Source organism: Sutcliffiella halmapala (assembly GCF_050107295.1).
Lineage (GTDB): Bacteria > Bacillota > Bacilli > Bacillales > Bacillaceae_I > Sutcliffiella_A > Sutcliffiella_A halmapala_A.
Genome location: NZ_JBNIKR010000013.1, coordinates 1 through 115,343, shown reverse-complemented (window position 1 = coordinate 115,343; position 115,343 = coordinate 1). Strand labels below are relative to the sequence as shown.

Genomic DNA, 115,343 nt, shown 5'->3' with positions numbered 1-115,343 from the left:
CCTGCTGAGATCCAAGATGCCCTTCTTCAGAAGAAAATCACGGAGCGTCATGCTCGTGCACTCATTCCACTGAAGCTACAAGAAAAGCAAGTAGCACTTTTGGAAGAGATTCTGGAAAAACAGCTGAACGTGAAGCAGACAGAGGAACGTGTCGTCCGAATGCTCGAACAATCCGTTGCCAGGCCAAAGCCAAAGCGCAAAGCATTCTCAAAAGACATGCGGATTGCCATGAACACCATCCGTCAATCCCTGACAATGGTCAATGACAGCGGAATCAAACTCGACTCCCAAGAAGAAGAAACAGAAGAATACTACCAATTCACCATCCGTATACCAAAAAAGAAATAATAGAATACAAGATAACAACCTCCCATAGAGGGCATGGCTTCTCAAAAAAGCAAAACAAAGTATCTATCAAATCCTGTACTTACAAGATTAATAGATATCAAGAGCTGCCATGTCCTTATTTTTTTTGCTCTGTTAATCCAAAGTGTTGATTTTATGTCTACAGCTGTTGATTGGAGCAATAGGCGAAGACTCCTGCGGGAGATAGCGGTAGGCTGGAGACCCCGCAGGGCGAAGCCAGAGGAGGCACCAGCGCCGCCCCTTGGGTCGCTGCGCCTAGTGCGGAAATCAACAGCGGTGTTTAAATGAGCCAACCAAATACACTATCATCACTCACAGTTACTAACCACACGATCCTCCCCATTCCAAACAATCAACCATCATCTCTTTCTATTTATTATCAAAAACAAGTTAACTTTCTGTAAATTCATGATAAAATAAGTGAGAAACGAATAAAAAGTATGTTCTTTTCTGAAGGCAGGTGACAGCATGGGCAGAATTATTGCTATTGCTAACCAAAAAGGTGGAGTTGGCAAGACGACTACCTCGGTTAATCTAGGTGCGTGTTTGGCCTATATTGGTAAAAAAGTGCTGCTTGTAGACGTGGATCCACAAGGGAACGCAACCAGTGGAGTAGGCGTTGCTAAAGCAGAAGTTGATCAATGCATATATGATATTTTAGTGGAAGATGTAGAAGCAAGACGAGCTATCCTCTCTACTAAAGTAGAAAATCTTTCCATCATTCCTGCTACCATTCAATTGGCAGGTGCTGAAATAGAGCTTGTACCGACTATTTCAAGGGAAGTTAGATTAAAAAGAGCCTTAGATGATGTCAAACACTTATATGATTACATAATCATAGATTGTCCCCCATCTCTTGGCCTGTTGACGATTAATGCCTTAACGGCTTCCGACGCTGTTGTCATACCTGTTCAATGCGAATATTATGCATTGGAAGGCTTAAGTCAGTTATTAAATACGGTACGACTCGTACAAAAACATTTGAATACAGAATTAATGATAGATGGCGTCCTATTAACCATGCTCGATGCAAGGACTAATTTGGGAATCCAAGTGATAGAAGAAGTGAAGAAGTATTTTCAAGATAAGGTGTATCGTACCATCATTCCGCGTAATGTCCGTTTAAGTGAAGCGCCAAGTCATGGAGAACCAATTATCATTTATGATCCTAAATCTCGTGGAGCGGAAGTTTACTTAGAATTAGCAAAGGAAGTGGTGACTCATGGGTAAAGGATTAGGTAAAGGCATTAACGCTTTATTTCCTTCCATTGAAGCTTCCAAGGAAGAAGCGGTACAAGAGATTAATATCAAGGATGTTCGTCCTAACCCGTATCAACCTCGAAAAGTTTTTGAAAAAGACGCGATACAGGAGCTGAAGGAATCTATTCTTCAGCATGGAATTCTACAGCCGATTATTGTTCGCAAGAGCATCAAGGGCTATGAAATCGTTGTCGGGGAACGCCGTTACCGTGCAGCTAAAGAAGCAAAATTAACAAAGGTTCCAGTGGTTGTTCGTGAATTGACGGAGCAGCAAATGATGGAACTGGCATTATTGGAGAATCTTCAACGAGAGGACCTTACTCCTATTGAAGAAGCTGCTGCCTATCAATCTCTTATGTCAAAACTGGATTTGACCCAGGAGCAATTGGCTAGCCGTCTTGGAAAAAGTAGACCGCATATTGCCAATCATGTACGCTTGCTTTCTTTGCCGGGCTACGTGCAAGAGCTCATGAACGAAGGCAAACTTTCTATGGGACATGGCAGGGCACTTCTTGGATTAAAGAGAAAAGAAATGTTGAAAGCTGTCATTGAAAAAGTGGTCAAAGATCATTTGAATGTGCGCCAGCTTGAACAGCTTATCCACCAGGTGAACGAAAATGTTTCACGTGAAACAAAAAAGGATCCGGAGAAAAAGGATATTTTCTTAAAGGATCAGGAATCCTTCCTTAGAGAAAGATTTGGCACGTCGGTGTTCATTAAAAAGTCAAAGAACAAAGGAAAGATTGAAATAGAATTCTTTTCCGATGATGACTTAAACAGATTGTTGGAACTGTTAGCTCAATCTGAATAAATAAAAGCAAACCATCCAGTATGATAGATGGTTTGCTTTTTTAGATAGGTTCTTTTCGTAAAGTTTTTATATAGGTAAAAAGATAAATAGGAATGGGGATTTAAATTGGTTTTATTAGGGACCATAGTCAATGGTATATGTATCATCCTTGGTACTTTATTAGGAAAGCTTTTTACACGAATACCGGATAAAACAAAAGAAACCGTCATGAAGGTGATCGGGCTTGCTGTGTTTTTACTTGGAGCACAAATGGGATTCAAGAGCAATGAGTTTCTGATTGTAATCATCAGCTTGGTTCTAGGAGCAGTGATTGGTGAGTGGATAGACCTGGATCGAATCTTGAATAAAATAGGGATCTGGATTGAGAAAAAAGTAGGTACGGGACAGCATGGTTCAGTTTCTAGAGGATTTGTTACTGCCACCTTAATATTCGTCATTGGTGCAATGTCTGTCGTTGGCTCACTTGACAGTGGTCTTAGAGGCGATCATCAGGTGCTTTATACAAAATCGATCATCGATGGATTTACAAGTATTGTTTTGACCACGACTCTAGGGATAGGGGTTATGTTTTCGGCAATACCTGTCATGCTGTACCAGGGGACGATTGCCTTATTTGCCACACAGATTGATCAATTTGTTCCAGCGGACCTACTTGAGCTTCTTATTTTTGAAATAACGGCAACAGGAGGCGTCATGATCATGGCGATTGGATTGAACATCATCGGGGTAACCTCCATACGCGTTGCAAATCTGTTACCGGGCATTATCGTGGCTGCCGGATTAGTACTATTACAATATTTGTATCTATAAAACAAAAAGGCTGATGATATTTCGTCAGTCTTTTTACATTTAATGGAAAATTATTCTTGCGTATGAAGCATAGGCGGTATGTCATTATCCTTGGAAGCCGTAGCCAAAAAGTCTTTCCGCTCCAAAGCCATGTCCAAATCCTTAATAGCAGATGCAACCACATTGGCCATTCTCATTACAAGACTAAGCCTTGTATTCTGCAGAACGAAGAACTCCATGAATCCACTGACATTCACAATACCTGTTATATGGATATCCCCTACAGGCGGAAGATCTTTCTTGACCCCGGCACCAGGCATTACCGGACCATCTCCTACTGTCAGTTGGCCAACACTTTTCAACCTACCCAAACATGCATCAATGGCAACAATGAAGGGATTGAAGTGGGTGGATTGTATCATGGCAAGCTTTTCGACAAGGTTAACCGCATGAATAGGTTCATCCAATGTGCCATATACATGTACATGATGGAGGGTCTGATCTTGCAGTTTGGAGCCGATCAGCGGACCGAGGGAATCTCCTGTAGAACGGTCAGTGCCGATGCAGACAAATACGATGGGGCGAAAAATGGAACTAGAAGGTAGGTTGGATTGTAAAGTAAGTGCAATTTCCTTGGATGCATTTACTTCATCATGAGCAATACGAATATTGCCTCCTTTCTTCTCAAAAAAGTTAGATTTAAGATTCATAGGTTCCACTCCTTCTTAATAGTAGTAACAGTATACGACTATTTATTGGAAACTATACGTCCACTTTACGGTTAATTGGTGGCAGGAGGTAAAATGTATGTGGAGTAGCGGATTTCGTTGGATGTTTTTAATTTTAGGCACGGTTATCGGTGCCGGTTATGCTTCAGGGCGTGAAATATGGCAATTTTTCGGGGCTGAAAGCGGACTGGCCATCCTCTTATTCACCATTTTCTTCGTGATTGCCTGTCATGTGGTGCTCAGCCTAAGCCGAAAGCTGCAATCGGCCCATTTCTCCCCCGTTTTAGAGAAACTGGTAGGTCCCAAAATCTCCAAAATCTATAACGTGGTGATGGTGATCTATCTTTTTACGACAACCGCAGTCATGCTGGCTGGCGGTGGGGCAGCCTTACAGATATTCTCCATTCCTTACTGGGCAGGCATTTTCATTATTTGCTTTCTATTAATCATCCTCTTTGTCTTTGGAGTCAATGGGATGATTACTGTCAACAGCATCATCATTCCCGCCATCATTCTTATTCTGGCCTTTGTGCTGTTTCGTACAGCGGAAATCAGTCCGGATACCATTCGTTCTTATGTCTTTCAACACCATTCAAACTGGCCCGCTGCTTTTACATTTACCGCACTGAACATCTTGCCTCTTGTTGCGGTTCTGTCTGCAATTGGAAAAGAAGTGAAAACCAAAGGAGAAATCCTGATAGCAAGTATCGGAAGCGGAGTAATATTAGGAGTCATTTCGCTTTTCTACAACCAGACGCTTCTGATCGTTCAAAGTAAAATAGAGTTTTTCGAAATTCCCCTTTTTGCGATTATTCAAAGCTATCCTTACTATATGATTTTCGTCATGACGCTTCTTCTGTGGGTTGCCATCTACACGACTGCCGCTTCTGGGCTCTTGGGGCTGGTCACAAGGTTCAGAGGAAGCCTTTCTATCCCGCTATGGGTCATCTGTTTGTTATTGCTTCTTTGCATGTTGCCATTTACCGCTTTTGGATTCTCTGTTCTCGTATCAATACTTTACCCGCTATTTGGCCTAGTCAATCTTTATCTTCTTGTCTGCATTTTGCTGTATCCCATCACCAACCGAAAAAAATGGTCAGAGGAAATGAAATAGTTTAGTGAAACAAGGGATTGCTGGCTATGATAAGCTTAAGTAAAATGAAGGAATAGCAAGCAAATTACAAGATAGAGGTTGAAGCGTAATGGAATGGATCATTCGATTAAATAAAAAGCTGGAAGAGGCCCTGACTAATGAAGATCTTTGGATTAGCATCGGCGCAGGATTTTTAAAAATCATTGTCATCATTTTTGTAGCGGGCTTGGTTATCCGAATAGGAAAAGCCATCATAAAGAACTTTGTGAGAATAAGAGCCAAGGGACCTTTGCAAGTATCGGTGAGACGGGAAAATACACTGGTGAAATTATTGGAGAATGTCATTTCCTATGTTACCTATTTTGTAGCCTTCATCATGATCCTCGAAGTGGTGCATATCGATGTGCGGGCACTTCTGGCTGGGGCAGGAATAGTTGGGCTTGCTGTCGGATTTGGTGCACAGAATCTGGTCCGTGATATCATTACCGGTTTCTTTATCATTTTTGAAGACCAATTTTCAGTCGGTGACTACGTCCGTGTTGGAACTTTCGAGGGACATGTGGAGGAAATCGGGCTGCGCACAACGAAAATTAAAAGCTGGACCGGTGAATTGAATATTCTGCCAAACGGAAGTATCATTGAAGTCACGAATTTCTCCATCCACAATAGTATCGCGATAGTCGATGTGAGCATTGCGTATGAAGGGGAAATAGAAAAAGCGGAGCAAGTCATTGAGGAATTGCTTGGAGAATTGCCGTTAAAATATGAAGAAATTGTACAACCACCTCAGCTCTTGGGAATCCAAACTTTCGGAAATTCGGAAGTCGTCCTGCGAATAACGTGTGAGACGCTTCCCATGAAGCATTGGTACATTTCCCGTAAAATCAGAAAAGAAGTAAAACTGCGTCTTGATGAACAAGGTATTGAAATTCCGTTCCCGAGGCTGGTCCTTTACAATAGGGAGCCACAGATGGAAAAAGGAAAGCAGTGATTTATATAGAGATATGAATAGAATGGGAGTGTAGAAATTGAGCGATAAGGTATTCGGAATGAACGATGTAGTGGAAATGAAAAAAGCACACCCTTGTGGAGTGAATCGCTGGAAGGTGGTCCGGATGGGAATGGACATCCGCATCAAGTGCGAAGGATGTCAGCACACCGTCATGATGCCAAGGAAGGAATTCACACGGAAGATCAAAAAGATCCTGGTCCGGAGTGAGGAAGAATAATCAGCAGGAGAACAGCTGTGCATTGGCAGCTGTTTTTATTTACGCTGTTTTCGCATATATTATTGCATTTGACGTATGTAACATACACACGTGACATCCTTTACTTTCGTGCTCTTTTCCGATTTGGAAGCATTTTTTCTGATTTGAATTTTTTGTTCTTATCACTGTAAAAAATCCAAAAGCCGATTTTTTACGGTCAAAAGCAACAAATTTTACGAAAAGAGCCTTATTTTATAGTTGGGTAATGTTGGTTTGCCTTGTCTTTTTTGGTGGTTGTATCTATAATTGTGGGAGATTGAAATATGTGTTAACGGAAAGTTAGGAGTGGATAAAATGGCTTTAACAGCTGGTATCGTTGGTCTTCCAAACGTAGGGAAATCAACGCTTTTTAATGCGATTACACAAGCGGGGGCAGAATCTGCCAACTACCCGTTCTGTACGATAGATCCAAACGTCGGGATTGTTGATGTTCCGGATGAGCGCCTTCAGAAACTGACGGAGCTTGTGAATCCGAAGAAGACGGTTCCTACACATTTTGAGTTTACGGATATTGCAGGGATTGTGAAAGGTGCTAGTAAAGGGGAGGGTCTTGGAAACAAGTTCCTATCTCATATTCGTCAAGTGGATGCAATTTGCCACGTAGTGCGCTGTTTTGCTGACGACAATATTACACACGTAGCTGGTGGGGTCGATCCGATTGCAGACATCGAAACCATCAACCTGGAGCTTATCTTGGCTGATCTGGAGTCAGTTGATAAGCGTCTGGAGCGTGTCGGAAAGCTTGCAAAGCAAAAAGATAAAGAAGCGGTCTATGAGCATGAAGTGCTTGTAAAAGTGAAAGAAGCACTAGAGAATGAGCTTCCTGCACGTACTGTTGAAGTGACAGATGAGCAAGTGAAGTATCTGAAAGGCATGCATCTATTGACAAGCAAGCCTGTTCTTTATGTTGCGAATGTCGGAGAAGAGGATGTTGCTGACACCTCAGACAATGATTATGTGAAACAGGTTCGTGAATTCGCGGAGAAAGACAACGCAGTAGTGATCACAGTCTGTGCAAAAATCGAATCTGAAATCGTGGAGCTTGATGCAGACGAAAAAGCGATGTTCCTGGAAGAGCTGGGAATTCAAGAGTCCGGTTTGGATCAACTGATCCGTGCCGCTTACAACCTTCTTGGACTGGCTACCTACTTTACAGCCGGGGTTCAGGAAGTGCGCGCGTGGACTTTCCGTACTGGAATGAAAGCACCACAATGTGCGGGTGTCATCCATACGGACTTTGAAAGAGGTTTTATCCGTGCTGAAACGGTATCCTACGAGGATCTACTGGCAGCCGGTACGATGACTGCAGCGAAGGAAGCCGGGAAAGTACGTCTGGAAGGTAAAGAGTATCTCGTGAAAGATGGGGATGTCATTCATTTCCGTTTCAACGTCTAAGGAAAGTTTGCAAAAAGACATGCGTTCTGCTATAATCTAAATTTGTGAGTAATGATTATTTATAATTGATTGCTCCTTGCCCACTAAGGGCCGTTTAGACCAAAAGGAGGTGACTGTGATGAACAAGTACGAAATCATGTATATCATCCGTCCAAACATTGAGGAAGACGCTAAAAAAGCTCTTGTAGAACGTTTCAATACGATCTTGACTGACAACGGTGCAGAACTTACTGAAGCAAAAGAGTGGGGAAAACGCCGTTTAGCTTACGAAATCAATGATTTCCGTGACGGTTACTATATGTTAGTAAACGTGGCTACTGAGCCAGCTGCAGTTCAAGAGTTTGATCGTCTAGCTAAAATCAGCGAAGATATCATCCGTCATATTGTTGTTAAAAAAGAAGTTAAATAATAGTTGTCCTCTTTATGGACGTCGTCTCAAGGAGGAGTGGTTCTGATGTTAAATCGCGTAGTATTGGTAGGTCGCTTAACGAAAGACCCTGAATTGCGCTATACCCCAAGTGGAGTGGCGGTTGCTACTTTTACATTGGCAGTAAATCGTACGTTCCAGAATCAGCAAGGCGAACGCGAAGCTGATTTTATAAACTGTGTAGTTTGGAGAAAACAAGCGGAAAACGCAGCTAATTTCCTGAAAAAAGGAAGTTTGGCAGGTGTCGACGGCAGAATCCAGACGCGCAATTATGAAGGCCAAGATGGAAAACGTGTATACGTAACGGAAATAGTGGCAGAAGGTGTTCAATTCTTGGAGCCTAAAGGATCCGGTGGATCTGGCGGTTCAGGAGGATATAACAACAATCGTCCTAATCCAAATCAAGATCAAGGCTATGGTTCATCTCCGTTTGGGTACGATCAGAACCAACAACAACGTAGCAATAACAACAACCAAGGTTATACTCGTGTTGATGACGACCCATTCAAGAATGATGGTCAACCTATCGATATATCTGACGACGATCTTCCGTTCTAATTCATATGTAGTTCAAAAAGGAGGATAAAAAGAGCAAAGAATTTCGAGGAAGCGAAGACTCGAGCACCACAGCGTATATTGGTATACGTGAGGAGCGGAGAGGCAAGCTGACGAAGAAATTCGAAGCTATTTTTACCGGACTTTTTGAACCTCATTCTAGAAGGAATCGTTTTGATAAAAAAATTCCGGCGTAAAGCCAAAAATCTAATAGCAAAGGAGTGAATAACATGGCAGGAGGACGCAGAGGTGGACGCAACAAACGCCGTAAGGTTTGTTTCTTCACAGCAAACGGTATCACTCATATCGATTACAAAGATATCGATGTACTGAAAAAGTTCGTTTCCGAGCGCGGTAAAATTTTACCACGTCGTGTAACTGGAACAAGTGCAAAATACCAACGTAAATTAACGATCGCGATCAAACGCGCTCGTCAAATGGCATTACTACCATACGTATCTGGTGAGTAATCACGCACATATACAATAAAAGAGGAAGGCAGTGAGAGAATATCTTGCTGCCTTCCTTTTTGCTAGTTTGGGTATGAATAAAAGTCCTTAGAATTGATTGTAATAGAATCTAAAGGATAAACTATACATATTGTTTATTAAGCTCTTTTCGAAAAAGTTCGTTGCTTTTGACTGTAAAAAATCGGATTTTAGATTTTTTACCGAGATTAACTATGCTTTATTTAAAAAGCAAATGATCTTTTAGGCTGAAAAGAGCACGATGATAGGGAAATTTACGTGTGTATGTTGTATTCGTCAAAATCAACAATTAATACGAAAACAGTCATAATTAAAGTATTTATGGAGGTTTGTAAGCTTGAAAACCAAAAATATTACAGAGGGAGCCGTATTGCTAGGAATCTTTGTACTGCTTCTCCTGATGACATTATTCATTCCTGGTATCGGAGCCATTACCCTGTTTGCGCTGGTTGTTCCATTTGTCGTCTATACGGTCCGGAACGACTGGAAAATGAGCATATGGTTTGCGGTGCTTGCCAATATACTGAGCCTCCTGATGGGTTCTCCTGCGGCACTGGTTCTGAGCATTCCAATGAGCTCGGTCGGTGTGGTGATGGGCTATCTTTTTGCGAAAAATAGCAACCGATATGCCATTTTAGGGGCGGCCACAGGGATGTACCTATTGAATTTAGTACTGGGTTATGTGACTGCCATTGTCCTTTTTGAAATAAATATTGCCGCAATGATCAATGAAATGCTGAATGATTCTTTGAAAAATGCAGAAGCAATGGCTACTGCGCTTGGTCAGAATTCAGAGGAAGCAATGGAACTTATGCAGCAGATGGTGGAGCAATTCAACTACCTTTTGCCGTCCAGTATGGTCACCATCGCATTTGTCTTTGCCCTAATTTCACAATGGATTGCCGGGTTTGTGCTGAAGCGTCTGAAGGAACCGGTCCAGCCATTTCCTCCATTCCGTGATTTCATGTTACCAAAAAGCCTGTTGTGGTATTACTTAATTGTGATTCTGCTTTCCCTGATGGAAATGGAGGAGGGTTCCACGCTTTTTCTGGCAACCATGAATTTATCCTATATCCTTATGCTGCTCATGACAGTGCAGGGAATGTCCTTTATCTTTCACTTCTGTCATGAAAGAAAAATTCCCAAGGCTGTACCCATCATCATGCTAATTTTATCCTTTCTAATCCCTCCGTTGCTCTATATAATAAGAATGGTAGGCATCATAGATTTAGGATTTGATTTACGAAAGCGAATAAAAAAGTAAGACTTTACTCAAGAACATAAATATAAAAAATGTCTTCACTTTAAAAACCCTGTTGTTTTCCGCTCCAGGTGGCAGCGATCGCGGGGCGCTTTTTGAGCCTCCTCGGCTTGCCTCCGGGGTCTCAAGTCTACTGCTATCTCCTGCAGGAGTTTCACACCTTGCATATAATCAACAGGGGCGGCAGGTAATCCATAGCGTCCGCACTATATCTTTATTTTTCATGGGTATTTTTACATGATTCTCTGTTAAACGAAAGTGTTGGTTTTTTATGAATGCTAGCTGTTGATTGGAGCAATAGGCGAAGACTCCTGCGGGAGGAAGCGTTTAGTGGAGACCCCACAGGCGCAGCCGAGGAGGCTCTCGCAAGCCCCGCGGAAAGCGCAGCCTAGTGCGGAAATCAACAGCGGTATTTAAAACAGATACAAAATAAACAGTAAATTGTTAATTAGGAGCTGAAAAATCAATGCCTAATTATTTTGAAAAACTGAATTTCCGTTACCCCTTTTATACGCTGCTGCTCATTTCTGTGATTCAGTTTGGGGTAATTATGTTTTTCCAATGGCAAATAGGGCTAGTTAGTCTTCTGCTCCTTGGTATCGTCATTTACTTCTATATGAAAGTAGAACAAACAGCCAAAAAGGAAATGGAAACTTATATCTCGACCTTATCCTACCGGTTAAAAAAGGTGGGCGAAGAGGCATTGATGGAAATGCCGATCGGGATTATGCTCTACAACGATGACTATCAGATTGAGTGGACCAACCCATTTCTGGCCTCTTGTTTTCATGAGGAAACCTTAGTCGGCAGATCGCTTTACGATGTGGGGGAGAATCTGATTCCCTTACTGAAGCAGGACGCCGAAAACGAAGTGATCCCTCTTCATGATAGAAAATATAAAGTGGTAATCAAAAAGGCGGAGCGCCTTATTTACTTCTTTGATGTTACCGAACAGACACAAATTGAAAAACAATATGAAGAAGAGCGCACAGTACTCGGAATTATCTTCCTTGATAATTATGATGAAGTGACCCAAGGCATGGACGATCAGACAAAGAGTGCTATAAACAGCCAAGTCACCTCCATCATCAATAAATGGGCCACCGAAAATGGCGTATTCCTCAAGAGAACATCGATGGAGCGTTTTATTGTGGTATTGAATGAACACATACTGGTACAACTCGAAAAGAACAAATTTACGATACTGGATGAAGTCCGGGAACAAACGGCTAAACAAAGCATGCCGTTAACGCTCAGTGTCGGTATTGGAACAGGTGTCCCTTCCCTTCCGGAGCTTGGCCATCTGGCACAATCGAGTCTCGACCTTGCGCTTGGTCGTGGCGGAGATCAGGTTGCCATCAAGCAGACTAATGGAAAAGTGCGTTTCTACGGCGGAAAAACCAATCCAATGGAAAAGCGTACAAGAGTAAGAGCCCGAGTTATTTCCCATGCCCTTAAAGAACTGATACATGAAAGTGACAAGGTCATCATTATGGGTCATCGCTATCCGGATATGGATGCAATTGGAGCGGCTATCGGAATTGCCAAGGTGGCAGAGTTGAATCAAAAGGATTCGTTCATTGTGTTAAATCAAAATGAGATTGATGCTGGCATCCAGCGTCTGCTTAGCGAATTGAAAAGTCATGACGAGTTATGGGAGAAAATTGTCTCACCTGAGGAAGCCTATGATATGGCTACCAATGATACCTTGCTTGTGGTCGTAGATACCCATAAACCGTCGCTTGTGATTGAGGAAAGGCTTCTGAATAAAATCGAGGATGTCGTCGTCATCGACCACCATCGACGCGGGGAGGACTTTATCGAAGATCCGTTGCTCGTTTACATGGAGCCATATGCCTCCTCAACAGCAGAGCTTGTAACGGAGCTTCTACAATACCAGCCAAAACGCATCAAAATCACCATGCTTGAAGCGACTGCCCTACTTGCTGGTATAATAGTAGATACAAAAAGCTTCACAGTCCGTACTGGATCACGTACATTTGATGCCGCATCCTATCTGCGTTCCCAGGGTGCAGATACGATATTGGTGCAAAAGCTGCTAAAAGAGAATTTGGAACGCTTCGTTAAACGTGCAAAGCTTATTGAAAGCGCCTATCTCTATCAAGATGGAATCGTCATTGCAAAAGGCAATCCGGAAGATTCCTTCGACCAGGTCATGATCGCGCAAGCAGCTGACACCCTGCTTGCCATGAGTGATATCAATACATCATTTGTGATTGCCCATCGGACTGGCGATATGGTCAGTATCAGCGCCCGTTCCCTTGGCGACATCAATGTGCAGGTCGTCATGGAGATGCTAGAAGGCGGCGGCCACTTGACGAACGCAGCGACGCAGCTGACGATGACGATAGATGAAGCGGAAGAGAAATTAAAAGAAGCAATCCGAGAATACCTAGAAGGAGGTACCAAAGAATGAGAGTTATATTCTTGAAAGATGTAAAAGGAAAAGGAAAAAAAGGCGAAGTTAAAAATGTGGCAGATGGCTATGCCCATAATTTTCTACTAAAACAAGGGTTGGCGATGGAAGCATCACATGGTAACCTTAAATCATTAGAGGCACAAAAAAATAAAGAAGTAAAAGAAGCGGAGCAAGAGCTTGAGAATGCAAAAGAACTCAAGGGAACGCTTGAAAAGCTTACTTTGGAGTTCCAAACGAAAGCTGGAGAGGGCGGACGCCTATTCGGTTCCATCACCACCAAGCAAATTTCCGAAGAACTGCAGAAAAAGCATAAAATCAAAATCGACAAACGCAAAATGGAGCTGAACGATGCGATTCGTGCTTTAGGCTATACGAATGTACCGGTTAAGCTGCATTCCGATGTGACTGCAACGCTTAAAGTGCATGTAACGGAACAAAAATAATAGATTATCAATAAAGACAATAAAACAGAAGATGCTCGGCAGCAGCCGAGTTTTCTTTATGCAATGGATAATATATAGACAAGCATCCATGCTTACAAGGGAGGAGGAACAAGGATGAGCGATCTTTTTGCTGACCGCATACCACCACAAAATATAGAAGCGGAACAGGCCGTCCTAGGTGCCATTTTCCTGGAACCATCGGCCCTTACCATGGCGGCAGAGCTGGTTCTGCCAGATGACTTCTACCGCGCTGCCCACCAGAAAATCTTCAATTGCATTTTGAATCTGTCTGACCGCGGAGAACCAATCGATCTTGTAACAGTCACTTCCGAGCTTGCCAACCTGAAGCTGCTCGAAGAAGTAGGGGGAGTTTCCTACTTGAGTGATTTGGCAAACTCGGTTCCAACCGCTGCCAATATTGAGTACTATGCAAAAATTGTAGAGGAAAAGTCCATTCTGCGAAGACTGATTCGAACGGCTACAAGCATCGCACAGGAAGGCTACTCCAGGGAAGACGAAGTGGCTGGCCTGCTAAACGAAGCTGAAAAGCAGATACTTGAAGTATCCCAGCGTAAAAATTCCGGGGTTTTCCAGAACATAAAAGACGTCCTCGTGAAAACCTATGACAATATTGAAACGCTCCACAATCGCAAAGGGGAAATTACCGGTATTGAAACAGGCTTCACCGAGCTTGACCGTATGACAGCGGGTTTCCAGCGAAATGACCTGATCATTATCGCTGCCCGTCCTTCTGTTGGTAAAACAGCATTCGCCCTGAACATCGCTCAGAATGTAGCCGTAAAAGCTCGTGAAAATGTGGCCATCTTCAGTCTGGAGATGGGTGCAGAGCAGCTTGTCATGAGGATGCTCTGTGCGGAGGGGAACATCAATGCCCAGAACTTAAGGACAGGCCAATTGACGGCTGAGGACTGGAGCAAGCTGACCATGGCGATGGGAAGCCTCTCCAATGCGGGAATCTACATTGATGATACACCAGGTATCCGAGTGAGCGAAATACGCTCCAAATGCCGCCGTCTGAAGCAAGAGAGCGGCCTTGGCATGATTCTGATCGATTACCTGCAATTGATCCAGGGAAGCGGCAGAAACGGCGGAGAGAACCGTCAGCAGGAAGTTTCCGAAATATCCCGTTCCTTAAAAGCATTAGCGAGGGAATTACAGGTTCCAGTAATCGCCCTATCCCAGCTTTCCCGTGGTGTTGAGCAGCGTCAAGATAAGCGCCCGATGATGTCCGATATCCGTGAATCCGGAAGTATCGAGCAGGATGCCGACATCGTTGGCTTCCTATACCGTGACGACTATTACGACAAAGAAAGTGAAAACAAGAACATCATTGAGATCATCTTGGCCAAGCAGCGTAATGGTCCAGTTGGTACGGTCTCGCTGGCGTTCGTAAAAGAATATAATAAATTCGTTAACCTGGAGCGCAGATTTGATGATGAATCTGTACCTTCGGGGGCATAATAAAAGGCATCTACACTAGTAGGTGCCTTTTTTATATGATAAATGTTATAGAACAAAATAAAATGCAATAAAACTGTAATATTCACGAACAAATAACAATACAAATTTGTCAATCGTTCGTGTTTTGGTTGACTTTCTCATGATCAGCTGATAAACTTACTTTGGTTGAAATAGTGAAAATAAAAGTTTACATATTTAGTGGAGGTGTACAAACTATGGCATCAGTAGTCGTAGTAGGAACACAATGGGGCGATGAAGGAAAAGGTAAAATCACGGATTTCCTTTCAGAAAACGCAGAAATGATCGCGCGTTACCAAGGTGGAAACAACGCAGGACATACAATTAAATTCAATGGTGAAACGTATAAATTACATCTTATCCCTTCTGGAATTTTCTACAGCGATAAGATTTGTGTTATCGGTAACGGGATGGTTGTTGACCCTAAAGCTTTAATCACAGAACTGAAGTATCTTCATGATCGTGGAGTAAGCACAGATAACCTTCGCATCAGTAACCGTGCGCACGTCATCTTGCCTTATCATCTAAAACTGGATGAAGTGGAAGAAGAGCGCAAGGGTGCAAATAAGATTGGTACGACGAAAAAAGGTATCGGGCCAGCGTATATGGACAAGGCAGCACGTGTTGGAATCCGTATTGCAGATCTTCTAGACCGTGAGCTTTTCGAAGCGAAATTGGCACATAATCTTGCTGAGAAAAACCGTTTACTAGAAAAGATGTACGAAGCGGAAGGCTTTAAGCTGGAGGATATCTTAGACGAGTATTACGAATATGGTCAGCAATTCGCGAAATATGTAACAGATACTTCTGTTGTGTTGAATGACGCATTAGACGATGGCCGCAGAGTGCTATTCGAAGGTGCACAAGGTGTTATGTTGGATATTGACCAAGGTACGTATCCGTTTGTTACATCCTCTAACCCTGTAGCTGGTGGAGTGACAATCGGTTCCGGTGTCGGCCCATCAAAAATCAATCACGTAGTAGGTGTAGCGAAAGCTTATACGACTCGTGTTGGTGATGGTCCTTTCCCGACAGAACTAGATAATGAAATTGGTCATCAAATCCGTGAGGTTGGAAGAGAGTACGGTACAACTACCGGAAGACCCCGTCGTGTCGGTTGGTTTGACAGCGTAGTGGTACGTCACGCTCGACGTGTTAGTGGGCTGACAGATCTGTCTCTTAATTCTATTGACGTGTTAACAGGTATTGAGTCCCTAAAAATATGTGTTGCATACAAGTACAAAGGCGAAGTGATGGAAGCTTTCCCTGCCAGCTTGAAAATCCTTGCTGAATGTGAACCGGTATACGAAGAAATGCCAGGTTGGACAGAGGACATTACAGGCGTAAGAAGCCTTGATGAGCTTCCAGAAAATGCGCGTCACTACATCGAGCGTGTTTCCCAGCTTACAGGCATCCCTCTATCCATATTCTCTGTAGGACCAGATCGCTCTCAGACGAATGTTGTAAGAAGCGTGTACGCGAATAAATAATAAATTAAAGTAGGGATGGTTGCTTTCTTATAAAGCAGCCATCTTTTATTATTGGTTCTATCAGAGAATAGTATTGGCTATATGACTATAGCTGTTGATTGGAGCAATAGGCGAAGACTCCTGCGGGAGACAGCGGTAAGCTGGAGACCCCACAGGCGAAGCCGAGGAGGCACCAGCACCGCCCCGCGGAAAGCGCAGCCTAGTGCGGAAATCAACAGCGGTGTTTATCCGTTTCACTTTATTTAAATCTTTTTTTACAAGACTATTGCTTTAAACGATACTATTATGCTATTATTAAAAACGTCGTCAAAACAGTAGATTGTTAGACATTCAAGTGCCATTAGCTCAGTCGGTAGAGCATCTGACTTTTAATCAGAGGGTCGAAGGTTCGAGTCCTTCATGGCACACCATTGCAAGGCCCATTGGTCAAGCGGTTAAGACACCGCCCTTTCACGGCGGTAACACGGGTTCGAATCCCGTATGGGTCACCAATTTATTTTAAGCTTCTAAGGTCCCGTGGTGTAGCGGTTAACATGCCTGCCTGTCACGCAGGAGATCGCCGGTTCGATCCCGGTCGGGACCGCCATTTTTATTTACATATCTAAATTAGGCTCGGTAGCTCAGTCGGTAGAGCAATGGACTGAAAATCCATGTGTCGGCGGTTCGATTCCGTCCCGAGCCATCCCAAAAAGCACGCCTCTTTTCACAACTCGAAAAGCGGCGTGCTTTTTTATATTCCATAATTACTGCCAATATAGCCTTCATTATACAAAACTACCAAAATAGCCTCAAGATTTATCATAATTATGTAAGAAAAATTACCCATTTAGATAACTATATAAGGAAAAACCACTAAATATCGCCTAAATATGACAACAATAATACAATTATGTTACATCTTTTGTTCTACTATTCTATTCTTTTATAGTTATATGGTATGGTAAAGAAGTCGAAAAATTTACGTGGGTATCGAAATACCTAGTAATCTTTCAACAAATAAACATGTTCTTTTTTGTAGAGGAATGGAATCAGGGGGATTTAACCATGATCAGCCAATTAAAGTCTATATATAGTACATACACCAAAAAAATAAATATGAAACATAAAATACGAAATAATCGTTTTTCTGTACTGACTAAAAAAGCGTTGCTTACTACTGTTGCAGTAGGTACGTTATCAGTTGGTGCTGTAGCTGCCCAAGCAAGCGAAAACTCCCTTTTAGGGACAATCTACCATGTCTATGTAAATGGGGAACGGGTTGGAGCAGTAGATGATAAAGGCATCCTGGACAAAGCAGTCGATGCAAAGATTCAAGAGATGCAGAAGGATTTCAAAGGTCTTGACCTTACTGTAGAAAACCAGCTTTCCGTTTTACCGGAAAAGGTATTCAGACCTTCCACTCAGAACAAGGAAACTTTAGCTAAAGTTACTTCTGAATTGGAAGTACAAGCAAATGCTTCTGCCATAACGGTTGACGGAAAAGAAATCGTGCTGCTTGGCAGTAAAGAAGATGCTGAAAAAGTAGTAAAACAACTGACTTTAGACTTTGTCTCCGAGGAGAAATTGAAAGAGTTGGAGCAAAGAAAGAAAGTCGATGTGGAGCTTCCAGAAATCAAAGTGGATGAGTCTCGTATATTAGACGTTCAAATGAAAGAAAAAGTTTCATTTTCCGAGAAAAATGTTAAGCCTTCTGAAGTACTGACAGTAGAGGAAGCGGTGAACCTTCTGAAGAAGGGTGTCAAGGAAGAGGAAAAGTACGAGGTGGCCCAAGGGGACGTCCTAGGGGATATCGCTGAAAAGCACGACCTTACTTCTGAAGAGCTGTTGGCATTAAACCCTGACATCAAGGAAGATTCTTTACTGAAAATAGGTTCTACATTAAACGTTACGGCTTTAAAGCCATTCGTACATGTGGTAGTGAAAGAGGAATCCTCCCGTAATGAAGAAATCCCTTACGAGCAAGAAGTAGTGGAAGATGCAGATCTTCCTAAAGGGGAAACAAAAGTGAAGCAGCAAGGTGTAAATGGGGAGAAAAACATTCAAACCATTGTTACAAAAGAAAATGGTGTTGAAGTCAATAAAGAGGTTACACACGAAGAAGTGTTGAAAGAACCTGTTAAGCATATTGTACTAAAAGGAACAAAGGTAATCCCATCACGTGGCAGTGGATCACTTGCATGGCCGGCAGTAGGCGGTTATGTATCAAGTAAAATGGGCCATCGTTGGGGTAAGATGCATAAAGGTATCGATATCGCACGTCCTAGTGACCGTACAATCAAAGCTGCTGATAATGGTGTTGTAGAGTCAGCTGGCTGGGATGGCGGTTATGGCAATAAGATCGTGATCAATCACCAAAATGGAATGAAGACTACGTACGCTCATTTAGCATCCATCGATGTATCAGTTGGACAAACAGTCGCTCGAGGGGCAAAAATCGGTGTAATGGGAACAACTGGTCAATCCACCGGAATCCATTTGCACTTTGAAGTGTACCAAAATGGTCAACTAAAAGACCCAATGCAATTCTTAAACTAAAATAATCTCTCAAACCTCTAGCAAACCACAAAAAGCTAGAGGTTTTTCTTTCTTTAAAGCTCTCTTAATGACCAGTGTTACTATATATAAAGAATCTAGCTGTTGATTGGAGCAATAGGCGAAGACTCCTGCGGGAGGAAGCGTTTAGTGGAGACCCCGCAGGCGAAGCCGAGGAGGCTCCACAAACGCCCCGCGGAAAGCGCAGCCTAGTGCGGAAATCAACAGCGGTGTTGATATAGAAACACCTGCTTTTCTGTTATTAGATGCTTTACCGAGCTTTACATGGTAAAGTATTTAGTATAATGCACATAGAAAATTTAAATGATACTAATAGATAGATGTGATAAGGAGCGAATACGCGATGGAAAAGAAAATATTAGTTGTAGATGACGAGAAACCAATTGCAGATATATTAAAATTCAACCTTCAAAAAGAGGGGTATGATGTTTATTGCGCCTATGATGGGGAAGAAGCGGTCAACAAAGTGGAAGAAATTCGCCCTGACCTGATTCTATTGGACATCATGCTTCCTCAAAGAGATGGAATGGAAGTGTGCCGTGAAGTAAGGAAGAAGTATGAAATGCCGATTATCATGCTTACTGCGAAGGATTCGGAAATAGATAAAGTATTGGGGCTAGAGCTTGGTGCGGATGACTATGTCACGAAGCCTTTCAGCACACGCGAATTAATAGCACGTGTAAAGGCGAATCTGCGCAGACATCAACAAAAAGGTAATGAAGTGGATGAACCGACCGAGATTGCCATCGGCTCGCTTGTAATTCACCCAGATGCTTATATGGTGACAAAGCGCGGCGATATGATCGAGCTGACACATCGTGAGTTCGAATTGCTTCATTATCTGGCTAAGCATATAGGACAGGTCATGACCCGTGAGCATCTGCTACAAACTGTTTGGGGCTATGATTATTATGGAGATGTCCGTACAGTCGATGTAACAGTGCGACGCCTTCGCGAAAAGATAGAGGACAATCCAAGCCATCCTACATGGATTGTTACTAGAAGAGGAGTTGGCTATTACCTGCGACAATCCGAGCAGGAATAATACTCATGAAAAAAGTTGGTTTCTTTCGCTCCATTCACTTAAAATTTGTGTTGATATATGTCCTGTTGATTCTGATTGCCATGCAGATTATCGGGGTTTATTTTGTAAGCAAGCTTGAAAAGCAATTAATTAGTAATTTTTCAGACTCCCTAGACGAACGAATCTCGTTATTGACCTACAGTATTGAGCAGGAAATCAAGAAGCAACGGGACGATACGACGTTAACCATCGAAGAGGATATCCGAAATGTTCTGCAGGATGTTACCATGGAGGATATTTTGGAAGTACGGGTCATCAATAATAAAAGCAAGGTTTTAGGAACGTCAGATCCATACAATCAAACTAGAATGGTAGGGAAAAGGACAACGGACCTGCTTATTAAACGTGCGCTTGCAGTGGGTCAATATTCCGAGGATGATGCCATCGATCGAAATACAGGAGACCGTGTACGCATTATTGCAGCTCCCATAAAGACGAACAGTCAGGAAATCATAGGTGCTATCTATATGAAGGCATCCATGGAAAATGTCTATGCTCAGATGCGTCAGATTAATAGTATATTTACGGCTGGGACAACGCTTGCTTTGGCCGTAACAGCTGTATTGGGAGTGCTGTTGGCGCAGACGATAACGAGGCCGATGTCGGATATGCGAAAACAGGCTTTGGAGATGGCAAGAGGGAATTTTTCGCGCAAGGTAAATATATACGGAAATGATGAAATAGGGCAATTGGCGCTTTCCTTTAATAACCTGACAAGAAAACTCCAGGAAGCACAAGCTACAACAGAGGGAGAAAGGCGTAAGTTAAGCTCGGTCCTTTCCCATATGACAGATGGGGTTATTGCGACAGACCGGAAAGGCAGGGTTATCCTGATCAATGAACCGGCACTCGGGATGCTGAACGTTTCACGTGAAACAGTCCTGCAAAAACCGATTGTGGAAGTCCTTGATATTGTCGAAACACATACCTTTGATAGTTTAGTATCGGAACAGGAAACGCTTATCCTGGACTTCAGTACAGAAAAGAAACCGTTGATTCTTCGCGCCAGCAACTCCATCATTCAGAAGGAAACAGGGTTCATTAACGGCTTGATAACGGTTTTACATGATATTACAGAACAAGAGAAGATAGATCAAGAGAGACGGGAATTCGTTGCAAATGTATCCCATGAACTGCGGACACCTTTGACGACGATGCGCAGTTACTTGGAGGCGCTGGCGGAAGGTGCCTGGAAGGATGACGAGATTGCGCCGAAATTTCTGGATGTGACCCAGACAGAAACAGAGCGTATGATTCGTCTAGTAAATGACCTGCTTCAGCTTTCCAAAATGGACACAAGGGATTATCGTTTTAATAAAATTTCTGTTGATTTTGTGGAATTCTTCAATCGAATCATTGATCGTTTCGAGTTATCAAAATCCCAAGAGGTGACGTTTGTCCGTGACTTGCCTGCAGAAGCAGTGTGGGTGAGTCTGGATGAAGATAAAATCACCCAGGTATTGGACAATATCATTTCGAATGCCATGAAATATTCTCCCGAGGGTGGTACCATCACTTTTGCTGTCCATATAGAGGAAACGGCCAAGCAGATATTAGTAAGCATAAGCGACCAGGGGGTAGGGATACCTAAAGCTGATCTGTCCAAGGTATTTGATCGTTTTTATCGCGTAGATAAAGCTCGGACGCGTATGCTTGGGGGGACCGGTCTAGGTCTTGCCATTGCAAAAGAAATGATTAATGCACATAATGGGGACATTTGGGCGTCAAGTCAGGAAGGAAAAGGAACAAAGATTTTCTTTACACTTCCTATCAAGCAAGAAGAACAAAAGGATGATTGGTCATGAAATACGAAAATCTGAAATCACTTATATTAACCATCCTTGTCTTGACTAGCCTGGTTCTTTCCTGGAATCTGTGGACTTTTCAGCCGTCATTGGACTATACAAGTAATGAAAAGCTGCTTCGAAATGTGGAGATCAGTAAAACGGAAGAGCCGGAAAATATTATTCGCCCTTCCAAAATCCTGTATCATTTCGATGGGGTGCACTATGGAACGATTGAGAATCAGGAAATTCTCCGTTTTACTAAAGAAATGAAGAAGTGGAGTCTATTTGATATAGATCCTACTTCCACCTTGATTGAGGAAGAGGAATTTATTCCTTTTATGCATGACAATGGGAAGATGGAAGTGATATTCCCTGATGATATTCCATTGGAAACCTTGAGATACCTTATTGGCTTTACTGACGAAGAAGTGCCGAATGGAACGGTGGACCGTATATTGATAGACATTAATAATCAAGGGGAGAAAAGTACGCCTGTCCTTCACCTGGTCAACTATGAAGATCGAAGGGTGTATAAAGCGAAGGTCAACAATATCTCCCTCTCGACGCTTAAAGAGAAATTCTATACACCTTCTGTTATATATAACGAGTATGTAAGTATTGCTGCAGAGGATGACCGGTATATTTTCGTACCTAAGGCACCAGCAGAAATGCCAAGAATGAACTTCCTCACAGATTCGATCAATCCAGATGAATTCAGGGATGCATTATTCAATGATCCAAGTGTCGTGACAAAGGATCAGATGAATGTAGGGGAAGTTTATACGGACAGTGAAAGATTCATGAGCGTGGACCGTACGTATACACAGCTTCAATATGTCAATACCGTATTGCCTAATGAAGCCAATTCCCCTGATTTTAATGTGATTGAACGAGGAATAGACTTTGTGAACGAGCATAGCGGCTGGACGGATAGATTCCAATTTTCACGCTGGAATGTATCGGACGCCGATTATGAAAGAGTCGTTTTTCAATTACATGTCGGAAATTACCCTGTGATGAACCGTGATGGGTTGACCGAGATAAATCAGGTATGGAGAAACAATGAAGTGTATAGCTATTCACGTCCCATCTATCAACTGGGGCCACCGATAAATGATCCGCAGACTACAATTCTTCCACCTGCAAGCCAAGTGGAGCGTGAATTGAATGCCCTGAAGAACTTGGATATGTCAACGATTCAGGATATCAGGGTCGGCTATGAGCTAAAACGTGAAATGGATTATCAAGGGGTTTTGATATTGGAGCCTGTATGGATGTACCTTGATAATAACAGCTGGTCAAAGGTCATTTTCACGGAAACAGATGAACTGGGAGGGGGAATGTAAGATGGATTGGCGGAAAACAAAGACCATTTTCATTATTACATTTCTCATCCTGAATATCTTTTTGGCTTCGCAAATATTTGAAAAGAGAAATGAAAATCAATGGGATCTCATTACAGAGGCTACGATTGAAGAACAGTTTGAAGCAGATGAAATTACCTATGAGAATCTCCCAAAGGAACCCGTAACCGAAAGCTATATCAGTGGAAAGAGCTACAAATTTTCTGTTGAGGACAAGGAAGCGTTAGAGAAAAAAGAACAAACGGTCGAGATTGTCAACGAAACAGTATTGGTCGGTGCTTTGAAAGAGCCTATACCAGCGCCTGAAACCGAAATGGAAACCAAGCTTCCTTCACTGCTGAGAGAACAATTATTGTTCAACGATAAATATGACTATAAGTTCTATCGTAAAGGGGAAAAGGAGCTTATCTTCTTTCAATCCTATAAAAAAGGACTGATTTACAGTAACAATGAAAGTGGCATGCTTAGTTTATATCTGGATGAGGAAAACAATATCGTTTCCTACAAACAGACCTTGATTTCCGATTTGGAGGAGATGGACGAGGCACAGGAGCTGATAACGGCCTTCAATGCACTGGAAAACCTGTATAATATGAATGAACTGAAGCCGGGAAGTCATGTGACGGATGTCAAACTTGGCTACTATACGTTAGTACAGATTACATCTTCCCATGTACTGACACCAACCTGGCACATTGTCGTCAATGGGGAACAGGATTTCTTCGTCAATGCATTGGAAGGACAGATCATCCGAAAAGAAAATAGAACATTGGAGTGAAGTGACATGAGCCTGCATTTTAGCGTGCTTGCCAGTGGTAGCACTGGAAATGCAATTTATGTCGCAACAGAGGAGCATTCTTTATTAATTGATGCTGGTTTGAGCGGCAAAAAGATACAAGAGTTATTTACCAAAATAGATAAAAGAATAGAGGACCTTTCCGGAATCCTCGTTACACATGAGCATAGCGATCACATTAAGGGGATTGGGGTGCTTGCGAGAAAGTACAAGCTCCCTGTCTATGCGAATGAAAAGACTTGGAAAGCGATGGACGGCCTCGTCGGCGCAATCCCGACCGATTTGAAATTCAATTTTGAAACGGAGCGGGTCAAAACCTTTGGTGATTTGGATGTAGAGTCATTCGGTGTTTCCCACGATGCAGTGGAGCCGATGTTCTACGCTTTTCATCAAGGAGAAAAGAAGCTGGTCGTCATTACCGATACAGGCTATGTCAGCGACCGGATGAAAGGGATCATCTCGAACGCAAACGCGTATGTTTTTGAGAGCAATCACGATGTGCAGATGCTGCAGATGGGACATTACCCTTGGAGTATCAAACGCCGTATCCTAAGTGATGTCGGGCATGTATCCAACGAGGATGCAGCGCTTGCTATGGCAGATGTGTTGGGCGATCAAACAAAGCGTATTTATTTGGCGCATTTAAGTCAAGATAATAACATGAAAGATCTAGCGAGAATGTCTGTAGAGCAAACACTTGCCACACGGGGGATCATCACCGGTGAGCAGGTCGAGCTATATGATACAGATCCAAAATCACCAACTGCGCTGGCTTTCGTGTAAAATCTTAGGCTTTTAGCGCCTTTCTTTTTGTCTTTTTCGAAATGGAAATGCAAAGGAACAGCTCCAGGCTTGAGGTTTTCACATGAAAGTTGCCGTATGGAGAGATGCATTTTCCAGGAAGGAAGGATATGAAGTGGGATACTACGACCAGCATGATCATTCAAAAAAGAAAAAAACAGGAAGAGGATACTTAATACCGGGCCTTATTGGACTATTACTCGGTGCATTCCTTTTCATGGTTGCCATTCCGTCATTATCAAAAAATGCAACACCTGACTTGAGTGAGCTTGAGCCAAGAAATGAAGGAGAAGTTGGCCGATTACCGGAACCTGGTGAGGCGGGATCGGCTGAAATCCGTAATGTCTCCGTCAATGTTGAATCAGGCATTACAAAGGCCGTCGATGCAGTAGCTGAAGCGGTAGTTGGCGTCATTAATCTACAGCAGTCCTCGTTCTGGGAAAACGGCGAGGTCGAAACGGACCAAGAAGGGGAAGCGGGTACTGGATCTGGTGTCATTTACAAAAAGGAAAACGGCAAAGCCTTTGTTGTCACAAATTTTCATGTCATTGAAGGAGCAGGAGAAGTCGAGTTGAGCCTGATTGATGGAACGAGGGTACCGGCAGAAGTGCTTGGTGAGGATCCTTGGACGGATTTGGCTGTACTTGAAATGAAGGATGAATTGGTGACAAAGGTCGCTGATTTCGGAAACTCTGATAGTGTGCGTACTGGCGAACCTGTCATTGCAATCGGGAATCCACTCGGCCTTCAATTCTCCGGTTCTGTGACACAAGGGATCATTTCCGGTACGGACAGAAGTATTCCGGTGGACATTAACCGAGACGGCACCTTTGATTGGCATGCGGATGTCATGCAGACGGATGCCGCCATCAATCCGGGTAACAGCGGTGGGGCCTTGATCAATATTCAAGGCAAGCTTATCGGCATCAACTCCATGAAAATAGCTCAGCAAGAGGTAGAGGGTATCGGACTGGCCATCCCGATCAACTCGGTGATACCGATCATCAATGACCTGGAGCAGTATGGAGAGGTAAGAAGGCCATATTTTGGGGTCAGCATCGGTTCCTTATCGGACGTATCCAGTTACCATTGGCAGGAAACATTAAAGCTTCCGGATGAGGTCAAAGCAGGCGTCTATGTAACTGGCGTTTCCCCTGGATCTCCAGCAGCGGAAGCAGGACTGAAGGAATATGACGTAATTATCGAACTGGATGGTGAGCCTGTAAGAGACGTCATTGAGCTTCGAAAACACTTATATAACGAAAGAGAAATCGGGGACACGATGGAAGTGACGTTTTATAGAGGCAAGGATATTCAGAACGTTTCCGTTAAATTATCAGAAGAATCATCTTAACAAGGGGGAGATTTCTCCCTTGTTGTGTGCTTTTATTTATAAACATGTGGATAAGTGGTATTCTTGAAAGGAAAACAAGGTGTAGAAAGGATTGGACACTATGAAATGCTGTTTGGAACATATTGAACTGGCAATGGAAATGTACATAGATGAGCACGAAGAGGCACCAATACTGGAGATGGTGCCAGAAGATGAAAAGTTATCAACAACCTGTGAATTCTGCTCCGAACATGCAGTATATATGGTGGGGAACTAGTATTCGCATACTAAATGTGGATAGAAATTGTTGATATGTGGATAACTTCTGTGGATAAACTGTTTGCAAGGCGGGGATGACTGTGAATATCTCAATAATCACAATTGGGAAGCTAAAAGAAAAATATTTAAAGCAGGGAATTGACGAGTACCTGAAGCGGCTCGGAGCTTACGCCAAGGTGGAGGTGATGGAGCTTCCAGACGAGAAGGCACCGGAACAATTGAGCGATGCAGAAATGGTGCAGGTAAAGCAGAAAGAAGGCGAACGGATCCTGGCTAAGATATCGGATGACGCTCATGTCATCGCGCTGGCCATAGAAGGAAAGCAGCGATCGTCCGAGCAGCTTGCAAGTGAAATCGATAAGCTCGCTATCTATGGAAAAAGCAAAATTGCATTCGTCATCGGAGGCTCACTCGGTTTGAGCGAGGAAGTGATGAAGCGGTCGAATGATACCTTGTCCTTTTCTAAGATGACATTTCCACACCAGTTAATGAGGTTGATTTTGTTGGAGCAGGTGTATCGGGCTTTTCGGATTAATCGGGGTGAACCGTATCATAAATAACGGTAAACTTTTAATGAAATTTATCAAATTGATAACTAGAAGGTGCAATTATTAAGGTTTAAAAATTTATATCAAAATTGGTTATAGCAGGTATAATATTTTCATGAAAAAAGGTAACTCAAACACTACTATTTTGCAGCGGTGAAAGTTACTTTTTTTAATTTCTTTGAAAATAAATATGGTGCTCGGAAATTAAAGGGGTTAACTATTAAGAAGTTTCCAGAGAATTGGAATCAGTACGATGCCCTTACTCCATTGAAGGAGGTAGGCGAATGAGTGATCAATTAAGAGGAAAGTTTAAAACACTTCGATTGGTACATATAGCAGAGATCTATCATCTCCAGCTTATTTCGGAGTTTTACGAACAGATGAGTTTGATTATCACGTCAAGTTTAGAATTTAGTCAATGGAACCGAATATTTACAGACTCTAGATTGACTGCAGCTTTGGTAGATCGGCTGGTTCATCACGCTCACATTATTTCTTTTCAGGGTGAAAGTTATCGCTTAACAAATGCATTATCCAAAAGAAAATAAAGAAAAGTAACCTGGGTGACAAACCTCTGTACTTTTCTTTGCATTTTTCTGCACTTTTATATTGCAAAATACAGCAAGAGTGGGTGAGGCACTTACTGTGTTAATTTCTTTTACATTGTAAAAGCTTCTATCTTTTAGTTATATATTATTTATCTTCCAGTAATATAATTTTTTATTGACTTCTCCTCTAAGTCTCCAGTGATATTGTATACAAGTTTTCCTTCTTTATAATGGAGCAGCGTTGGTATGCTATTAATGTTGTACTCCTGAGAGAATTCGGGAATTATTTGTATCTCATCGGTTGAAATATTAGAAATATCAACATAGTAAACAGTATGTTCAACTTTGTTTGCGATTCTTTTCATTTTAGGATATACCTTAGTACAAACATTACATTCCGAATCTGACGTACTAATTAGCACCACAATTTCATCATTTGAAAGCCTTTCCTTTAATTCTGTTATAGAAATCTCATTGAGATATTTCTTATTACCGTAACTAATCCAGCCTTGATCTATTAAGAAAACACTTACAAAAGCTAAAAAACCGAAAAAAATACCGACTCTATATTTCATAGTAATCTACCTTTCATTTTTAGCAATATTATATAAGTAGCTTGTTAATGAATTTTTTTACAAGGGAAACTAAAATGAGCCCAATTAAGAAAAATATACCAGCAAAAATAAAAGGAAGAAGGTTATAAAGTAAATTTCTATCTGTTACTGTAACATCTGGGTATCCAAATTCATCTAAAGTAACATTGTAATCTAGTAGTGGTATACCAAAAATTGTTGCATGATTTAGTCCTTCTTCCATTATATTTGGATAGACTATCAAATTTCCTAACAATTGTAAGCTTATAATAAAGAAAACACCATATATTAGAATCCAAGTTATAATAACTACAATATATTTTTTAGTTTTATTTGACTCAAACATGTTTTCCTCCAAAAATTATTTTACCGTCATGAAAGAACGGTAGTATTTGCATTAAATGGTACAAGGGAACCAACCAAAAATAAATCGAAGAATGACTAATTATATTAATTGCTATGAATGAAACAAGTGAACCAGTTAGTGGACCTGCAAGAGCTACTATTCGATCCTTTAATGTATTTATTGTATTTGATACAAAATAAACTGTCCCTTTTTCTAGTAAAAAATAGCCATTATACTTTTCTTTTGATAAGAACCAATAGGAAACACAATGAGAAACTTCATGCAAGATTAAGGAACCGATAAATATGATAATAAATAAGCAAATTGAAACAAAAATATCTAATTTTGTTATTGAAAATATTAAAAACATTGAAATTATTATAGGTACTGTTACTAACAATATTGTAGTAATAAATATAGTAAGCATTTTTAATCTTATTTGATCGTAATAAACATGATTGTTAATAAATAAATTAATTACTTTATATGGACTGGAGATATAAAATAAATCAAGTTTATATAACTCTTTAAAATGTCTTATCCAATCTTCATATGCTGCATTATGATTTACTTTTTGTTGTTGTAATTTGATATAGTTATCACCATTTTTTATATTATTGATAATTTTAATATCTTCTTTGTTGAAGGCATGATAAGGATAAAACATTCCAACTCTCATATCTAATATACCATTCTCCCGAAAGTATATCCCCTTGTTTAGTTTTATTTTAAAATTTTTTGGAAGTCTCATTTTTACCTCCATAAAATAGAATACATATTAAAGTAATCAAAGATACTATAAATAATATAACGATAGGTAACTCAAAAAAATGGGTAATAAATATAATACATTGTGAAAAAAGTGAAAATATACCAAAAAAGTAAATGCTACTTTGATTATTTGGATTAAAAGGAATCTTTATAACAATTTGCAGAGAAATACTTAAGCATAGTAAAGAAAAAAATAATAGTATATCGTTGAAAAATATAATTCCTCTTGAAACTGTAACTAAAAACATAAAAATAGTACCGGAAACAATTATGGAAATAATAACATCATAAAAATAAATTACAAGTTTATTAATTGGGAATCTTATATAATCATTTCGAAAGTTTTCTTTAATACTAAAAAGTATAGGTGAAATTATTACTGAAGAGATAATATAAACATTATTGTTAATTAACAGACCTAGATACTTCAGAATTATTATTAATATACTAGACATAATAAAATAACTAATAATAATATTTTTGTTTCGCAATAATGTGAGCATATTAAATTTTATTTTTTTGTCAAGATCTAATTTTTTTTCGATAACTGTTACTTTTTTAGAGTGTAGAAATAGCTTAATGTATTTAGGAGAATAAAAACTTTTAATAAATTTGTTAGATAGAATCCTACCAATAATGAATATTATCAACATTAAAAAAACAATATAGTAATTATCATGTAAATTCTGCTGAATTAATGTTATTACTTTAATATAGACACCGAAAAAAGTAATTTGATAGAAAATTATCCAATAATATACAGGAATGTTCTTTGCTGGTAGATTACTTGCTGTTAAAAAAGTGAAAATAAAAATGATTATATTTGAAAATTTAAATGTAACATAAACAGTAAATATTATTCCAGCTAAAAAGAAGAGCTTTTCAATTAAATTATTATTTAAAGCAAAGATAAAGGTGATTATATAACAAGAAAAAAACAATAATAAAATAGCAATAATTTTATTTTCTATTTTCACAAAAGATTGGTAAATATCAATGGGAAAAAAAAATGATTTTTTTATAAAACTATTGTAGATTATATTAAATAATACACTCAAAGCAATAGAGAAAATAGCAACCATATTAATTGTTAATATTATTGAGGTAGAAATAGCCCGCAATAAATCCTCACTATTAATAGCTACATTATTTAGCACCAAAAATATGTGGTTATACAAAAAATAAAAATATATTATTATGATAATAAATGGGACCATTATTAGATATGAGTTTTTATTCAATATATATACAATAATGTTCCTCAATAGATTGTTGGCCATGATGTCAATGTATTTATTTCCCCTAACTTCTTCCTTCACTTATGTTATCCTCCACTATACTTAGAATCTCCTTTTTAATAGAAATGTTATTTGAATCAAAATTCAGTAAAAATACTTGTTTATTATAAAGAAAGTAAAACTTGTTACAAACACTTTCTAAAAAATCAAAGTCATGGCTTGTTATAAACACTGTTTGATTTGGGTTTCTATTAATTATAGTTTTTTCTAAATTTAGTATAGTTTCAAAATCTAAGCTATTGGTTGGTTCATCCAGTACTAATAATTCAGGATTGCTCATCATAGCAGATATTAGTTGCAATTTCATCTTTGTCCCATGCGATAAACTTCTAATTAGCGTTTTTTTATAGTTTATCATTTTGAAACGTTCCAAATATTCCTCTATATGTAAATCAGTTATACCATTCTCAATACGTTTATATGTATTAATTACAAACTCTAAATACTCGTTAACAGTTAAGAAGTCAATAAGATTTGGATCATCAAAACTAATACCTATCTTAGATTTAAAATCATTGTTGTTAATATTAGGAGAGTGATTAAATACATTAACTATTCCTTGGCTAGGTTTAAGTAAACCTAAAATTAATTTTATGATAGTCGTTTTACCACTTCCATTATACCCAACCAAAGCCACACAATCACCCGATGTAATATTAATATTAACATTGTTCAATACTGGGGAGTTTTGAGTATAAGAGAAGTCTAAATTTTCAATATTCAACATGACTTTACCTCCAATGAAATTAGTAAACTATGGATGATTTAAACTAATTACATTTATTAAAAATTATTATTTATTCATACTCACCAATCGGTGGTATAGACCCTATAATCGTTTGGCCGTTTGGATACTTAAGGTATGCTGTTCCGCCAGGAGTACAACTCATATTAGATGTATTACTACTGCTGGGCATAAAACTCCAAGAAGAACTTTTCTGTGCTTTTAGTGTCCCACTATAGCCGTTTGTAGTTGTAAATGTTAACCAGCCACCTCTATCCTTACAAAATTGTACCACTTGATCATGTTTTTGACCATTTGTGTAAATGTGATACATTGATACGGCACCTGCCGCAACCGAAATAATAAGAATTGCTCCTAGTATTGCTATACATGTAAATAATTCTATCCCATATTTCCTTATTTTTTTTTGAATAACCAAAAAAATCCCCCCTTTATAATTTCCATAGTTTACTAATGATAGAATTATATAACATTTTGTCTAAAATTGTCTACAATTTTTTAAAAATTATTAAATTTATGAAAATTTTTAATTTTTTCCAAGATATAGCGGTTAAGCAATCCACTACCACCGGCATATGAACATCATATTGTACAGCAGATTCGTGATTATTTGTCAATTGACTCCCAGTCTTTCTTTTGCGGACATCGGTTTGAAGACTTGGACTATATGATTAAGAATATGTGGCTTTCTGAATGTCTGGATCTCAAATTTTTCAAAGAAAATAATCCTGTCTTACGCCATACGGTTTTAAGAAAACGAAAGCAGCTTGAGGACGATGGTCTGTTAGAAAAAGTAGGGGTAAATACTCACCCGCTAAGCCGAAACCTTGCACAGTATCATTCTCGTTTTGTTGGTTTGGGGATTCCAACCAATACGCCCTTTCAGGTTGCGTATGAAAAAGCAGAGGAGTTTAGCCAGCTGCTTCAATCTAGATCCAAAGCTGGCGGCTTTATGAAATCGTTAATGTTACAGCGTATTTGTTCAAGCTTTGCATCTGGGTTGAAAACTGCACAGAAGATGCTAAAGCACTCTATATCAAACGAAGATGAGGACCGAATTGAAGAAGTAGAACACATACTTTCTGAAATGACTCCCGAAGAAGTCAACTGCCTCAAAGAAATAGAGAGACAGCTTTCACGACCTGAAGCGGTAGACTCTAAACTTAATACATTGAAGTGGTTCTTGACTGAGTTTAGAACTGATGGAAAAACGTGGCTTGAGCACGGTTGTATTATTTTCAGCCAATATTACGACACTGCCGAATGGATTGCCAAAGAACTGGCTAAATCTATTAAAGGTGAAGTAGTGGCAGTTTACGCTGGAGTTGGAAAAAGTGGTCTCTTTCGAGATATGCAGTTCAATAATGTTGAACGTGAAGTCATCAAGGCTGCTGTTAAAACCCGTGAGATTAGACTTGTAGTAGCAACTGATGCAGCTTGTGAAGGGTTGAACCTTCAAACTCTAGGTACATTGATTAACATTGACCTTCCCTGGAACCCATCTCGGCTTGAACAGCGATTGGGTAGAATTAAACGATTTGGCCAATCGCGTAAGTTTGTTGATATGCTCAATCTGGTCTACAGTGAAACTCAAGATGAGAAAGTATACAATGTATTGTCAGAACGCTTGCGTGACACATATGACATTTTCGGCAGCCTGCCAGATACAATTGATGATGACTGGATCAAGGATGAAGAAGAGCTTAAAGAAAGAATGAATGAATACATTCATGAAAGGAAAAAGGCTCAAGATGCTTTTAGTGTGAGGTATCGTGGGACCATAGATCCTGAGGCTCACTTATGGGAAAGATGTGCGTCTGTATTATCTCGTAGTGACATTGTAAGAAAACTTAGTGAGCCTTGGTAACTAAGCAACTTACCAGCTAATGTGTGCTTCAGCGATCGGGTTGTAGGATAGGTCTTGAAATTAAATTAGGGGTATTATTATAAGTTAGTTTACTAAATCATTGATAAAGGTAATATTAGATTAATAGTTTATATATTATACAATTGATGCCTATGCTGATAGGCAATCCTCATGAGAGGCAGGATCATAGAGGAGCACAAAAAAGACCTCGCTTAGACTGAACTAAGCGAGGTCTAGCTTTTGCACTTTTTAATTACATATTCTTCTATTGATGTTCGAGGAATCCTCCAAGATCTCCCTACTCTAAATCCTTTAACTTCTCCACTGTTAAGTAGTTTGTATGCATAATTTCTCCCAATGTAAAGTGCCTCCATTAGTTCTTCAATGGTTAAGATGTCATTCTGTAACTCAAACATTAACTTTACTCCCACTTTCAATTTATAGCTTCTTTTAGATTATTGTTGCTCTGTATTGATTAAGAATTGACCTTTTTCACCTTAGTACAATATCGTAAATGCCAAAAAACATATGTTGCACTAGTAATTTAATACAAAGTATATTGGTTATATCTGTTTTGTCATTTAAAGAGGTGTGAGATGCAAAAGTTAACCAAGAAATTAAAAGAGGAATTATATGAAGAATTAGGATTTCGCTTTAACGTTAACAATACAAACTACGAAGATATACTTGAAACAGTTGAGCTAGGAGAAAAATTCAATCAAGTTTGTGTTGGCCTAGATTTAGTGGCTGCTGTAGTAGAAGATTATGTAAAAAAGTATGTTCTCCAGCTCATTATTGAAGAGGCAACAAATTTTAGTCAACAGGAAGAGCGTATTCTAGGGAGTTACTTTGATGAACCTTTAGTGGATACAACTATAGGTAAACTGTTTGAGCAAATGCAAACCGAAATACATATAGTACATAGTGAAAGCTTTCAGAGTTATATAACTGAGACTTTTAAATTCAATACCAATAATAAAGAAGACAGTTTAGAGTCGGGATATAAATTAGACGGAGAAGACGGTCTAATAAATTTTACATATCCTTTTAAAGAAAGGGAAAACACTTTATTTCCGATATATTACAAGTTATATGTAGATAAGCAAAGAATTATAAAACCAAGACCTGATAAGATTCTCGATATAGAGAGTTTTCACAACGATCTTGTAACTCATTACTATCAGTATATTAGATTGTTAAATTTAAATGGTAGTAGAACAAATCCTACAAAAGACATTCTTGAACTTGAAAGAGAGACAGATATTCTTTTTTTGCTTAAAGTATGGTCATTTATTCCGCAAGAGGAGATCAATAGGCTCTCTAAAAAAGATAAGAGAAATTACTTGAAGGTGATTGCATCTTTCTCCTTAATCGAGGATATAAGGTTAAAGCTTTATTTAGCAGAGCGGATCGTTAAAGAAAATAACAGTTTCCCGTTTATTAAAGGTAAAGGCTATATCGAACTATTTATAATGATTTTTTTGTATGTACCGCTATTAAAAGAATACCTCGTAGATAAAATAGTCGCTCCTAAAGGGATACTATCCATTAAGAGTGAGGAAGTATTTGAAAAAGAGGAAGCTAGAATATTAAAAGGGATTAAGAATAAGTTGTTCCTGTACCAAGCATTAAAAGATGTTGCTGGATACAAGTTAACGGATTTAGAGGATGAATTAGGTTTACGTATAGAAGAAGCTGAGATTAATTATTCAGAGGATCTTATAGATTTTTATAAAAAAGTTAAAAAAGTGAATGGATTCCGGAGGGGATTTTCTGAGGAGTCTATAGATCATTTGTTTGAAATAATTAGGCTTAAACCCGAATCCCTAGAAGAATATTTATCTTACGTTGCAAGAGAGTTCGTTACCAAGGGGCTTGCATTAGAATTTGATAAAGATAGTGGTCTAGAAAAGGCTTTAGAAATATTTAGGGACTTTGAAGTTAATTCACGTTTAGTAATGGAAAAATTTAATAATGCAAATATAGATATTGAAAAATTATTTGAAGAAAAAATATAAATTTACTTATAGAAAAGCCGCTCTCTTACAAGGGAAGCGGCTTTTCTATTTCAAGCTTTCAGGATGTGTATTCAGAAAATTCAATAAATACACCCGGTAATTTGGGGTGATAATTTAATTCTTGTAAATAAATTTAAAAGGAGAGATAAGCTATGGCATTTGTAAGTGACTTAACTAAAGCAGAGGAAAACCTTCTAGAAAAAATGTCGGAAGGTAATTCATTGATCCAATTGATTGCATGTGATGGGGAAAATTCATATGTGTGTGTTGGGAACAGAAGAATTGAACCTACTTTCTTTCTACTATGTCATATAAATCCAAAGAGAAAGGTTTGTAATGGAAATATCGGAAATAAAAAAATTGCATTGTCGTATGTAAACGATCTAAATGTTCAGAGTAGTGAGTTAAGAATAATTGTTGATCGAAGAAATTCTGAGGAAAAACGATTATATGGTTATAACAAAGATGCAGCATTTATTCTTAAAGAGGAAGAAGAAGTGAACGATAGAAACTTAGTTTTGGCTTATATTGAAAATCAATCGTTTGCTCAGTTGACAGTTTTCAATAGTAAATTAAACAGTAAAATAAGTGAAATAATTGTAAAAAAGGAATCAATGTTCAAAGAGCTTCGTAACAATGCCTTTACTTTAGTAGGTTCCTTTTTTCCAGCTATTCATGACTTACTTCTTGACGATGAAGATAAAGATTACGGAAGTTATTAAAAATTTGTTAAAGGAGTATTTATCAATGGTAAAAACAAGTGATTTTCAAGATATTGTCCGGAAAAAAATTAGTGATTTACCAATCGAATCGGTATCAGATGAATATTTGTATGATCACGAACTTACTGATTTACGTGAAAATAAAAATTTTTCTAAGGTTAAATTAAATGATATCCCAGTAGGTTATTTAAAAAATAATGAGATTAGTTTTGATCCACCAGGAAGAGACCAATTACTTAACTTAGAGCTTGGTGAGTTAGATGATTTATTCCTTGTAGATAATACTTATGAGGAAGAAAATTCTAAGGTCTTGGAGTTAGTTTCTAAAGAGAATACTACTGAGAAAGTAAATATTAATATAAAAGACTTTAAGGTTCAGCCACAGAAGGATAGCAATAATAAGAATATCGAGTTTGATATATATTCAAAAATACTTATAAGATACACCCTTAAGTGTTTGAAAGATACCCTTTACCTATATAACACTGAAAAAGGTTGCTTCTTTGAACTTGAGGACTATCAAATCAGGACTCTTGTACGAAGCGGTTGGTCAGATAAAATAGAAAGACTACTTTCTAAAGGTACAGTTGACGGCATAATTGATCGATTGAAGAGTAGTGAAGCAATTCAAATAAATGAAGACGATTTAGATAATTACTCACATTTGATAAATTTTAATGATTGTGTTCTAAATATCAAAAAAGACAGAGTACTAAGTCATTCTCCGAAATACAGCTTTACAAGCTTTATAAATGCTAATTACGAAAGGCAACAACCTAATGGATTACATTTTTTGGATTTTATCAATCAATGTACAGAGGGAGCCGAGGATAAAATGAGGCAGATACAAGAGCTATTAGGATACTCAATCTCAAACTACACAAATGCAAAAAAATGGTTTGTACTAATAGGTGCCCCACATACAGGAAAGAGTACATTATTAGAATTATTGACAGAAATAATTGGAATAGATTACACAAGTAATGTTCCTCTTCATGAATTAAGTAAAAAATTTGCATTATCTGATCTATATAAGAAGAAGCTGAATGTTTGCGGAGAGTTAAATGACAATGCCTTGAAAAATATCGACATCATAAAATCATTAACAGGAAGCGATAGAGTAAGAGGAGATGTTAAATATAAGTCTGCGATAAACTTTGTTAACCGCTGTAAGGTAATTATGGCCGGCAATGCTATGCCAAAGTTGCAGACTTTAGACGATACAACGGCATTTATCGACAGAATTGTATTTGTTGTATTTAATAATACGATTCCAGAAAGTGAAAGGGATTATAAACTTAAAGATAAATTGCGTTCAGAAAAGGATTTTATTGTCCAATGGGCAATAAAAGGTTTAAAACGCTTAATAAAAAATAATTTTGTATTTACTGAATGTCGAGATTCTATTGAATTCAAGAATCAATACAAAAGTGAGATGAACAATATAAATGACTTCGTTAATGTAATGTGCAAACTAGAGCCTAATAACGATCATTGTAGAGTCCATAAGAGAGATTTGTATTCAGCTTATTTAACGTATGGAAGAGATAACTGCCAAACTATATTGAGCAAAAAAGAGTTTTTTTCGGAAGTAAAGAAGCTGCCTGTAAAACAAACAAAATTCAGATTAAATAAATCAACACCATTGGATGGTTACATTGGAATAACGTTAAAGCAGCGGGAGTATGAGAAGGAATAAAAATGATTTTAATTAAAAATGGCTACTTTATCTACGTAAATGTCAGGAACGTAGTAATTATGCTAGTGGAACGGTCAATGTGCTGTAGATTTTGGAACAAATCTTCTACTACCAGGCATCTACAATTGGCTACAAAATCTTATATAGGATTATCATGCAGGTCAGGTATACGAAGATAGTAATATAAATCTTTATAGATATATATTATATCTTTGAGTTAAAAGAAAAAGCCTTGGTTTGCATGACTTCCTGTGACATATGCGGGGGATATCTAATGGATGAGCAGTATGGAAAAAGTGACTATGTAATTTTGATCGATTTTATAGGAGACCTGTTGAATCAGGAGCTTAATAGTGATAGTGAGGTAGAGGACTTATGATAAAAACTGCACTGTATGCAAGGGTATCGACTGCAGAGCAAGCAGAAGAAGGTTACTCAATTGATGCGCAAATAGAAACCATTATACGGAAGTGTGAACATGAGGGGAGACATGTTGAATTTCAGTATGTCGATCGAGGAATAAGCGGGAAATCTATTAAAAACAGGTTAAACTTACAGCAACTTCTTAAAGATGCTAATCAAGGAAAGTTTGAAGAAGTATGGGTATGGAAGACTAATAGAATGGCAAGAAATCAACTAGACCTATTAAATATTGTAGAAGTGTTAAACAAAAATAATATTGCATTTAGAAGCTGTACAGAACCATTTGATACATCAACTCAAATAGGTAAATTAATGATGAGTTTACTAGGTTCAATTGGTGAGTTTGAAAGAGGGACCATAGTAGACAATGTGAAGATGGGAATGAAACAAAGAGCGAGGGCTGGAAAATGGAATGGTGGGGTGGTTCTAGGGTATGTGAGTGTGAAAAGCGAAATAGATGAAAATAAAACAAGGCTAGAAATAGTAGAAACAGAAGCATTTATTGTTAAAGAAATTTTTCGTTTATATTCAGAGGGGAGAGGTTTAAAGAGCTTAACTAATCATATAAACAAATTAGGTTATAAATCTAAGAAAGGAAATTTATTTTCAATAAATGCAGTTAAAGAAATCCTAATGAATCCAATATACATTGGCAAAATCAGATTTAATCGGAGAGAAAACTGGAGTGAGAAAAGAAGAAAGGGGTTGAATAAAAATCCTATAATAGTTGAAGGTGAGCATAAGCCTATAATACCTATTGAATTATGGGAGAGGGTCCAAAGACTATATAGTGAGAGGTCCCATAAACCTAATAGAATATATAGTGGTTCTTATCCTTTAACCGGCCTTATAAAGTGTCCTATGTGTGGAGCATCCATGGTTGCTGGTAGGGTAAAGAAAAAGCATAAAGATGGGAACTATGTTATCCACAGATATTATCAATGTGGAGCATGGAGGAACAAAGGAACAGCAGCTTGTAGGTCAAATAGTGTAAAAGCAGATGCAGTGGAACAATTCGTGTTTGATAAGATCCACCTCAGCTTATTTAACGAAAATATATTAAAGGACCTTGTAAATAATATTAACGAGAAAAGAAAAAGCACGATCAAGCCTTTGGAGGATCAGATGCAACAGATTGAAAAGGAGATCTGTGCATTTGATATGAAAAAGAGTAAGTGGTTCGAACTATACGAAGACAGCATGATTTCAAAGGAAGATTTATCCCAAAGACTTGCATCAATTACTGAAGAAGTTAAAAATAAAATAAAGCTTAAAGAATCTCTACAAGCAAAGCTCAGATTAAATAACTCTGAACCAGTTGATTATCAGGTTGTAAAAAACCTAATGACAAACTTTAACCAAATTATCCGAAATGCTGCTCATGATAAAAAGAAAACAATCTTAAATATGGTAGTGGAGCGAATAACAATCAATAATGAAAGGAAAGTTGATACGATAATATTACATTTTGATGGGAAATCAAAGAATCATATACTAGGAAAAAAAGAGGGCGAATCTTCAAATGAAGATTCGCCCTCTTTTAATTTCTCTCTAGTTTTGTATCAAAACCAAAATCAAAAATATGGAGGAAATAAATGATGAAAAATTACTTAGTACCTAGAAATGAGCAATTAAGGCTATTAGAGGAAAATCTTCTACCAAAGTATCCAGCTAAACGAGTTAATATCGTTAGCTTAAAATTAGTAAAAGAAAATAGCTTTCTTTATCCAGAAAGAAATGTTAAGTCGCCTGAGGATGCCTATATGCTACTAAAGCAGTTTCTTGTAGACATCGATAGGGAACACTTCATTGTCGTGTGTTTAGATACGAAGAATCAACCTACAGCAATTAATATTTGTCATATTGGCAGCTTGAATGCAAGCATAGTACACCCAAGAGAGGTATTAAAGCCGGCTATACTCTCAAATTCTGCATCAATAATTGTTGCTCATAATCACCCTAGTAACGATCCTACACCTAGTCGTGAGGATATTGAAGTTACCAAGAGGCTAGTTGAAGCGGGAAAGATTATTGGGATTGATGTGTTAGATCATCTTGTTGTATGTGCAGACAAGTTTATTTCATTAAAGGAAAAGGGGCATATGTAAATAATATTTACAAAAATACAATGGTAAAAGGATGGTTAACGTATGATATTTAAAGCAATGTTTTATGGGGCAATATTTGGATTCGTGGTTGCGGTAGTTTACTGTTTTTCTGAAGGTGTATTAGATTTGAATGCTCTTTTTGGCATGCCGTTTATATTTGCTATCTGTGCAATACCAGTGCGAAAGTGGATTTTAAAGACTTTTTGGGCATGACGATGAATTAATTGAAAGAACAAGTTTTTGCAATCAAGCGATCTATATAAAGGAAGTCCCTAGAATTTATGGGGCTTTCTTTTTAGTATTTTTTAATTTTTTCCTGTAATTGTTCTTCTTGTAATTAGTATTCTGGATATCCTTTTTTCTCATACCACCTTAATTTCTTCCCATTTTCGAGTCTTTTCTTTAAGTCAATTTATTTGCTTATATCCTTTTGCTTCTTAATGTCTTTTTGGTACCTTTAGAAAAGGTAAATCTCATATCATTATCACTCCAAGAATTATGAAACCGAGTTAAATGACGATAAATTATTTATGATTATTCGTTTCTACAACTACATTTCACTTGACAATTTTTTTCAATATTAGATACTTGACTTATAACATATTTTTTTATATGGAGGATAATATGAATTTCTTCTACTTTTATACATTAAATACATCGGAGCAATTAGACCTGTTTTACTCAGAAGAGGGACAGCTAAACTTAGCCCTATTAAGAGAGGCAATGATTGAAAAAAGAGCACCAATTAATAATGAAGGAAGAATAAACGGTGAAGGATTCATTAACCCTTATATTCTGGTTAGAGATGATAGGAACGTTGTAGAAAGTTATTGTGCTTCACAAGGAAGTCTTGGTTATTTCAACGAGGCAAGATTGGTGAATAATGATTTAACTACAGAGAGAATCCAACATCATTATTATAGCAAATCTTTTACTATAGTCTCTGAAGAAAGTGATCTTATCATTAAATTTGATAATTCAAATGAGGAGATTGCAAAGAGTAAGGTTAAATCACTCATAGAAGAACTTGGGTTTGAGGCTACTACATTTCGATTAGACGATCGTCTCTTAAGGAAAATCCAAGATAGATATGATTGGACAGCAGCGAAGTTGGATAAAATAGAAAGATATGGCGACAGTACAAAAAGAGTATCTTTTGAAATTGATCCAGCCAATGATCAATTTCCATCCCAAGTAAATGAGGATTACAGAGAACATGGAAAAATGTCACATATAACATTTGAATTGCCATATGATGCACCTGGTGCTCCAAACACAGTCACTGTTAAATTATATAGTCAAGGAAATCGAGTGGTCTTAAACGAGGATGAGTTAGGAGGATCTTCTATAGAGGAGTTTATTCTTTATTTACATCGTGTACTTAAAGGATTGAAAGAGGAGGTATAGTTTTGAATTTCACTTTATTTGAAGTTGATAATCCTAAACGTTTAAAGAAGTTATCTGTTAATAAGGTGAATTTTTTTAAAAAGCACGAAGACATTGAGTTGTTCCATTTTAATGAGATTGAAAAAGATATGTTCCATATCGTTTACCACATTAAAGATGAATATTTGGTAGGTACAAAAAGGGTCGGAAACCAAATGAACCTACCATTCACTCAATTTATTAATTGTTTCTTCTTCTTGGAAAGTAACTTTTTCTTGTTAGAGGAAGTATTAGAAGAGTACCAAAAGGATTTAGCAGAACATATAGAACAAAAGGCTAACGTTTCAATTCAACGAGTGGCTATAGACAATAGCCAGTTCCTAAGTGTATATACTTCATTAACGGGCTTTATAAAAAAATTAGAATATAAAAATGAAGAAGAAGATTTCTACTTAGATTCTGTAAGTGAAGAAATATTCAAAAACATAGTAAATGAATATACTTTAGACAGATTAACCATGTCTGTTGATGGACAATTTGTATCTATTTATAGTAATGGAAGAATTTCTGTAGATAATAGTGATGAAATTTATTTAATAAAATTCACGAGGAAAGTTATTAATGCGATTATCGACTGTAATTAACATAGTAATTACAGCAGTATTAATAATTTTGGGATCTATACTTGGTGGTAGCTACACTAATGGGTTACACTTATTTTGGTTAAGCATCTTAATTATTTATGCTGTTGTTATCCAATTTTTATATAATATAATTTTGACACAAAACAATGAGCTAAAAGCTGAAAGAGACAAGGTTAGTGCATTCTTTCTTAGAAGAAATAACAATAATCAGTCTTACATGCAATGTTCATTTTTCCCAAAAAACAGTGGTAGTAGAATTGTGAAAAATAGATTAACATCTATGGAGATTTATGTAACTTCTACTATGACTCTTCAAACAGTCCCTGATGTGAAAATTAGTGTTAATAAAGAGTGTAAGATACTTATTAATCATCAAAGTGTGAATGCAACAATTTTTGCAGGTGAACGTAACTTTTACCTTCAAAATGCATTAGTTAGTAATCTTGAAAATAAGTATTTTAAATATTCATTTGATATGGAATTTATTAGTGGTGGAGATTATATTATCAATGTTGAGGCTAACAATGGGGATGCTGTACTAGTGGTATCTAACTCTTTAAATATTGCCAATAACTAGATATTTTTCTTATTAAAGCCAGAGTGGTTGACGCTATTTCTATCGTCAACCACTTTTTTTTTGTTTACCGTTTGTTTTGTCACGGTGAACCGTACCATAAATAGCACACAGTATTTTAATGAATGTTATTTATGTTGAATATTTTGTGATTTATGTGGGATGACAAATAAACCATCATCTTCTAGCCATTCAGCAAAAAGTACATCTTCAATCCTATTTATGCTGTGGGTTAATAATTGGTTCTTTAACCATTGGTGGTCTTTGTTTATTTCTTTTAAATGCTCCTTAATTAATACCCCATCTCTAATTAGTGCTAAGGGAAGATAAACAGGCTGGGGTGGCATATCAAAGTCTTGTAAGGTAGTTTTTTGATATTGTGCCTTTTTCAGTACACTGATTGAGCCATTCGGTTCAATCAGTGCAAATGCTACTTCACGGATAGAAAAAGTTTCACTTTGTCGAAGTAAACTTTGTAATTGATTAATATTCATACGACTCTTTTTTAACTGCTCAAAGTCAATCTGCCCATTTCTAATAACCATGGAAGGCTTCCCTTCAAACATATGTCTTAATAAAAGAGATTTTTGAGCAATGTATTCAACTATGAACAATAAACATCCCCATATAAGTATAGTAAAGAAAATATGGCTAATAAGCACATTTTTTTCATAGATGGCATTTCCCAACAATTCGCTCAAGACAATGGCTGATATGAAATGAAATGGGGTAAACTGGTTTATTATTTTCTTTCCTATTATTCTGATTAACAGAAATAGTATAAAGAAACCTGTTACTAATTTTAAAGATATTTGCATTAATTCCACTGCTTATTCCCCCTATAATCCTTAAAGGTTGAAAAATTACTACACTAGCATCCTTTCCAAAATTACATTGATAAATACATAGTACTTAGAGTGAATTGCTAAATTGAATCAGAGAACTCTTTTATAGTTAAAAATACTTAATATTCTAAACCGACTATGTACCCATTATCATTTTTTTGTGTTCATTTTTAACAATCTAACACGTGTAACTATCATTCTAACAAAAGTGCCCCTGCAATATTAAAAGAAAAAGAGGCACCAAAGATCAGTTTATTATAGACTTTGCGGACAGCCTCTTCATTTTTTAGTCCCTGAAGTAATTCAGCGAACTGCCACTTTCCCTTTACATCCCCACTAAAAAGATAGAAATAGAAGTAATAAGTTGCGGGAAGAACAGACTTCTCCTTTTTTCCCAGCGAAATATAGTTTATAATAGTCAGATAATAGTAGATATTTCTAATCTATAAATAAATCTAATAGATACGATATAATAGTATTTGGATGGAATGGTTTTGTTTCTTAGGTGGCGCCTTGCTTTTGGTGAAACATTGGCAGGCGTGCATGCTCTTTTTATAAATATAGGGGATGTGGATGTAATAATGAGCAACGTACAGAATAAAACAGACGTTATCTTGATCGGAGCCGGAGTGATGAGCGCTACTTTGGGTGCACTACTGAAAGAACTGGCACCTGATTGGAAAATAAAAGTGTTTGAGAAGCTTGCGAGCGCAGGGGAAGAAAGCTCGAACGAATGGAATAATGCGGGCACGGGACATGCTGCGTTGTGTGAGCTTAACTATACGTCAGTAAAGGCGGATGGCTCCATTGATATCAGTAAAGCTGTCAAGGTGAATGAACAGTTTCAGCTTTCCAGGCAGTATTGGTCCTATCTTGTAAAAAATAAAGTGATTCGTAATCCTCAGGACTTCATCATGCCGATTCCTCATATCAGTTTTGTAGAAGGGGAAGAAAATGTAACGTTTTTGAAAAATCGGATGCAAGCGCTATCAAATAATCCTCTGTTTCACGGGATGGAATTTTCCGATGAGCTGGAAAAACTGAGGGAATGGATGCCGCTTATGATGGAAGGCCGGACAGCGAGCGAACCAATAGCCGCAACGAAAATCGACTCTGGAACAGATGTCAATTTCGGTGCATTGACACGTATGTTGTTTGATCACTTAAAAAGCAAAGATGTCGAGATGAACTACGAGCACAGTGTGAAGGACATTAAGCGGACCGCAGACGGCTCGTGGGAAGTGAAAGTGCATGATATCAAGAGCGGTAAAACCGAATTTCATACAGCAAAATTTGTATTTATCGGTGGTGGAGGCGGAAGTCTGCACTTGTTGCAAAAAACCGGTATCCCAGAGTCCAAGCAAATTGGAGGATTCCCGGTAAGTGGCCTGTTTTTGGTATGCAACAATCCGGAAGTTGTGGAGAAGCATCATGCAAAGGTATACGGGAAGGCAAAGGTTGGGGCTCCTCCAATGTCTGTGCCACATCTTGATACAAGGTATATCGACAACAAAAAAACTTTGCTATTCGGACCGTTTGCGGGCTTTTCGCCTAAGTTCCTGAAAACAGGCTCCAACTTGGATTTGATTGGATCCGTAAAACCGAATAATGTCATGACTATGCTGGCTGCAGGCTTTAAAGAGATGGCATTGACAAAATACCTGATCCAACAAGTGCTGTTATCGAATGAAAAGCGCATGGAGGAGTTGCGCGAGTTTATTCCAAATGCAAAGAGTGAGGATTGGAGTATCGTGGTGGCGGGTCAGCGTGTCCAGGTCATCAAAGATACAGAGGCAGGAAAAGGAACGCTTCAATTCGGTACCGAAGTGGTCAGTGCTTCGGATGGTTCGGTAGCTGCATTGCTCGGCGCTTCACCTGGTGCTTCCACTGCCGTCCATGTCATGCTTGAAGTGCTGGAAAAGTGCTTCCCGGAGCATATGTTTGAATGGGAAGCGAAAATCAAAGAAATGGTCCCTTCGTTTGGTGTGTCACTAGTGGATAATCCGGAGCTTTTCCATGAGCTCCACCGTTCAACCGCTGAGACGCTCGGCCTTGAGCTTGGACTTGGTGCCAAAGAAGAGGTCCGTAGTTAACCTAATAAGTAAAACAATAAAAGAACCTTTGATCTCTATGTAGATTAGAGGTTCTTTTATGTGGAATGGGAGTGGGGTTTAGTTTACATAACAACAGGGGTCTGGCCCCTGTTGTTATGTAAAGTAACTATTTCCATTTTCAAAGACACGATAGTTAATTGTGGCGGATTGGGTTAAGATTGTAGCAGAACGGTTATTTGGAGGAAATGAATGATTAAGATAATGGCAGATTCAACGTGTGATTTATCAAACGAAGTGCTTGAGATGCACGATATTAGCCTGGCTTCATTGACTATTAATAATGAGGGGAAAGTATATCGAGATAGAGTGGATATAGAACCTGATGAATATTACGGTATATTGGAAGCGCTATCGGAGCACCCGACAACGGGGATGCCAAGTCCCATGGAGTACTTGAACATCATTAAAGAGGCGATAGAGGCTGGTTACAGGGAGATATTATGTATCTGCATGTCTAGTGGGACCAGTGGTGCCTATCAATCTGGTGTGTTGGCCAAGGATTATTTCTATGAGGAAAACCCGGACTCCCCTATCAAGATCCATGTAGTCGACTCAAAATGCATGAGCCATGGAAGCGGATGGCTGATCATGAAAAGTGCCTTAATGAGAGAAAGAGGAGCTTCATTTGAAGAAATCGTGGAATTTATAGAGAAGTATAAAGTGAATGTAAAACATTTTCTTTCCGTCGATGACTTAAATCACTTAATAAAAAGCGGCAGAATCACCAATACAACGGCTTTTTTGGGTAAGATCCTGAACCTTAAGCCAATCATGAGCATGAAGCAGGGAAAAGGGGCGATCGTCGGAAAGGAAAGAGGTCAGAAAAGAGTATTGAAGCACTATGTTCAGGAATTTGTGAACAGATTTGATAGGAACATCACTGAATTTGTCATCATTGGCTATACATCTGATATCAGTATTGCAGAAGAATTAAAAGCAAAGATGGAACAGGACACAGATTTCTCAGGCGACATCCACATCATGCAGATGGGGGTTTCCGTTGGCACACATGTTGGCTTGGGAGCCATTTCTATGTTTTTTGTGGAAAAGAGATAAAGAAGAGGTAAACTCGAAATAAGCAATCAGGAAAAAATCTACACTTTTCCCTGATTGCTTATTTTTATAACATATTTTCCCTAACATCTGGTAACGATAAACGGTAAAACGACAAGACTTGGAGATACCTATGCAAAGCTTAATTAAGATATTGATTCCAAGACAGCTTTTTATGCTCCTTATTTTATCAACGGGGCTGCTTAATCATGTGATTCTTATCCCGAACCTGCTCACTGCTTCAGGTCGGGATAGCTGGTTAAGTGTCCTTTTATGTTACCCGATAGCTCTCTTTTTTTTATGGCTTGTCTACTATATCGTGAAAAACAGCTCGGATGAGGGCTTTTTCAGCATGGTTCGGAACCGGTTCGGAAAGGTTTTCTCCACCATTCTATCCCTCCCTGTCATTCTCTTTTTATTTTGCAGCTCCTATTTAACATTCAAAGATCTTGTGATATGGCTGAATGCCTATTTTCTGGCCGATACCTCTGTATTAATGATCAATATCATTCTTATTATTGTCTGTTGTGCCATCACATGGGCTGGAATCAAATCCATGGCCATTTCGAGTGGCTTCCTTCTGCCGCTTGTCATGCTTTTTGGCATATTCATTGCCATTACAAACACGAACCTGAAGGACCCGCATCTTCTGTTCCCTCTGCTCGCAGACGGATATGAACCTGTCATAAAAGGGGGAATCTATGTTTTATCCGGTCTTCTTGAGATTTATCTTGTCATATTGCTGCAGCCATTTACGCAAAAGACGATCAAGTTCAGTCAGCTTGTTCTGTTATTGACGATACTGATAGGCCTGATTCTAGGTCCGCTTACCGCAGCCATTATGGAATTCGGACCAACGGAAGCAGTGACCTTCCGCTATCCAGCCTATGAACAGTGGCGTGTCCTGAATATCGGGGAATATATCTCCCATCTTGATTTCTTTGCTTTATATCAGTGGTTGAGTGGGGCTGTCATCCGTATAGGCTTGTTCATGTATTTGCTTGGAACTTTTTTAACGAAGAAAAAAAACCATTACAGGCTGAATGGTAAGCTTGTCATTATCATGTATCTCCTATTATTTGCAGCGATTATGGTTAATGTGGAAACCTACTATTTTACTCAAGTGATTTATAACTATTTTTTACCAGCATGCATGGCTTTCTTTCTAATCCAGATACTAATATCAGCGCTACTCATATTAGTAATCAAAAAAAGGGATGAAAAACATGGCAATAACACTAGGGTCAACTCCACAGTGTGAGGAAAATATGTTGGATAAAGCAGCTGAGCTGAAAAGAAAATTCTCGAAAAGTCAGGATCTAGTATGGAAGGAGCACGAAACGGATACTGGCAGCTTTGAAATCATTTACCTGGAAACCTTGATTGATAGCAATTTTCTGGATCAATATATCTTACCTAAGCTTGGAGGAGTTCAGGAAGGATCGACCCAGAAGAATATTAAGTCACTTTTTCAGGCAGAGGATGTTACTTGTAAAAAAATTGATGAGTTATCACAGCTGCTTTTTGAAGGGAAAGTTCTTTTTCTTATCGAGGAGCGGCTTTTTTGCATACAAGCAGGGGATTTACCGATGCGCCAGCCGGAGGAATCGGCACTGGAAACGTCCATCAGGGGTCCTAAGGATGGATTTGTAGAGGATATTAGAACGAATATTTCCTTGATTAGAAGAAGACTTAATACAACGACCCTTTGCCTCGAGAAGTATAAAATCGGAAAAAGAAGCAATACAAAAGTGGTCCTGATGTATCTGGAGGACATTATCGATCAAAAAGTTCTAGATGAAATTCACAGCAGATTGAAAAAAGTTGATTTGGACATATTGACCAGTATATATGAATTGGAATCGACCATCAGGGACACGCCATACTCTGTCTTCCCTACAATGGATTTTACTGGAAGGCCTGATTTTATTGTACAAGCTTTGAACCAAGGCAGATTTGCTCTGCTTGTAGATGGTAATCCAACTGTTTCCTATGCCCCAATCAGTTTGCTGTTACAGACAAAATCTCCTGAAGACAACTATATAAATTATGCCTATGTATCGATAGAGAGAATCATCAGGGTCATAGGGATTATCGTATCCGGATTTTTACCGAGCATCTGGATTGCGTTTTCTGGGTTTAATATTGAACAGATTCCCTATCTCCTTGTGGCAACCATCTCTGTTTCCAGATTTGGGCTACCCTTGTCCGCACCGATAGAAATGTTTATCATCCTTTTCCTTTTTGAGCTATTTAATGAAGCGGGAGTGCGTTTACCAAGGGCAATCGGACAGACTGTTGCCGTACTTGGGGGTTTGATTGTAGGGGATGCTGCAATTAGGGCAGGTCTGACTTCGCCAACGATGCTGGTCGTTGCGGCAATAACCTATATTTCTTCCTTTACCTTAGTGAATCAATCTTTGAGTTCGGCCATAACCATCCTAAGATTTGCTGCAATCATCCTTAGTACATTTCTAGGTTTGTTCGGTGTAATATTGGGCTTTATTTTGACGGTATGTTATTTTTCCACCCTAACATCCTTTGGCACTCCCTATTTTGGGTCTCTTGCCCCAATCGATATAAAAGAGACGATCAAGGCATTCCTGAAGGCACCAACACAATTTTATAAAACAAGGACCAAAGCCACCAGTCCGGACGATCCCACAAGGGGGGATCACTCATGATCGGCAAGGAAAGATGTCTCATTCTTATCTGTTTGGTACTGCTTACAGGATGTTCCGGTGTAAAGAATATCCAGGATCTATCCTATATTGTGGCAGTCGGGATGGATTATGATGAAGAAAAGGAAGAATACGCCGTGTATCTCCAAGGGTTGAATTTTGCCAATGTGGCTAAGCAGGAAGGAGGGAAACCGGTGGAACCCGTTCCAATTTTCATTGCAACAGCAACCGGGGAAACACTGAATCTGGCAGTAAGTGAACTCTATAGAAAATCAGAACCGCCTCTCTATTTCGGACATGTGAGAACATTAGTGTTAACTAGTAGGCTAATTCAGAGGAAGTCCGAAGAGGTATTGGAGGAAGTCGGGAGAAACCGTTCTTTCAGGCCTACTCTCCGAATTTTCACGACAGAAGATGATATCCAGGATGTATTAAACGTACCTGCATTGTTCAACTATCCTGCCATTTATACCGTTCTCTTTAAGGAAAAGATGGGACTGGAGGCACAGGATGAATTAAGATCCACAAGCATGATGTTTTTCCTGAGGGATTATTATGAACCGATGGGAGCTGCGATAATTCCTTCGGTTAAAATTGACCAAGGGAGCTGGAAAGCCGATAAGGACTATTCGATATTATTTTTGAATGGTTACTCTGCCTTTCAGCACCAGGAGTACAAGAAGGAAATTCCATTGGAGAACGCCATCTTCATTAATTGGCTGCTGGAAAAAAAGGTTTCATTGGACCAGAGGGTGGAAAAAGAGGGAGATCTAATTGCTGCAGTAAAGCTGGGGGAGCCGAAAATGAAAATCAAGTATGAAAAAACTGCAAATAAACCAAAGTTCTCCATAGAAATTTCAGTCAGTGGCGACCTCCTGGAAAAACTGCAGGAGGATCTAACATTGGACACTTTAAAAAAGCAAATAGAAGAAGATATAAAAGCAAAAGTCGAATCCATCTACTATGACGGGGTGGAAAACAAACTGGATATATTGAATGTAGGGGAGAAATGGTACAGAAAGCACCCGAAGGAGTATCAAAAATTAAAAGAAAGTCCCAACTTTTATCTAAATGAAGAATCTCTCACAGAGGTGAAAGTCAAAGCGCAAATATTGCATTTCAACAGCTATAAATTCAATCGGAGTATAGATGGGGAATTTTAAGGGACACGTGGCCAGGTGCAATGTTAATAAGGGGCCTGACCTTCAGTGGTTTACGCGTTACCACACTGAGGGTCAGGCCCCTATATTAATTATGCTTCAGCTTTTCTTCCAAGGTTTCCTTTATCTCTCTTCCAGAATATCTGCAGTGCCAACATGATGGCGAATGCAGTGAAGCCGATGATGTCGGTGTTGGATTCCGGATAGATCAGGAGTAGTCCTGTAAGAACAGTGATAATTCGTTCGATCCAGTGCAGCTTGCGGTACCAGAAGCCGATGAGACCGGCACCGATGGAGATCATTCCGACAATGGAGGTGACAAGTATCCAGGATACCTCCAGGATGGTCGTATCAATCATTAACAGCTGTGGCTGGAAGACGAACATATATGGAATGATAAATGCCGCAATGGCAAGTTTTGATGCATTTACCCCGGTTTTAATCGGATCCCCTTTTGAAATCCCTGTTGCTGCGAAGGCTGCCAGGGCTACCGGTGGTGTGATGTCTGCCACGATACCGAAGTAGAAAACAAACATATGCGCAGCAAGTACAGGTATTGCAACATCAAGCTGATCGTTCAATGCAAGAATCGCAGGCAATGCAATCGTTGAAGTGATGATATAGTTTGCTGTTGTCGGTGATCCCATACCGAGAATGATAGAGGCGATCATCGTGAAGACCAGCGTCAGCAATAGTTGGATGTTTGGCGTGGATGACAATGTCCCAGCCAGATCCACAAGCGTGTTTCCCATCTTTAATCCAAGCCCGGTTTTTGTTACAACCCCAACGATTATACCCGCACAGGCAGTCGCTGCTGCAACGCCCAAAGCTGTCCGGGCTCCTGTCGTAAGTGCAAGAAGGAACTTATCGAAGGTAATACGAGTATCTTTACGGAACATACTTACAATAATGGCACTCAAGATACCCAATAGTGCCGTTCTTTCAATACTGAATCCTTGGAAGAGTAATAGAACGATAACGAGAATTGGAATTAACAAATGGATTTTCTTTAATACAACACTCTTTTTCGGAATTTCCTCTTTCGGCAAACCAAGCAAGCCATTTTTCTTCGCTTCAAAGTGGGTCATTATCCAGATGCCTGAGAAATAAAGAACAGCTGGAATTGTTGCTGCCTTTGCTATATCCCAGTAGGCTACACCAGCAAATTCAATCATCAGGAATGCAGCTGCACCCATGATCGGAGGCATGATTTGGCCACCGGTAGAGGCGGCTGCTTCTACTGCACCGGCAAAATTACGGTGATAGCCTAGTCTTTTCATTAACGGGATGGTATAAGATCCTGTTGTAACAGTATTGGCAACAGAACTACCGGAAATGGTACCCTGCAAGGCGCTGGAGAAGATGGCAACCTTGGCAGGTCCGCCTATGCGTTTCCCTGCAATCGAGATTGCCAAATCATTGAAATAATTCCCGACCCCAGTCTGTACAAGAAACGCACCGAATAATAGGAACAGAAAGATATAGGTGGAGGATACCTGTAATGGTGTCCCTAGAATACCCTCTGTTGTAAAGAACATAGACTGGATCAATTGCTCCAGGCTAAGCCCTCTATGTATCAGAATGCCTGGCATATATGGCCCGAACAATGCGTATACCATGAATACCCCTGCGATGATGGTGATCGGAAGGCCGACTGCTCTTCGCGTTGCTTCCAATACGAGCAGAATGGCAAGTGCGCCAATGATGGTCTGCTGGGTACTGATGCCGCCGATTTGTTGAACCAATGTGTCATAAAATACCGGCCAGTAACCACATACGACAATGGCCAATCCTATCAGAATATAATCGTACCAGTCGACCTTCGTTTTCTTTATTCCTTTTCGAGCGGGGAACAAAAGGAAAATGAGAGTCAGCGCAAAGCCCAGATGGACGGTACGTTGAATATAGGCCGTGAACTGACCGAATATTCCTGTATATAGCTGGAACAGAGAAAAGGCCAGTAGCATGAAAAAGAGTACTTTAGCGGTATAGCCTGTAAGATCACGGGTGTTGGCCTCTGCATCATACTTTTTTAAGAGCTTTTCCTGCTCTTCTGCGGTTAGGTGTGATTTGTCCTTAGTATCACTCATGAATTTTCATTCCTTTCAAATACTGCCATAGGGTCAGCTTTTCTACTTTTACTTTATACCAGTCCCCGGGGGTGAAGAACTCATTGAACCAGATTATCTTCTCGGCATCTTCTCCCCATACGAGACGGTTTTCGGAAACCGTTTTTCCATTCCTGATATTCAGGAAGGGGAATACATTTTTCATATCCTTGATATGGTATTTTCCATCTTCATACACAAATTTCTCTCCTTCCCCTGCATTGGAAGGCATGCCAATTCCAAATTCCTCATATACGATTTCTGTCTGGACAATCTGCAGATCGTCCATCACCCGGTATTTTTCCACGACATCTGTCAAATGGATGGAGTGGGTGAAGATGAGTTGGAAGGTTTCCTGTTCCTCAATGGGAAGGAATGCATGAATTTCCTCTGTGTTTTCAACGTGAAATACCAGCGCTGTTCGGAGAGGGAATAAAAAAAGAAACAATAAGAGAACTGCTGTAAACGAGGAAATAATAAGTCCTATTGATTTTTTAGAGAGAAGTTTCATGGTAAAAACCACCTATTTCTGTTAACAAATAGGCTCTTTCCGTAAAGTTTGTAGCTTATGTCCGTAAAAAATCGGCTTTTGGATTTTTTACAGCATTTATCCCTGTATTATTCAAAAGAAAAAATCTATTACACGGGGAAAGAGCACGAATGCAATTTATTTTACGTGTTTAAATTGAATACGTCAAAAGCAACAATGTATGCGAAAACAGCCAAGAATAAAGAAGGACCGACAGCAAAGTGAAATTGACAGTCGGCCGTTCCTTCATTCGTTTGTAGATTAATCTATTAATCCTTTTTCCTTGAAGTACTTTTCAGCACCAGGGTGGAAGTCGATTCCGATTCCGTCTGTTGCTGTCTCAAGGGTGATGAGTTTCCCTTTCGCATGTGCAAGGCTTCCTGAATTTTCATAGATCGCCTTTGTAATGTCATACACAAGATCCTCTGAAAGGCTGTCAGTAACAGCTAGCATCGCAAGTACCGCAACTGTTGTTACGTCACTTTCCAGACCGTAAGTACCTGCAGGGATCGTATCTGCTGCATAGTAAGGGTATTCTTCAATCAATGCATCGATTTTGTCTTGTGCAACTGGTACAATCACGACATCAGCAGAAGCTGATAATCCTTCAACCGCTCCTGTTGGTGTTCCGGAAGTGATGAAAGCCGCGTCGATGTTGCCATCCTGGATTCCTCCAGTGGATTCACCGAAGTCAAGGTTTTGTGCATCAATGTCATCCATTGTCATACCGTGGATTTCAAGAATCTGTTCCGCATTCATGTAAGTACCGGAACCAGGAGCACCTACAGAAACTTTCTTACCTTTAAGATCTTCTACACTTTTAATGCCGGATTTTGGAGTTGTAACGATTTGTACTGTTTCCGGATATAAAGAACCGATAGCCATGACGTTATCAATCGCTTTTCCTTCAAAAGCACCTTTACCTTCAACTGCATTCGCAATTACGTCCGTTTGTACAAATGCAAGTTCCGCATCCCCTTTTGCAAGAGCAGCTGCGTTATCAGCAGATGCATTGGAAGAAAGTGCGTCAGTTTGGATTCCTGTCTCATCTGTAATGATTTTAGCCATTTCGCCGCCAAGTGGATAATATGTACCAGATGTTCCACCAGTCAGCATGCTCATTAGTTTTGGATCACTTTTCTCGCCAGTGGACTCCCCGTCGTTTCCGTTTCCACAAGCCGCCAAAAATAACGATAATACTAGAAACATAGCCATTACTAATAAACTACTTTTCTTCTTCATCGAACTCCCCCTAATTTAAAGTTACACTATTCATTTTACAGTTATTACAGCCTGTTTTCAAATGATTTGTCATATAACAGGAATGTTTCTGTAAAATTACTGACAATTATGTATATGGAAACAAAGGAAAAGTTTCACGTGAAACAACGAAGAAGGGGCCTGACCCTAAAGCAGCTTAAAGCGCTGAGGGTCAGACCCCGTTATTGTCAACTTCCTTGGTACCAGCGATAAAATTCGCTGGCTTCTTCTTTTGATAGGCCGTAAAGTTCGCTGGTGTGCATCGGTTTGGCACGGTTGATGAAGGAGAGGGAGGCGACGCCGAATTTACGCTGGATCCAGGAGTGATGGACGGTGATCTGCTGGATCTGGGAGCGTTTGGTGACGAACGTCTCGTTGGTGAAGCCGCCTCGGCGAACCTGTACCGTGTTACCGTTTCTGATATAACTTGTGAAATAGTAGTCCAGTATTCTTGAAATTAACGATAGAAGGAAGACAACTGTTGCAATCCAGATCCATTCCCGTTTGAAGATGAACAGACCGCCAGCTACCAATATCGTGAAGTAATAAGGTAATATCAGCTTCAGCAATAGCACCTTTACCGGAAACCGTTGCATGTTTTCCTCGATAGGATAGCCTGGAAGCAGGGTGTGCAAGAGCTCGTAGGCTTCGTGTTTCGGCATGAAAGGGTAGAGGGAGCTAGTGTCCTTCTCTTCTCCCTCAGCAGATCCGACACTGATCAGTTTGATGGAGGCAAGACCAAGAAGACGTTTCAAGATCGATTGCTCCACGACAACTGCCTGGACTTTATGCTTCTGGATGGAGAAACTGCTAGAGCTTCCTACCCCTTTTTCGATATAGATTCGTTCCTCATCATCGCTAATTTCATAGTTTCCATATTTGATTACAGTTTTAATGAATCCGATGGCAACTGATAGCAGCATGGCGATGACAAAGAGCACGAATAGCATCCACCAATGCCCAATAAGGTAATCCAGTGCGTTTTCGGCAGAATCCTCGATATCAAAGAAATCTGCAAGGTTGAAGTAGACTGCCGAAAGCAAAGGGAAGATGGCCAAAAAGCTCATGGATGTGAAAGATGCTTTAAAGAGATCTTTTTTGGTGGATCGAAAATGAACAGTCCGAGTCTTCTTTTCAAGTTGTATTCCGCCATCTGCCATCTCTGAAGGTTCCTTTTCTTCCACTAACAGGGACAAAATCCGGTCCTTTTCCAAAATTGTGATAACAGGGAACGTAATGGCTGCATCCTCTCCGCTGGTTCCTGTCTCCAAGGTAAGGGAAGTAAGATTAAACCATCGATGCACAAAAGTGGTTTTGGAATGGTGATTTTGAATCCTCTCAAGTGCCACAGTACGTTGTTTTTTTACAAAGATTCCTTCCTTCACCACAATGGAGGATGGCTGCAATTCATAGCGGTGCAGCAGCCATTTCAGAAGAATGGAGATGGTAGTCAGAATAGCGGCAGCAATAAAAAGGTAGCGCCCCCAGACCACCCAATTGGAGGTCGAATTTGCCTTAAGGACAAAGAGAAAGATAATAGCGAAGACGGAATTTTTCAGAGCTGTTATCAGTTCCACTGCGATCCAGGCAGGATGGTGTCGTTTTACATCTTGTATTGCGTTCATTCTTTTACCCCCCCATCGTCACCTGCAGTATCCTTGATTTTCGCAAAGGTTGCAATCTGTGATTTTAGCTCCAAGGCCACCGCGTTTGGAATGGCAGGTAAGGTGTGGTTGGAAGTGGTGGTGCCAATTACGATGTTGTATAATCCGAATCTCCTTAGGATAGGTCCCTGCTCGGTTCGGACGTATTCCACTTTCTCCATCGGGATCAGCGTATGATTTTCGTTCCATTTTCCATTTTTGAGCTGGACGAAATCCTCATCAATTTTATAGCGCCAATAGCGTTGCGTGAGAGTTGGTTCGATGAGGATGGAATAGATGGCAGAGAAGAAAAAAAATCCACCAATAAAATAGAGGGATATTTCCACCCAGCGGTACCAGTTGAATTGATCGACACAGAATAATAGAATCGCTGTAATAAGCAAAGCAGCGGCATGCCCGATTGTATTGCTGATTCGCCATACAGAAATGGCGTTCGTTGAAATTTTTTCTGTTGGTTCCTCAATATGTATGTACATGTTCATTTCCACCTTTCACTACTCTATACGTATATCGGTGGAAGTTGGTTTCAATTAAAAGAAAAACTCCAGCACAAGGACTGGAGTTTCAGACATTTGCTCACAAAGCCTCTTTTATCACCTTTTTATAATACATCACAGACAAGAGTCCGAAGATGGAATAGAGTCCCGTGTAGATGACCATGACAATGATCATTGGAGTCCAGACTTCCTCTCCGAACATGAACCATCCGGATTGGACCGCAAAGTAGCTATGAAGCAGGCCGATAAGCAGAGGGATTCCGAAATTGAACAGTTGTTTGGCCCTTATCCCGCGCAGCAAATCACCTTGTGTGAATCCGAGCTTGCGAAGGATGGTGTAGTTCGACTTTTCCTCTTCACTCTCATCCATCTGTTTGAAATAGAGGATACAGCCGGAAGTGATAAGGAAGGTCAGCCCCAGGAATCCCACAATGAACATGGCAAGGCCCATCGACTTCTTGGTGGCATTGCTCATATCCAGTCGGGAGTCGTGCTCGAATTGCCCAGCCAATCCGGCTTCTGCAAATAGCCTGTTTGCCTTTTCAAGATTGTCTTTTTCCTTGATATCAATTCCGATATAGAAGGAGGACCCTGGTTGAATTTCAGTATTTTTATCTTCTTTCAATTTTTCAAATACCGTCTCATCCACAATTGCTACAGGAAGGCCGCCGTCTGTGAAGTACCAGGAGATGGGATATTCCCTTTCAAGCCCTACATATTTTTGTGGTATGGTTTTTGTTTTCCCTTGCAATTCAATGTTTCCGACATCCTTTAAAGTCATGAATTTCTGCATCAGATCACTATAACCGGTAAATAGTGTTTCTTCCGGTTCCAGGTCCCTAATATTCACTGACACATCACTGACAACCGGAAGGGACATGGATGTTGTATCAAAACTCAGCTCTTCCAGATTGGCATCCATGATATCTTCAACATTGATGCTAACCTGCACCACTTCTATCACAGTTTCCTGGTAGGTAATGTGATTCTCATTCAGTAGCGTCTTATACGTATCTGCCACCTCGGCATCTGTTAAAGAAAAGTCCGCAGGGACACGGTTTTCTGAGGTCTTTTCTGCAGAATAGTAAGAGATATAGCTCAAAGACAGGAGTCCGATGGATAGCGCAGAAACGGTTGTGATGATGGTGAGCAAAAAGGAATTCGACTTCATCCGGAACATGATGGAGGAGAGGGAAAGGACCTCGTTGATATTCAGGTAGCCGTTCTTTTGTTTACGGATCAAATGAAAGATAAATCGAACAGAGCCTTTGTAGAACAGGTAGGTCCCTACAATGACCGAGCCAAGAATATAGATCATGGCAATGAATAGTGCATTCGTTGTGACAAAATCACCATCAAAAAGTTTGGTGCTAATCAAATAGCCGGAAGCAATCAAGCCAATTCCTATTACGCCAATGATCACTTCGAGAACTGAAATCTTCTTGATCTGTTCCTCTGTTGAAGATAAGACGCGAAAAAGGGAGAGGATAGTCTGCTTTTTAATAAAAAGAAAGTTCAACAGCATCAGGCAAACATACAAAATACTGAATACAACTACGGTCTGTGAAAGAGCCTGAGTTGAGAATTGAAGGGTGGCGATGGCATCCACTCCTGTAGACTTGAATAGAATCATGATAATCAATTTGGAAAAAGAAAATCCAACCAAAATTCCGATCACCATGCTCCCAAAATACAAAATAAAATTTTCTGCGCTCAAAATCCGGAAAATCCGTCCTTTCGTCATGCCAATCAATTGAAGAAGTCCGATTTCCTTGCTGCGGCGCTTGATGAATATTTTGTTAGCGTATAAAAGAAAGACTGATACGATGGCCACAAGTAGGATGGATGCCGTCCGGATACCAGCTGCGCCTTTGATGGTTCCTTCCGCTGGGTCCATCGATGGATCGTACTGCAGGGTAACAAAGGCAAAATACAATCCCACACTGAAAATCAATGCAAAAACATACAAATAGTAGTTCCGGAGATTTTTCTTCAAGTTCCGGAAGATCAGCTGATTAACGCTCATACTGCACCCCGCTCAAGACTCCCTGTGTTTTCAGGATATCCTGGAAGAAGTTCTGTCTTGTTTCGTTACCTTTGTTCAATTGTGTGTAGATGGCACCGTCCTTAATGAAGATAACCCGGCTGCAATAGCTTGCCGCTACCGGATCATGGGTCACCATGACGATGGTCGCTTTTCTTTTCTGGTTCAGATCACTCAGTTTATTCAGGAGATCGGAGGCGGATTTTGAATCAAGCGCCCCGGTAGGTTCATCGGCGAAGATAATGCTCGGCTCATGGATGAATGCCCGTGCTGCAGAGGTGCGCTGCTTTTGGCCACCGGATATTTGATTGGGATATTTTTCTTTGAGGTCATAGATTCCCAGTTCATCCGCTACTTTCTTAAAGGTTTCATCCGCTGCATTCCTGGTTATTTTCGAAATGGATAATGGCAGGAGGATATTCTCTTTTACCGTTAAAGTATCAAGAAGGTTATACTCTTGAAAAATGAAGCCGAGATGATATTTACGGAATTCGGCAAGCTGTGTTTCTTTCATTGAGGTAATCTCTTTACCGTCAATCTCAATGGTTCCCTGGCTCACCTTATCTATGGAAGAAAGCACGTTAAGAAGGGTGGTTTTCCCTGAACCGGAGGCTCCCATGATGCTGACAAATTCTCCTTTTTCAATATTCAGGTCGATTCCTCTCAGCACTTCCTGTTTGTTGAATTTATTGCCATAGCTTTTACGGATATTTTCAGCTTTTAATATGGTCATATCTGACACGCTCCTTTTCTGCTTTCATTATAAAAAAGGAGCGCCACTCCCATCGTTTGATTCGGCTTACAAAATGGAAGAAGCAAGTGACAATTTTGTCACTTGCTCATCACACGGACAAATTCATTCTTCTTCGGAAAGGTGAGAGTAAAGGTCGAACCTGATCCTTGGGTTGATACGACATCGATATGGATATGTAACGTGTCTGCCGCTTTCTTTGCGAGATACAAACCCATACCGGTTGAAGCGTGGTCCTGATGATCGGTGGTCGAGGTGAAGCCTTTATCGAAAATCCGGGGCAAATCTCGGAGCGCGATCCCGCGTCCATGGTCTTTTACCTGCAGCACGGTCTGCCCCTCCGATAAAAAGCTGCTGATTTCAATTTCCGACTCCCTGCTGTATTTCACACTGTTGGTCAACAGTTGTCTCAGGATAAAGGAAAGCCATTTGGCATCGGTGAGAACCTCTTTGACCCCAAGCTGCAGATCGAATCCGATTCCTTTTTGGATACACCAAGATTGAAGGGTTTTTATCTCGGTAAAGATAAGGTCTTCCAAATCGGTTTCTTCCATATAAAGATCTTTCTCAATAAAAGGAATGCGCTTCTGGTGGAGCTGCTGATCAAGGAGGAGGTGGATGCGAAGCCACTCATAGGTGAGGGAAGCACGCTTTTTTTCATCCTCCATCCGGTCTATCATCAGCTTCATGGCGGTCAGCGGTGTCTTTACCTCATGGATCCATGCCAAAAGGTCATCCTTTTCCTTATCCAGCAATTGCATATGTTGGTGTGAGTCCTGTTTCAGATGTTCCGATTGACTTCTAAGACTCTCTGCAACAAGTTCTTCAAAAGGACTATCAGGCTTCGGCAGGGCAGAGAGGTCAAGATCATTTCCACGTTCCTTCAGATGTCTATAGAATTCGGTTTCCTTTTTATATCGAAAGAATAAAAATACAAGGAAAAAACTGAAAGACAAAAATAGTATATATAGAACAGACATCAAAGGGATGGATGCGTCGATAAAGGCGACAAAGCTGATGAAAAGATGAAGAAAGGCAACCAGCATGATCCAGCTTAGGCGCTCTCGTAGGAAGGGGGCGATCATGGCGTATTGCCTTCCAAAGCGATATAACCCTGTCCAATCTTTGTTTCAATGCTTCGCCCCAACCCCAGATCCTCCAGTCGTTTTCGCAGGCGGTTGACATTGACGGTCAAGGTGTTGTCACTGACAAAACGCTTATCATTCCACAGCTTATTCATCAGCTCATCCCGGCTGACAATTTTGTTTTTCTGCTCGATCAGCAGCTTCAAAATGAAGATTTCGTTTTTGGTCAGTTCAATGGAACCCATCTCATTGGTAACGGTATTTTTCTCATAGTCGACTGCGGCACCGCACCACGTCTTCAGATTGGTCTGTTCGGTGCTATAGTTATAGACTCTGCGCAGAATTGCCTGTATCTTGGCAATCAGCACATCAAAATGGAAGGGCTTCTGGATATAGTCATCTGCCCCAAATTGCATCGACATCACGACATCGGTCGGATGGTCACGGGAAGACAAAAAGATGATCGGAACATTCGAATGGCTCCGGATCATCCGGCACCAATGGAAGCCATCGTATTTAGGGAGCTGAATATCGATGATGACAAGGTCAGGCTTTATCTCGACAAATTCCTGGAACACGCTGCTGAAATCCGTTACTCCATGTACCTCATAGGACCATTGGGAGAGGCGCTCTTTTACTTCACTGAAAAGGCTTGTATCGTCCTCAATTAAAAATAGCTTAAACAAATTTTGCACCACACTTTTTTAATATGCTTTCCTTCATTGTAGCCGAAGATGCAGCAAAAATTCTATTTATTGGTTTCTTTGATTAACTCTGCATAGAACTTAATAGCATTCAAATAATTGTCGATACTGACATGCTCATTGGTGCCATGCATGCGGTTCAAATCCTCCGCCGTAATCTGTACAGGCAGGAAGCGGTAGGTGTTGTTTGACACCAAGTCGTAATGCTTGGCATCCGACCCTGCAACCATCAGATAGGGGGCGATGATGGCATTTTTATAGACATTCCGTGCTGCCTGTTGGATAGAGGTGAATTCCCAACCGTCCACAGAGGATACTTTGGTGGCCTCGCTGCCGCTGACCGTTATCTTTATTTGTTTATCATCTATTGTTTTCTCAATAAAGCTTTTTACATCCTCTAAGGAGTCACCGGGCATCAGGCGCAGATTGATGACGGCAGACGCTTTTTCCGGCAGCACATTGGACTGTTCGCCTGCTCGGAAAATCGTCGGGGCAATGGTGGTTCGGATCAAGGCTGCAGATGCGGGCTCCTGCAAAAGTATATGTTCAATGACCGGCTTGAAGATCGCTTTATTGGCAAATACATACTTCATTCCCGGGTTCATTTCCGGTGCAACAAACTCAAAAAGATCTTCCCCCGGCCCTCTAAGTTCAGCGTGAAACTGGGTTTCTTCGAGTTTGGCAATCGCCTGGGCGATCCTACCGATATTTGTTTGATTCTTTGGCTGGGAGGAGTGGCCGCCGCTTCCTTCAATGGTCAATTCCGCTGTAGCCGAGCCTTTTTCAGAAACGCCTACAACCCCGACAGGCTGATAAACCCCCGGGACCATGTTTTCCACAATGGCACCTCCTTCATCCATGACAAAATCAAAACGGATGTCTCTATTCTTTAACGTTTCTGCAATCGCCTTCGCACCCTCCTCGCCGCCGATCTCCTCATCAAAGCCAAACATGAAGTACATATCCCGTTTTGGCTGGTATCCCTCTTTAATGAGGTACTCAACAGCCTCCATAATTCCGATGACGCCAATTTTATCATCGAGGGTACCGCGCCCCCAGATGGCATCCTCGGTTACCAATCCGCTGAACGGCTCATGCTCCCAATTTGCTGCTGTCCCTTCGAGAACCGGAACGACATCATAGTGGCTCGTCAGGCCAATTGGGTTCAAGGAGGAGTCGGAACCCTCCCATTTGTAGAGAAGTGCATAATTATTAATCCGCTCTAATGCCAGTTCATCGTGGCTTGAAGGGTAGCTGGTTTGCAGAAATTCAATGAATCTATCAAATTCGCTAAAATCAAATTTTGTACGGTCTTCATAGGAAATAGTTTGATAGGTGATCGCTTCAGATAAATGCTGCAGGGCCCTATCTTTGTCTATTCTTACAGCTGTCGGTTTGGCAGTTGGCTGCTTTGACTCCAGGGTCAGTGCCTGGAAGCCTGTTACGGCTCCAAACAACAAAAGTAGCCCACTGACCGTTCCCATTACCAGTTTTCTCTTTTTCATGTTCCATGCCCCCTTTTCTACTATTTATAGTTCCATACTGAGCGGGAGATTACCTTTCTACGTGAGCAGTATTAACTGAATTGCTTAAATAACCAGAAAAATGTAAAAATTAATTGAAGCCTAACTATTATTCTGCTAAACTAATTTAGAACTATTTTATCTGGCAAAGGGGAGGAATTGGATGAAATTCAAAAAAGTTGGTTCTGTAATTGTAAGCGTTCTATTGTCTAGCACCATGCTGGTAGCCTGTGGGGGGAACGAAAGCTCAGGCAATAAAGAGGATGGCTTGAAGACGAACATTGTCACCATCGCAACGGGTGGTTCATCAGGTCCTTATAATATTATTGGGACAGCCCTTGCAAATGAATATTCCGATGAATTTGGTATCAACTCGAAATCACAAGCAACTGGTGCTTCCGTGGAAAATATCAACTTGATCAAAGAAGGAAAAATCGAAATGGCATTTGTCATGAGTGATGTACTGACAGAAGCAGTGAATGGAACTGGAAACTTCTCTGAAAAAGTGGATAATGTGCAGCAGGTTGCCACTTTGTATCCTAACTATGTTCAGATTGTCACAACAGAGGATTCCGGAATTGAAACGATCGAAGACCTGGTTGGAAAACGTGTAGCTGTAGGGGACCAGAACTCAGGAGTGGAAGTGAACGCACGTAATCTCCTTGCAGGTCATGGTATTACATACGATGATATCCAAGTGGATTACCTCGGCTATGCAGAAGCGGCAGACGGATTGAAGTCAGGTGCAATTGATGCGGCATTTTTAACAAGCGGACTTCCGAATGCATCGGTTCTGGAACTTTCCAAAACGCTTGATATCAAAATGGTGTCTGTAGATCCAGCCAATATCGAAAAAATCGCAAACGATCAGCCATACTTCGTTGCAATGGAAATTCCTGCCGACACATATGGAAATGCGGAAGCTGTTCCGACAGCTGCCATCATGAACGCACTTGTGGTAAGCAGCGAGTTGAGTGAAGACGATGTATACAAGCTGACAAAATCATTCTTTGATAACCTGGAGACGCTTGGCAATGCTCATCAGGCAGCGACTGAAGTATCTTTAGAAAAGGCACAGGAAGGCATGGTGGCGCCGGTCCACCCAGGAGCAAAGAAATTTTACGATGAACAGTAAACGTTTCATGGTGGGGAGCACTGTATTACTTATAGTGCTCCTCGTTCTCCTTTTGGTAAAGGTACCTGTCACTCAGGTTTCCTTTAAAGAGGATAGCTTTTTCCTGAAAGAAGAAACATTTGAGCTTGGCTGGATTCATTCCGTCGAAAAAGAACCGTGGTTTGAAACCTATGAGAGAAGAGATGACGGTCTTTTACTTGTCCGGACACGCTTTAAAACCTTCGGTGCAGGGACTCCATCGACGGGAGAAATCATTCCTTCCAATGATGGCTTTGTCCATATGAAAATCAATCAGAAAATGGAAAACCTTCCATTGAGCGTATCCGAAAATGTGAAAACCACACTCTATCTCGAAGGTCGGTCCATCCCCTTATATACATTCGTGGAAGACTATGAAACTGTAGAAATTAAAGCTATAAAACTACCATTATGGCAGTATCTAAGAGGTGAAAAGAAGTGACAGATTCAAAAAAACAGCACGACAACATAGAAAAGGATGAGATTACAGAAGACAAAAAAGCGGAGATACTGGAAAAGTATGATGCCGAATCAAAGGTGCGTCATTTTGCCAGTAAAAAAACCGTCCTTGTTGTTTCTGCGATTGCCATTCTCTATTCTCTTTTCCATTTATACGTTACCTTTAACCCTATACCTGCACTACAGCAGCGATCGCTTCATGTTGCGGTTGGACTGGCGTTGATTTTCCTTCTTTATCCTACAACAAAAAATCAGGACCGCAGTAAAATAGCCTGGTATGACTGGATCTTATTTGTTCTTGCACTAGGGTCTGCAGGATATCTTATCGTGGAGTACCAAGCGATTGTAACCTCCCGTGGTGGTATTCCAAATACCATGGATATTGTGCTCGCCATTTTGACGGTTCTCCTTGTATTGGAAGGTGCCCGCCGCGTAACAGGTATTATCCTGCCGTTATTGGCGCTGGTGTTCCTGGCATATCCGTTCTTCAGCCATATGAGCTGGATGCCAATCAAGATGATGACACGCCCTTATGACTTGGGAGACATTTTTGGTCAGCTATATTTGAAGACGGAAGGATTATACTCCACTGCCATCGGAGCTTCCGTCAACTTCATCTTTCTTTTTATTTTATTTGGCGCGTTTTTGGCGCGTTCTGGGATGGGTCAATTCTTCAACGACCTTGCCTTGGCGCTTGCAGGGCATAAACAGGGTGGTCCTGCAAAAGTGGCCGTCATCTCCAGTGGTTTCATGGGAAGCATCAACGGAGCGGCAGTTGCAAACGTAGTTGGGACAGGAGCCTTTACCATCCCGCTGATGAAAAGAATCGGGTATTCCAAGAACTTCGCTGGAGCGGTCGAAGCGAGTGCCTCGGTCGGTGGACAGATCCTTCCGCCAATCATGGGTGCCAGCGCCTTCATCATGGCCGAAACCACTGGTGTGGCATATGGAACAATAGCGCTGGCCGCTTTGATTCCGGCTGTGCTCTACTTTTTGGCTGTAATCATGCAGGTGCACTTCAGGGCTGGCAGGGAAAACCTGAAAGGCATTCCGAAGGCTGATCTGCCACGGGTAGGGGAGATCATGAAGGAGCGAGGACATCTGCTGCTGCCGATCGTGTTCCTTATCGTGCTGCTCTATCAAGGGGTTCCGATTGGTCATGCAGCATTTTATACAATCGTTTCCACAGTAGTGGTGGCGGCATTCAGAAAAACAACGCGCATGTCCTTCATGGATATCCTGCAGGCATTGAATGATGGTGCAAGGCAATCTCTATCTGTCATGGTAGCCTGTGCGGTAGTCGGGATCATCATAGGGGTAGTCAGCTTGACAAGCTTTGGGAATGTCATGACATCCTCCATCGCAAGTCTGGGAGCAGGATCCTTGTTCCTGACGCTGTTTTTTACGATGATTGCATCCATGATCTTGGGAATGGGACTGCCTAGCATCCCTGCCTATATCATCACGGCAACGATGGCGGCACCTGCCTTAGCAGAATTTGGGATTCCGATCCTGATTGCCCATATGTTCGTGTTCTACTTCGGGATTTTTGCCAATATCACCCCACCGGTGGCCCTGGCAGCCTTTGCGGGAGCGGGTATATCAGGTGGAGACCCGATGCGCACAGGGTTCACAGCATTGAAATTATCTGCTGCCGGATTCCTGATTCCTTATCTGTTCGTCTATAATCCAGCGATGCTGATGATCGATGCAACAGATGCGGCGGTCAATGCAAAGGAATTCCCAATGGCATCTATACTAGATATCACCATGATCACCATTACAGCGGTGGTGGGAATCATTGCATTGAGCGCATCTATTGAAGGATATTTCCGAACCAGCCTGAACGCACTGTTACGTATTGTGCTGGGAGCCGGGGCATTGATGATGATCATTCCGGAAACCTTTACAGATATAGCAGGAGTCATCATCGTCACATCAATTTTCATCCTTAATTTCATTCAGGAAAAGAAAGAACGGCCGAACAATATTAATATAGGTGTATAAGCAATAGCTCAGAAAGGCATGCCGGGAGAGAGTGGCATGCCTTTTTATGATTAGAAGGGGGAGTAGCAAGCTATGAATATTCCAGAATGGTTTCAAAAGAAAATGGTAGTTGTTTTCGGTGAAGCGGGAAAGGTATGGCTGACAAATGTGGCGTCGACTATACAGTTCTGTGAAAAAGAATGGAAGCTGCAGATTGAAGGTCCGGTTTCCAACCTATCTTACAACTATGTTTTACATGCCAAGGATGGGGAGGGTAGTCCTGTTATGCTGAAGCTTGGTGTTCCTTCTTTTGATTTTTCGAATGAGATTCGCACGCTTAATGTGTATGGAGGAAAGGGGTGTGCCAGACTGTTGAAGGTGGATGAGGAGCGTGGTGCCATGCTGCTCGAGAAGCTTTTGCCAGGTACGATGCTGTCTGGGGAAAAAGATGAAAAGGCTGCCGTCCATCAGTTTTTGGTGGTGTGGAAGGCGATTCGCAGACCGGTTCCTGAAGAGTGCCAAAGTCCGACCATCCTTGACTGGGCATCGGGGCTAAGCCGCTATCACAACATGCATCCAGATGGGAATGGCCCCATTGAAGCACGTTACATAGAGATGGCTCAAGGATATTTTGCAGAAATAATGGAAACCACAAAAGGGATGGAGTTACTTCACGGAGATCTTCATCATGAAAACATACTTTACGATGAGGAAAAAGGCTGGCTTGCCATCGATCCGAAAGGGGTGGTGGGGGATCCGTATTTTGACCTTATTTCCTTCATGACCAACCATCTGTTAACAAAGGAAAATCCAAAACAGCTGCTATTACAACGGGTGGAGTGGATTACAGAAGAATTATCGCTTAATCTAGAGCGACTCTTGAAGGCTGGCGTAGCCATGGGGATCCTCTCCACCTGCTGGAGCTTAGAAGACCATGATCCGGAGTGGGAGCAGGCGTACACTTGTGCAAAGTGGTTTATGGAACTGTTGCTAGACTAATAATTTAATAATAGATGGAGGGATGCATCTTATAAATGTTACCTTCCATCTATAGTTTGTTAAAGCCCCGAATGATGCCCTCACCGGCCACAAAATAAGGTAGTGAAGGAATCAAAAGCTCCGAATGATGCCCTCATTCCCAGTAAGATGAGTCATGACAGCCTCATAAGAATTTTCCTTGGAGTCAGGACCCGCTATTTACTTCTTCAACAACAAATACATGAAGTACGGTGCGCCAATTAACGCGACCATTATACCGGCAGGAATGCCGCTTGGATCGACGAGGTTGCGACCTAAAGTGTCTGCAAAGAGGAGCAGCCAGCCGCCGATCAGGATTGCTACCGGCAAGAAAAGCTGGTTTCTCGGACCGACGAGCGCTTTGGCGATGTGAGGAGCCATCAGCCCGACAAATGCGATGCCTCCTGTTACAGAAACGGCGGAGGCTGCAAGTGCTACAGCGGTAAAGAGCATGATCAGCCGCTCTTTTTCCACTGCTAGGCCGACTCCCACCGATACCGGTTCATTCAATGCCAACAGGTTAAGTCTATTCGCCTTATAAAGGGTAAACGGAATAAGTACAATCAGCCATGGAAGAAGAGCCAGTATGAACGGCCAGTCCGTCCCCCAGATGTTTCCTGCCAGCCATTTTGCAATAAAGTCCACTTTTTCCCTGTCTGCACTGGAAATAAGGACAACCATAATCCCTGAGAGGGCCATGGAGAATCCGACACCTGTCAGCACAAGTCGGACCGGCTGCAGTCCTGTCTGCTTGCTGTAGGCAAAGAGATAAATCAGGCAGGCTGTAAGCAATGCCCCTATAAAAGCTACAAGTGGGAGAATGTAGACAAAGGATCCCGCTTCAATTGGGACATATAGGAAAAATACAGTGATAGCCACTCCGGCGCCAGTATTAATCCCGATAATGCCAGGGTCGGCCAGATCGTTCCGGGTGATTCCTTGCAGGATGCTCCCCGCTAACGCTAGCGTCATTCCAGCCAAAAATGTAATGATGATTCTTGGCAGCCGAATGGAAAATAGGACAAATTCTTCCTTGAAGGTACCGTTTCCGAGCAATGTAGGCAGTAGTCGATTATAGGACACAGAGGAGTAGCCGATCCCGATTCCTACGACGACCGTTAGAAGAACAAGCAAAGCAAGCAAAACAAGGATCAAGCGCTGCTTTCTGATCAAAGATGGATGTATCATGAGAATTCCTTGCCCCCTTTACGTACGATGATGAGGAAGAAAGGCAATCCAAGCAGTGCCACGATGGCTGCTACAGGTGTCTCGAATGGAGCGTTCAATGTCCGGCCAACTGTATCGGCAAGTAGCATGAATGTAGCACCAACTACTGCAGACATCGGTAGAATGAAACGATAATCCGTCCCCACAATCGCACGGACAATATGGGGGATCATCAATCCGATAAAGGCCATATTCCCGACAAGTGCCACAGAGGCTCCTGCCAGCAACACAATAACGATGAAAAGCACCGATTTTACCAGCACCGTCTTTTGTCCAAGTCCGACTGCGACCTCTTCACTCAAGCTTAGGATCGTCAGCTGCCTGGAGAGATAGATGGAGATCAGAATCCCAACTGTAATGAAAGGAACGATGATCTGTAGCTGTGACCAGTTCGTACCGATGATTCCACCGGCCGTCCACATCGAAACATCCTTGGATATTTTAAAATAGAGCCCCACCCCTTCTGCAATCGCAAACAGGAAGGCGGAAACAGCAGCACCGGCCAGCACGATGCGAAAAGGGGAAAAGCCGCCACGCTTCATGGCTCCGATTCCAAAAACCATCGTCGCTCCAACTGCCGCTCCGATAAAGCACGCAATCATAATACCGAAGTAATTGGTGGAAGGTGAAAATGCGAGTGTTACCGCCAGCGCTGCATTTGCTCCAGCAGTAAGCCCGAGTAGTCCGGGGTCAGCGAGCGGGTTTCTCGTCATTCCTTGCATGATGGCACCGGAGACGGATAATGCCGCCCCAACAAAAATAGCCGCCACTTCACGGGGAAGGCGGATTTCACGAATCATCGTAGATTTTTCGTCCAAACTAGTTGCAGTTAGGGCTGCCCAGACATCCTTCATTGAGGTTTCAGCAGCTCCAAAAAGCATCGCAACCAGAAATGTTCCGACAAATACCACAATTCCAGCGATAAGTTTTATGAGAAATGGAATGCTTCTTTGTTTTTCATTCATCATCATGTTCATCTTTTCTATTATAGATTAAGAGGGATTCCCATCAATCTAGAATCCCTCTCGCCATCATTCATATTATCTACCTAAAAATTTATCCTGGAAGAATTCCAGTTGAAACTCTAGAGAAATAGGATCGTTAAAATAGAATTCCTTTGCATTTACTTCATATAGCTGACCATTTTTTACAGCAGGGATATTTTTGTATGTTTCTGTTTCCTGGAAGGAAGTGTCGCCGTCTGAATTTTTACTGAAAATGACGTAGTCGCCAGCAAACTCAGGTAGTACTTCAAAGGACAATGTGTAGTAGCCGTCCTTAAGTGCGGTTTGCTTCACTTTTTCCGGCATATTCAGTTTCATTTCCTGATAAAGGATTTCGGTTCCGCGAGCCCAGTTGTCGCCGAATACATAAAGCTCTTTATCGAAGTTTTCAATAACCGAAACTGTTGCGTCCTCTCCGATTTTCGCTTTGATCTCATCACCGGCAGCAGCTGCACGCTGTTTGAAGTCGTCAATCCAATCCTGTGCTTCTTTTTCCTTGTTTAGAAGCTTTCCGATTTCAAGGTGCTGTGTGAGGTAATCCAATTTACCGTATGTAAAAGTTACCGTAGGGGCAATTTCATTCAATTTTTCAACGTTTTTGATTGTTGAAAGTCCGATGATTAAATCCGGATCCAATTCAATGATTTTCTCCAGGTCTTCATCAGTTACCTGTTCCACGCCTTCCAAATATTCAGCGTAGCGGGGATTCATCGCAGACCAGGAGTCTACTCCAACAAGATCTACATCGAGTGCCATGACGTTACCTGCAAATGAGGAAAGAACGATGACACGCTCAGGGTTTGCCGGTACTTCTACAGGGCCGTTTTCTGATTCATAGGTGATGGTTTCAGCAGAACCTTCCTTGTTGGTATCTTCAGATGCTGCATTATTGTTGTTATTGTTGTTATTACTGTTACCGCATGCCGCACTAACAACCAGTAAGAGCAGGAATACGAATGGTACTAGAATTTTCTTCATGGGTATTTTCTCCTTTAAGTAAATTATAAGTGATACACATTGGTTTATCGGTTCGCGGATCTCTTCCGATGACGGCGTCAATCTGGAACACTTCTCTTAACACATCGGGATGGATGACTTCCTCACAATTCCCCGCCTTGATAATATGACCATCCTTTAAGGCAATCAAGTAATCGGCGAAGCGGGCAGCCTGATTAAGATCATGCAGGACCATGACGATGGTTCGTCCTTGTTCCCGGTTCAGACGCTGCAAAAGCTCTAGCACCTCCAGCTGGTGAGCCATATCAAGATAGGTGGTAGGTTCATCGAGGAAAATTATTTCCGTTTCCTGAGCCAGGGCCATGGCAATCCATACACGCTGACGCTGCCCACCTGAGAGGGAATCGACTGGCCGGTATTTGAATTCTAGGGTACCGGTTTCCTGAAGGGCCCAATCGATCACTTCATAATCCTTTTTGGACAGACGACCAAAACCTTTTTGATGAGGAAATCGGCCATAGGAAACGAGCTCTCCGACTGTCAGTCCACTTGCACTTTCCGGAGTTTGTGGAAGAATAGCCATCTTTTTTGCGAGCAATTTGGTATTCTCGCGTGAAATATCCTGGCCGTCTAGGACCACAGTCCCGGATTGCTGGGAAATGATGCGAGTGATCGCTTTCAAAAGTGTCGACTTTCCACAGCCATTGGAGCCGATAATGGTTGTAATCTGCTTGTCAGGAATCTCTACTGAAAGATCCTTGACGATGAGACGCTCACCATAGCCAATGTTTAATTCGTTTGTGTAAAGTCTCACCATGCTGACCCCTCCCAATGTTTGAAAATATGTAAAAAATAAACAATTGATAATGATTATCAATGTCGGTACATTTATACTATAAAACCAACTAATTCTTCTGTCAACCGTTTTTTGTGTTGTAAAAGTAGAAAGAAAGTCGTATATTTGAGTGAGAATGATAATCAATTACTCTTTTCGGGGATACGAGGGGTGTGCTATATGAGGGAAATGGATATATATGATGTAACAGTAATAGGCGGCGGACCGGCAGGATTATACTCAGCCTTTTATAGCGGACTGAGGGAAATGAAAACAAAAATAATCGAGTATCAGCCACAGCTCGGTGGTAAAATTCATGTCTATCCTGAAAAAGTGATTTGGGATGTTGGGGGTCAGACCCCGATACCAGGCGCAAAATTAATTGAACAGCTCGTCCAGCAGGGGATGACGTTCAATCCGGAGGTCGTGCTGAACGAAAAGGTGGATTCTATCTCAAAGGATGAAGAGGGAATCTTTGTTCTCCAAACAGCGTCAGGGCAGAAGCATTATTCGAAAACGGTGATCGTCGCAGTCGGGAGTGGTATTCTTAACCCGCAAAGGCTCAATATTGAAGGGGCGGAACGGTTCGAAGTTTCCAATCTTAACTATACGGTTAAATCCTTAAAGCATTTCCGGGATAAAACTGTCATTATTTCAGGCGGTGGAAACACGGCTATAGACTGGGCGAATGAACTCGAGCCTATTGCGAAAAAGGTGTATCTGACTTGCCGAAAGGACGCTTTAGGCGGGCATGAAGCACAGGTTAAACAGCTTTTGAACAGCTCTGTTGAATGCATGTTCCAAACCACCATTACAAAGCTGATTGCCGATTCCAATCAGGAAGAGATCGAAAAAGTGGAGCTGACGAATTCGGAAACAGAGGAGATCTGTTATCTAAAGATTGATGAAGTGATTATCAACCACGGGTACGAACAGGACGCAAGCCTTTTGCAGAACAGTGATTTGAACATAGAGATAGCGGAAAACTTTTACGTAGCGGGCAATGCCAACAGTGAGTCATCGGTAGAGGGCCTGTATGCAGCAGGGGATATCCTGAAGCATGATGGAAAGCTGCACTTGATTTCAGGTGCTTTCCAGGATGCTGCCAATGCAGTGAATAAAGCGAAGCAGTACATCCAACCAACCGCACCTGGAGCGGCGATGGTATCGTCCCATAACGATGTCTTCAAAAAACGCAATCGCCAGCTCGTTAAGGAAATGATGAAATAGCATGAAAAGGGGCCTGACCCTCAACGCTTTAAAGCGTTGAGGGTCAGGCCCCTTTTTAAAAATTCTTTATTTTATACCCTTCATCAACACTTGAATCTTCGGTGAAAAGATAAACAGTAGGATGCTCAACAGAATGGCAGCTCCGCCGATGGTACCAAAGTACATGACTTCATTTTCCGGATTGTAGAATCTGACAAGCTGGGCATTGATTGCCTGAGCAGCAGCACTTGCCAGGAACCAGATACTCATGGTTTGAGCAGAAAATGCTGCAGGTGCCAGTTTCGTTGTTGCGGAAAGGCCGACCGGTGACAAACATAATTCACCGAGTACGACGATAAAGTAGCTCAGTACAAGCCATAACGGACTTACCAATGCTCCCCCGCCAAGATAACCAGGGATCAGGATGACAAGGAAAGACAAACCTGCAAACAGCAGTCCCAAGGAGAACTTTTTCGGGACGGATGGCTGATACTTTCCAAGTCTTACCCACATCCATGCAAAAACCGGTGCAAGGATGATGATAAATAGTGGGTTCAAGGATTGGAACCAAGCTGGAGAAATCGTCATTCCAGCAAACTCAAGCTGTGTTCGTTTATCCGCATACAAAGCAAGAATGGTGGAGCCTTGTTCCTGGATCGCCCAGAACATTGCAGCAGCAATGAACAACGGAATATAAGCAATAATGCGTGAACGCTCCACTGCAGTTGTTTTAGGACTGCGGTACATCACAATAAAATAAATGGTCGGAATGGCAACGCCAAAGATACCTACCATGTTAATGACTGTTTCAATCGTAAATAGACCATTTGGAATCAGGATCGCTAAAAGCACACCAATAATAATGATACCGGCACCAAAAATAAGCGACAGTTTTTTCTTTTCTGCATTACTCAAAGGATTGGCAACATAGGTTCCTGCTAAGCCCAAATTCTTCTTCTTAGTAAGCATGAATACTAAAAGTCCAAGGAACATCCCGATTGCTGCAACACCGAAGCCAAGATGGAAGCTTTCTTTTGCCAATTCTCCAGTAATAAGTGGAGATAGGAATGCCCCCAAGTTGATTCCCATATAGAAGATACTGAAGCCTGCATCACGGCGGTTATCGCCTTCTGCATACATATCTCCAACCACACTTGATACGTTCGGCTTTAACAGACCTGTACCGATAACGATCAGAATCATGGAAACAAAGAACATGGAAAGACTGCCAGGTACGGCAAGTGCAATATGACCGAACATGATTAGGATACCACCATAGAAAATGGCTTTGGAGGTACCGAAAATCCTGTCAGCCAGCCAGCCACCAATTACGCCTGACATATAGACCAATGCACCGTAGATCGACATGATGGATAGTGCAAGCTCTTCTGATAGACCAAGTCCACCATCAGAAATCTCATAGTACATGTAAAATACAAGGATAGCCCTCATTCCATAGTAGGAAAAGCGCTCCCAAAACTCAGTAAAAAATAGAGTGAATAGTCCCTTTGGGTGTCCAAAAAACCCTTTTTGAGGAACGCTATCCACTATTTTCTGTTTATTTACATCAGACATTTCATAGCCCCCTCAACGTTTCTAATATAATAAAAAAATAATTCGTTTTTGTCAAAACGCAATAATTAACATAATTATTTCAAGTGAAAGCGATTTTATAACAAGAATAATACTATATTAACAAAGTGTTACGATGTAGTAAAAAAGAATGGATAAAATGGAATGAAACTGGGGATGGGTACGGGTAGATAGAACCAAAAAACGAATTCCTCCCCATCAAAAAAAGATGGAAAAAAATTCGTTTTGTTCTTTATTTTCTGTGCATTTTTAATTCCAGGAACAGTTCATTTTGATAGAGAATGCTAGTCTTTAGCCATTATATAGAAGAAAGATTGATCACCTTTCTTCTATAATATTCAAAAGGAAAGAGGAAGCCGATGACGGCTTCCTCTTTCACATGTTTACATAACAACCGGGGTCTGGCACCTATTACCTTCTACCACTCTTTTGGTTCGTAGTTCAATTCGGCGAAAAGCTGCTTTTTTTCTTTTTTGCTGAGGTCGCGCCATTGTCCCATTGGAAGGTTGTTCAGTTCGATGTTCATGATGCGTGTGCGCTGGAGGCGGTATACTTCATAGCCAAGCTCGGCACACATGCGGCGGATCTGGCGGTTCAATCCTTGTGTCAGGATGATTTTGAAATCGAACTTGGATAACTGCTCCACCTTGCATGGCAGGGTTTTTGTGCCGAGGATCTTTACTCCTTCCGACATCTGCTTCACAAAATCAGGTGTAATCGGCTTGTCGACCGAGACGATATATTCTTTTTCATGCTTATTCTCCGGACGGAGGATCTCATTGATGATATCCCCGTCATTCGTAAGAAGGATCAGTCCTTCGGATTCCTTGTCCAGTCGGCCGATATGGGACAAGCGTAAGGGATGGTTGACAAGGTCGATGATATTCCCTTTTACCTGCTTCTCGGTTGTACAAGTGATTCCGACCGGTTTGTTTAATGCAATATAGACATTATCGCGGGCGATGCGGATAAGCTGCCCGTTCACCAGCACTTCATCGCCAGGCTCCACCTGTCCGCCAATCTTGGCTACCTTGCCATTGATTTTTACTCTACCTTCTTCAATCAGTTTATCTGCTCCGCGTCTGGATGCTATGCCAGAATCGCTGATGAATTTATTGACTCGCAGTGTACCCACGTCCTTATATGAAAAATTCTTATGAATAGTTGTTATTAAACAACCTAATCATACAATAAAGATAGAGTGCCTTTCAAATGGAGAAGGGTATGGTAAGTGAATGCACCATCCTCGTGACTCTAGCTTAATGTATTGCAATAAATTCAAAGAATATTAATTATATGAAAAAAGCGTTTGGGAAAATGCTATGAAATGAAAAATGTAAGGGTGTAGGAATGGAAAATTTTATTAGAAATACGGGACTCAAGTCCTTATCACATAGAGAATAATTGTTGGAAACCCATCTATATCCTACATGGAGAAATCTATTTTTTTTCAACAAGACCTCTGCATAGATATTCCCGTAAATTATGTAATTTCTACCAGACGTCTAAGGTCTGACTCTTTAATTATCCGGCTTTTTTCGACAAAATTCTTTCCTAGTAAAATATAATCAGGGAATTTTGTTTATCTTTTAAAAACATATATTGAAAAATAAGAAGTTTACGAATATAGTATGATAGTAAGGGTTTTCAATTTACGATAAATTTTTAATTTTGGGGGAGTTAAGGCATGAAAAAGGGATTACTTGCTACAATTATTACTGTCATGACAACAATGCTGTTTTTAGTTGGCTGTGGCAGTGACGGCGGCAACGGAGATAAAGCTTCTGGATTTAAGGTCGGGATGGTAACAGACGCTGGAACGATTGATGACAAATCTTTTAACCAAGGTACTTGGGAAGGAATCAAAGATGCAGCGGAAGAGTTGGATCTTGACACTAAATACCTTAAGCCAGCTGGAACGTTAGAAGCAGACTATATGAAAGAAATCACAAACCTTTACGATGCTGAGTTCAAGTTCATCGTAACTCCTGGTTTTAAATTTGAAACAGCTATCTTCAATGCACAATCTCAATTTGAAGATGCTAAATTCGTTCTAATCGATGGTTCTCCACATAATGGAGATTTCAATGCTGTAGTGGGAGAGAACACAGTTTCCATCTTCTTTGCAGAGCATGAAGCAGGATTCCTTGCTGGAGTTGCAACTGCGTTAGAGCTTAAAGACGGTGAAGCAGGATTCATCGGTGGTATGGAAATTCCTCCAGTACAAAAATTCAACTGGGGCTTCCAACAAGGTCTTGCTTATGCAAATGAAAACCTTGGAACAAACGTAACAATCAAAGCAGACAATGTTGTATATCAAGGAACTTTTGACGATGTGGCTGCTGGTCAGCAAATTGCTGCGCAAATGTTTGATCGTGGTGTTGATGTAATCTTCGCAGCAGCTGGTGGTGTTGGTGTCGGTGCGATCACTGAAGCGAAAAACCGCGTTCAAGACGGTGAAAACGTATGGATGGTTGGAGTTGACGTTGACCAATACGAAGAGGGCGTATACGCTGATGGCAAATCCGTTATCCTTACTTCTGCTATGAAGCAAATCGATAAAGCGGCAGCTGATATGATCAAAGCTGAAAAAGACGGCAAGTTCCCTGGTGGAGAAACATTGACGTTTGACGCGAAAAACGATGGCGTTGGTCTTCCTGATGAGAACCCGAACCTAAGCGAAGATACAACTACTAAAGTTGATGAAGTATTCGAACTAATCAAGTCCGGTGAAGTAAAAGTAGCTTCTGAACAAGGTGACTTGATCAAGTAATAGAGAGAAAGCAAGCTGATAATGTAATAAAAAAAAGGCGGGTTGTCCCGTCTTTTTTGTTGCCTATATTGTTAGAGGTTAGTTGTCTGTCCTCTTGGAAAAATAATACTCGAGTGTGTTCAATTGGAAGAAACACTGATTGGATACGCTCTTCAAAAGGGAGAATCGCTATATGGAATATGTAGTTGAGATGCTCAATATCAGGAAGGAGTTTCCCGGGATCGTTGCCAACGACGATATTACCCTTCAACTGAAACAGGGAGAGATCCATGCCTTGTTAGGGGAGAATGGAGCGGGTAAGTCCACACTCATGGCTATCCTGTTTGGAATGTACCAACCTGATCGAGGATCCATCAAGATCAATGGAAAAGAAACGAAAATTTCCAATCCGAACGTTGCAACGAAGCTCGGGATCGGAATGGTACATCAGCATTTTAAGCTAGTGAGCAACTTCACCGTTACAGAAAATATTATTCTCGGTTCTGAATCTCACAACTATTACATGCTCGATACAAAGTCGGCAAGCAAGAGAATTGAAGAGTTATCCGTCAAATACGGCCTTAACGTAGACCCCCATGCCAAAATAGAAGATATATCTGTAGGAATGCAGCAACGTGTAGAAATCTTGAAGATGCTTTATCGTCAAGCGGACGTTCTTATCCTGGACGAGCCCACTGCGGTTCTTACACCACAGGAGATTACCGAACTTGGTAAAATTCTGAAAAACCTGATTGGTGAAGGAAAGTCCATCATCATCATCACGCATAAATTGAAGGAAATCAAAGAGATGGCCGATAGATGTACGGTTATCAGAAGAGGTAAAACCATCGGTACGGTAGATGTTGCTGTTACGAGCAAAGAGAAGATGGCCGAGATGATGGTCGGCCGTGAAGTTAACTTTAAAGTTAGCAAAATAGAAAGTACGCCTGGCGAAGTCGTCCTCAAAATGGATGATGTTTCTGTGAAGCAGGGCAAAGATGTTTTTGGACTGAAAAATATGTCTTTTGAACTGAGAAAAGGAGAAATCCTTGGTATTGCCGGTGTCGATGGCAACGGACAATCCGAAATTGTAGAAAGCATTACCGGGTTGAAAAGTGTCGATTCCGGAACAATCACCTTTGAAGGAGCAGATATCACGAAGCTTCCGATCCGTTCAAGAATTGCAAAGGGTATTGCCCATATTCCGGAGGATCGTCATAAGCGAGGTCTGGTTCTGGATTATACCATTGAAGAAAACATGGTATTGGAGCTTTACCATCAAAAGCCTTTTTCAAAAAGAGGTCTATTGAACTTTTCTGAAATTAGAAAGCATGCAGATAACATCATTAAAAGCTTTGATGTCCGTTCTGGACAAGGGGCAATTTCTGTTACACGATCCCTTTCCGGTGGAAACCAGCAAAAGGCGGTTATCGGAAGGGAAATCGAACTCGATCCGACGTTGTTGATCGCGGTTCAACCTACTCGTGGACTGGACGTAGGTTCCATCGAATATATCCATAAGAGATTGATAGAGCAGAGAGATAAAGGAAAAGCGGTTCTGTTGGTATCTCTGGAATTGGATGAAGTATTAAATGTATCGGATCGCATCGCTATCGTGAATAATGGCCAGCTCGTTGGCATTGTAGACGCAAAAGAAACAAATGAAAACGAGATCGGTCTTATGATGGCAGGCGTGAAGAAGGGGGAAGACGAATGAGAGCAGGAATTATCTCGCTGATTGCAGTCGTTCTTGGACTGATTGCAGGGGCGATTTTAATGGCTATCACGGGGAACAGCCCGATTGAGGGATATCAATACTTGTTTGAAGGCGGTCTGAAGAACATTTCAAGGACCGGTAATACGCTTGCAACAGCTACTCCGTTGATTTTCACAGGTCTATCGGTTGCATTTGCATTCCGTACAGGACTATTCAATATCGGTGCAGCAGGGCAAATGCTGTTTGGTGGTTTTTGTGCTGTAGCAATCGGTTTATCTATTGATGCGCCAAAACCAATTATGCTTTTGGTAATGATTCTTGTCGGATTTATCGGTGGGGCACTGTGGGCATTCATCCCAGGTCTACTGAAAGCAAGATTCAATGTTCATGAGGTTGTATCCACGATCATGATGAACTGGATTGCTTACTGGACAGTTTATTATGCAGTTCCTGCTTATTTTAAAGGGGAATTTTTAGAAACGGAATCAAAGAAACTCCCGGATACAGCATCCCTTAAAGTTCCTTTTTTAACTGAAGCTTTTGATGGATCGTATATCAACTTAGGTTTATTCCTTGCAGTTATTACGGTTATTGTCTTTTCTTTTGTCATCAATAAAACAACGCTTGGGTACGAACTGAAGGCGGTTGGATTCAACCGTGACGCAGCAGAGTATGCTGGTATTGCGGTAAACCGCAGCGTCATCACTTCCATGCTGATCTCCGGTGGTCTGGCTGGTCTTGGTGGGGTGGCGTATTATGCAGGTAACTCCAACAGTATTCAGATCGGTATTCTGCCGACACAAGGGTTTGATGGAATTGCTGTTGCACTATTAGGTGCCAATACAGGTATTGGTGTACTTTTGGCAGCTGTATTCTTCGGTCTTCTATATTCCGGTCGCGGTTTCATGAATGCCATGACAGATATCCCGCCGGAAATTGCCGATTCCATTATCGCGATTATCATCTACTTTGCTGCAACAAGCATTCTAATCGAACGCTTTGTCAGCTTTATGATCAAGAAACGTAAAAACAAACAATCCACGAACGTGAAAGCCAAGGAGGGGGAATAGGTTATGTGGACAACCATACAACAAATAGCTCCGTATGCAATTATTTTTACAATCCCTCTTTTAATTACAGCTTTAGGAGCATTATTCAGTGAACGAAGCGGTGTCGTGAACATCGGACTAGAGGGACTTATGGTAGTAGGTTCATTCTCTGGTGCCCTTGTGATCATGAAAATGCAACAGGCCATGCCGGGTGATCCAAAGGCAATCTGGATCGGCTTGGTTGTAGCGACGCTTGTGGGGTTACTTTTCTCCTTGTTGCACGCATTTGCAAGTATCAACTTGAGTGCGAACCAGATTATCAGTGGTACGGCCATCAACATGATCGCTGGTGCCATTACGGTGTTCTTGGCCCGTAACATTACAGGAAGTGGAAACATCCGCATTTCCAATGGCTTGCGTCCCTTTGACGTTCCTTTTTTGTCGGACATTCCGGTTATTGGAAGCCTGTTCTTTACAAAAACATATAGTACAACATGGATTGTACTGTTCATCTTGATTATTAGTACGATCGCTCTGTATAAGACGCCATTCGGACTTCGCCTTAGAGCGTGCGGGGAGCATCCTCATGCTGCAGAGGCAGCCGGTATCAGCGTTAGAAAGATGCGTTATATCGGGGTTATGATTTCGGGGGCTTTCTCCGGACTTGCTGGTGCCATCATCATCGTAACTTTCGGTGGCGAGTTTTCCGGAACGGTAGCGGGACTTGGTTTCCTTGCACTTGCTTCCCTAATCTTTGGACAATGGAAGCCGCTTGGAATCCTTGGCGCAACCCTTTTCTTCGGGTTTGCAAGCACAATCGCAAACGTATCGCAGGTAATTCCTTCATTGGCAGTATTTCCGCCGGTGATCTTAAAGATTTTCCCTTATGTGGTCACGTTGATTGCATTGATCATCTTCTCTAAATCATCTCAGGCACCGAAAGCTGTCGGAGAGCCGTTCGATTCAGGGAAAAGATAATACAAAAATAAGCATATCCTTTCGGGGGTATGCTTTTTTGTTATTCTGATATAGTTATTGTAATTTTTAGACTTACCTGTATTGACAGAATTTTTAGGAGGTTTATAATAGAATTAAACATATGTTCATATCGCGTGAACAATATTTTATTTGTAAACGCTTACTGACCCATTTACTTTTATTTCCTTTAAGATTTGGCAGCCAGTGAACTAAAAAAGCGTATTAAAGTCTCGTTATATTGAACATAATTTCAGATTTAGGTGAGTGGAACATGTCGAATGAGAAAATGGCTCGTCTAGTGGAAGTTGCAAAAATGTATTATGTCCAGGATTTCAGCCAAGCGGAAATTGCAAAAGAATTGGGAGTGTCCCGTCCTACGGTATCAAGGCTGCTGCTGCAGGCAAAGCAGGACGGAATTGTCCATGTAACCATCAATGACCCGACAGAAGATGTACAAGAGCTTGCCAACCAGTTGAAAGACAACTTTCAGCTAAAACACTGCATCGTCACCTCCTCCCATTCCAATGAGGAGAGGGTGATTAAGGAAAAGCTAGGGGAGGCCGCAGCGGATTACCTGTATTCGATTGTGGAAACAGGCGATACGATCGGCATCACCTGGGGTACGACTCTTTACGAGCTTTCCAAAAGACTTTATCCGAAAAGCGTAAAGGATGTGACGATCGTTCAGCTGAATGGCGGAGTGAGTTATTCGGAACTGAACACCCACGCCTCCGAAATCATCAATGGACTGGCGGCTGCCTTCCATACGACACCGCACTTTTTACCAGTTCCAGCTGTAGTGGATCATACGGTGGTCAAGCAGGCCATTGTAGCCGACCGTCACATAAGAAAGGTGCTGGAGCTTGGAAAACAGGCGAACATCTCGATTTATACGGTGGGTGAGCCAGGGAATCATTCCACCTTGATGCGAGCGGGCTACTTTTCGGATGAAGATATCGATACCTTGAAGCGCAACAACACAGTCGGAGATATCTGCTCCCGTTTCATTGATGGACAGGGTCATTTAAGCAATCAGTCCTTGAACGAACGTACCATCGGCCTGGAGCTGCCGCATCTGACGGAAAAGGAATATAGCATTCTCGTGGCAGGCGGAAACAAGAAGTCGGATGGAATTTTGGGAGCTCTTAAGGGTGGCTATGCCAACGTGTTGATTACCGACCAGTATACGGCAAAAGCCTTACTTGAAAAGGGGTGATAACAGGAATGGATAGGGAAAAAATTAAAGCGCTCGTTCAGGAGGTTGTCAAAAACTCCATAAGACAATCTGCAAAAATGGTTCCAATTGCCGCCTCCAATCGACATATTCATTTATCAGTTGCGCATGTCGAACGGCTTTTCGGACGAGGCTACACACTTCAAAAGCAAAAAGACCTTTCCCAGCCTGGTCAATTTGCTGCCAAAGAGACCGTCACACTCATCGGTCCCAAGGGCAAGATAGAAAAGGTGAGGGTCCTCGGTCCTGCAAGAGGGGATACCCAGGTGGAAATATCCTTGTTTGACGGATTCACGCTTGGTGTAAAGCCGCCAGTGAGGCAGTCAGGTAATATAAAAGACTCTGAATCTATCACCCTTCAGGGACCTCGGGGTCAGCTTACCTTAAAAGAAGGGCTGATCTGTGCTGCGCGCCACATTCACATGCACCCAAGCGATGCAGAGACATTCGGAGTCTCGGATGGCGATTTCGTTCAAGTAAAGGTGGATGGGGAACGAGGAGTGATTTTCTCCAATGTATTGATTCGGTCCTCCGAAAGATACAAGCTGGAAATGCACATCGACCTTGATGAAGCAAATGCAGCTGGACTACAGAATGGAACGCGTGGTGAGATCATTGCCATCAAACGACCATCAAAAGGAAGTGGAGGCTGTGGTTGTGGATGTAACGGTAAAGGAAAAGATTAAGCTGCTCGTACAGGACGCGGTGGTGGCTTATCTGAACGAGCAGAATCAACATCAAGATAAACAGCCGATTGGCATCCTGCTAGGCTATGAAACTGTTAATCTGACAGGAGTTTTGGAAGCGGTTACGACACTTTCTGAACGCTATGAAGTAACGCTGCTTTTGAGCAGGAAATATCTTGCCGACCCGGATGCATTCAGTGGCTATTCCATTTTGCCATTGGAGAGGCTGGAACGGGAGGATGTCGATGGACTCCTGAATGAACTTGGGGCCATTGTGCTTCCGGTTGCGTCCTATCAATTGCTCGCCAAACTTGCGCTGACAATCGACGACGATCCGATATCCTCTTTGGTCCTTCAATTCCAAATGCTCGGGAAACCGGTGATTGTGGTAAAAGACGAAGTGGAGTTCAATGTGTATCAGCAGATTTCAGCACCACATGCTGTGCAGAATAGGGTGCAGGGGTACATCAGGCAGATTCAAGCCGATCAGGTGAAATGGGTGCCATTGAGCCGTCTCGTACATACGGTTAAAGAGCAGCTGCAAGCATTTGACGAAAAGCAGCCTCTTATTCTCGCAAAGCATATTGAAAAAGCTAGCAAGGAAGGTTTGCAAGAAATCCATTTGCCAAAGAAAAGCAAGTTAACGCCTGTAGCGAAGGACTTGGCCAGGGAATTCAAGATACAACTGAAAAAACAGGACTCCTAGAAAGGAGACAAATCTATGATTATTGCAAAAGTGACAGGATCTATTGTTTCCACTACCAAAGCGGAAAAGCTGAAGGGCAAAAAGCTTCTTATCATCACCCCTCTGGATATGAAAACCATCGAGGAGGATGGAAAGCCTATCGTCGCGATCGACACAGTCGGTTCAGGGGTTGGCGAAGTGGTCCTGGTTGTCAGTGGAAGCTCTGCGAGGCAGACGGAAATCACGAACGGTGTACCAGTCGATGCAGCCATTGTCGGCGTAGTGGATCAGATTGAAATAGAAGGGTCACTTACCTTCAAAAAAGGAGGAGAGTAATCTGTGCAGATAAAGGAAAACGACATTAAGAAGATGGTGGAGCAGGTACTGCAGCAGCTTGGCGGAAACGTGCAGGAGGCGGCTGTAGCACAAAATGATGTCCCACTGGGCAACGGCGTGTTCACGACAGTGGACGAAGCGGCAGAAGCTGCAAGGGTTGCTTGGGAACAGCTCCGAGAAACCTCATTGGAAACAAGGAAGAAAATGATAGAAAAGATGCGAGAGGCAAGCCGAACCCATGCAGAGGAACTGGCAAAGCTCGCAGTAGAGGAAACAGGTCTTGGAAGAGTGGCGGACAAAATTGCCAAAAACCTTCTTGCGGCCAATAAAACACCAGGGGTAGAGGATATTGTAAGTACCACCTATTCCGGAGATGGCGGGCTGACGCTTGTGGAGTACGCTCCCATTGGAGTGTTCGGGGCAATTACGCCTTCTACGAATCCCGGTGCAACCATCATCAACAACTCGATCTCGCTTGTCGCTGCCGGAAATACAGTAGTATTCAACCCGCATCCAAGTGCCAAAAAGGTATCCATCCGGGCGATGCAGCTGCTGAACAAGGCAATTGTCGCGGCAGGCGGACCGGAGAACACGTTAACTTCCGTGGCAAGTCCCAATATCGAAACGTCCAATGAGGTCATGGTCCACCCGAAAGTGAATGCACTTGTGGTGACAGGCGGAGGAATTGTCGTACAGGCAGCCATGAAAGCGGGCAAAAAAGTCATCGCGGCAGGACCGGGAAATCCACCGGTTGTTGTGGATGAAACAGCCATCCTCTCCAAAGCTGCAAAAGACATTGTCACAGGCGCAAGCTTTGATAATAATGTCCTCTGTACAGCGGAGAAAGAAGTATTTGTCGTCGATAAGGTAGCTACAGAGCTGAAAAATGAAATGACCAAAAATGGCGCCATCGAGCTGAAAGGCTTCCAGCTGGATAAGCTGTTGGCAAAAATCATGGTCAAAAGGAACGAAAAGTCGTATCCAAACCGTGACTTTATCGGTAAAGATGCGCGTGTCCTCCTGGAAGCGGCAGGCATCAAAGCAGATGCGAATGTGAAGCTGATCATCGCCGAAACAGCTGCCGACCATCCGCTTGTACACACGGAAATGCTCATGCCGATCCTGCCGATCGTCCGGGTGCCGGATGTAGACAAGGCGATTGCGCTTGCGGTGAAGGCAGAAAAGGGAAATCGTCATACAGCCATCATGCACTCACAGAACATTACCAATCTCACAAAAATGGCCAAGGAAATCCAAGCAACCATTTTCGTGAAAAACGGACCTTCCGTATCCGGTCTCGGGTATCAAAGTGAAGGCTTCACAACCCTTACCATCGCAGGACCGACAGGGGAAGGGCTGACAAGCGCAAAAACCTTTACCCGTCAAAGACGCTGCGTGCTGGTGGATGGCTTCAGAATAATCTAGTGTGGTGATATCAGATGGAAGAACGTAACGAAGAACAGCCATTGAATACAGAGCAGGTACAAGAACCAGTCAAGCGTAAAACAAGGGCGAAAGCTCAACCAAAAATAAAAATAGAAGAGCAACCAATAGGAGGAATTCAAATGAGTCAAGAAGCATTGGGAATGATCGAAACTAAAGGATTAATCGGGGCAATCGAAGCAGCAGACGCAATGGTAAAGGCAGCAAACGTAACACTAGTAGGAAAAGAGTTTGTTGGCGGAGGCCTTGTAACAGTCATGGTACGCGGTGATGTTGGGGCGGTTAAAGCGGCAACTGAAGCTGGTGCGGACGCAGCAGGTCGTGTGGGACATCTTATTTCTGTACATGTCATCCCACGCCCTAACAGTGAAGTGGATGGAATTTTACCGAAAGCTAAGTAAGGGTAAGACTGATGGATCAAGCGATAAAATCCTATATCGAACAAATGGTGAGAGAGGCACTCGGGCAATCCGTCGGAAGCCCCTCCGCCAGAACCAAATATGCAATCGCGAATTGGAAAATGAATAAAACCTTCTCGGAAATGGCGGTCTATCTGCAGGAACTGAAAAGCAAAGAAGGCGTATCCGTGGTCATCTGTCCACCAGCGCAGCTCTTATATCCAGCAGGCTTAATGGCCGAGCGACAAGGCTCCACGGTCAGCATCGGTGCTCAAAACGTCCATGAAGCGGACAAGGGCGCCTATACAGGAGAAGTGTCTGCAAGCATGCTTAAGGATATCGGCTGTGAGTATGTCATCATCGGGCATTCAGAGAGAAGGCAGTATTTTAACGAAAATGATCAACAGGTAAACCAAAAGATCAAACAGGTCATAAAAGAGGGTCTGACCCCGATCATTTGTATTGGGGAAACCATTGAACAGAAGAACAGCGGGCAAACAGAAAAAGTGCTGACAACACAGCTTGTCGGTGCCCTGCAAGATATAGATTCAGAGTTCATCCTGGCCTATGAGCCGGTTTGGGCGATCGGGACAGGGGAGTCGGCTTCTGCTGAACAGGCCCAGTCCACTCACGCCTATATCCGTAAAGTGCTTACTGCATTGCTCGGAGGCAAGGCAGAGGGCATCTCCATCCTTTATGGAGGGTCAGTGAATGACAAAAATGCCGCCGAGTTTTCCAAAATGCCTGATATTGACGGTGTGCTTGTCGGCGGAGCAAGCCTGAACGCAGAATCTTTTGAAAAAATCATCGCTGTATTTGCCAAAGGAGACATGTAAATGAAAAAAGTTGCAATTGGATGCGACCATGGTGGATACGAACTGAAGGAAGCGTTGAAGGTGTATTTGACGGAGCTTGGACATGAGTATCTCGACTTTGGCTGCAAAGCGGGGGAATCCGTTGACTATCCTGACATTGCCTTTCTTGTCGGCGAGTGTGTGGCGACAAATCCGGCCTATGTCGGCATCATGATTGACGGTGTGGGAGTAGGAAGCGGCATGGTATTGAATAAGATACCTGGCGTCCGTGGAGCCGTTTGCTGGGACCTGTCGTCGGTGATCAATAGCCGTGAGCATAACAATGCCAATGTGCTGTCCATCGGTGGGCAATTCATCGGGGAAGGTCTTGCCAAACAACTGGTCAAGACATGGCTTGAAACGGACTTTGCCGGTGGTCGACATGACCGCCGTGTCACCAAGGTCATGGAAATCGAAAGCCGTTTTATCAAACGCTGAAAGCAGGTTAGAACATGTTTGTAGCAAAAGTGATCGGTAATATGATCTGTACACATAAAGACGACAATTTAAAAGGATTAAAGCTCCTGATTGTCCAGCCTGTGGATGATCAACTGCAGAATAAAGGCAAACCACTTGTTGCTATAGATACCATCGGGCAATCCGGAGAAGGGGATCTAGTATACCTGGCAAAAAGCCGGGAATCCTCCCTCCCATTGAATAAAGATCTTGTTCCCTCAGATGCAGGGATCCTAGGAATCATCGACTATTACAACGTAAAACGAATGGAGGAAATATAAATGAGCAACGCATTAGGAATGATCGAAACAAAAGGTTTGGTAGGAGCAATCGAAGCTGCGGATGCAATGATGAAAGCTGCGAACGTATCCCTGGTAGGTAAAGTGCAAGTAGGCGGAGGCCTGATCACTGTCATGGTACGCGGAGATGTAGGCGCAGTTAAAGCGGCAACAGAAGCTGGTGCGGATGCAGCGCAGCGCGTAGGGGAATTCCTATCTGTTCATGTTATTCCTAGACCACACCAAGATATCGAGAAAATCCTGCCTAGCACTCTATGAAGCTTGCAAAAGTCGTTGGAAACGTCGTTTCGACGATTAAAACACCAAGTCACCAAAATAAAAAGCTCATGGTCGTCATTCCCGTTGATGCACAGGGGAAGGAGTGCGGCGATGCTATGATCGCCATCGATCATTTCCATGCAGGAGCGGGAGACTATGTGCTCATTCTAGAAGAAGGTGGATCGGCAAGGGACATCATCGGGGACCCGAACGGTGCCTTTGATGCAGTCATTGCTGGAATTGTCGACCGATTACATTAATGTGAGGTGGAAACAATGCAAATAGAAGCATTGGTGGAACAAATAACGAATCAAATCATGGAACAGCTTACAAATAAACAGGAATTGAAGGATGGAAAGACTGTACAGGCAGCACCTAGCTCTACAGGCAGCTACTCCAACGCTTCCTCAAATATCATCACAGGACCTTCCATTGCGCGCATGATCGATCATACGCTTTTGAAGCCTGAAAGCACAAAAGACCAAGTGATCAAGCTTTGTGAAGAAGCGAAAGAATATAACTTCGCGACAGTGTGTGTCAATCCTTACTGGGTGTCAACGGCTGCAAAGGAATTGAAAGGCTCCAATGTCGGGATCACAACCGTTGTAGGCTTTCCTTTAGGCGCAACGAACAGCTTCGTGAAAGTGTCCGAAACAAGAGACGCCATCGCAAGCGGCGCAACGGAAATCGACATGGTGATGAATATAGGTGCCCTTAAATCCGGTGATTTCGAAACGGTGAAAAAGGATATCGAGGCGGTAGTTCTAGCAGCAAAAGGCCATGCACCTGTTAAAGTTATCATTGAAACAGGACTCCTTGAAAACGAAGAAAAGAAAAAAGCTTGTATCCTAGCAAAAATGGCAGGAGCGGACTTTGTAAAAACCTCCACAGGGTTTGGACCAGGCTGTGCCACTGCAGAAGATATCAAGCTGATGAGAGAAGCTGTAGGCCCTGATATGGGTGTAAAAGCCTCTGCATGTGTCAGAGACCTTGATACTGCCAGAAAGCTTGTACAGGCCGGCGCAACGCGTATCGGAGCAAGCTCAGGCATCGCAATCGTAACAGGCGGAAAAGGAACAGGCTATTAATCTTCTTTTTGCATTTTCCTAAAAGGCAGTGCACCGGGTGTGGAGGTGTACTGCCTTTATTAATGGCTGTTTTAGTAGGGTGTTTTCTTTTGATGAAAATAATAAAAAACAATAAAAAACCGTAATTTAACCTGTTCAAAATTTTTTATGTATACTAGCTGTTGATTGGAGCAATAGGCGAAGACTCCTGCGGGAGGAGGCTCCACAATCGCCCCGCGGAAAGCGAAGCCTAGTGCGGAAATCAACAGCGGAATTAGAACCTTCACTAAATTGATATTGTAATTTTCTAAAAATTTAATTATAATAATGTATGTAATCGCTTTCAAACACAGGGGGGACTATGGTGAACATTATTGGCAAACAACTAATCACGGCTAGAACAAGACGAGGCCTCGATCAAGAGAACCTTGCCCTTTTAACAGGCTTGAATGTAAACGACATCGCTGCAATCGAAGCAGGAACGGTGGATGTTCAAGTTTCTACCTTACATAAACTATCAGAAGCACTCAAATGGTCTTTTTCCATTGGAGATGTCTCCATCTAAAAAGATGCATCATACACGAAGAACCGGATATATTCCGGTTCTTTTCGCGTTTTCTTGCTATAATAAAATTACCAATAAAAGCTAATGCAAGGGGTTTTATACATACATGTACACAAAAGAGCAGCGCTATCAAATAGACAATGTCCTGGAATATATAGAAACTAATCTCGATCAATCGCTTTCCCTCGGACTGTTGGCTAAGGTCTCCACTTATTCCCCCTACCATTTCCAGCGGATTTTCAAGGGGATAGTAGGGGAAACACCTGCTAATTATGTTAAAAGGCTGCGTCTGGAGAACGCAGCGCATTTCCTTATCTATGAACATAGGATTCCCATCACCCAGATTGCACTCATGTGCGGCTTTTCCTCTCTCTCCTATTTTACGGCTACCTTTCAGGTGAATTTCCAGATGAGTCCGAAAAAGTGGCGGGAAGGCGGATATCTGGAGCGCTTTCCGCGTGAATACGAGGATGATAGCAAGAAATCTAAACAATCCCGCAAGATGGAGAAAGAACTTCAAGATCAAGAAGAATATAATAAGTTTCAGTGGCTTAACTTGGAAAAGGTCAAAACCGCTGAACTCCCTGCATTTACAGCAGTGAAAAGGCAAAGTGTCGGGCCTTATACAGAAGGTGTGCAAAATGCTTGGAAGGAAATCTATCGCTTTGCGAATGCAAGGGATCTGGTGACGGAGGATACGTTTATGTACGGGATACCTAAGAATAATCCGTATATTACACCACCCGGAAAAAGCAGGTACGACTGTCTCTTATCCGTGAACAATCCTGACAAGCTCACGTTGGAGCAGGAGCGGATCTATCACTTCCGGGGCGGTAAGCATGTCATTTATGAATTTGAGGAGTCTGTCGACTATAGAGAGCGCAACAGATTGATTGAATGCTATTCGGAGCTTTACAGCTTCTGGCTGCCTAAAAGCGGGTATAAGTATCTGGCGAATCCAGTGGAAATGGTAGAGGTGGAGCCTATTCCTGGCACGTTAAGCCTGCAGTGTAAGATTAAAGCTATCGCTTTAGCCATCGAACCGAAATAGGGGGAGCAAGTATGGAATTGAATTTGAAGGAATTAAGTTTACTGGCAATATTAGCGGGTGGGATCCTTTATGTGATCTATGGGGGCATTTACTATTCCACCATGCTTGGAAAGAAGAAGGATACACAATTTACACAAAGTGAGGGGCCTCTCAAATACATCGTTTCTGTCATCATTGCTTTTATCAGTTCTTTTTTCATGGCGGTTCTCATAGAGGCAACAGGAGCCAATACCTTACTGGAAGGGCTTATGATCGGTGCGGTGATAGGTGTAGTGATCTCATTGGTTTATTTTAAAAATTCATTGTTTGGATTGATGACCCGGAAAGCGTTTATTATCGCAATCGGGGACCATCTTGTTATATTCACTTTGCTCGGTGGGCTTCACGGGATACTGAGTTGATCATAAGTTTGAAAATGGCAGTAGTGGGAGACCTCACTGCTGTTTTTATTGTATAATGATGGAAAAAGACAGAATCATAGATTGGAGGAACAACCTCTTGTATAAAGAATATATTAAAGATCTGGTGGAAACAGGAGAAATTCCAGGTGGGGTCCTCTACGTTTCTAAAAAGGATGAAGTGAAATGCCTGGAAGCTTACGGATCATTTACAGACCGGGATGGTGTGAAGCAGCACATCCACGCAAATACCCTATTTGATGTGGCCTCGTTGACCAAAATTTCTGCCACTGTCCCCTCCATCTTGTATCTTGTTGCAAAAGGTGAACTGAAGCTTGATACCAAGGTCGAAGCCGTATTGCCTAAATTCCAAAACAGTGATGTAACCATCGAGCATCTGCTGATCCATACTTCCGGATTATCTGCAGATCTTCCTTATAGGGAAAGAAAAATAGAAAGAGATGTCCTCCAGGAAATCTATCAAAAGGAATTAACCTATGTACCTGGCCAAAAGATGATCTACAGCGACCTTGGCATGATCCTGCTTGGAAAAATAACAGAGAATGTCACCGATCAGGCACTCGACATATTTGTGAAGGAAAAGATCCATGAACCGTGGGGAATGATGCATACCCGTTTTAATCTATCTGTAGAGGCCAAAAAGAAGGCAGCTTCCACAGAAAAGTATCAGGATAGCTATATTCAAGGGGAGGTCCATGATGAGAAGGCATACCAGCTTGGAGGGGTCAGCGGAAGTGCGGGGCTATTCTCCACGATAGAGGATATGGCGATATACGCAAGAATCCTGCTTTATCCCGGGTCGCAATCGGTTATTCCCCCATCACATCTGAAAATGGCAGTCGAACATCGGCAGTTTAATCGTGGACTGGGCTTTGAGGTATGGAGCGGACTAGGAGACGCTCCTTCCTGTGGGGACAAATGGTCGATTGGATCATTCGGTCATACCGGCTTTACCGGCACGAGCCTCTGGGTGGACCCGACCAATCAGCTCATCGGCGTATTTCTCACTAACGCCGTTCACTACGGCCGCGAGACGCCTATCAGAAGTATCAGAAAGAAGCTCCATACCTTGATATTTGAGACCGAAAACATCCACTAACCTCTGGGGGAGTGGATGTTTTTTTCTCCTGGAAAGTAAAGGGCTCTCTCAAAAAATAGTAAAAAAGAATCCCAAATTCCCGTTTGTCCGACAATCCAGTAGGGTACGTGAAAAGGGTATATGTTTTACATAAATGTTACCAAGGGGAGGAACGCAGTTTGAGTAATGAAAACCGCAAAAACGATCAGTTGGAACAGTTCCGTGTAAAAGATGAAGGAAAAGAGATGACCACCAACCAAGGCGTGAAGGTGTCGGAGGATGAATTTTCGCTGAAAGCAGGCGAACGCGGCCCGACCTTGATGGAGGATTTCCATTTCAGAGAAAAGATGACACACTTTGACCATGAACGAATTCCTGAACGAATTGTCCATGCCCGTGGATTTGCAGCGCATGGCGAATTTGAATTATATGAATCGATGAAGGAGTATACGAAGGCGGGCTTTCTGCAGGATCCATCGAAAAAGACCCCTGTTTTTGTTCGTTTTTCCACAGTGGCTGGTTCCAGGGGATCTGCGGAGACGGTGCGGGATGCCCGCGGATTTTCAACAAAATTCTATACGGAAGAAGGAAACTATGACCTGGTAGGAAATAATATCCCGGTCTTTTTCATCCAGGATGCCATGAAGTTTCCTGACTTGGTGCATGCTCTAAAACCGGAGCCTCATAACGAAATGCCCCAAGCCGCCTCCGCACATGATACCTTCTGGGATTTTGTAGCGAACAACCAGGAGTCAGCCCATATGGTGATGTGGGCCATGTCGGACCGGGCCATTCCCCGAAGCCTCCGTATGATGGAAGGATTCGGTGTTCATACCTTCCGTTTTGTAAATGAAGAAGGGAAGGCACATTTCGTTAAATTCCATTGGAAGCCTGTGCTTGGCACCCACTCCCTTGTATGGGATGAAGCGCAGAAAATAAACGGAAAAGATCCCGATTTCCATCGTCGTGACCTGTGGGAGTCGATTGAAAACGGGGATTATCCGGAATATGAATTTGGAGTGCAGCTTCTCGCCGAAGAGGACGAATTTAAGTTCGATTTTGATATTCTCGATCCTACAAAGCTGTGGCCGGAAGAGGACATTCCCGTCAAGATCATTGGGAAAATGACCTTGAATCGTAATGTAGACAATGTCTTTGCAGAAACCGAACAGGCAGCCTTCCACCCTGGACATGTGGTACCGGGAATCGATTTTTCCAATGACCCACTTCTGCAGGGGCGGTTATTCTCCTATACAGATACACAATTAATCCGACTTGGCGGACCCAATTTTCACGAGTTGCCAATAAACCGTCCTGTATGCCCGTTCCATAACAACCAAAGGGATGGATATGGGCGTCAAACCATCAACCGTGGTCCTGTCAGCTATCATAAAAATTCCCTTGCCTCCAATACTCCTAGACCAGTGAGTGAAGAGGAAGGCGGCTATGTGCACTATCAGGAAAAGGTGGAAGGGCGCAAGGTGCGCAGCAGAAGTGAGAGCTTCAAGGACCACTTCACCCAGGCCACGTTGTTCTGGAACAGCATGAGTAAGCCTGAGAAAGAGCATATCAAACAGGCATTCAGCTTTGAACTCGGTAAAGTGAAGAGCAAATCTGTCCAACAGCAGGTAGTTGATATGTTCGCCAATGTCAGTGTAGAGCTTGCCTCCACTTTTGCTGAAGCAATCGGTGCAACCCCACCTGAAGGGCAGGAATCAGGAGTAAGCAAATCTTCGCCGGCATTAAGCCAGGAGAAAACGGAGAAAAAACCGGATACGCGGAAAGTTGGCGTGATCATCGCTGATCAGTTCGACGGGAGTGAAGTGAATGCGGTGCTGGAAACTCTGAAAGAACAAGGAGTGCAGCCGGAGATTATCAGTACAAAGCTTGGAGTGGTGAAGGGGTCGGATGGCTCCGAATTGGAGGTGGATCATACCTTCTTAACTTGTGATTCTGTCCTATTCGATGCGCTTTATGTTGTAGGAGGCAAAGAAACGGACAAGAAATTCGACCGGGAAACCACCTATTTTGTAGAAGAAGCCTTTGACCACTTCAAACCGATTGGAGCAACTCATGATGGTGTAAAGTGGCTGCAAAAGCTTGAAATATCGGATAGTCCTGGAGTGGTGGCTGGAGAGGATATGAAACAGTTCTCTACCAGCTTTATTGAAGCTATATCCGCACATCGCCACTGGAATCGAGAAGGAATTTAATCTCCATAGCAACACAAAAAGGTATAATCCTCACTGAATATGGGATTATACCTTTTTTACAAGGCTCTTTTCTTAAGATTTGTTGCTTTACGCCCGTAAAAAATCGGCACTTGGATTTTTTACAGCATTTCTCTCCATATTATAAAAAGTGATAAAGAATCTACTACACTGAAAAGGAGGACTAGTAATATAACGTGTTTACTTTGAGTACGTCAAAAGCAACAATTTATGCGAAAACAGCCTTTTACAATCACTAATTAAATCAGAAATCGAAATTATCAGGATCGGGACCTACGCGATGATCTTCATTTAAGGCATCAATTCGAGTCATATCCTCTTGGGTTAATTCAAAATCAAAGATGGAGGAATTTTCGATAATTCTCTGCTCTTTTGTTGATTTAGGTATCGTCACCACTTCATTTTGTAAATCCCAACGTAAAATAACTTGTGCAACAGATTTACCGTGACGATCTGCTATTTCTTTTAACTCATTATTATCCAGTAATTGACCCTGCATCAATGGGGACCATGCTTCCAACTGAATTCCTTGTTCCTTACAGAACGCATGAAGATTATGCTGCGTTAGACGAGGATGGTACTCTACTTGATTGACCATCGGTTTGATTTCCGCTTCCTTCATCAATTCCTCTAGATGATGAATATGAAAATTACTTACACCGATTGCTTTGACACGACCTTCTTTGTAAAGTGTCTCTAGCGCACTCCACGCATCTTTGAATTTCCCTTCAACAGGCCAATGGATGAGATAGAGATCTAAATATTCTAAACCAAGCTTACGTAAACTCTTTTCATAAGCTTCGATGGTAGATTCATACCCAAGATCTGCATTCCAAACCTTTGATGTAACGAATAAATCCTCTCTTGCGATACTTGAAGTTTCCATTCCAGCACGAATCCCTTCGCCTACGCCTTCTTCATTTTCATAAATAGCAGCGGTATCCACACTGCGATAGCCTTGTTGGATCGCAGTTTTTACTGCATTCACCAATTCCGGTCCTTCCTCCACCTTGAATACACCGATTCCAAACCAGGGCATTTTCACACCATTATGCAATGTTGTTGTAGATTGTAGATGTTTTGCCATTTTTTCTACCTCCAATAATTTAATATGTTTTTATGCTGCGATAAAGCGATTTTTTTGATTATCTTTTCGTTCTAGTGCCCGACTCCAGCCTGTAAGAAGTACGGCTACCAGCACCATAAGCCCACCGATCCAGGCTGTATGAATTAATCCGATTGAGTCAGTAATCACCCCGCCTAAATAAGATCCTATTGCAATTCCGGCATTAAATGCTGCTATATTAATGGCAGAAGCTACATCAACTGCACTGGGCACATAACGCTCGGCTAACATTACGACATATACTTGGAGTCCCGGTACATTCATAAAAGCAAAGATTCCCATTAGAAAGATGGTAATTAAACCGGCTATTTTATACGGTGCAGTAAAAGTTAAGGCAAAAAGGACGATTGCTTGTACGACAAACATATAAAAGAGTGCAACTATCGGTTTTTGATTGGCTACCTTTCCACCAATGATGTTTCCAATTGCGATTGCAATACCATAAACTAGTAAAATAATAACGACTGTTTCTGCCTGAAAGCCTGTTATATCCTGTAGCAGTGGAGCTAAATAGGTAAAAACAACAAATGTGCCACCATATCCTAAAGCAGTAATCAAAAATACAAGGAGTAATCTCCCATTTTTCAGAAGCTTGGCTTGGTCACTGATTTTTGTCTTAGAGGCCTTTGGCAAATCAGACGGGATAAGGATACTTATGGCAAGGAAAGCGATGATTCCCACTGCAACGATTGCCATGAAAGCCATCCTCCAACCAAACTGCTGACCAACAAAGGTTCCAAATGGTACACCTGTTACTGTGGCTACTGTAAGACCTGTAAACATGATGGATATTGCGCTGGCCCTTTTATTTTCAGGTACTAAATTGGCGGCAATAGTGGAACCGATTGACATGAACACACCATGAGAAAAAGCAGCTATCACTCGGGCAAAAAGCAGTACGCCAATGCCGGTCGCGTTAGCAGCGATACTATTTCCTATAATGAAGATGACCATAATCCAAAGCAATAAGGTTTTTCGCGACATTCTAGATGTTAAAGCCGTTAATATAGGTGCACCTAACGTAACACCTAAGGCATATAAAGAAACGGTTAATCCAGCTGTTGTTACAGAAATATCTAGATCCTGTGAAATCAGCGGCAATAATCCCACACTAATAAATTCGGTTGTTCCTATGGCAAATGCACTAACCGCTAATGCAAGTAATGCGAATACACTTCTTTTTTTATCTAAGCTCATTTTTCTCCTCCTTGGGTTCTGTTCTTTCTTGTATGCAAGACTCTCGATGTCTACACACTATATAAAATTAAAATGGTTTATGTTAGCCGGCAAATGCTATTATGATACAAGGGGAACAATAAGAGAAGAACGTACTTTTAAGTGCCATAGATACCAAAAAGTTATATAGGAACTTTTTAGTTCCTATGAAATAGGAGGATCATTCGATGCAAAAGAAGAAGTACAATATATCAGTAGAGGCCACACTTGAAGTGATAGGCGGAAAGTGGAAATGCGTCATATTATGCCATCTTACACACGGAAAAAAGCGGACAAGCGAACTAAAACGTCTAATGCCCGGCATTACCCAAAAAATGCTCACGCAGCAATTGCGCGAGCTGGAAGAGGACGGTGTGATAAATCGTATCGTTTATAATCAAGTTCCTCCAAAGGTTGAGTACGAATTAAGTGAATACGGCTGGAGTTTACAGGGAATTCTTGACTCCTTATGTGCCTGGGGGGAAAAGCACATCACAAAGGTATACGGAGACAAATTTGCTGTCTTAGAAGAAGGAATCTTAAATGAAGGACTGAAGGAAGAAAGATAATCAGGATAATTAATCAAAAGCACGGCAGTCAATCACAATACTGCCGTGCTTTTAATTATTTTCACAGTTGTTTACTCCCCATTTACATAAGCTTTTCATCGTAGGCTGAAGGGTCAATGCCTCCTCTGTCAGCTGGTATTCAACATGAAGCACCTTTCCAGGAATGGAGGTGCGCTTCACCATACTCAGATCCTCCAGTTCCCGAAGCTGATCTGTCAGAACCTTGCGGCTGATTTCTGGAATTTCACGTTACAATTCAGAAAAACGTTTAGGGCCCGATTCAAGGGCACAATATGCTTGAGGACTCCACTTGCCCCCAATTATGGACAAGGCACGGTTAACGGGAAAGTTGGTTGGTTTCACGTGAAACATCCTTCCTTGCGATAGTAATTACCTGAAAGTGCGTACTTTTTTTCCTAAGGATAATCAAATACGATATGCATTATATTAAAAATCAACCAAAATTACGAGGAGGAAGAATCATGAGATATCCAAGAACATTTTCACAGAGGGGGAATGAAGATGAAAGCATGGTTGTTAACGGAGCCTGGCAGTTTGGATCATTTAAAATGGGGAGAAATCGAGGAACCGGAAATACAAGCAGGTGAGCTGCTGGTTGCAGTCAAAGCGGTTGCCTTGAACCCAGTTGATTATAAAGTTGCATTGAATGGAAACCCTGCATGGAAATATCCACATATTGTAGGCGTTGATTTAGCTGGAGAAGTGGTGTCGGTAAAAAATGCTGTCACAAACTTTAAAGAGGGGGACAGGATAGCCATACATACCAGCCTGGCTAGAAAGGGAGCCTTTGCTGACTACGCTGCAGTGGACGCCAGAGCGGCTGCTTTGATTCCGGAAGGCGTTTCTTATGAAGAGGCTGCTTCAATCCTCTGTGCAGGAATGACAGCGTTTGAGGCTGTTCTGCAGAAGCTGAATACTACCCAAAAGAGAAACTTCCTTATTCACGCCGGTGCAGGAGGTGTTGGCTGTTTTGCCATTCAGCTGGCAAAACAGCTAGGTCTGAAGGTTTTTACCACTGCTTCTGATGAAAATCATGAATGGGTTAAGTCATTGGGTGCAGATATTGCCATTGACTATAAAAAGGAAGATGTGACGAAAAGAATCCTTGAGGAGACGGAAGCCCGTGGCATGGATCTTATCTTGAATACAGTAGGCCGGGATGTAGCAACAGCTGACCTTGAACGCCTAGCCTTCTCGGGTCAGCTTGCCTTTATAGCGGGGCCACCTGATACTTCCGGAGTAAAGCCATTCTCCCTTTCCCTATCCATCCATGAAGTCGCACTAGGAGCAGCCCATGCCAGCAAGGATGAACGGGCAATCTGTAACCTATCCTTTATGGCCACCGAATTGATGGAAATGGTAAAGGATAAAAAACTTAATCCCCTCATAACAGAGGTGCTGCCTCATACAGAATTGGTGGAAGGCCTGAAAAAACTGCAAAGCCGCCATGTAAGAGGGAAGATCATCGTGACATTCTAAAACACAAAAACCATTTTTGGCTTTTGTGTTTTTTTATAAATATAAATTATATTTAACTTTTTTGCAATATATATATTGCAAAAAGACAATTATTATATACAATAGAATTAATAAAGGAAAAAAATGGAGGGGTTAGTGGTGAAATTTTTTAAGGGGAAAACAAAAGTTGTCGATGAAAGAATCGTCAATATGCAAAACAAGATCTATCGTGAAATCTATATGGGTATTATGGCGGTTTGCCTTGCGTCCATCGCAGTGAAATTCTATCTGAATGGAAAAGATTTAGGAAATGTCACTACAGAGCTGGTAATAATAATGGGGCAGGGCATATATTACATCATCCGTTCCACCAGCATGGGATTGCTATCCTCAGAGGTGGAAATGCATAATCGCAACAGCAAGATGTCCTTTACTAAGAAGAATATCATCCTTCCAGGATTAGCGGGGCTTGGACTGGCAGCATTTTTTGCAACCAACAGTGCGGTAAGTTTTGCTGATACAAGGGAAGAATGCATCTACTATTTCATCCTCGTATTTTTTGTCACGCTATTATTTTACATTCCTTTTTTCCTGATTATTTTTGGCGGCCCATTCCTGGCAGCTAAAAGGATCAGTGATAAAATAGAAAGCAAGGAACTTGAAGATGATGAAAAGATATAAGGTGAGAGCATGAAAAATATCAGATTGAAGATGGCCAGGGTGGAAAAGGATCTTTCGCAAGAAGAGCTAGCGAATATAGTGGGCGTCTCCAGACAAACCATCGGACTGATCGAGCTCGGAAAATATAATCCAAGTCTCAGTCTATGTGTGGCCATCTGCAAAGCGTTATCCAAAACGTTGAACGATCTGTTTTGGGACGGAGATTAGACGGAAAACAGTGGTTGCCAATAAGGTAATCGCTGTTTTTTTATACTTTGATAATAAAAAAATGATGGTTGAATATATAGTTAATAGACTAAAAAAGGGGGAGAGATATTGGCGATATTGGAAGTTGGTCCTGGTGTGGAGTTGTATTACGAAGATGAAGGGCAGGGAACACCTGTGGTTTTCATCCATGGGGTTTGGATGAGCAGCCGTTTTTTCAAAGAGCAGATTCCATATTTTAAAAGAGGACATCGAGCCATAACGTTAGACTTAAGGGGACATGGCCGATCTTCAAAGGTCGAGGATGGACATACCATTAAAACGTACGCGCAGGACTTACAAACCTTTCTGGAAAAGCTGAATCTGAAGGATGTAGTGCTGGTGGGCTGGTCGATGGGGGCTTTTGTGGTATGGGAATACCTGACGCTGTTTGGCGAGGGGAATGTGAAGGGGACGGTCATTGTGGATGAGCTGGCATCGGATTTCAAATGGCCGGACTTTCCAATCGGAGCCTTTGACCTTGCTACATTGACCCATTTCATGAGGGAAGTTCAAGAAAATAGAGTAGAGTTCCTGAAAGGGTTTTTGCCTCTTATGTTTAAAAATGAATTATCAGAAGCGGAGCTGGAGTGGATGCTGGCGGAAACGACAAGCCCGCCGGTTGGTGTGGCCAGTGCGATTCTTTTTGACCAATCCGTCGTGGACTACCGGGCTACGCTGCCTTCCATCCATTCTCCGGCTTTACTTTGCTTTGGCAGGGAGGAAAAGCTTATACCCACAGCTGCCGGCGAGCATCTTAAGCGTAACCTGCCGAATGCAGAACTTGTTCTCTTTGAAAATAGCTGCCATTGCCCATTTCTGGAGGAGACAGATAGATTCAATGAGGAGGTAGCTCGTTTTATTCATAAGCTTTGAAGGTATGGAAAGGGAGGAGAATGATGGTCCCAAAGACTATTATTCTCCTCCTTATTGCTATCAGACCTTTTTTCCCATACTATTAATATATATAATATTCTGAAAGTGGTGGTGAGTTGAATACATACAGTGATCTAGAACATTTCCCCTATCCCTTTAAAGGAGAGACATATCGGTATTCCAATAATTCTGTGCCGTTGGATCGGCCTTCAAGTATTGAGGTTTCGAATAAGTACAAACAGGAAGTGAAATTGAAACGGCACCTACTTACACATCACCCTGAACGCTGCTATCACTCGCTTTCCCATACCCTTGATGCACAGTGGGAAGCACTGGCGCTTGTTATGGATAACATGACAACATATTTCCCGGAAAAGTTTACATTACATAAGTGCGAAGATGAGTGGGTTTTTCATAATAAAATGGTAGACGAAAAAGTCACGTTCATATTTGGCGACGGAGCCACCTTGCCTTGTGAGCCTTTGGATTTTATCGGAAGACATGTTCAGGAGGATCTGATTCTGATGGTTCAGAAGGATGGGGAGCTATATTTGGACGCCGGACAGCTTTGCTTTCCAGGTAATTGGTCATTGGCTTTCAACTTGGGGATGAGCTTTAAGGACTTGCATCATCCAATTCCAGGTTTTAATGAGAAGGGGCTGGATGATCGGATCCGGCAGTTTATTCTTCGAGTGGAGGATGGCTCGCCTTGGGGAAGACTGAATTGGCAAATGCAGGCGGGCGACCGGCTTGACACATCCTTGGAAACATTTGATGAATGGGGGAAGGCGAGAAAACTCGTAACGAGCGAAAATGCAGGTGAAATTGTTCATCTAAGAGTGGAGGTTCAAAAACTCTTTCGGCTTCCCAAATCGGAAACTATCCTTTTTACTATTCATACGCATCTGCTTTCACTGGAAATGTTTGCAGCAAATAAACAGTGGGCGAAGCAGTTTGCTGGAATACTAGAAGAACTTCCTCCATTTATTTACGAATACAAGGGCCTATCCTTGTACAGGGAAGCTGTCATTGATTTTCTAAATCGTAGAGTAAGTGAATAGGAGGAGCAAAATGCAGAGAATTACTGCCACCTACATCCCTAATAAACGACATTATCTGTTTTGTGTTGATGAAAATGGGGAAGAGGAACTCTCTTCCCTTATTCGCGAAGTACAAGGAAAGCAGGCGTCTATGGAAGTCATTCAAATAGATAAGCATGTTAGTTCTGACCGTTTACAAGAAGAAATGCAGAATAGGTTGAGTAGTCAAAAGATGGGGACTTATTTATACATAGCTGTCGAATGGAAGAGGCTCGATCATTTAATAATAGTAGCGGAAGAAGTAGGTTTTACTTCCGAAGAAGCCAGCTTTATCGGGGTAGGAACAAGATACATAAACGTTTTCTGCTGCCGTTGCCACGGGATTAATATGATTTCTGAGATTACAATCGAGACAGGTGATTTTCGGATAAACTGCTCCTTCTGCAAGATACGCCTTTCTGTGTCAGGTTCATTATTCCAAATTTAGGAATGCCTATTTGGGCTATTCAGAAATCTCATAGAAAGGAGGGGGGAAGGTGAATGGAATAGGATAAGGGTCTACATTAAGTCCATTCAGGAGGAGACGCCAATGGTTAAATCATTTACACTTGCTGCTTTGGATGACGCACCTCTTCCTGCCTTCAGTGGTGGAGCACATATACAAACTTTTCTTCGGCAGCCTACTCTAGTAAGACATTACTCGCTGATAAGCAGTCCATATGAAACGGATGTCTATAGTATTGCTGTTGGTTTAGCTGACGATTCCAAAGGAGGCTCTATTTTTTGGCATAGGATAGCAAGAGTTGGGGACACATTGGAGATAAGTTACCCTAGAAATCATTTCCCTCTGAGTTATCGGGCGAGACACCATGTCTTTTATGCAGCAGGTATTGGCATTACCCCATATTTATCGATGATGGCTGATCTGAAAAGAAGAGGCAAGACCTTTGAACTGCATTATTGGGCTAAAAATAAGGAATTGTGTGCGTTTTCTTCCTTTCTTGAACAGCATTATTCAAGGGAAACCCGGTTCTATTTTTCAGAACAGGGGGAACGGTTGAAAGGGGAGGGGCTTTCCGACCATTTGATTGGTACGCATGTATATTTCTGTGGTCCCAATTCCTTTATTTCGTCTCATCTGCAAATGTGTGAAGATATTGGTTATCCTGCTTCCAGTATGCACAGTGAACAATTTTCTGCCCCGTTAATTCGCGCTTCTTCCTCATTTACTGCAGAGCTCAGCAATGGGATGTCGATTTCTGTACCTGCTGATAAGAGTTTGCTAGATTCGCTCCTTGGAGCAGGGATCGATGTACCGTATTCCTGTAGAGTTGGAAGGTGTGGTACATGTGAATTGCGAGTGGTCGAAGGGGAAATTGTTCATTATGACTCCTTTTTATCAGATGCACAAAAGATTGCACAGGATGTAATTGTCAGCTGCGTTTCACGTTCAAACAATAAAATACGTATTGTTTGTGGGTAGTCGATTCTTTACGCGGCATACGGGGTATCGGATTTTAAACGATACCCCGTTTTTTTTAACAAGAGGGGAGGGGAGAGGAAAGATATTTTTAACCATAATATGGATGTATACGATTTTTGTGTACAAGTGTACAAAAATGTAAACATTTGTTTACGAAAACGTGTACTTGTATACGTTTTCGTAAACAAGTTGATTTATAGGGATGTATACGAGTTTGTAATCATTGTAAACGAAAAGTGTGTACGAAAAAATGAAGTTTACAGAAACGTATACATTTTTTACACTTTCATTACGATTCACAAGAATGATTGAATAGTAGACAAATATTCTGTAGGCTTAAGATATACAGACTAGATTTATTTTCTACTTATGGAAAGATACTTATGAACCAGGAAAAGAAAGGAAGATGAACATATGACTTATTCAAGAATTGCAGCAGTTGACGTAGGTAATGATTCTATTAAAGCTATTTTTGGACACTTAGACTCCGAATTAAATATTCCGAACGTAGTAGCTAGAGATATTGAGGACCGTCCTGTAATCGGAATAGAAGAGCTTGACAACAAGGATCCACTGGATGGTCTGCATGTTCGTCTGCACTCCCCTGCCCTGAAAGATAATAACGCAATCTATCGTATTGGTAACCTAGCGACCAAAAGCAATAATGCGACAGAACTGGATCCAGGCAGCAGTAAATCTGAGGAAGACCAAACATTGATCATGCTATTTGCTACATTAGCGTTGGATGCTGTAAATGCAAGAAATGAAAAGCACTTTACGCGCAATAAAAACGTGATTGATGCAAATTACACACTAGGAACTGGACTTCCACTAAGAGAAGTGAAGGAAGGTAAGGACGCTGGCTACCGTTCCAAGCTACTAGGATCTGTTCATCAGGTAGAGTTCCTTATTACCCCGAAATACCAAGGCTTGAAAGTGAATATCAAATTTGACGAAGTGAAGGTCTACCCTGAAGGATTCGCGGCATACATCAACCTTGTGATGGATAATAATGCAAACATCATTAATAAGGACCTTATTGATAAGCGCATCCTCATCCAGGATATCGGTGGTTTATCGACGGATATCGCCGTCATTAAAAACCGTAATGTGGACGATGACAAAGCACAAGGGTTCAACCTCGGTGTGTCCGAAGCATTGGAGCAGATCAGAGAAGAAATCCGTTCCAAGCACGGCGTGGAGCTTGATAGCCGCAGGGATGTTGTCGAAATCATCACAAAGAAAAATGATCGCAACCACATCATGGTGCGCGGAAGCAGAACAAGCGTACATGATATTACCGATAGAATCCTGCTTGATTTGGCGAAAAAACAATATCGCTTACTGCGAAATGTGTGGCTGAAAAACTCCCAAACAGAGATCTGCTATTTTGTTGGTGGTGGAGCAACGGTATTGAAGGACTATCTGAAGACGCTAAATAACAGCTTGGATGGCTATAACATCGATTTCTTCGAGGATGAGAAGGAAAGCATCTGGATGATGGCGAATGCCTACTATAAGCTTATCGCTGATTTCAAAAAGAAATCCGACAAAGCAAAAGAACCGAAAGACCAAAAAGCTGTAAAAGCGTAAAATAAGGTGATTCTATGAAGAAAACCGGCTCCCTGAACGAAATAAAACGAGGACAGGCCATATCTTTCCGGATTCCCTCTGATACTCCGGACCACTTGCTGAAGCATCTGCAAAAGCTGAAGGAAACAGAGAGAAGAAATTTTTCCAGTAAGATAGCGGAGTTTGTCATGCAAGGAGTTACAACTTCAAGTGCACGGGAAAAAGAAACCATTTCCATTCCATTGCCGAACTCCCTTAGCAAAAACCAAAGAGACTGGTTGAAGCATCAACATTCAGAGGCGTTGCTTGGGAGTATCGTGTATCAATTGCTAACGGATCCTGTCCGTGCCACCAGTATTCTGGCCGCGATGAACAGCAATTCGACGGATATCGATCAAGCTCTCTATCTTCAGGAGGACATTCCTGCTAGATATGATGAGCAGGAAGAATCCGTTCAAGAGGAAGCTGCTCCAATCGATCTAAATGGAGACGATGATCTCGACTCCTTTGACTGGGATAAAGCCCTACAGGAACAGGCGTCCGGTGAAGAGGAGCCTGAAGAGCTTGAAGCGGAAGATGTAGATAAGCTGCTGGGGGATTTTCTGGCGCATATGAATAAGTAAAATGTAAAGAGGGCGCCCCGCTCATGAACGGGGCGCCCTCTTTTGCGTGGAAAATGAATATAAGAAGCTTTCTTCCCCCGATAAAATTCTCCAAGAATGAAGGTCTTTTTATCGAGCTGGCACGATAGAAATGTGTCGAGTTTTTTTCAGACAGGAAAAGTTATACCAATTAGTAAAAGGGTATAGTATAGAATGGTCCTAAAAACGAAATGACTGACGAACTATATAGCAGAATAGTATATTTTCTATCAAGAGACGAAGCTACTAGAACCATTAGATTACTTTTCTCTTTTAAAAAAAGCAGAAATAGAGATTGGTGGAGGGAAAAATGACTACGGAGAGCAAATTCATTAATAAGACGTATTTTGAAACATTTATGTTAGATATCGAAACAAAACATCCTGTGCAGGTACTTGGAGAGGCATTTTTGGCAGAACAGACAAAGGAAGTGTATGATCTCTCCTTTATTCGCTTTGCCCAGGGGGAGGTGTATTTTCATAGCAAGGATTATGAGAGTGCCATCTTTAAGTGGGAAAATATTAACAATGAACTGGCGCCATGGGCGAAAAAGAATGTCGCGGATGCCTATTACGAATTGGGAATGTTGGTAGAGGCGGAGGATATCTACACGCAGATCCATACCGATAACGATGTTCTGCGGGTGGAAGTGGCGATGCAGCTTTTCAACCTGTATGTGGAAAGGGAGAAGCTTGAGGGTGCCTATAAGCAATTGCGTAAAGCTATCTCCGTCAACCCTGACTACCCTGAAGTGACATCCACTGCACGATTATTCTATGAAGAGCAGGAGGATTGGAATCATGCAATAGAGCTTGCGGTCAATGAATCCATTCGCACAAAGTCGCAGCACTGGTTTGACCGCTTGAACCTCTATGTGCAGCAGGAGCGCCACGCTGAAGGCTTCGCACCTGAATACTTCCATGACGTCCTGATGACACTGCTGGAAGCCGACAAGCACGTATTTGAAGAAGTGACGGCTGGATTGTGGAACAGCTATAAAAACCACCCATTATACTTATCTTGGATAAAAACGATCAATGCCGTGTTCCTGAACCTGGAGAAGAATTCGTCCGTTTCCTGGAATGTGGTGGCAGATCTTCACCAGACGACCTATCTTGATCTGATTGATGGAAAATACCTGGTCAGGGAATTGGAGGGGATTGTCCCTGATCTTCTGAGCAATTGGCTGAAGATCTCCAATCAGTCCAATTCGTTGTTTGCAGCGGCTGCAGTCATGTCATGGGCGGAAGTGTTTCCAACTGCCATTTCGGCAGATACGCTCCATGATGCAGAAACCCGCATCTTCCGTTATGAGCATGACAGCATTCAGGTAAGCTATACCGTTGAATTGTTCAAAACATTGATCAACTGGGCAAAAAACAATCATCTTGAGGTGGGCCACCAGAAGAAGTGGCTATTCTCCCAGCTGACTAACCTGAACCAAAAGCATATTGTCGTAACCGGTACAGCTCAGAATGGCAAAACATCCTTCTTGAACTCCTTGATCGGGGAAAAGCTGTTAGGGGATGAGACCTGCCCGATTTTTATCAGGGCCGATGAAGACAAAGCTGAATTGAACGAAATAACGGCTCAGGGGACAAGGGTTCTGAATGATCTAGGGGAACATCAGACAGGTGCGATCATTGACCTGAAGTGGCCATCCACCTTCCTGGAAGAGCAGAATTATTCGCTTATCAGTACATCCGAATTTGATGTGAAAAATGTGGAGGGCAACGAAACCCTTGATTTTGTCCCATTATCGGATGGACTATTGTACGTATTGGATGCTCAAACTCCGTTTACGGAAGAAGAGCTGCATGTGCTTGTGAAAATTAAAGAACGTGCACCGGAGATTCCCGTGCATTTTGTCATAAATAAAATGGATACCGCTTTCCATGAGGCGGAAGCGGCGCAGATTATCGAGGAGACGAAAAACAGGATCAACGAATTTTTCCCGGATGCACGAGTGTATCCATACTCCTCCCTGCGTGGAGCAAATAAACAGCATCCAGGTCTGGCCACCTTCATGGACGCCAACTTCAAGCTGCGCAACAAGGCTGTGGAGGAGCGACGCACATCCAAGCTGTTGCAACTTATCCGTTCGACATTGACTGAGCTCTTGAACAGCCGTATTGCGATGGAGGATAACCTGGTGAGTACGGTTGCTTTCAATGAGGATATTTTAGGCAGACTCAAAGGCTTCATCCATCACCTGCAGGATGCCGAGCTTGAGAAAATACGTACAATTTCAGAGAATTATCGCGCAGTTACCCAGGAAATGAAACGCGAAGTGAAGCTGACCATTCCAAAGCTGCTTAGAGAGTGCTCAAGTTTTGTAAAAGAGGATAGCAATTTTAGTAATCTGCATCATGAACTGAATGAAAGGATGAATGAAAAGATCCAACTTTACATGCAGGAGGACCTATTGCCTAGATTCCGCCACGAGTTGCAGGTCTGGCTGGATTCCTCGAACAGAGAGCTCCTGGAAAGTCAGGAATACCTGAGGGAAATGAGCCAAACCTTCAATGGTCTTTACAAAGAGGATCGCATGCGTTTGGAATGCGACTTTAAAGTGATCGAGGACTGGCGCCGAGACGTTAACCGTATGCTTAGCAGGGCTGATGTGGAAAAGGAAAACATTTTAAACAGACCAAACACGACACAATTCCTGCTGAAGAGTGCAGGGCGCCTGTTTGGGTCCATTCAAAGCAACAACCAGCTGCTTTACAACCAATATAAGAAATATATCGAGAATGAAAGATTTGAAGATGTGACAGAGTCGGTCATCAGAAAATTTTTCCTGGAGTTCGACCTGTTTGAAAAGGCATTGAAAACCGATGTCAGCATGTTCTACCAGGCACCTTTCACAGAACTGAATAATACTGTGACAGATACCGAGCAGACCATTGAAGATGCCAAACTGAAGCTGGAGCAGATGAAAGCCAGCCCTGAGCGTTATTATGACCCTCTTAAGCTATTTGAAGTAAGATTGCTTCAATACGAATTCATGGTAAAAGTCTGTGAGGACAATGCCAATATACCGACACATTAAACATTTACGGGCCTCTATCCAGTAATTAACGGATAGAGGCTTTATCTTTGTGGGTATGTATAAAATACCCCGAAACAGTAAATGAGATATACTAGAATAAAATATAAAAAGAATGGATGACAGGATGCGACAGGAAATCACATTAAGAGTGAAAAATAAATTCAGCAAGCAATATAAAGGCGGATATCCTCTGATAACAAAAGAGGCCATTATCAACGGCAAAGACCTGAAGGATGAGGGGGTCCTTGTGAAATTGGTGGACGAGGCCAACCAATTTCTTGGGAAAGGGTACTACGGAAATCAGAATAAAGGCTACGGCTGGGTCGTCACCAACAACGAAAAAGAGGAACTAGATACCCGTTTTTTTGTACGGAAACTCCAGCAGGCTATTGGTAAAAGGGATTCCCTCATAAAGGATGATTCCACTACAGCCTATCGTCTTTTTAATGGGGAAGGTGATGGGATCGGCGGCTTTACCATCGAGTATTTTGACGGCTATCTTGTGATCAACTGGTACAGCAAAGGCATCTATACCTTTAAGGAAGAGGTGCTCGCCGCTATCGGGGAAGTACTCGATGTAAAGGGAATCTATGAAAAGAAAAGATTCAATACAGAGGGCGGCACCTATGTCGAGGATGATGATTTTGTATCAGGGGAAAAGGCGCCGGAACCTCTTTTGATTAAAGAGAATGGCGTGAATTTTGCGGTCTATCTGAACGATGGCGCCATGGTGGGGATTTTCCTTGATCAGCGCGAGGTCAGAAGAACGATTCGGGACAAGTATGCGAAAGGGAAGACGGTTCTGAACACCTTCTCCTACACAGGTGCATTCTCGGTTTATGCGGCACTTGGAGGGGCAGCAAAAACTACGAGTGTAGACCTGGCGAATCGCAGCCTTCCCAAGACGATCGAGCAGTTCAACGTCAATGAAGTAGACGAAAAAACGCAGTCCATCCTGGTGGAGGAAGTATTTCATTTCTTCAAATATGCCAAAAGAAAAGGCCTGAAATACGACATGGTCATCATGGATCCCCCAAGCTTTGCACGATCCAAAAAAGTGATATTCCGTGCAGCAAAGGACTACACCAGCCTGGTCAGTGACGCCATAGCCATCACGGAAAAGGACGGGATCATCGTAGCCTCCACCAATTGCAGCACCTTCGGAATGGACAAATTCAAAGGTTTTATCGACCAATCCTTCAAGGACAACAAAAAGAAATACAAAATTCTTGAAGAGTTTTCATTGCCAAGTGATTTTGCGACGATCAAACAATTCAAAGAAGGCAACTACTTGAAGGTAGTGTTTGTGCAAGTGCTGGGGTAAATTAAAAAACTCTAAAACGACACTAAATTCAGCGAGAGGGTCTGGCCCCGCAACACTAAGGATTTTTCAGGAATATTCTTCCATACCGAGCGAAACATTTTTATTGTACACTCCTAGCGGGGCCAGACCCTGCACTAGCGAACACCCTAAAAGGGGCCAGACCCCCTGCCAACTTCACAACCCTTGCGGATGGAATTTGTCGAAATATGCGTTTTATCGATATCTGCCCTGTTTTCGTTGATAAATTAAATTTTCCGTTGATATCCGTAGATTTTCGTGGATATCGTGACCTGATTCATCGATATATCGAAATTTTTATTAATATCCGATTTCGCGATACGAAAAAGCGACTGCAAGACTTCATAAAATGAAAAAACTCGTCAATGTGACGAGTTTTTTTCATTTTATTTCCATGTTAAAGGCTAGCGGTGTGTAACAGAGCCTTATTTTCAACAGCCATCAAGACCCCTTCTGCAGATGATGGTACATATACTGATAGGACTTCGACTCCTCTACCATCCCAAGCTCCAGATAGAGCTTGGTCAGCCATTTGATGGAGCGGGTGTCGGTGGGGTCGAGCTCGAGCTCCCAGTTGAAGCATTCTACCGCTTCGTGCAGCTGTTTCATTTGGTAGTACAATTCGCCAAGGGCATACATTTGATCCGGGTCGTCTTTGAGGGCGGCCATTTTTTTAATTTTCAGGAGGACCGGGACAGTAGGGTACTGATTGTAGTACGGCTTTAGCCATTGGTGGGTAAAGTCCAAGCCCTTTTCCTTCAGCAGGATGGGAATGACCACCTGGAAGAATGACTGCGCTTGTTTGGCTGAAATGTCATCAGAAAGTGGGAGGCTCAAGTTCTCCAGCATATTCACATACTTGGAAGGGTCGATATGAATCAGGATTTCCAGTAGGTAAGGGAAATTCTCCATGGAGATGGGAGATTTGTCTTTGGTTAAAAGCAGGAGGGCGTCCTCATAGCGCCCTTCCTCCTTAAGCAAGGAAAGGAGATCTTTCCATAGTCTCTCGTGTGGAACAGAACGCTCCGAGGCGACATGGGCGAGATAATCCGTTTTCCCCTCAAGGGTAGGGTTCGCGGTGAATAGGGCTGCTAATTGCTTGTAATTGAGATCATCGGTGGGGGAAGCATTAATCAGAGAGTGTGCATACATGCAGAGCAGTTCCATGATGCGCCCCTCCTTTTTCAAAAGCTGATGAAGGATTGCTTGACTTGTTTTATCCTCAAGACGTTCATAGCAGTATTGCTCGGCATATAAGGGGTCCTTTGCAGCTAGTGTTGCAAGGCTTGACTGATAGAGTGATTGGTAGGACTGATACTGCAGGTTTTTGGACATTTCAGTTGCCCATTTGTGGGAAGGGTATAAATCAGAAAGCAGGTGCAGCATTTGATAGGTGTGGAAAAGCTGTCCTTCACGTCGTAATTGGAGGGCAAGCTCCTTGATTGCTTTTATGATTTTTTCCTTTTTCATAAAGGAGTCGAAGATGGTCAGTATGTTAGCTGCTTCAAGGGGTGAGTGCTTCTTCTGGATTTTTTCCCATAGCGGATTCAGAGTAGGAAAGGTGTGTATTCGATTATGTGTGAGCAGATAGGATATGAATGGATGAGTTGGTGGCAGGTAGATGCCTTTTTGCAGGATGGTGCTAAGTCTGGAGATTCTTTTAATCTTGGTTGTATGTTTTCCGGTCAGATAGACGGTTTTATGGAAGAACAAGTAATAGCAGTCTAACTGGTTGGCGTCTTTTGCCTCCAGGACTTGAAAGCCTTGGTACATATATAGGCCGGTGGGCTCAAGGAGTAAAGAATGCTTATCATGTTGAATGTTAATGGACGTTATTTTCGTCATTTTATTCCCTCCAATGGTTTGTACCTGTATTGAGAGATAGCTTCTGTTTCAATTGTAACACGAAAGCTGGGAGAAAGAGAAATTACCGATAATCTTTGAATGGTCCCTTACTGCGCACCGTTACATATAATGGGTTGAAAAAGCGCGAGGATAAGGTGGAGTATCAATGATTACAGCTCGAATCGGGAGCAATTGGAGGGAGTATGGGGGAGAGCTGGAATCTTATTTCTCCTCATTCAGAAAAGGGATTATCGGAAACGGGCACAAGATGAAAACACCAATAGGGGAAAAGGAAATCATATATGCAGATTGGACGGCAAGCGGTCGGTTATATGAACCGATAGAAAAAAGGATCGTGGAGAAAATAGGTCCATTCATGGCCAATACGCACACGGAGTCCAATACCACCAGTTCTTTTATGACGGCAGCCTATCAAAAAGCCAGGACCATCATCAAACAGCATGTCCATGCAAGCGAGGAGGATGTTCTCATCATGGACGGGTTCGGGATGACGAGTGTGATGAATAAATTCCAAAGAATACTTGGGCTGCGTGGTCCGGAATCATGGAAGGCTCAAGTCAATTTACCAAAAGAGGAACGGCCAGTTGTATTTATCACGCATATGGAGCATCATTCCAACCACACCACCTGGGAGGAGACGTTGGCGGAGGTGGTTGTCGTACCGCCGGATAAGAGCGGAAATGTCAGTCCGCTAAATTTAAAGGCGCTTTTGGAACAGTACCAGCATCGAAAATGGAAAATCGGTTCTTTTACCGCCTGCTCAAATGTGACCGGGATCATGACACCGTACCGGAAATTAGCGAAAGTCATGCACCTGTTCGGAGGCATTTGTGTGGTGGACTTTGCAGCTGCTGCACCCTATATCTCCATGGATATGCACCCATTGGACCCCATGGAAAAGCTTGATGCTATTCTGTTCTCGCCTCATAAATTTTTAGGCGGGCCGGGCACGAGCGGGGTACTGCTTTTCGATAAAAAGCTCTATCACAACAAGGTGCCGGACCATCCGGGTGGCGGGACCGTCACTTGGACGAATCCATGGGGCGGGCATGCGTATTATGATGATATTGAAACGCGGGAGGACGGGGGTACACCGGGTATCCTGCAGGCCATCCGCACGGCGCTTTGCATCCGATTGAAAGAGAAAATGGGTGTCGGGAAAATAGCAGCACGGGAACAGGAAATGGTTGCGCTCCTGCTTGGTGAACTGGATGACTTACCGGAAGTGCATGTTCTCGAAGCGGAAAAAAAGAACCGGATCGGCATCGTTTCTTTTTGTATCAGAGAATTGCACTACAACCTCGTCGTAAAACTGTTGAATGACCGCTTCGGATTTCAGGTAAGAGGGGGCTGTTCCTGCGCAGGAACCTATGGACATTATTTATTTCATATCGATGAAGCGGCGTCCAAAGCCATCACCGATAAAATCTCAAAAGGAGACCTCTCCGGCAAACCGGGGTGGATCAGGTTTTCCTTGCATCCCACCATGACCAATGAAGAGATATACGATTTTGTAGACGCGCTCAGACTCATCATTCGGCATCAGGAGGATTGGAAGCGGGAGTACAAATATTGTGCAAGCTGTAATGACTATTTTTATATAACACGGGAAATACGGGAAGTGGATGAATTGTATGACCTATAAAAACAACAAAATAGGATGGCCACTTGGACCATCCTATTTCTATATATAAGGGGGGGAGTTTACTATTTTCTTATTCCTAAGGAGATTCTAGGGTTACTTAAAAGGTACTGCTTGCAGTCGCGTCTTTTACGACCAGAATGACTTTTCCGTGATCCAGCTTTTCTTCAAGCTGCTCCGCTTCACCGGAAGTGAATCCAAGCTCCTCGAATTGAGCGCGAAGCTCATCGCCTTTGCTGCGGAAAACATTCTTCACATAAGTATCTAAACCAACCTCGCCAGCGCCAACTGTGTTAGCATCCGCGTTGTCAGCTACACGCTTTGTGCGGTCATCATCATGTGTGATAACGTAGATGTCATTCTCATGAACACCTCTTGTTTTCAGCTCCTGTACGGCTCCTACTACTTGTTCATCATTTTGGAATTCTTTATAAGTTGGTTTCATGTTCTATCGCCTCCTTGGTTATGTAATAAAAATACCCGCTTCACAAAAAGTGAAACATGCTTTATGAAATTTTTTTCTGAAATGTTGCGATGTACGGAAATGGAGAAGGATTGATAATTCTTTCTTAACTGACAAACAATACTAGCAAAAAGAGTCGGTGGAGGGGTATTTGATGATCTACGATTGCATGATTATCGGTGGCGGTATAGCGGGACTGCAGGCTGCCATTCAATTGGGCAGATATCAGTATAAGGTGATTGTGATTGATTCGAATGATGGAAGATCGAATCTATGCAGGTGCTACCATAACCTCCTTGGCTGGCCGGATGGTGTTAGTGGAGAAACCCTGAGGGGGCTTGGAAGGCAGCAGGCGGAGGGATATGGCGTCCTTTTTATAAAAGACCGTGTGACAGGCGTAGCCGAAGTGGATGGGAACTTTCAGGCGTTTACAGAGCAATCAGAATCTCTTTTAGCGAGGCGCCTCCTGTTCGCAACAGGAGTAAGAGACCACATCCCTATGCTGCCGGGGCTCATCCCATGTTTGGGTATCAGTATTTTTGTATGTCCAGATTGTGATGGATATGAAGTCAGTGATAAACCGGCGGTGGTCATAGGCTCGGGAGATGTGGGAGCAAATATGGCGATGACCTTGACGCACTGGTCGCAGGATATCACCTATATAAACCATGGAAAGGCTCCTATCCAACAGAACCTTCTTGAACAATTACATTATAGACAAATTACTGTCATCAATGAAAAGATTGTCTCTGTGGTTTGTAACGTAGCGCAGTTAGAGAACATCACATTGGAAAACGGTTTGGACCTGAAGGCCTCACATGGGTTTCTCGCCCTTGGAGGTAATGTTGTTAACACGGATCTTGCTGCACAATTGGGAGTAGTCCTTGAAAAGAATAGGCATATCCAGGTGGATCCAAGAACGAAAATGACGAACGTGAAGCATGTTTGGGCGGCTGGTGACATTGTCACACATTCCGAGCAGGTGGCAATTGCCATGGGGGACGGGGTACAGGCGGCGATATGGATGCATAAAAGCCTGCAAGGAGAATAGAATCCTAGTTGACAGTGGTTTGGGCCAATGCGTAACATAGGATGTAAGGGTTTACATAAATATCTGAAGTAAGTGGAACGTAGTCGTTAGCCGTTAGTCTTTCCATTTCATTCGGGAGCAGGAGGAGAAAAAATGGAAGAGAAAAAAGTATCCGATTATGAGAAATATATTCGAACAGAAGAGTTGCTAAGCCTGCAAAAGGGGGATCAGGAGCTCTGCTGCGAGGATGAACTGACGTTTCAGATGATCCACCAGATCGCTGAGCTTCACTTCAAGCTCATCATCCAATATGTTAACCTCGCAGACGCCGATATGAGAGCAAAAGAACCGGTTCAGGCCGCGCTGCAGCTGCAGCGGGTCAATATGCACCTGAAGCACCTGCCGCCCGTATTTGATATGGTAAAAGTGATCAGTCCAAGAGATTACCATACAATCCGTCTCGCGCTTGGCAGAGGGAGCGGCCAGGATTCACCGGGTTTCAATCATATTTTGAAGCTGGGACCGACACTTTGGCAGCCGTTTGAAGAGCTGCTGAATGAGCTGGGACTGACTCCGCTTGAACTGCACAAGAATGCTGGGGCTAACCCTGAGCTGTTTATGCTGATGCAGGAGCTGACGGCATTTGATGAGAATTTCCAGACGTTCCGTCAATTTCATATCCAGCTTGTACGGAGAATGATTGGTCTGAATACGAAGAGTCTGAAGGGGATCCCGGCTCAAGCCTTGGAGCGTGGAGCGAAATTCGAATTTTATCCAAAGCTGTGGGAAGCAATCTGCGAGCTTACAGACTGGACGGGATCGAGCTATAATCCGAAGCCGTTGTAATCGGCAAGGGAATTTGCATATTAAAAAACGAAGGTGGCTGCCTTCGTTTTTTAGTTCTCATTTTTTGTTTTTACCAAGTTTTTCGTTACCGCGTTTAAAATTGCCTGTGATTTTAGCCAGCAATAATTGTACTTCTGTCATGTTATTCTCAACTTCTTGAATTCTAGCTATAAGACGTTCGGCTTCCTTTTCCTTTACAATCTTAATTTGTTTCCCTCCGTAATGGATCAATACCGTGCCTTTTTTCGTTATTTGATAAGAAAATGGTTCTTCAGACAATCGGTTTCTTTTATCTATTTCGCTCATTGTATCGGCTCCCTAATAATTAAGTAGTAATACATATATTTTAATTTATATAGTGGTGGGAACCGGATATCAACGGTTTTTCTTATATATCAACGAAAAAACTTTTTATCAACGGATTTTTTCATATATCGGTTCAACCCCCTAAGTTTGGACACTTACTCCGTCTTTCTAGGGTTATCTCATTATTTCATTTTCTACCGCGCATTCGCTTGGTTGCCCCGAGAAGAAAGGTTAAAGGGAATCACTTTAACCTTTC

Annotated in this window: 112 protein-coding genes, 4 tRNA genes and 1 pseudogene (1 of these 117 running past the window's edge); 86 read left to right on the top strand and 31 right to left on the bottom strand. The window is 42.0% G+C overall.

Annotated features, from left to right (window positions below; translation table 11 throughout):
• The 4 genes from noc to ACQCT5_RS19235 form a co-directional block, all read left to right on the top strand.
• Positions 1–348: the end of a nucleoid occlusion protein gene (gene noc / locus ACQCT5_RS19250; RefSeq protein ID WP_499644255.1), read on the top strand. Its footprint begins 501 nt before the window's first position; the window shows 348 of its 849 coding nt (coding positions 502–849); the start codon falls outside the window, past its left edge; its stop codon occupies positions 346–348.
• Between the two features lie 486 nt (positions 349–834).
• Positions 835–1,596 carry a ParA family protein gene (locus ACQCT5_RS19245; RefSeq protein ID WP_204413346.1) on the top strand — a complete coding sequence of 254 codons (762 nt, stop codon included), beginning with the start codon at positions 835–837 and terminating at the stop codon, positions 1,594–1,596.
• A complete protein-coding gene (locus ACQCT5_RS19240) occupies positions 1,589–2,437 on the top strand; it encodes a ParB/RepB/Spo0J family partition protein (protein ID WP_386644796.1) in 849 nt (282 codons plus the stop codon). The genes ACQCT5_RS19245 and ACQCT5_RS19240 overlap by 8 nt, the downstream gene beginning before the upstream one ends.
• Before the next feature lie 105 nt (positions 2,438–2,542).
• The gene (locus ACQCT5_RS19235; RefSeq protein WP_499644252.1) at positions 2,543–3,247 is read left to right on the top strand and encodes a DUF554 domain-containing protein; all 705 of its coding nucleotides are present in this window, start codon (positions 2,543–2,545) and stop codon (positions 3,245–3,247) included.
• A 50-nt stretch (positions 3,248–3,297) separates the two neighbouring features.
• Here ACQCT5_RS19235 and yyaC read toward each other — a convergent pair whose 3' ends face one another.
• Positions 3,298–3,936, bottom strand: a complete 639-nt coding sequence (yyaC, locus tag ACQCT5_RS19230; RefSeq protein ID WP_499644250.1) for a spore protease YyaC — start codon at positions 3,934–3,936, stop codon at positions 3,298–3,300.
• A gap of 97 nt (positions 3,937–4,033) precedes the next feature.
• Here yyaC and ACQCT5_RS19225 point away from each other — a divergent pair, with 97 nt between their 5' ends.
• The 26 genes and pseudogenes from ACQCT5_RS19225 to ACQCT5_RS19100 form a co-directional block, all read left to right on the top strand.
• A complete protein-coding gene (locus ACQCT5_RS19225) occupies positions 4,034–5,068 on the top strand; it encodes a YkvI family membrane protein (protein ID WP_499644248.1) in 1,035 nt (344 codons plus the stop codon).
• A gap of 88 nt (positions 5,069–5,156) precedes the next feature.
• Positions 5,157–6,038 carry a mechanosensitive ion channel family protein gene (locus ACQCT5_RS19220; RefSeq protein ID WP_499644246.1) on the top strand — a complete coding sequence of 294 codons (882 nt, stop codon included), beginning with the start codon at positions 5,157–5,159 and terminating at the stop codon, positions 6,036–6,038.
• Positions 6,039–6,075: 37 nt separating this feature from the next.
• A complete protein-coding gene (locus ACQCT5_RS19215; protein ID WP_417898442.1) occupies positions 6,076–6,276 on the top strand; it encodes a DUF951 domain-containing protein in 201 nt (66 codons plus the stop codon).
• A gap of 333 nt (positions 6,277–6,609) precedes the next feature.
• Entirely contained in the window at positions 6,610–7,710 is a 1,101-nt protein-coding gene (gene ychF, locus ACQCT5_RS19210; RefSeq protein WP_499644243.1) for a redox-regulated ATPase YchF, read from the top strand.
• A 118-nt stretch (positions 7,711–7,828) separates the two neighbouring features.
• Positions 7,829–8,119 carry a 30S ribosomal protein S6 gene (rpsF, locus tag ACQCT5_RS19205; RefSeq protein WP_386644776.1) on the top strand — a complete coding sequence of 97 codons (291 nt, stop codon included), beginning with the start codon at positions 7,829–7,831 and terminating at the stop codon, positions 8,117–8,119.
• A 45-nt stretch (positions 8,120–8,164) separates the two neighbouring features.
• A complete protein-coding gene (gene ssb, locus ACQCT5_RS19200) occupies positions 8,165–8,695 on the top strand; it encodes a single-stranded DNA-binding protein (RefSeq protein ID WP_204413334.1) in 531 nt (176 codons plus the stop codon).
• A 227-nt stretch (positions 8,696–8,922) separates the two neighbouring features.
• Entirely contained in the window at positions 8,923–9,162 is a 240-nt protein-coding gene (gene rpsR / locus ACQCT5_RS19195; RefSeq protein ID WP_204413332.1) for a 30S ribosomal protein S18, read from the top strand.
• Between the two features lie 355 nt (positions 9,163–9,517).
• The gene (locus tag ACQCT5_RS19190) at positions 9,518–10,444 is read left to right on the top strand and encodes a YybS family protein (protein WP_499644240.1); all 927 of its coding nucleotides are present in this window, start codon (positions 9,518–9,520) and stop codon (positions 10,442–10,444) included.
• Between the two features lie 463 nt (positions 10,445–10,907).
• Positions 10,908–12,878, top strand: a complete 1,971-nt coding sequence (locus ACQCT5_RS19185) for a DHH family phosphoesterase (RefSeq protein ID WP_499644238.1) — start codon at positions 10,908–10,910, stop codon at positions 12,876–12,878.
• Complete coding sequence (rplI, locus tag ACQCT5_RS19180; RefSeq protein ID WP_499644236.1) at positions 12,875–13,324, top strand: 50S ribosomal protein L9; 450 nt, start codon at positions 12,875–12,877, stop codon at positions 13,322–13,324. The genes ACQCT5_RS19185 and rplI overlap by 4 nt, the downstream gene beginning before the upstream one ends.
• 114 nt (positions 13,325–13,438) lie before the next feature.
• Positions 13,439–14,806 carry a replicative DNA helicase gene (dnaB, locus tag ACQCT5_RS19175; protein WP_417898447.1) on the top strand — a complete coding sequence of 456 codons (1,368 nt, stop codon included), beginning with the start codon at positions 13,439–13,441 and terminating at the stop codon, positions 14,804–14,806.
• Positions 14,807–15,021: 215 nt separating this feature from the next.
• Positions 15,022–16,314, top strand: coding sequence for an adenylosuccinate synthase (locus ACQCT5_RS19170; protein ID WP_417898448.1), 1,293 nt, complete (start codon positions 15,022–15,024; stop codon positions 16,312–16,314).
• A gap of 334 nt (positions 16,315–16,648) precedes the next feature.
• A tRNA-Lys gene (locus tag ACQCT5_RS19165) sits at positions 16,649–16,724 on the top strand.
• A 6-nt stretch (positions 16,725–16,730) separates the two neighbouring features.
• Positions 16,731–16,805: transfer RNA gene (locus ACQCT5_RS19160), tRNA-Glu, on the top strand.
• A 19-nt stretch (positions 16,806–16,824) separates the two neighbouring features.
• A tRNA-Asp gene (locus ACQCT5_RS19155) sits at positions 16,825–16,900 on the top strand.
• Between the two features lie 23 nt (positions 16,901–16,923).
• A tRNA-Phe gene (locus ACQCT5_RS19150) sits at positions 16,924–16,996 on the top strand.
• Between the two features lie 362 nt (positions 16,997–17,358).
• Entirely contained in the window at positions 17,359–18,849 is a 1,491-nt protein-coding gene (locus ACQCT5_RS19145) for a peptidoglycan DD-metalloendopeptidase family protein (protein WP_499644233.1), read from the top strand.
• A 361-nt stretch (positions 18,850–19,210) separates the two neighbouring features.
• Positions 19,211–19,912 (top strand): response regulator YycF, encoded by a 702-nt coding sequence (gene yycF, locus ACQCT5_RS19140; RefSeq protein ID WP_499644231.1) that lies wholly within the window; start codon positions 19,211–19,213, stop codon positions 19,910–19,912.
• A gap of 5 nt (positions 19,913–19,917) precedes the next feature.
• Positions 19,918–21,756 (top strand): cell wall metabolism sensor histidine kinase WalK, encoded by a 1,839-nt coding sequence (walK, locus tag ACQCT5_RS19135; RefSeq protein WP_499644229.1) that lies wholly within the window; start codon positions 19,918–19,920, stop codon positions 21,754–21,756.
• Complete coding sequence (locus ACQCT5_RS19130) at positions 21,753–23,084, top strand: YycH family regulatory protein (RefSeq protein WP_499644227.1); 1,332 nt, start codon at positions 21,753–21,755, stop codon at positions 23,082–23,084. Before walK ends, ACQCT5_RS19130 begins: the two co-directional genes overlap by 4 nt.
• A 1-nt stretch (position 23,085) precedes the next feature.
• Positions 23,086–23,880 (top strand): two-component system regulatory protein YycI, encoded by a 795-nt coding sequence (locus tag ACQCT5_RS19125; protein WP_499644225.1) that lies wholly within the window; start codon positions 23,086–23,088, stop codon positions 23,878–23,880.
• Between the two features lie 6 nt (positions 23,881–23,886).
• Positions 23,887–24,681 (top strand): MBL fold metallo-hydrolase, encoded by a 795-nt coding sequence (locus tag ACQCT5_RS19120; RefSeq protein WP_499644223.1) that lies wholly within the window; start codon positions 23,887–23,889, stop codon positions 24,679–24,681.
• 133 nt (positions 24,682–24,814) lie between these two features.
• Positions 24,815–26,053, top strand: a complete 1,239-nt coding sequence (locus tag ACQCT5_RS19115) for a S1C family serine protease (RefSeq protein ID WP_499644303.1) — start codon at positions 24,815–24,817, stop codon at positions 26,051–26,053.
• Between the two features lie 100 nt (positions 26,054–26,153).
• A complete protein-coding gene (locus ACQCT5_RS19110; protein ID WP_499644301.1) occupies positions 26,154–26,309 on the top strand; it encodes a CxxH/CxxC protein in 156 nt (51 codons plus the stop codon).
• Positions 26,310–26,391: 82 nt separating this feature from the next.
• A complete protein-coding gene (gene rlmH, locus ACQCT5_RS19105) occupies positions 26,392–26,871 on the top strand; it encodes a 23S rRNA (pseudouridine(1915)-N(3))-methyltransferase RlmH (protein WP_499644221.1) in 480 nt (159 codons plus the stop codon).
• Positions 26,872–27,215: 344 nt separating this feature from the next.
• Positions 27,216–27,407: pseudogene (locus ACQCT5_RS19100) on the top strand (ATP-binding protein); the annotation flags it as partial.
• Positions 27,408–27,556: 149 nt separating this feature from the next.
• Here the strand turns inward: ACQCT5_RS19100 and ACQCT5_RS19095 are convergent.
• From ACQCT5_RS19095 to ACQCT5_RS19070, 6 genes are all read right to left on the bottom strand, one after another.
• On the bottom strand, positions 27,557–27,982 hold the full coding sequence (locus tag ACQCT5_RS19095) for a thioredoxin family protein (protein WP_499644219.1): 426 nt from the start codon (positions 27,980–27,982) through the stop codon (positions 27,557–27,559).
• 28 nt (positions 27,983–28,010) lie between these two features.
• The gene (locus ACQCT5_RS19090) at positions 28,011–28,346 is read right to left on the bottom strand and encodes a hypothetical protein (RefSeq protein WP_499644217.1); all 336 of its coding nucleotides are present in this window, start codon (positions 28,344–28,346) and stop codon (positions 28,011–28,013) included.
• Positions 28,339–29,097 carry a hypothetical protein gene (locus tag ACQCT5_RS19085; protein WP_499644215.1) on the bottom strand — a complete coding sequence of 253 codons (759 nt, stop codon included), beginning with the start codon at positions 29,095–29,097 and terminating at the stop codon, positions 28,339–28,341. Before ACQCT5_RS19085 ends, ACQCT5_RS19090 begins: the two co-directional genes overlap by 8 nt.
• The gene (locus tag ACQCT5_RS19080) at positions 29,075–30,436 is read right to left on the bottom strand and encodes a hypothetical protein (RefSeq protein WP_499644213.1); all 1,362 of its coding nucleotides are present in this window, start codon (positions 30,434–30,436) and stop codon (positions 29,075–29,077) included. The genes ACQCT5_RS19085 and ACQCT5_RS19080 overlap by 23 nt, the downstream gene beginning before the upstream one ends.
• Positions 30,420–31,142: an ABC transporter ATP-binding protein gene (locus tag ACQCT5_RS19075; RefSeq protein ID WP_499644211.1), complete on the bottom strand. Its 723-nt coding sequence runs from the start codon at positions 31,140–31,142 to the stop codon at positions 30,420–30,422. Before ACQCT5_RS19075 ends, ACQCT5_RS19080 begins: the two co-directional genes overlap by 17 nt.
• A gap of 70 nt (positions 31,143–31,212) precedes the next feature.
• Positions 31,213–31,578, bottom strand: coding sequence for a hypothetical protein (locus ACQCT5_RS19070; protein WP_499644209.1), 366 nt, complete (start codon positions 31,576–31,578; stop codon positions 31,213–31,215).
• Positions 31,579–31,827: 249 nt separating this feature from the next.
• Here ACQCT5_RS19070 and ACQCT5_RS19065 point away from each other — a divergent pair, with 249 nt between their 5' ends.
• Positions 31,828–33,027 (top strand): helicase-related protein, encoded by a 1,200-nt coding sequence (locus ACQCT5_RS19065; RefSeq protein ID WP_499644207.1) that lies wholly within the window; start codon positions 31,828–31,830, stop codon positions 33,025–33,027.
• Positions 33,028–33,260: 233 nt separating this feature from the next.
• Here ACQCT5_RS19065 and ACQCT5_RS19060 read toward each other — a convergent pair whose 3' ends face one another.
• Positions 33,261–33,443, bottom strand: a complete 183-nt coding sequence (locus tag ACQCT5_RS19060; protein WP_499644205.1) for a helix-turn-helix domain-containing protein — start codon at positions 33,441–33,443, stop codon at positions 33,261–33,263.
• A 180-nt stretch (positions 33,444–33,623) separates the two neighbouring features.
• Between ACQCT5_RS19060 and ACQCT5_RS19055 the strand changes: the two genes are divergently transcribed.
• The 9 genes from ACQCT5_RS19055 to ACQCT5_RS19015 all read left to right on the top strand — a co-directional run bounded on the left by ACQCT5_RS19055 (position 33,624) and on the right by ACQCT5_RS19015 (position 42,604).
• Positions 33,624–35,045, top strand: a complete 1,422-nt coding sequence (locus ACQCT5_RS19055; protein WP_499644203.1) for a hypothetical protein — start codon at positions 33,624–33,626, stop codon at positions 35,043–35,045.
• A 152-nt stretch (positions 35,046–35,197) separates the two neighbouring features.
• On the top strand, positions 35,198–35,767 hold the full coding sequence (locus tag ACQCT5_RS19050; RefSeq protein ID WP_499644201.1) for a hypothetical protein: 570 nt from the start codon (positions 35,198–35,200) through the stop codon (positions 35,765–35,767).
• A gap of 25 nt (positions 35,768–35,792) precedes the next feature.
• On the top strand, positions 35,793–37,466 hold the full coding sequence (locus ACQCT5_RS19045) for a DNA primase family protein (protein ID WP_499644199.1): 1,674 nt from the start codon (positions 35,793–35,795) through the stop codon (positions 37,464–37,466).
• Between the two features lie 375 nt (positions 37,467–37,841).
• Positions 37,842–39,488, top strand: a complete 1,647-nt coding sequence (locus ACQCT5_RS19040; protein WP_499644197.1) for a recombinase family protein — start codon at positions 37,842–37,844, stop codon at positions 39,486–39,488.
• A complete protein-coding gene (gene radC, locus ACQCT5_RS19035; protein ID WP_499644298.1) occupies positions 39,488–39,997 on the top strand; it encodes a RadC family protein in 510 nt (169 codons plus the stop codon). Before ACQCT5_RS19040 ends, radC begins: the two co-directional genes overlap by 1 nt.
• A 42-nt stretch (positions 39,998–40,039) precedes the next feature.
• A complete protein-coding gene (locus ACQCT5_RS19030; RefSeq protein WP_499644195.1) occupies positions 40,040–40,210 on the top strand; it encodes a hypothetical protein in 171 nt (56 codons plus the stop codon).
• A 411-nt stretch (positions 40,211–40,621) separates the two neighbouring features.
• Positions 40,622–41,404, top strand: coding sequence for a hypothetical protein (locus ACQCT5_RS19025; protein ID WP_499644193.1), 783 nt, complete (start codon positions 40,622–40,624; stop codon positions 41,402–41,404).
• 2 nt (positions 41,405–41,406) lie between these two features.
• Positions 41,407–42,027, top strand: a complete 621-nt coding sequence (locus ACQCT5_RS19020; RefSeq protein WP_499644191.1) for a hypothetical protein — start codon at positions 41,407–41,409, stop codon at positions 42,025–42,027.
• Positions 42,005–42,604: a hypothetical protein gene (locus tag ACQCT5_RS19015; protein WP_499644189.1), complete on the top strand. Its 600-nt coding sequence runs from the start codon at positions 42,005–42,007 to the stop codon at positions 42,602–42,604. Before ACQCT5_RS19020 ends, ACQCT5_RS19015 begins: the two co-directional genes overlap by 23 nt.
• 125 nt (positions 42,605–42,729) lie before the next feature.
• Here the strand turns inward: ACQCT5_RS19015 and ACQCT5_RS19010 are convergent, their stop codons facing one another.
• A complete protein-coding gene (locus ACQCT5_RS19010; RefSeq protein ID WP_499644187.1) occupies positions 42,730–43,428 on the bottom strand; it encodes a DUF421 domain-containing protein in 699 nt (232 codons plus the stop codon).
• Between the two features lie 572 nt (positions 43,429–44,000).
• Here ACQCT5_RS19010 and ACQCT5_RS19005 point away from each other — a divergent pair.
• The 5 genes from ACQCT5_RS19005 to ACQCT5_RS18985 all read left to right on the top strand — a co-directional run bounded on the left by ACQCT5_RS19005 (position 44,001) and on the right by ACQCT5_RS18985 (position 50,457).
• Positions 44,001–45,539: a malate:quinone oxidoreductase gene (locus tag ACQCT5_RS19005; RefSeq protein ID WP_499644296.1), complete on the top strand. Its 1,539-nt coding sequence runs from the start codon at positions 44,001–44,003 to the stop codon at positions 45,537–45,539.
• A 210-nt stretch (positions 45,540–45,749) separates the two neighbouring features.
• Entirely contained in the window at positions 45,750–46,616 is an 867-nt protein-coding gene (locus ACQCT5_RS19000) for a DegV family protein (RefSeq protein WP_499644185.1), read from the top strand.
• Between the two features lie 130 nt (positions 46,617–46,746).
• Positions 46,747–47,874, top strand: a complete 1,128-nt coding sequence (locus tag ACQCT5_RS18995) for a GerAB/ArcD/ProY family transporter (protein WP_499644183.1) — start codon at positions 46,747–46,749, stop codon at positions 47,872–47,874.
• Positions 47,840–49,297, top strand: coding sequence for a spore germination protein (locus ACQCT5_RS18990; RefSeq protein WP_499644180.1), 1,458 nt, complete (start codon positions 47,840–47,842; stop codon positions 49,295–49,297). Before ACQCT5_RS18995 ends, ACQCT5_RS18990 begins: the two co-directional genes overlap by 35 nt.
• The gene (locus tag ACQCT5_RS18985) at positions 49,294–50,457 is read left to right on the top strand and encodes a Ger(x)C family spore germination protein (RefSeq protein ID WP_499644178.1); all 1,164 of its coding nucleotides are present in this window, start codon (positions 49,294–49,296) and stop codon (positions 50,455–50,457) included. The genes ACQCT5_RS18990 and ACQCT5_RS18985 overlap by 4 nt, the downstream gene beginning before the upstream one ends.
• A gap of 89 nt (positions 50,458–50,546) precedes the next feature.
• On the opposite strand, the gene ACQCT5_RS18980 is transcribed toward ACQCT5_RS18985, so the two are convergent.
• The 10 genes from ACQCT5_RS18980 to ACQCT5_RS18935 all read right to left on the bottom strand — a co-directional run bounded on the left by ACQCT5_RS18980 (position 50,547) and on the right by ACQCT5_RS18935 (position 62,601).
• Entirely contained in the window at positions 50,547–52,544 is a 1,998-nt protein-coding gene (locus tag ACQCT5_RS18980; RefSeq protein WP_499644176.1) for a TRAP transporter permease, read from the bottom strand.
• Positions 52,537–53,073, bottom strand: a complete 537-nt coding sequence (locus tag ACQCT5_RS18975) for a DUF1850 domain-containing protein (RefSeq protein WP_499644174.1) — start codon at positions 53,071–53,073, stop codon at positions 52,537–52,539. The genes ACQCT5_RS18980 and ACQCT5_RS18975 overlap by 8 nt, the downstream gene beginning before the upstream one ends.
• Positions 53,074–53,352: 279 nt before the next feature.
• Entirely contained in the window at positions 53,353–54,333 is a 981-nt protein-coding gene (locus ACQCT5_RS18970) for a TAXI family TRAP transporter solute-binding subunit (protein ID WP_499644172.1), read from the bottom strand.
• A gap of 206 nt (positions 54,334–54,539) precedes the next feature.
• The gene (locus tag ACQCT5_RS18965; RefSeq protein WP_499644170.1) at positions 54,540–55,976 is read right to left on the bottom strand and encodes a PH domain-containing protein; all 1,437 of its coding nucleotides are present in this window, start codon (positions 55,974–55,976) and stop codon (positions 54,540–54,542) included.
• Positions 55,973–56,491, bottom strand: coding sequence for a PH domain-containing protein (locus ACQCT5_RS18960; RefSeq protein WP_499644167.1), 519 nt, complete (start codon positions 56,489–56,491; stop codon positions 55,973–55,975). Before ACQCT5_RS18960 ends, ACQCT5_RS18965 begins: the two co-directional genes overlap by 4 nt.
• Before the next feature lie 100 nt (positions 56,492–56,591).
• Positions 56,592–58,538, bottom strand: coding sequence for an ABC transporter permease (locus ACQCT5_RS18955; protein ID WP_499644165.1), 1,947 nt, complete (start codon positions 58,536–58,538; stop codon positions 56,592–56,594).
• On the bottom strand, positions 58,528–59,289 hold the full coding sequence (locus tag ACQCT5_RS18950) for an ABC transporter ATP-binding protein (protein WP_499644163.1): 762 nt from the start codon (positions 59,287–59,289) through the stop codon (positions 58,528–58,530). Before ACQCT5_RS18950 ends, ACQCT5_RS18955 begins: the two co-directional genes overlap by 11 nt.
• A 98-nt stretch (positions 59,290–59,387) precedes the next feature.
• Positions 59,388–60,392 carry a sensor histidine kinase gene (locus ACQCT5_RS18945; protein WP_499644161.1) on the bottom strand — a complete coding sequence of 335 codons (1,005 nt, stop codon included), beginning with the start codon at positions 60,390–60,392 and terminating at the stop codon, positions 59,388–59,390.
• A complete protein-coding gene (locus ACQCT5_RS18940; RefSeq protein ID WP_499644159.1) occupies positions 60,389–61,078 on the bottom strand; it encodes a response regulator transcription factor in 690 nt (229 codons plus the stop codon). Before ACQCT5_RS18940 ends, ACQCT5_RS18945 begins: the two co-directional genes overlap by 4 nt.
• Before the next feature lie 62 nt (positions 61,079–61,140).
• The gene (locus ACQCT5_RS18935) at positions 61,141–62,601 is read right to left on the bottom strand and encodes a M20 family peptidase (RefSeq protein WP_499644157.1); all 1,461 of its coding nucleotides are present in this window, start codon (positions 62,599–62,601) and stop codon (positions 61,141–61,143) included.
• Between the two features lie 181 nt (positions 62,602–62,782).
• Between ACQCT5_RS18935 and ACQCT5_RS18930 the strand changes: the two genes are divergently transcribed.
• The 4 genes from ACQCT5_RS18930 to ACQCT5_RS18915 all read left to right on the top strand — a co-directional run bounded on the left by ACQCT5_RS18930 (position 62,783) and on the right by ACQCT5_RS18915 (position 67,216).
• Entirely contained in the window at positions 62,783–63,754 is a 972-nt protein-coding gene (locus ACQCT5_RS18930) for a TAXI family TRAP transporter solute-binding subunit (protein ID WP_499644155.1), read from the top strand.
• Positions 63,744–64,214: a DUF1850 domain-containing protein gene (locus tag ACQCT5_RS18925; protein WP_499644153.1), complete on the top strand. Its 471-nt coding sequence runs from the start codon at positions 63,744–63,746 to the stop codon at positions 64,212–64,214. Before ACQCT5_RS18930 ends, ACQCT5_RS18925 begins: the two co-directional genes overlap by 11 nt.
• A gap of 26 nt (positions 64,215–64,240) precedes the next feature.
• The gene (locus ACQCT5_RS18920) at positions 64,241–66,238 is read left to right on the top strand and encodes a TRAP transporter permease (protein WP_499644294.1); all 1,998 of its coding nucleotides are present in this window, start codon (positions 64,241–64,243) and stop codon (positions 66,236–66,238) included.
• 72 nt (positions 66,239–66,310) lie between these two features.
• Positions 66,311–67,216, top strand: coding sequence for an aminoglycoside phosphotransferase family protein (locus ACQCT5_RS18915; RefSeq protein ID WP_499644151.1), 906 nt, complete (start codon positions 66,311–66,313; stop codon positions 67,214–67,216).
• 198 nt (positions 67,217–67,414) lie between these two features.
• Here the strand turns inward: ACQCT5_RS18915 and ACQCT5_RS18910 are convergent, their stop codons facing one another.
• The 4 genes from ACQCT5_RS18910 to ACQCT5_RS18895 form a co-directional block, all read right to left on the bottom strand.
• Positions 67,415–68,422 (bottom strand): FecCD family ABC transporter permease, encoded by a 1,008-nt coding sequence (locus tag ACQCT5_RS18910; RefSeq protein WP_499644149.1) that lies wholly within the window; start codon positions 68,420–68,422, stop codon positions 67,415–67,417.
• Positions 68,419–69,429, bottom strand: a complete 1,011-nt coding sequence (locus ACQCT5_RS18905; RefSeq protein ID WP_499644292.1) for a FecCD family ABC transporter permease — start codon at positions 69,427–69,429, stop codon at positions 68,419–68,421. The genes ACQCT5_RS18910 and ACQCT5_RS18905 overlap by 4 nt, the downstream gene beginning before the upstream one ends.
• A gap of 72 nt (positions 69,430–69,501) precedes the next feature.
• On the bottom strand, positions 69,502–70,443 hold the full coding sequence (locus ACQCT5_RS18900; protein ID WP_499644147.1) for an iron-hydroxamate ABC transporter substrate-binding protein: 942 nt from the start codon (positions 70,441–70,443) through the stop codon (positions 69,502–69,504).
• The gene (locus ACQCT5_RS18895) at positions 70,394–71,239 is read right to left on the bottom strand and encodes an ABC transporter ATP-binding protein (protein ID WP_499644145.1); all 846 of its coding nucleotides are present in this window, start codon (positions 71,237–71,239) and stop codon (positions 70,394–70,396) included. The genes ACQCT5_RS18900 and ACQCT5_RS18895 overlap by 50 nt, the downstream gene beginning before the upstream one ends.
• Before the next feature lie 198 nt (positions 71,240–71,437).
• On the opposite strand from ACQCT5_RS18895, the gene ACQCT5_RS18890 reads away from it, so the two are divergent.
• Positions 71,438–72,487 carry an NAD(P)/FAD-dependent oxidoreductase gene (locus ACQCT5_RS18890; RefSeq protein ID WP_499644143.1) on the top strand — a complete coding sequence of 350 codons (1,050 nt, stop codon included), beginning with the start codon at positions 71,438–71,440 and terminating at the stop codon, positions 72,485–72,487.
• A gap of 66 nt (positions 72,488–72,553) precedes the next feature.
• Here ACQCT5_RS18890 and ACQCT5_RS18885 read toward each other — a convergent pair whose 3' ends face one another.
• On the bottom strand, positions 72,554–74,041 hold the full coding sequence (locus tag ACQCT5_RS18885; RefSeq protein WP_499644141.1) for a peptide MFS transporter: 1,488 nt from the start codon (positions 74,039–74,041) through the stop codon (positions 72,554–72,556).
• 436 nt (positions 74,042–74,477) lie between these two features.
• Entirely contained in the window at positions 74,478–75,185 is a 708-nt protein-coding gene (rluF, locus tag ACQCT5_RS18880) for a 23S rRNA pseudouridine(2604) synthase RluF (RefSeq protein ID WP_499644290.1), read from the bottom strand.
• Between the two features lie 561 nt (positions 75,186–75,746).
• Between rluF and ACQCT5_RS18875 the strand changes: the two genes are divergently transcribed.
• The 21 genes from ACQCT5_RS18875 (at position 75,747) to ACQCT5_RS18775 (ending at position 93,597) form a co-directional block, all read left to right on the top strand.
• Positions 75,747–76,832: a BMP family lipoprotein gene (locus tag ACQCT5_RS18875; RefSeq protein WP_499644139.1), complete on the top strand. Its 1,086-nt coding sequence runs from the start codon at positions 75,747–75,749 to the stop codon at positions 76,830–76,832.
• Positions 76,833–77,004: 172 nt separating this feature from the next.
• Positions 77,005–78,528, top strand: a complete 1,524-nt coding sequence (locus tag ACQCT5_RS18870) for an ABC transporter ATP-binding protein (RefSeq protein WP_499644137.1) — start codon at positions 77,005–77,007, stop codon at positions 78,526–78,528.
• Positions 78,525–79,598, top strand: coding sequence for an ABC transporter permease (locus tag ACQCT5_RS18865; protein ID WP_499644135.1), 1,074 nt, complete (start codon positions 78,525–78,527; stop codon positions 79,596–79,598). Before ACQCT5_RS18870 ends, ACQCT5_RS18865 begins: the two co-directional genes overlap by 4 nt.
• Before the next feature lie 3 nt (positions 79,599–79,601).
• Positions 79,602–80,555, top strand: coding sequence for an ABC transporter permease (locus tag ACQCT5_RS18860; protein ID WP_499644133.1), 954 nt, complete (start codon positions 79,602–79,604; stop codon positions 80,553–80,555).
• Between the two features lie 271 nt (positions 80,556–80,826).
• Positions 80,827–81,771, top strand: coding sequence for a DNA-binding transcriptional repressor DeoR (deoR, locus tag ACQCT5_RS18855; protein WP_499644131.1), 945 nt, complete (start codon positions 80,827–80,829; stop codon positions 81,769–81,771).
• An 8-nt stretch (positions 81,772–81,779) separates the two neighbouring features.
• Positions 81,780–82,475 carry a phosphate propanoyltransferase gene (locus ACQCT5_RS18850; RefSeq protein WP_499644129.1) on the top strand — a complete coding sequence of 232 codons (696 nt, stop codon included), beginning with the start codon at positions 81,780–81,782 and terminating at the stop codon, positions 82,473–82,475.
• Positions 82,384–83,181, top strand: coding sequence for a hypothetical protein (locus ACQCT5_RS18845; protein WP_499644127.1), 798 nt, complete (start codon positions 82,384–82,386; stop codon positions 83,179–83,181). Before ACQCT5_RS18850 ends, ACQCT5_RS18845 begins: the two co-directional genes overlap by 92 nt.
• Positions 83,182–83,196: 15 nt before the next feature.
• Positions 83,197–83,496, top strand: coding sequence for a EutN/CcmL family microcompartment protein (locus ACQCT5_RS18840; protein WP_204413238.1), 300 nt, complete (start codon positions 83,197–83,199; stop codon positions 83,494–83,496).
• Positions 83,497–83,499: 3 nt separating this feature from the next.
• Positions 83,500–84,921: an aldehyde dehydrogenase family protein gene (locus ACQCT5_RS18835; protein ID WP_499644125.1), complete on the top strand. Its 1,422-nt coding sequence runs from the start codon at positions 83,500–83,502 to the stop codon at positions 84,919–84,921.
• 140 nt (positions 84,922–85,061) lie between these two features.
• On the top strand, positions 85,062–85,340 hold the full coding sequence (locus tag ACQCT5_RS18830) for a BMC domain-containing protein (protein WP_204413457.1): 279 nt from the start codon (positions 85,062–85,064) through the stop codon (positions 85,338–85,340).
• Between the two features lie 11 nt (positions 85,341–85,351).
• Entirely contained in the window at positions 85,352–86,173 is an 822-nt protein-coding gene (gene tpiA / locus ACQCT5_RS18825; RefSeq protein ID WP_499644123.1) for a triose-phosphate isomerase, read from the top strand.
• On the top strand, positions 86,174–86,629 hold the full coding sequence (locus ACQCT5_RS18820) for an RpiB/LacA/LacB family sugar-phosphate isomerase (RefSeq protein WP_204413234.1): 456 nt from the start codon (positions 86,174–86,176) through the stop codon (positions 86,627–86,629). It abuts the gene before it with no gap.
• A 14-nt stretch (positions 86,630–86,643) separates the two neighbouring features.
• A complete protein-coding gene (locus ACQCT5_RS18815) occupies positions 86,644–86,928 on the top strand; it encodes a EutN/CcmL family microcompartment protein (RefSeq protein ID WP_386645414.1) in 285 nt (94 codons plus the stop codon).
• Complete coding sequence (eutM, locus tag ACQCT5_RS18810) at positions 86,929–87,204, top strand: ethanolamine utilization microcompartment protein EutM (protein WP_204413230.1); 276 nt, start codon at positions 86,929–86,931, stop codon at positions 87,202–87,204.
• Positions 87,201–87,464, top strand: a complete 264-nt coding sequence (locus ACQCT5_RS18805) for a EutN/CcmL family microcompartment protein (protein WP_499644120.1) — start codon at positions 87,201–87,203, stop codon at positions 87,462–87,464. Before eutM ends, ACQCT5_RS18805 begins: the two co-directional genes overlap by 4 nt.
• Positions 87,465–87,644: 180 nt before the next feature.
• Positions 87,645–88,292 carry a deoxyribose-phosphate aldolase gene (gene deoC / locus ACQCT5_RS18800; RefSeq protein ID WP_499644288.1) on the top strand — a complete coding sequence of 216 codons (648 nt, stop codon included), beginning with the start codon at positions 87,645–87,647 and terminating at the stop codon, positions 88,290–88,292.
• Positions 88,293–88,632: 340 nt separating this feature from the next.
• On the top strand, positions 88,633–88,836 hold the full coding sequence (locus ACQCT5_RS18795; protein WP_204413227.1) for a helix-turn-helix transcriptional regulator: 204 nt from the start codon (positions 88,633–88,635) through the stop codon (positions 88,834–88,836).
• 106 nt (positions 88,837–88,942) lie between these two features.
• The gene (locus tag ACQCT5_RS18790; RefSeq protein ID WP_499644117.1) at positions 88,943–89,887 is read left to right on the top strand and encodes an AraC family transcriptional regulator; all 945 of its coding nucleotides are present in this window, start codon (positions 88,943–88,945) and stop codon (positions 89,885–89,887) included.
• Positions 89,888–89,898: 11 nt separating this feature from the next.
• Positions 89,899–90,288, top strand: coding sequence for a DUF1761 domain-containing protein (locus tag ACQCT5_RS18785; protein ID WP_499644115.1), 390 nt, complete (start codon positions 89,899–89,901; stop codon positions 90,286–90,288).
• 97 nt (positions 90,289–90,385) lie between these two features.
• Positions 90,386–91,405 (top strand): serine hydrolase domain-containing protein, encoded by a 1,020-nt coding sequence (locus ACQCT5_RS18780; protein WP_499644113.1) that lies wholly within the window; start codon positions 90,386–90,388, stop codon positions 91,403–91,405.
• Between the two features lie 158 nt (positions 91,406–91,563).
• Positions 91,564–93,597 (top strand): catalase, encoded by a 2,034-nt coding sequence (locus ACQCT5_RS18775; protein WP_499644111.1) that lies wholly within the window; start codon positions 91,564–91,566, stop codon positions 93,595–93,597.
• Positions 93,598–93,859: 262 nt separating this feature from the next.
• Here the strand turns inward: ACQCT5_RS18775 and ACQCT5_RS18770 are convergent, their stop codons facing one another.
• Both ACQCT5_RS18770 and ACQCT5_RS18765 read right to left on the bottom strand, forming a co-directional pair.
• The gene (locus tag ACQCT5_RS18770) at positions 93,860–94,702 is read right to left on the bottom strand and encodes an aldo/keto reductase (protein ID WP_499644109.1); all 843 of its coding nucleotides are present in this window, start codon (positions 94,700–94,702) and stop codon (positions 93,860–93,862) included.
• Positions 94,703–94,732: 30 nt separating this feature from the next.
• Positions 94,733–95,938: an MFS transporter gene (locus tag ACQCT5_RS18765; RefSeq protein ID WP_499644107.1), complete on the bottom strand. Its 1,206-nt coding sequence runs from the start codon at positions 95,936–95,938 to the stop codon at positions 94,733–94,735.
• A 206-nt stretch (positions 95,939–96,144) separates the two neighbouring features.
• Here ACQCT5_RS18765 and ACQCT5_RS18760 point away from each other — a divergent pair, with 206 nt between their 5' ends.
• Positions 96,145–96,525, top strand: coding sequence for a winged helix-turn-helix transcriptional regulator (locus ACQCT5_RS18760; RefSeq protein ID WP_499644105.1), 381 nt, complete (start codon positions 96,145–96,147; stop codon positions 96,523–96,525).
• A gap of 51 nt (positions 96,526–96,576) precedes the next feature.
• Here the strand turns inward: ACQCT5_RS18760 and ACQCT5_RS18755 are convergent, their stop codons facing one another.
• Positions 96,577–96,768 carry a winged helix-turn-helix transcriptional regulator gene (locus tag ACQCT5_RS18755; protein ID WP_499644286.1) on the bottom strand — a complete coding sequence of 64 codons (192 nt, stop codon included), beginning with the start codon at positions 96,766–96,768 and terminating at the stop codon, positions 96,577–96,579.
• Between the two features lie 279 nt (positions 96,769–97,047).
• On the opposite strand from ACQCT5_RS18755, the gene ACQCT5_RS18750 reads away from it, so the two are divergent.
• The 11 genes from ACQCT5_RS18750 to ACQCT5_RS18700 all read left to right on the top strand — a co-directional run bounded on the left by ACQCT5_RS18750 (position 97,048) and on the right by ACQCT5_RS18700 (position 108,916).
• The gene (locus tag ACQCT5_RS18750; protein WP_499644103.1) at positions 97,048–98,025 is read left to right on the top strand and encodes a zinc-binding dehydrogenase; all 978 of its coding nucleotides are present in this window, start codon (positions 97,048–97,050) and stop codon (positions 98,023–98,025) included.
• 138 nt (positions 98,026–98,163) lie between these two features.
• Positions 98,164–98,685, top strand: a complete 522-nt coding sequence (locus ACQCT5_RS18745; protein WP_499644101.1) for a DUF6773 family protein — start codon at positions 98,164–98,166, stop codon at positions 98,683–98,685.
• 9 nt (positions 98,686–98,694) lie between these two features.
• On the top strand, positions 98,695–98,892 hold the full coding sequence (locus tag ACQCT5_RS18740) for a helix-turn-helix transcriptional regulator (RefSeq protein WP_499644099.1): 198 nt from the start codon (positions 98,695–98,697) through the stop codon (positions 98,890–98,892).
• A gap of 108 nt (positions 98,893–99,000) precedes the next feature.
• Complete coding sequence (locus ACQCT5_RS18735; RefSeq protein ID WP_499644097.1) at positions 99,001–99,804, top strand: alpha/beta fold hydrolase; 804 nt, start codon at positions 99,001–99,003, stop codon at positions 99,802–99,804.
• Positions 99,805–99,920: 116 nt separating this feature from the next.
• Positions 99,921–100,865: a heme-dependent oxidative N-demethylase family protein gene (locus ACQCT5_RS18730; RefSeq protein ID WP_499644095.1), complete on the top strand. Its 945-nt coding sequence runs from the start codon at positions 99,921–99,923 to the stop codon at positions 100,863–100,865.
• Positions 100,866–100,875: 10 nt separating this feature from the next.
• Entirely contained in the window at positions 100,876–101,331 is a 456-nt protein-coding gene (locus ACQCT5_RS18725) for a hypothetical protein (protein WP_499644093.1), read from the top strand.
• A gap of 102 nt (positions 101,332–101,433) precedes the next feature.
• Positions 101,434–102,327: a PDR/VanB family oxidoreductase gene (locus tag ACQCT5_RS18720; RefSeq protein WP_499644091.1), complete on the top strand. Its 894-nt coding sequence runs from the start codon at positions 101,434–101,436 to the stop codon at positions 102,325–102,327.
• Between the two features lie 414 nt (positions 102,328–102,741).
• Positions 102,742–103,920, top strand: coding sequence for an Alp7A family actin-like protein (locus tag ACQCT5_RS18715; RefSeq protein ID WP_499644089.1), 1,179 nt, complete (start codon positions 102,742–102,744; stop codon positions 103,918–103,920).
• A gap of 14 nt (positions 103,921–103,934) precedes the next feature.
• On the top strand, positions 103,935–104,522 hold the full coding sequence (locus tag ACQCT5_RS18710) for a hypothetical protein (RefSeq protein ID WP_499644087.1): 588 nt from the start codon (positions 103,935–103,937) through the stop codon (positions 104,520–104,522).
• A gap of 328 nt (positions 104,523–104,850) precedes the next feature.
• Complete coding sequence (locus ACQCT5_RS18705; RefSeq protein WP_499644085.1) at positions 104,851–107,592, top strand: GTP-binding protein; 2,742 nt, start codon at positions 104,851–104,853, stop codon at positions 107,590–107,592.
• 124 nt (positions 107,593–107,716) lie between these two features.
• Positions 107,717–108,916, top strand: a complete 1,200-nt coding sequence (locus ACQCT5_RS18700; RefSeq protein ID WP_499644083.1) for a class I SAM-dependent rRNA methyltransferase — start codon at positions 107,717–107,719, stop codon at positions 108,914–108,916.
• A gap of 459 nt (positions 108,917–109,375) precedes the next feature.
• Here ACQCT5_RS18700 and ACQCT5_RS18695 read toward each other — a convergent pair whose 3' ends face one another.
• Positions 109,376–110,779: a hypothetical protein gene (locus ACQCT5_RS18695; protein ID WP_499644081.1), complete on the bottom strand. Its 1,404-nt coding sequence runs from the start codon at positions 110,777–110,779 to the stop codon at positions 109,376–109,378.
• A gap of 166 nt (positions 110,780–110,945) precedes the next feature.
• Here ACQCT5_RS18695 and ACQCT5_RS18690 point away from each other — a divergent pair, with 166 nt between their 5' ends.
• A complete protein-coding gene (locus ACQCT5_RS18690) occupies positions 110,946–112,445 on the top strand; it encodes an aminotransferase class V-fold PLP-dependent enzyme (RefSeq protein WP_499644079.1) in 1,500 nt (499 codons plus the stop codon).
• 97 nt (positions 112,446–112,542) lie between these two features.
• On the opposite strand, the gene ACQCT5_RS18685 is transcribed toward ACQCT5_RS18690, so the two are convergent.
• Entirely contained in the window at positions 112,543–112,887 is a 345-nt protein-coding gene (locus tag ACQCT5_RS18685; protein ID WP_499644077.1) for a YflT domain-containing protein, read from the bottom strand.
• Positions 112,888–113,059: 172 nt separating this feature from the next.
• On the opposite strand from ACQCT5_RS18685, the gene ACQCT5_RS18680 reads away from it, so the two are divergent.
• Both ACQCT5_RS18680 and ACQCT5_RS18675 read left to right on the top strand, forming a co-directional pair.
• The gene (locus ACQCT5_RS18680; RefSeq protein WP_499644075.1) at positions 113,060–113,956 is read left to right on the top strand and encodes an NAD(P)/FAD-dependent oxidoreductase; all 897 of its coding nucleotides are present in this window, start codon (positions 113,060–113,062) and stop codon (positions 113,954–113,956) included.
• Between the two features lie 132 nt (positions 113,957–114,088).
• On the top strand, positions 114,089–114,781 hold the full coding sequence (locus ACQCT5_RS18675; RefSeq protein ID WP_499644073.1) for a tryptophan 2,3-dioxygenase family protein: 693 nt from the start codon (positions 114,089–114,091) through the stop codon (positions 114,779–114,781).
• A gap of 57 nt (positions 114,782–114,838) precedes the next feature.
• Here the strand turns inward: ACQCT5_RS18675 and ACQCT5_RS18670 are convergent, their stop codons facing one another.
• On the bottom strand, positions 114,839–115,087 hold the full coding sequence (locus ACQCT5_RS18670) for a hypothetical protein (protein WP_499644071.1): 249 nt from the start codon (positions 115,085–115,087) through the stop codon (positions 114,839–114,841).
• Positions 115,088–115,343 lie beyond the last annotated feature (256 nt).

Bases quoted from the DNA above. Each gene is read 5' to 3' on its own strand.
- ACQCT5_RS19245 (WP_204413346.1), top strand. From the start codon at position 835: ATGGGCAGAATTATTGCTATTGCTAACCAAAAAGGTGGAGTTGGCAAG.
- ACQCT5_RS19240 (WP_386644796.1), top strand. From the start codon at position 1,589: ATGGGTAAAGGATTAGGTAAAGGCATTAACGCTTTATTTCCTTCCATT.
- yyaC (WP_499644250.1), bottom strand. From the start codon at position 3,936: ATGAATCTTAAATCTAACTTTTTTGAGAAGAAAGGAGGCAATATTCGT.
- ACQCT5_RS19225 (WP_499644248.1), top strand. From the start codon at position 4,034: ATGTGGAGTAGCGGATTTCGTTGGATGTTTTTAATTTTAGGCACGGTT.
- ACQCT5_RS19220 (WP_499644246.1), top strand. From the start codon at position 5,157: ATGGAATGGATCATTCGATTAAATAAAAAGCTGGAAGAGGCCCTGACT.
- ychF (WP_499644243.1), top strand. From the start codon at position 6,610: ATGGCTTTAACAGCTGGTATCGTTGGTCTTCCAAACGTAGGGAAATCA.
- rpsF (WP_386644776.1), top strand. From the start codon at position 7,829: ATGAACAAGTACGAAATCATGTATATCATCCGTCCAAACATTGAGGAA.
- ssb (WP_204413334.1), top strand. From the start codon at position 8,165: ATGTTAAATCGCGTAGTATTGGTAGGTCGCTTAACGAAAGACCCTGAA.
- rpsR (WP_204413332.1), top strand. From the start codon at position 8,923: ATGGCAGGAGGACGCAGAGGTGGACGCAACAAACGCCGTAAGGTTTGT.
- ACQCT5_RS19185 (WP_499644238.1), top strand. From the start codon at position 10,908: ATGCCTAATTATTTTGAAAAACTGAATTTCCGTTACCCCTTTTATACG.
- rplI (WP_499644236.1), top strand. From the start codon at position 12,875: ATGAGAGTTATATTCTTGAAAGATGTAAAAGGAAAAGGAAAAAAAGGC.
- dnaB (WP_417898447.1), top strand. From the start codon at position 13,439: ATGAGCGATCTTTTTGCTGACCGCATACCACCACAAAATATAGAAGCG.
- ACQCT5_RS19170 (WP_417898448.1), top strand. From the start codon at position 15,022: ATGGCATCAGTAGTCGTAGTAGGAACACAATGGGGCGATGAAGGAAAA.
- ACQCT5_RS19145 (WP_499644233.1), top strand. From the start codon at position 17,359: ATGATCAGCCAATTAAAGTCTATATATAGTACATACACCAAAAAAATA.
- yycF (WP_499644231.1), top strand. From the start codon at position 19,211: ATGGAAAAGAAAATATTAGTTGTAGATGACGAGAAACCAATTGCAGAT.
- walK (WP_499644229.1), top strand. From the start codon at position 19,918: ATGAAAAAAGTTGGTTTCTTTCGCTCCATTCACTTAAAATTTGTGTTG.
- ACQCT5_RS19130 (WP_499644227.1), top strand. From the start codon at position 21,753: ATGAAATACGAAAATCTGAAATCACTTATATTAACCATCCTTGTCTTG.
- ACQCT5_RS19125 (WP_499644225.1), top strand. From the start codon at position 23,086: ATGGATTGGCGGAAAACAAAGACCATTTTCATTATTACATTTCTCATC.
- ACQCT5_RS19120 (WP_499644223.1), top strand. From the start codon at position 23,887: ATGAGCCTGCATTTTAGCGTGCTTGCCAGTGGTAGCACTGGAAATGCA.
- ACQCT5_RS19110 (WP_499644301.1), top strand. From the start codon at position 26,154: ATGAAATGCTGTTTGGAACATATTGAACTGGCAATGGAAATGTACATA.
- ACQCT5_RS19095 (WP_499644219.1), bottom strand. From the start codon at position 27,982: ATGAAATATAGAGTCGGTATTTTTTTCGGTTTTTTAGCTTTTGTAAGT.
- ACQCT5_RS19090 (WP_499644217.1), bottom strand. From the start codon at position 28,346: ATGTTTGAGTCAAATAAAACTAAAAAATATATTGTAGTTATTATAACT.
- ACQCT5_RS19085 (WP_499644215.1), bottom strand. From the start codon at position 29,097: ATGAGACTTCCAAAAAATTTTAAAATAAAACTAAACAAGGGGATATAC.
- ACQCT5_RS19075 (WP_499644211.1), bottom strand. From the start codon at position 31,142: ATGTTGAATATTGAAAATTTAGACTTCTCTTATACTCAAAACTCCCCA.
- ACQCT5_RS19065 (WP_499644207.1), top strand. From the start codon at position 31,828: ATGATTAAGAATATGTGGCTTTCTGAATGTCTGGATCTCAAATTTTTC.
- ACQCT5_RS19060 (WP_499644205.1), bottom strand. From the start codon at position 33,443: ATGTTTGAGTTACAGAATGACATCTTAACCATTGAAGAACTAATGGAG.
- ACQCT5_RS19055 (WP_499644203.1), top strand. From the start codon at position 33,624: ATGCAAAAGTTAACCAAGAAATTAAAAGAGGAATTATATGAAGAATTA.
- ACQCT5_RS19050 (WP_499644201.1), top strand. From the start codon at position 35,198: ATGGCATTTGTAAGTGACTTAACTAAAGCAGAGGAAAACCTTCTAGAA.
- ACQCT5_RS19045 (WP_499644199.1), top strand. From the start codon at position 35,793: ATGGTAAAAACAAGTGATTTTCAAGATATTGTCCGGAAAAAAATTAGT.
- ACQCT5_RS19040 (WP_499644197.1), top strand. From the start codon at position 37,842: ATGATAAAAACTGCACTGTATGCAAGGGTATCGACTGCAGAGCAAGCA.
- radC (WP_499644298.1), top strand. From the start codon at position 39,488: ATGAAAAATTACTTAGTACCTAGAAATGAGCAATTAAGGCTATTAGAG.
- ACQCT5_RS19030 (WP_499644195.1), top strand. From the start codon at position 40,040: ATGATATTTAAAGCAATGTTTTATGGGGCAATATTTGGATTCGTGGTT.
- ACQCT5_RS19025 (WP_499644193.1), top strand. From the start codon at position 40,622: ATGAATTTCTTCTACTTTTATACATTAAATACATCGGAGCAATTAGAC.
- ACQCT5_RS19015 (WP_499644189.1), top strand. From the start codon at position 42,005: ATGCGATTATCGACTGTAATTAACATAGTAATTACAGCAGTATTAATA.
- ACQCT5_RS19000 (WP_499644185.1), top strand. From the start codon at position 45,750: ATGATTAAGATAATGGCAGATTCAACGTGTGATTTATCAAACGAAGTG.
- ACQCT5_RS18995 (WP_499644183.1), top strand. From the start codon at position 46,747: ATGCAAAGCTTAATTAAGATATTGATTCCAAGACAGCTTTTTATGCTC.
- ACQCT5_RS18990 (WP_499644180.1), top strand. From the start codon at position 47,840: ATGGCAATAACACTAGGGTCAACTCCACAGTGTGAGGAAAATATGTTG.
- ACQCT5_RS18985 (WP_499644178.1), top strand. From the start codon at position 49,294: ATGATCGGCAAGGAAAGATGTCTCATTCTTATCTGTTTGGTACTGCTT.
- ACQCT5_RS18980 (WP_499644176.1), bottom strand. From the start codon at position 52,544: ATGAGTGATACTAAGGACAAATCACACCTAACCGCAGAAGAGCAGGAA.
- ACQCT5_RS18975 (WP_499644174.1), bottom strand. From the start codon at position 53,073: ATGAAACTTCTCTCTAAAAAATCAATAGGACTTATTATTTCCTCGTTT.
- ACQCT5_RS18970 (WP_499644172.1), bottom strand. From the start codon at position 54,333: ATGAAGAAGAAAAGTAGTTTATTAGTAATGGCTATGTTTCTAGTATTA.
- ACQCT5_RS18965 (WP_499644170.1), bottom strand. From the start codon at position 55,976: ATGAACGCAATACAAGATGTAAAACGACACCATCCTGCCTGGATCGCA.
- ACQCT5_RS18960 (WP_499644167.1), bottom strand. From the start codon at position 56,491: ATGTACATACATATTGAGGAACCAACAGAAAAAATTTCAACGAACGCC.
- ACQCT5_RS18955 (WP_499644165.1), bottom strand. From the start codon at position 58,538: ATGAGCGTTAATCAGCTGATCTTCCGGAACTTGAAGAAAAATCTCCGG.
- ACQCT5_RS18950 (WP_499644163.1), bottom strand. From the start codon at position 59,289: ATGACCATATTAAAAGCTGAAAATATCCGTAAAAGCTATGGCAATAAA.
- ACQCT5_RS18945 (WP_499644161.1), bottom strand. From the start codon at position 60,392: ATGATCGCCCCCTTCCTACGAGAGCGCCTAAGCTGGATCATGCTGGTT.
- ACQCT5_RS18935 (WP_499644157.1), bottom strand. From the start codon at position 62,601: ATGAAAAAGAGAAAACTGGTAATGGGAACGGTCAGTGGGCTACTTTTG.
- ACQCT5_RS18930 (WP_499644155.1), top strand. From the start codon at position 62,783: ATGAAATTCAAAAAAGTTGGTTCTGTAATTGTAAGCGTTCTATTGTCT.
- ACQCT5_RS18925 (WP_499644153.1), top strand. From the start codon at position 63,744: ATGAACAGTAAACGTTTCATGGTGGGGAGCACTGTATTACTTATAGTG.
- ACQCT5_RS18915 (WP_499644151.1), top strand. From the start codon at position 66,311: ATGAATATTCCAGAATGGTTTCAAAAGAAAATGGTAGTTGTTTTCGGT.
- ACQCT5_RS18910 (WP_499644149.1), bottom strand. From the start codon at position 68,422: ATGATACATCCATCTTTGATCAGAAAGCAGCGCTTGATCCTTGTTTTG.
- ACQCT5_RS18905 (WP_499644292.1), bottom strand. From the start codon at position 69,429: ATGATGAATGAAAAACAAAGAAGCATTCCATTTCTCATAAAACTTATC.
- ACQCT5_RS18900 (WP_499644147.1), bottom strand. From the start codon at position 70,443: ATGAAGAAAATTCTAGTACCATTCGTATTCCTGCTCTTACTGGTTGTT.
- ACQCT5_RS18895 (WP_499644145.1), bottom strand. From the start codon at position 71,239: ATGGTGAGACTTTACACAAACGAATTAAACATTGGCTATGGTGAGCGT.
- ACQCT5_RS18890 (WP_499644143.1), top strand. From the start codon at position 71,438: ATGAGGGAAATGGATATATATGATGTAACAGTAATAGGCGGCGGACCG.
- ACQCT5_RS18885 (WP_499644141.1), bottom strand. From the start codon at position 74,041: ATGTCTGATGTAAATAAACAGAAAATAGTGGATAGCGTTCCTCAAAAA.
- ACQCT5_RS18875 (WP_499644139.1), top strand. From the start codon at position 75,747: ATGAAAAAGGGATTACTTGCTACAATTATTACTGTCATGACAACAATG.
- ACQCT5_RS18870 (WP_499644137.1), top strand. From the start codon at position 77,005: ATGGAATATGTAGTTGAGATGCTCAATATCAGGAAGGAGTTTCCCGGG.
- ACQCT5_RS18865 (WP_499644135.1), top strand. From the start codon at position 78,525: ATGAGAGCAGGAATTATCTCGCTGATTGCAGTCGTTCTTGGACTGATT.
- ACQCT5_RS18860 (WP_499644133.1), top strand. From the start codon at position 79,602: ATGTGGACAACCATACAACAAATAGCTCCGTATGCAATTATTTTTACA.
- deoR (WP_499644131.1), top strand. From the start codon at position 80,827: ATGTCGAATGAGAAAATGGCTCGTCTAGTGGAAGTTGCAAAAATGTAT.
- ACQCT5_RS18850 (WP_499644129.1), top strand. From the start codon at position 81,780: ATGGATAGGGAAAAAATTAAAGCGCTCGTTCAGGAGGTTGTCAAAAAC.
- ACQCT5_RS18845 (WP_499644127.1), top strand. From the start codon at position 82,384: ATGGAACGCGTGGTGAGATCATTGCCATCAAACGACCATCAAAAGGAA.
- ACQCT5_RS18840 (WP_204413238.1), top strand. From the start codon at position 83,197: ATGATTATTGCAAAAGTGACAGGATCTATTGTTTCCACTACCAAAGCG.
- ACQCT5_RS18830 (WP_204413457.1), top strand. From the start codon at position 85,062: ATGAGTCAAGAAGCATTGGGAATGATCGAAACTAAAGGATTAATCGGG.
- tpiA (WP_499644123.1), top strand. From the start codon at position 85,352: ATGGATCAAGCGATAAAATCCTATATCGAACAAATGGTGAGAGAGGCA.
- ACQCT5_RS18820 (WP_204413234.1), top strand. From the start codon at position 86,174: ATGAAAAAAGTTGCAATTGGATGCGACCATGGTGGATACGAACTGAAG.
- ACQCT5_RS18815 (WP_386645414.1), top strand. From the start codon at position 86,644: ATGTTTGTAGCAAAAGTGATCGGTAATATGATCTGTACACATAAAGAC.
- eutM (WP_204413230.1), top strand. From the start codon at position 86,929: ATGAGCAACGCATTAGGAATGATCGAAACAAAAGGTTTGGTAGGAGCA.
- ACQCT5_RS18805 (WP_499644120.1), top strand. From the start codon at position 87,201: ATGAAGCTTGCAAAAGTCGTTGGAAACGTCGTTTCGACGATTAAAACA.
- deoC (WP_499644288.1), top strand. From the start codon at position 87,645: ATGATCGATCATACGCTTTTGAAGCCTGAAAGCACAAAAGACCAAGTG.
- ACQCT5_RS18795 (WP_204413227.1), top strand. From the start codon at position 88,633: ATGGTGAACATTATTGGCAAACAACTAATCACGGCTAGAACAAGACGA.
- ACQCT5_RS18790 (WP_499644117.1), top strand. From the start codon at position 88,943: ATGTACACAAAAGAGCAGCGCTATCAAATAGACAATGTCCTGGAATAT.
- ACQCT5_RS18785 (WP_499644115.1), top strand. From the start codon at position 89,899: ATGGAATTGAATTTGAAGGAATTAAGTTTACTGGCAATATTAGCGGGT.
- ACQCT5_RS18770 (WP_499644109.1), bottom strand. From the start codon at position 94,702: ATGGCAAAACATCTACAATCTACAACAACATTGCATAATGGTGTGAAA.
- ACQCT5_RS18765 (WP_499644107.1), bottom strand. From the start codon at position 95,938: ATGAGCTTAGATAAAAAAAGAAGTGTATTCGCATTACTTGCATTAGCG.
- ACQCT5_RS18760 (WP_499644105.1), top strand. From the start codon at position 96,145: ATGCAAAAGAAGAAGTACAATATATCAGTAGAGGCCACACTTGAAGTG.
- ACQCT5_RS18750 (WP_499644103.1), top strand. From the start codon at position 97,048: ATGAAAGCATGGTTGTTAACGGAGCCTGGCAGTTTGGATCATTTAAAA.
- ACQCT5_RS18740 (WP_499644099.1), top strand. From the start codon at position 98,695: ATGAAAAATATCAGATTGAAGATGGCCAGGGTGGAAAAGGATCTTTCG.
- ACQCT5_RS18725 (WP_499644093.1), top strand. From the start codon at position 100,876: ATGCAGAGAATTACTGCCACCTACATCCCTAATAAACGACATTATCTG.
- ACQCT5_RS18720 (WP_499644091.1), top strand. From the start codon at position 101,434: ATGGTTAAATCATTTACACTTGCTGCTTTGGATGACGCACCTCTTCCT.
- ACQCT5_RS18715 (WP_499644089.1), top strand. From the start codon at position 102,742: ATGACTTATTCAAGAATTGCAGCAGTTGACGTAGGTAATGATTCTATT.
- ACQCT5_RS18710 (WP_499644087.1), top strand. From the start codon at position 103,935: ATGAAGAAAACCGGCTCCCTGAACGAAATAAAACGAGGACAGGCCATA.
- ACQCT5_RS18705 (WP_499644085.1), top strand. From the start codon at position 104,851: ATGACTACGGAGAGCAAATTCATTAATAAGACGTATTTTGAAACATTT.
- ACQCT5_RS18700 (WP_499644083.1), top strand. From the start codon at position 107,717: ATGCGACAGGAAATCACATTAAGAGTGAAAAATAAATTCAGCAAGCAA.
- ACQCT5_RS18695 (WP_499644081.1), bottom strand. From the start codon at position 110,779: ATGACGAAAATAACGTCCATTAACATTCAACATGATAAGCATTCTTTA.
- ACQCT5_RS18690 (WP_499644079.1), top strand. From the start codon at position 110,946: ATGATTACAGCTCGAATCGGGAGCAATTGGAGGGAGTATGGGGGAGAG.
- ACQCT5_RS18685 (WP_499644077.1), bottom strand. From the start codon at position 112,887: ATGAAACCAACTTATAAAGAATTCCAAAATGATGAACAAGTAGTAGGA.
- ACQCT5_RS18680 (WP_499644075.1), top strand. From the start codon at position 113,060: ATGATCTACGATTGCATGATTATCGGTGGCGGTATAGCGGGACTGCAG.
- ACQCT5_RS18675 (WP_499644073.1), top strand. From the start codon at position 114,089: ATGGAAGAGAAAAAAGTATCCGATTATGAGAAATATATTCGAACAGAA.
- ACQCT5_RS18670 (WP_499644071.1), bottom strand. From the start codon at position 115,087: ATGAGCGAAATAGATAAAAGAAACCGATTGTCTGAAGAACCATTTTCT.